We start from the raw sequence: 111,679 nt of genomic DNA, 5'->3' as shown, positions 1-111,679 counted from the left end.
CAAACATCTGCTCGTTCGGATCGTAGCCTGTCAGCCACGGTGCAAGAATGGCGCCGGCCAAGACAAGGGCAATAATCCCGAGGCCGAGCAATGCGAGAGGCCGTTTTAGCAGACGTCGCCAGACGCCGGCGCGAGGCTTGGCTGGCATACGCCCGGCGGCTGAAAGCTCAGGCGCGATCGGATTGGTCATCGTCGCCTTCTTCTTGTGTCATCGCCACGATCCTGCGCGCGGCGTCCTCGACGCTGATTTGCCAGCTCATCGCCAGCGAGCGGAGCTGCGCATAGGCACGGCCGTCCTCGGCGCCCTTCGACAAGACCTCCACCGCGCGTACGATGGTCTGGCGCTCCGCGACCCGCTGACCAAGCGAGGCGATCTCGCTGGCCAGAAGCTTGCGCGCCTCGAAACTCTGCCTTGCGATCAAAAGCGCGCTATAGACGCCGGCGTTGCCGACCGGTTTCAGCAATTGGGCATCGGCCTTGTGCGACAGTGCCCATTCGACACGCCCCGGCGCCTCGGAGCCGATCAGCGCTATCAGCGGCATCGGTGCCTCGCCCGGCTTCCACGGAAATTGCTCGTCAAAGCCGAGGTCTACGTCGAAGAAAACGAAGTCCGCCGCCAAGGCTTCGGCCGGCAGTTCCGGCCAGAAGCCAATCGCCTCAAGGCCGATGGCCGACAATTGCCTTGTGATCGCCTGCACGGTCGGATGTGGACGATGCAGGACAAAAGCCCTGGCGCCTCCAAGGTTCGGGATACGCGCCATCTTGCTCACGACACCACCCGCAGGCGTGGCCGCCCGAACGTCTCCGTCCGGTCATAGCGGGAAAGGTAGGGATCGGGTGCCACGCCCGTCGTCAGCGTGACCGTTTTGAACGATGTCCCATCGATACGTCCGATCTGCACCGGCAAGGTAGCGTGCTGGGTTTGCGGATCGATGGCGATGTCGCCCAGCGGTGTTCGAAATGATGTTCCGGCAAAGACCTTGGGCAGGTCCGTCCATTGTGCACCGGGGTTGCGGGTGAGGATTCCGGCGAGCGTGCGCACCGAGGCATAAGCCGCCGCCTCGAAGGATGAGGCAGGCATGACGGAAGACACTGAAGCCGCTCCGCGATCCGCCCCCGAGGTGTCGTGAAAATAGGGCCCAACGGAAAGATGACCATCCCCTGCCCCGTTGAGCGCCGGCAATTCGCATTCCGTGAGATTGCAGGACAGGATCGGGCAACGCTCCGGCCTGAAATGCGGGTCGCGCCGGCCAAGCTCGGCATAGGCGGCGATAAACGCATAGGAAGAAGGGCCGATGAGATTGTTCAGAATGAAATCAGGTCTCGTCGCCTGTACCTCCGCGATCAGCCTCGCAACATCGACCTCGCCAAGCGGCAGATAGCGTTCGCCCAGCACCTTGCCGCCGGCGTCCGCAATCAGGTCGCGCGCCACACGGTTGGTCTCCCAACCCCAGATGTAGTTGGAACCGAGCAGGAAGCCGTCGGCGCCGAAACGAGGCACGACATAGGCAAGTAGCGGTACGAGATGCTGATTGGGGCAGGCGTGGGTGTAGACGACATGCTCATTGGCTTCGAAGCCCTCGTACGGGCAGGCATACCACAGCGTGCCGCCTGCCCTTTCCAGGATTGGAATGACCTCCTTGCGGCTCCACGAGGTGACGCAGCCAATGATGTGACGCGCGCCGCTGTTGGCGAGAATGTCCGCGCAGCCGCTTGCATACCGATCGATGTTGCCCTGCGGGTCGCGCTCGACCGGGATGAATTCGAAGGGGACAACGGGATCGGCGTTGACGTCGGCGATGGCGTTCATCGCGCCCGCACGGCAGGATTCGGACACCAGCCGGTAGTTGCCGGACCGCGAATAGAGAATGCCGATCTCGATATGCCGTTTCAAGCAAAGCCTCAAAATGACAATGCCCCGCAGCCACCGCCGCAAGGCGAGGCATACGAGGCATTCTTGCCGCCCGGCGGCCAGAGCCGGTATTTGTCTCACCGTATTACGCCCGCGCCCCCAGTCAAGAGCCGCCACACGAAACTTTGGCCAGCCGAAACGGTTCGACGCAGAGCACGCAACTCATGCCGCTGGTCGTGTAGAGTCCGCCGGGAACCAAAATTACTGATGTCCAGGTATGAGGCCGGACAACCTGGTTCGCTACCATTCAAAGCAACGACTTTAATATCGGTTTACCTGAATCTGCTAGCAGCAATGACGCCGGTTTTCGTCGGTCAAGCAAAGGGTCCACCTTGCCGCAGCAATTCAGCACTCCGTTCAGTCACCGGGGCGACCGCAACTGGTCGAGGTTGCACGGCTTCATGGGCGTCGAGTTGGAACTCGCGTCCGATGTTCTCGTGCCTCGTGTCGCCTTGGCCCGGAAGCTCGGCGGACGGGACTTCGGTGCCGGGAGCCGGGCTTGAGCATCATTCGCGCCTTGCAAGGCGCCGACCTCCCGGCAGTCGCGGACATGTTTCAGCGCGTGCTGCTGAAGGAAGGGACGAAAGCGCCGGCCTCTCTCGTCGAATACATGAGACGGTTTTATCTGGATGCGCCCGGTTGCGGCGGCGACCTCCGGTCGCTTGTCCATGTCAACGACGCCGGTCGCGTCTCCGGATTTGTCGGTGTCCACGTGCTGCCGATGACGTTCAACGGCCGACAACTACGCGCCGCCATCTGTAGCTCGCTCATGGTCGAGGACCATGAGCACGATCCGCTGGCCGGCGCCCGCTTGCTGAAAGCATACCTTGATGGTCCGCAGGACATCTCCTTCAGCGAGACGGCCAACGATATCTCCGTGAAATTGTGGACCCGGCTGCGCGGCGCGGTCCTGCCGCAATACAGCCTTGACTGGGTCCGCGTGATGCGCCCCGCGGCCTTCATGCTCAGCCTTTCCGCCAATCGCCTGACGCTTGCCCGAATGCTCAATCCGTTGGCGCGTGCCGTCGACCGATTTTATTGCAGGAGGATGACGCCCAGCGAACGACGCTGGTCAGGTGTGGCGGTGGAAGGGGCAGGCCACGGAGCATTTCGGATATCCGAAATCGACAGCCACACATTTGCCAAGCTCATCGAGCCGTTTACCGCTCAATTCGCCCTGCGCCCGGATTGGACGGAAGGCCAACTCGACCACATCCTGACCGATGCGGCACAGAAGCCGGATTTAGGCGAGCTTGTCTTCGGTTGCGTGACATCGCCAGTCGGCAACAATGTCGGCGCTTTCGCCTATTACGCACGGAAGTATCAAATTGGTCGCGTGCTGCAGATCCTCGCCCTCCCCGGCCAGGCGGGCTCGGTGATAGACTGCCTTATCGATCATGCCGCCGCGCGCGGCGTCAGCGGCCTGCGCGGACGTGTTCAACCTGCACTTCTGGAGGCGATGCTTGGACGACGCATCGCTTTCCTGACCGTTGCCTCAACGGTGGTGCATTCACGTGATCCAGAGCTGTTGGACGCCATGAAGAACTCGCAAGTCTTCCTGAACGGTCTTGCGGGCGAGCAGTGGAGCCGGCTGATCGGGAGCCGTTTCAGCTAGAGTCGGGACACGTTCAAATCGAACCGTCCATCCGTGGCCCGGTTTCGAGGCGGTTCAGGTGCCGATTTCCTCGACTTCATCAACGAGTTGCGGACGCTGGTGCAGATAACGCGTCGCCTTGCGTTTGGCGATGATATCGGCCCAGACGCGTTCCACTTGTGAGGCGGCCAACCCCGCCGCCTGCCCCACCAGCTCAGCCGCCACGCCGTTGTTGAGGCCGTAAAGGCAAATATCCATACGGTCATAAGGAAGCGAGAAGTAGAACTCCTCCTGGGTCTGCGCCAGCGAGTAGGTATCGGTGGTCGGCGGCCGGTTCCGGATTTCCTCCGGAACACCGAGATGGGCCGCCAGCGCATAGACCTGCGTTTTATAGAGGTGCGCGATCGGCTTGACGTCCGCTGCGCCGTCACCGTTCTTCACGAAGAAACCCTGATCGTATTCCAGCCGGTTCGGCGTTCCAAGGACGGCGAAGTTCAAGCGGTCGGCGTGATAGTATTCGATCTGCTTGCGGGTGCGCTGTTTCATGTTGGTGGCGGCGACGATACCAAGATAGACAGGCAACGGCATTCTCAGTTTCGTCTGCTTGCCTTCCGGATCCTGCACCACCAGGGATGAGATATTGTAGCCCTTGCCCTCGAGGGCGTTCGCGATCACGATCTTCGAGGCCCAGCCTTCGGCGTATTCCGGGACCAATTCGCGGATAAAGGCGTCGCGACGCTGGTAGCAGCCCATCGCGCTCAGGGTCGGCCCGATATCCTCTACGATAGCCTCGACGCCAAAAGTTTTGGCGACGAGGCGGCCGAGCCGCAGACTTTCGGGATCGGAATCGCTTTCCGGCATGAACAGGCAAAGCACATTCCGCGGTCCGACGGCTCGCGCGGCCAACGCGACCGACACGCTCGAATCGATCCCGCCCGAAAGACCGAGCACAAGGCCCCGCTTGCGAAACCCGCGCAACTGCTGGCGCAAAGCCGTTACGACACGGTCCGTTTCGGCGGCCAGGTCGATCGCCAGAGCCTGCGCCAGAAAGGTCCGCGCGTCCTTGGCGGGGCGAACATTCATTGAGCGGCCTCCATGGTTTCTGCCGCAAGCCGACGACTGACCTTGCCGGTATCGGTCTTCGGCAGTTCCCGGCGGAACTCGATGACCCTGGGGACCATAAAGTCCTCAAGGTGGCGTGCACAATGACGAATGATATCCTTTTCGCTAAGCGCCGGGTCGGACCGTACGATGAGTGCACCGATCGCATGCCCGAGCACGGGATCCGGCACACCGACAACCACTGCTTCCGCGATGCCCGGATGCGCGTGAAGCACGGCTTCCACTTCCTTGGGCGCGACTTTCTCCCCCCGCGACTTTATGATGTCGTCCTTGCGGCCGACGAAATAAAGAAAGCCTTCCTCATCGGCCCGGAACAGATCGCCGGTGTAGAGAACCATCTCCCAAGGATTCGGACCTGGGCGAAGGGCTTGTGCCGTCGCAGCTTCGTTTCGCCAATAACCCTGCATGACGTGCGGCCCGCGAATGACCAACTCACCTGCTACGCCCGGCGGCACTCGTTGCCCGTAGTCGTCGACGACAAAGGCCTCGGTGTTCGGAATGGCTATCCCGACCGACCCCGGCCGGTGGTCGAGTTCCTCGGGTGGCAGATAGGTGCAGCGCTTGCATTCCGTCAGGCCATACATCGAATAGAGCCTGACATCGGGGAAAAGAAACCGCAGGCGTTCTATGTGAGCCGGCGGCAAGGCAGCCGCCGTGTTGGAAATATAGCGAAGGCTGGGCAGGAAGCCCGGCGCCAGGTCACGCATCTGCAGGATCATCGCTGCCATCGTGGGCACGAGCGGAAGACCGGTGACGCCTTCCTGGCGGATACGTTCAAAGACCGCCTGGGGAAAAGCGAAGGACTTCTCGAGCACGAGCGTGGCGCCGAGCCTGACAGCCATCAGCAACTGATAGAGCCCGTAGTCGAAAGCCAGGGGCAGAACATTCAAGATGATGTCGTCCGGCGAATTGCGCAGATAGGTGGTGATTGAGTCGGCCGCCGCGTCGCAATTGCGGTGCGTCATCATCACGCCCTTGGGCCGGCCGGTCGAGCCCGAGGTGTAGATCAACATCGCAAGATCGACGTCAATGCCGCGGTGGTCAATCTCCCTGGCTTGGAACGTCAAGCAATCCGCCAGGGATGTGGCGCCTGCCGGGCATTGGTTATCCGCACCAAGGGTGGAAGCCACGAAGATGCCGGTCTTGCCGGAGGATCCGGACGCCTCGGCGACCAAGGGCATCAGTTTTGCTTGCGTAAGGATCGCAGCGGCGTCGCAATCGGCGATGATGTAGGCAAGCTTTTCGGCCTTGGTAGATGCGTTGATCGGACTGAAAGTCGCGCCTGCCTTAAGAACTGCGAAAATCGAAACCGCAGCCTCCCAGCAATTGTCCATGAAGATCAGGACGCGGTCGTCGCGCCTGACGCCATTCGTGAAAAGGGCGGCGGCCAGGCGGCTTGAGAGATCGTCCAGCTCTTCGTAACACAGCCTTTTGTGCTCGGTGATCAATGCCGTTTTGGCTGGATGGGCAGCGGCCTTGGCAGCCAGAAAATGTTCGATCCGCACGGACGCTCCTCGCCAATTGCGCCTACGCTGCCAGCGCTTCTGCTTTCGCCTTGATGAAGGCGGAGATACGGTCAATCGAATCCAGATTGGCCGGTACGATGTCGGTATCGACCATCGCGATGCCGAAATCATCCTCAATGAAAGCTACGAGTTCCAGCACGGCCGTCGAGTCGATGATGTCGTTCTCGATCAGTGATGCCGTGTCTGCAAGCTCGTAGGACGAGTCGCCGAACAGGAAGTTGTCGACGATAAAGGTTTTGACCTTGTCCTTGATTGTTACCATGATGTTTTCTTCCCTCGATTTCTCAGGCCGCTCGTGCTGTACCGACCTTTTGGCCGGTGAAAATCTTCTGCCACAGTTGGGTCGACAAAATGCCGACGAAGGCAGCATTGTCGCGGAACCCGGACGCTGGCTGCAAGCGGCATTTCTCGTGCAGGTTCGCCACCGCCTTGGCGTTGAATAGTCCTCCGGCGGCGATGCTCGCCTCGCTGAGCGAGTCGCGCACGTAGTCCAGTTCTCCGGCTCCAACGAAGGAGCGGGCTTCCGGCGCCCGGTAAGGCTGTTTGGTGCGCTCCCCGATGGCCGTCGGGAGCAAGTGCTTGGCAACTTTGCGCAGTATGTGTTTTTCCACCAGTCCCTTCAGCTTCATTTCCGGCGGAAGTCTTGCTGCAAACTCCACCAAACGATGATCGAGGAAGGGGAAACGCCCTTCAATACCGTGCGCCATGGCCATCCGGTCGCCCTGGCTCGAGAGGATGTAGCCCGGCAGGAGAAAGCGGGTTTCGAGATATTGCCCCTGATGCAGCGGATGCCACCGGGAAAACGCCTCAGGCAACCGGCTGGCCAGTTCCTCGGCTGCGTCATAGCCCTTCAATGTCGCGCGCAGGTCACCGGAAAAGAACATCTTCGCCGCTGATGTGGTCTTGAAACGCGGCCGATGCGAGAACAGCGGATCGTCCAGGGCAGCGCTGCCGGTGCCGAAGAACGCAGCCAGGTACTCCACGGACTGCTGTTGCAGCCCCGGCAGATAGGGATAAAGCTTGCGGAACAGCTGTGGCCTGCTGCGCGATGCCGGCTGTCGTCCGCAGAAACGGCGAACCCGCGCTTCCTTGAAGACATCATAGCCGGCAAAGACCTCGTCGGCGCCTTCGCCTGTCAGCACCACTTTTAAACCGGCCTGGCGAACGAGGCCGGACAGTTGATAGAGGGGGGCGGGGGCGGTGCGGATGATCGGCCGTTCGGCAAAGCGGATGACTTCGGGAAACACACCGGCGATATCGCCGGCACGGCAGGCGATGGTTCGATGATAGGTGCCAAGCGCCAACGCCATTTCGGTCTGAAAGGCGCTTTCGTCATGCTCGGCGCTGTCGAACGTCACGGAAAATGTCTGCAGCTTAAGAGGAGTCATGCCGGCCGCGATTGCCGAAACGAGGGATGAATCGAGCCCGCCCGAAAGGTAAGAACCGACCGGAACGTCGGCGCGCATGCGAAGCCTCACCGCGTCGGTCAAAAGGGCCTGCAGTTCTTCGGCCGCATCGTCCTCATTGCTAATTTTTGATGGCGCGTCGAGATACGGGTAGTCTAGGTGCCAATATGGTTTGACCGTGACTTGCCCCAGTGTCGCGATCATCACGCTTGCCGGCTCCAGCTCGTGGATGTTGCGGAAAGCCGTGCGTGGAGCGATCGGCGCCCACAGCGTAAAGATCTGGTCGAGTGCGATCTGATCGATTTCGGCCGAGACGCCGGGCACCTTCAGCAGGGCTTTTATCTCCGACGCAAAGTAGAGCACCCCGTCCCTGCTGGTGTAGAACAGCGGCCGAACACCCATGCGGTCTCTTGCAAGCACCATCCGCCGACGCCGATTATCCCATATCGCGAAGGCGAAATCACCGTTCAGGAGCGACAGGCAGTCCTCGCCCATCTCGTCATACAGCTGCAGGAGAACTTCTGTGTCGCTCGACGTGCGGAAGCGTCGGCCCTTGGCCAGCAGTCCTTCGCGCAATTCCACGTAATTGAAAATCTCGCCGTTGAACGCAATCGTCAAATTGCCGGTCTCGTCGGACATCGGTTGCTGGCCATCACCAATCCCGATCACCGACAGCCGCGCATGCCCAAGTCCAGCTTCGGGCGCTACGAATTTCCCTTGTTCATCCGGCCCGCGATGGGCGATCGCAGACGTCATGCGCGCAAGCAAAGCTTCCGCATCCCGGACTGAACCGAAATAGCCCCCGAATCCGCACATCTACACAGCTCATACTGAACAGCAAGCCACAGAACATAGCGTTCATAAGCGCCTCAAAGGTTAATCAGATACTTTTCAGCGAGCATGTGGTTAACAGGATGTTAGGACAGTATGATGCTTTTTGCAGTCCGACTTGTACCCACTCCAGGTCACGCTTGATGGTGAGCTACTGTCGCACGAGCACCATCGGCCAGGTTCTTCAAAGCTTCGCGCCGGATCAGTTGCGATTTTGGGCCGAATGCCAGTGATACCGGTTCGCATCGAGATAGAAGACGTCACGGCGAGCAGTGCAAATTACTGCTTCGAGTACGGCCGGTACCAATCGACAAACTTCTTCAGCCCGTCCTCTATCGAAACGCTAGGCCTGAAGCCGAAATCCCGCTCCAGCGCGGTCATGTCGGCATAAGTCTTCTCGACGTCGCTCGCCTGCATCGGCTCGTTGTGGCGGATTGCCTTGACCTCGAGCAATCTTTCCAGAATGTCGATGAAGTCGCCCAGCCGCACCGGCCGGTTGTTGCCGACATTGTAAAGCCTGTTCGGCGGAACGTCCGTGGGGGGCTTGTCGAGCACAGCGACAACCGCCTTCACAACATCGTCTATGTAGGTGAAATCGCGCCACATTTCGCCATTGTTGAAGACCCGGATCGGCTTGCCCTCGAGCATCGCCTTGCTGAACATCCAATAGGCCATGTCGGGACGGCCCCAGGGACCATAGACCGTGAAAAACCGCAAGCCGGTCTGCGGTATGCCGAACAGATGGGCGTAGGTATGGCTCATCAACTCATCGGTTTTCTTGGTGGCGGCGTAAAGCGAAACGGGCTTGTCGACCTGATCGGCCTCGCTGAACGGCACGCTGCGGTTGCCGCCATAGACCGAGCTCGACGAGGCATAGACCAGATGCTCGAATGCCGGTTCGGCGCGACAGAATTCGAGCACTTCGAGGTGGCCCATGACATTGGAACGGATATAGAGCCGTGGATTGTCGAGTGAGTGACGCACGCCGGCCTGCGCGGCGAGATGCACGATTCTGACGATGCCTTTCCCGGCCAAAGCGGCCGCAAGCGCGCCCTGTTCGGCAATATCGATCTGGTGGAACGAAAAATCCTTACGGGGCAAAAGGCGGGCAAGCCGCCCCTTTTTGAGCGCCAGGTCGTAATAGTCGTTCATGTTGTCGACGCCGACGACCGCTTCTCCCCGGTTGAGCAGATGGTGGCAAACATGACTGCCAATGAACCCCGCGGCTCCGGTGATAAGTATAGGCAACAAGCTTCTCCACGCGCACAGCCGGGCGGTATCTGGAGAGGCAGATCCAGCCCATTTCGTCGTGCTATAGTCGAAAGCCGAGGTGGAGACCACCACTAAGCTGATGCTTCAGCTTGCCTCGCGCATGGCTTCGGCAGCCTGCAGGTCGACCGACACCAGTTGGCTAACGCCTTGCTCGGCCATGGTTACCCCGAACAGCCGGTCCATGCGCGCCATGGTGATCGGGTTGTGTGTGATGATGACGAAGCGCGTTTCGGTGGTTGCGGCCATTTCGTCCATCAGATTGCAGAAGCGTTCGACATTGTGGTCGTCGAGCGGGGCGTCGACTTCGTCGAGCACGCAGATCGGCGCCGGGTTGGTCAGGAACACGGCGAAGATCAGCGACATCGCCGTCAATGCCTGCTCACCGCCGGACAGCAGCGTCATCGTCTGCGGTTTCTTGCCAGGCGGGCGCGCCAGGATCTCGAGCCCGGCTTCGAGCGGATCGTCGGACTCGATCAGTTGCAGCTCGGCGGTGCCGCCGCCGAACAAATGCGAAAACAGCCGCTGAAAATGGCCGTTGACCACCTCGAAGGCGGCGAGCAGCCGCTCGCGGCCTTCGCGGTTCAGGCTGTGGATCGCCTGCCGCAGCTTGCGGATCGCCTCGACGATGTCGTCGCGCTCGGAGACGATGGTCTCCAGCCGATCCGATAGTTCTTTCTGCTCTTCCTCGGCGCGCAAATTGACAGCGCCCAACCGTTCGCGCTCGACCTTCAGCCGGTCGAGCTGACGCTCGACCTCGGCCATTTCGGGCATCGGGCTGTCGGGTTCGAGGCCAGTGTGGCGGATCACCAGATGCGGCGGCGTGTTCAGCGTTTCCTGGATGCGCGCCTCGACTTCCAGCCGCCGCTCGTCGGCAGCGGTCAGCCGCTCTTCGGCGCGAACACGCGTTTCGCGCGCTTCGGCGAGCGACTGAATGGCAGCGGTCGCAGCCTTGTCCAGCTCGGACTGCCGGTTCTCCGCTTCCTGCAAGCGGTCACCTGCAGCTTTTCGCAGGCTTTCGGCCTCGGCGAGTTGCGACAGCAGGGCGCGCCGTTTGGCGTCGATCTCGTCGGGTGCGTCGGCCAGTTGCTCGCGCTCGGCCTCAGCCTCTGCCTTGCGTTCGCCGAGTGCCGCGATCTGCGTCGAGGCGTTTTCGGCGCGCTCCACCCAATTGCGCCGTTCCGCGCCGATCGCGTCGAGCCGGCGCGTACGTGCCTCGGCTTCTCGCCTCAGGCCCTCGTGAACGGCACGCGCATCGGCAAGGGCGGCGCGGTCGCGGGCGACGTTGGCCGCCGACTGCTCGAGCTGCAGTTGCAGATCGCCGAGATCGGGAGCGTCTTGCAGCAGCATTTCCGCCTCGACGAATGCTGCCGCCGTCTCCTCATGGCTGTCGACGATACGCGCGCGCGCCTCGTCAAGTGCTGCACGCCGGCTCGACAGTTCGCCGCCGGCTTTTTCGGCCTCAGCCAGCGTATTGCGGGCAGCATCCAGCCCATGCTGGGCGTCGCGCCCGGCCTGTCGGGCATTGCGTTCGGCCTCGCTCGCCTGGGCAAGCGCCTGTTCGGCCTGCGCAAGCGCCTGATCGGCTTCGCGCAGGATGCGCGTGGCATGAACCGCTTCGGCATCGAGTTCGGCCAGCCGGTTTTTCTGCGCCAGCCGCTGCGCGGCGGCGGTCGGCGCATCGGCGCTGGCGGTGAAGCCATCCCAACGCCAGAGCGCGCCTTCGCGGCTGACCAATCGTTGACCGGGAGCAAGCAGCGTCTGCAACTTTCTTCCGTCGGCGGCATCGACAATGCCGATCTGGGCCAGCCGGCGGGCCAATTGCGCCGGCGCGCGCACCACGCTAGCCAGGCTCTTTGTGCCTTCCGGCAAAGCGACATCGCCGGGCTGGATTTCGCTCTGGCCCCAATGCACAGGCGCGCTACGATCAAGCGGCACGTCAAGATCTTCGCCAAGCGCGGCACCCAGCGCCGTCTCGTAGCCACGCTCGACGCTGATCTGCTCCAGCACCGAGGGAAACAAATCGCCGCTCGCGGCGTTCAGGATCTTGGCGAGCGTGCGGGCCTCGGTTTCGATCCGCGCCAATTCGGCCTTTGCGTCCTGAACCGGTGGGCGGGCGGCACTTTCGCTTGCGCGTGCCTCGGCGACCGCCTGTTCCGTGGCAATCGCGGCTCGTTCGGCCCCTTCGAGCAGCGCCTGCGCCTGTTCGACCAGCAGCCGCTTCTCGGCGGGGTCGGGCAGGCCGGCGACCCTGGAGACGATCTCCGACAGTTCGCGGTCGACATCGGCAAGCTGGCGGGCAAAGCGGTCGCGGCGCTCAGCGGTATCGCGCAGCGTCCGTTCAATCTGGTTGCGCGAGGCGGCCGCCTCCGCCCGTTCGGCGGTCAGCGAGGCCAGCTTGGCCTCGCTCGAGGCAAGCGTCGATGCCGCCTGCTCGAAAGCCGCGCGGGTGCTGGCCTCGCGCTCGGCGGCGCCGGCGTTTTCGATATTGAGCGCGGCTTCTTCGGCGGCGAGGCGTTCGAGGATATCCGCATTGTCGCGGACCATGTGCTCCTCGCGGGCAAGGTCGCCATCGAGCTGTTGCAGTCGGCGGTCGAGCTCAGCCTGGCGGGCGCGGATGCGGCCTGCTTCTTCCTCGATCTGTGCCTTAGCGATCGACAGACGCTGGAAGGCGGCGGCGGCGGCGGCTTCCGCATCGCGCAGGTCCGGCAGCCGGTGGGCGTTGATACCTTGTTCCCTGGCGGCAGCCATCTGGGCCGCAGCACGGTCGCCGACCAGCGCGGTGGCAATCGCCAGCGCCGAACGCGCTTCGCCTTCCTGCGTCTTGGCCAGCGTCCAACGCAGATGCAGCAGCGTCGCTTCGGCCTTGCGGATGTCGGCCGACAGGTTCTTGAAGCGCGAGGCCTGGCGGGCCTGGCGTTTCAGGCTTTCGATCTGGCTTTCCAGCTCGCCGACGACGTCGTCCAGCCGTTCGAGGTTCTGTTCGGCCGCCTTCAGCCGCAGCTCGGCTTCGTGGCGCCGTGTGTGCAGGCCGGAAATGCCGGCCGCCTCTTCCAGCAGTGCGCGGCGCGCCTGCGGCTTTGCCTGGATCAGCTCGCCGATGCGGCCCTGGCCAACCATCGAGGGCGAGCGGGCGCCGGTCGACTGGTCGGCGAACAGCAGCTGGACATCCTTGGCACGGGCTTCCTTGCCATTGATGCGGTAGAGCGAGCCGGCGTCGCGCTCGATGCGGCGCGAGACCTGCAACTCATCGGCGTCGTTGAAGGCAGACGGCGCAGTCCGGTCGCTATTGTCGAGGAACAGCGTGACTTCGGCGGTGTTGCGGGCCGGACGCGTTCCCGAGCCGGAAAAGATGACATCGTCCATGCCGGACGCACGCATGTTCTTGTAAGAGCTTTCGCCCATAACCCAGCGTAGCGCCTCGACCAGGTTCGACTTGCCGCAGCCGTTCGGCCCGACGATGCCGGTCAGGCCGCGTTCGATGACGAACTCGCCGGGTTCGACGAAGGATTTGAAGCCGAGGAGGCGAAGGCGCGAGAACTTCATTCGCGCCGACCCATAGCCAAGTTTCGCAAAACTGTTCCGCGGTTTTGCAAGGAGAACCAGCGGCAAGACAAAGAAGTGCGCACGCCGAAGCGCAGCCGCTTCGGCGCTGCCAAAACGTCAGAGCAGAGGGTCGATGATGGCCGACATTTCCGCAATCGACATCGCCCCTTTGTAGGTCTTTCCGTTGATGAAAAAGGTCGGTGTGGAATCGACCTTGAATTCGTCGGCGCCGCGCTTCTGGACGGATCTCACATCGTCCAGAAGTTTCTGGTCCGTCAAGCAGGCCTCGAAGGACTCCTGTGTAAAACCGGCAAGCTTGGCGATTTGCAGCAGTGCGTCCTTGGTATTGTTCACACCAACCCAGTTCGCCTGCTGCCTGAACAGCACGTCGACCATCGGGAAATAGTTGTCCTTGGAGCAGCGCGCCAGCATGAAACCGGCCTCGGCGCTGGGGTCGAACGGAAATTCGCGTAGGATGTAGCGGGCCTTGCCGGTGTCGATATATTTCGTCTTCAGCTCCGGGAAAGTGGTCTCGGCGAAATGCGCGCAATGTGGGCAGGTCATCGATGCATATTCAACGATGGTGACCTTTGCGTCGTCCTTGCCGAGCTGCATGTCGGGCAGCGCGCCGGGCTTCAACAAGGCTGCCATATCCACCGTGCCCTGAGCTTCAGGCGCTTTGGCGGCGGCTGGAGCGGCCGGCTTCGCAGGTTCCGCCGGAGCCGCAGGCTTCACATCCTGCGCCTCGGCTTTCTCGCCGGAATCGCTGCAGGCGGCAAGCAGCGCCACCGCTGGTATGGCGGCGAGCGACGACAAGAGATTTCTGCGGGACAAGGAACGGATCATACGAATCACCTGGCAATAGTTGGATTTTGCAATGCAAAGGCTACAAAAAGCGAGAGTTGGCGCGAATTAAGGCATTGCCACCCCTATTCCAATCGGCAAATTCGAGCATGCCATCACGATAGCGCGAGATTACGGCTTCCTTTGGCCTAGAATGGTGGCGCCAAGCCGCTCCAGCGAGGCGCGCAGCCCGTCGTCCTCGATCAAACCGACAGTGCCCGACAGCTTCGCCTTCTCGGCCACGGTCAGCGGCCGCAAAATGGGTTTCGGCTTTTCCTTGCCAGTCATTACCGGTTTCTGCACGATCCTGATCCGGCCGATCGCATTGAAGCCGAGAAACGCATTGACCCGGTTGATGATCTCGCCGGTCTCGTGCTGCAGATGCAGTGCCGCCACACCCTCGCAGGCAATCACCAGCACCGCCGGCTCGAACGGATCGTCCTCGTGCATGCGGCGTGGCCACTGGATCTTTTCCGGGCGCGAGCGGCCGGCAAGCCGCGGCCCGGCAATCTCTTCCCACGACTGAACCAGCCCGATCGACATGCCGGCCCGCTTGCGCAGCACCGGGTCGAGGATCTCGGTTGCGAGATCGCTCACCGGAACGGGATTGCCGAAGGGCCTTTTCCCTGCCATGTGCGTTCTCCAGTCACCAGCTTCAGCACCAGTGGATTAGGGCCGACCCTCGATCAATGGCACCGCACGACCAGACCCGCAAGGCCGTATCCGGAGACAATGGCGAGATCGCGTTCCGGCTGCTTGGCTGGTACGACGCGCATCACCGCGACCTGCCCTGGCGCGTTCCGCCGCGCGCGCTGGCAGGCGGCGCGCAGCCCGATCCCTATCTGGTCTGGCTTTCCGAGGTGATGCTGCAGCAAACCACGGTCGAGGCGGTAAAATCCTATTTCCGGGCGTTCGTGCAGAAGTGGCCAACTGTCGAGGCACTGGCGGCGGCACCGATCGAAGACGTCATGAAGGCCTGGGCCGGGCTCGGCTATTATTCTCGCGCCCGCAACCTCAAGGCTTGCGCCGATCTCGTCGCGCGGCTAGGCGGCCGCTTTCCGGACAGTGAGACCGGCTTGAAGGAACTGCCCGGTATCGGCGCCTATACGGCAGCGGCGATCGCGGCGATCGCCTTCGACCGACCAGCCGCGGTCGTCGACGGCAATGTCGAACGGGTCGTCTCACGGCTGTTTTCGATCGCCACGCCGCTGGGCGAAGCCAAGGGCGAGATACGCAGCCACGTCGAGCACATGGTTCCCGGGACAAGGCCCGGCGACTTCGCGCAGGCGATGATGGACCTGGGCGCGACGATCTGCACGCCGCGCCGGCCCCGCTGCATGCTTTGCCCCGTCAGGCAGGATTGCAGCGCCACAATCTCGGGCGATCCCGAGCGCTTTCCGGTCCGCCTGCCCAAGGCCGAGAAACCCTTGCGCCGCGGCGCCGCTTTCGTCGCCGTCAGGGGCGACGGCGCCGTGCTTTTGCGCAAGCGCGTCGAAAAAGGCCTGCTGGGCGGCATGACCGAAGTGCCGACGACCGGCTGGACCGCGCGCATCGACGGCGCCACAACGGAAGCGGCAGCCCCGTTCCCCGGCGACTGGCGGCAGGCCGGACGCATCGGCCATGTCTTTACCCATTTTGCGCTCGAACTCGACGTGTTCAAGGCGGAGACCGACAGCGCCGCCCCGCCCGGGCATTTCTGGTCGCTGGCCCATGAAATTTCCGGGGAAGCGCTGCCGAGCGTCATGAAAAAGGTAATCGAAGCGGCGATACCGGGCGCGACGAAGAAGCAGCGGCCGCATTGAAAGAGAGAAGAATGTCCGAAATCCGCCACATCGTTTTCGACATCGGCAAAGTGCTGATCCACTATGATCCGAACCTGCCCTTCAGCCGCTTGATCCCCGATCCAGACGAACGGAAATGGTTCTTCGACAATGTCTGCACGCATGACTGGAACATCGAGCAGGACCGCGGCCGGACCTGGGAAGAGGCAGAGACGCTACTGATCGCCCAGTACCCGGATCACGAACAGAATATCCGCAATTTCCGCCGCCATTGGCACGAAATGGCACCGCATGCCTATGATGACAGCGTAGCCATCATGGAGCGCCTGATCGACACGGGCCACGATGTGACGCTGCTGACCAACTGGGCTGACGATACGTTCCGCGAAGCGCGCGACCGCTTTCCGTTCCTGGAGCGCCCGCGCGGCATCACCGTGTCAGCCGAGATCGGGCTAATCAAGCCGGATCGCGCCATCTATGATCACCACGTCACCGCGTTCGGCCTCGAACCGTCAGCCACGCTATTCATCGACGACAGCCAGAAAAATGTCGACGGCGCCAAGGCGGCCGGCTGGCAGTCGGTGCTGTTCACCGATGCAAAGACGCTCAGGGCGGACCTTGCGCGTCTTGGGATCAAGGTGTGATTTGAATCGCTTCCAGGGACTGGCTGAGCCTTCGCATTAACTGATCTGTCGCAACTCAGAAACCGTCAGGCCCCTGCCCGTTCCATGCCTAGCCGCGCAATGCGGCGAAGCTCGTCAATCGGGGTCAGGCCTCCGCTGCGCTCATAATGCCAGAAGGTCCATCCGTTGCAGGCGTCCAGCCCCTGTACCTCAGCGCCGATCTTGTGGATCGACCCGGCACTGTCGCCGATCGCCAGCGTGCCGTCGGCACGCACCTTGGCCGCCCAACGCTTCTTGGCGTCATAGAGCGTAGCGCCGGGTGCCACCAGGCCATTGTCGAGCAGCGTGACGAAGGCAACGCGCGGCTCGGCGCGCTTGCCGGTCAGCACTGTCAAATTGGCGCCGTCCAGCGGCCGGACCGCATCGATGCGTTCCATGGCGGCATCGATATAGGCTTGCTCACGCTCGATGCCGACGAAGTGGCGGCCAAGCCGTTTGGCCACCGCACCGGTGGTTCCTGAACCGAAGAAGGGATCGAGCACGATGTCGCCGGGCCTGGTCGATGCCGTCATGACGCGGGCAAGCAACGCTTCCGGCTTCTGCGTCGGATGCAATTTGTCGCCATTGTCGTTCTTCAGGCGCTCGCCGCCGGTGCAGATCGGAAACAGCCAGTCGGAGCGCATCTGAATGTCGTCGTTCGATGCCTTCAGCGCCTCGTAGTTGAAGGTGTAACCTTTGCCCTTCTGGTCGCGCGATGCCCAGATCATCGTCTCATGCGCGTTCTGGAAGCGACGGCCACGGAAATTGGGCATTGGATTGGTCTTGCGCCAGACGACGTCATTGAGGATCCAGAAGCCCAGGTCCTGCATCTTGGCGCCGACCCTGAAAATATTGTGGTAGGAGCCGATGACCCAGATCGTGCCGTTGGGCTTCAACACGCGGCGCGCCGCCAGCAGCCAGGCGCGGGTGAAGGCGTCGTAGGCCTCAAAACTGTCGAACTGGTCCCAATGGTCGTCGACGGCATCGACCTTGGATTGGTCGGGCCGGTGCAGATCGCCATCGAGCTGCAGATTGTAAGGCGGATCGGCAAAGATCACGTCGATCGATTTTTCCGGCAGCCGTTCCAGCGCGGCGACGCAGTCGCCCTTCAGGATCGTATCCAGCCACTCGGATTGCTGGGGAGCATCGGAAAGCTCGTCGAGAAGACGCACGGCAGACATTATGACACCCAAGGCACGCGTTACTGTTTACTGTCCGTTATGGTTACCGATCAGCGTAAATATTCAGTGAAGCATACTGCCGAATTTGCGAAGCCCGGCCTGTTGGTGTATGCCGCGCCGCCTGAGCCGTTTGGACCAAAGGCCTCTTGGCATTCCCTTCATCCCGCTTTCCGGATCACCATGCCCCAGCCAGACCTTGTCATCTTCGATTGCGACGGCGTGCTCGTCGATTCCGAAATCATCGCCGCACGCATCGATGCCGAGCTTTTGACCTCGGCCGGCTATGAGATATCGGCGGAGGAGATTTCCGAGGTCTATGCCGGGCTGACTTTCAAGGACATCATGATGCGGGTCGAGGAAAAGTCCCGGATCCCGTTCCAGGCCTCCCTGATCGACAAGGAGGAACAGCTGGTCGATCGCCGGCTGCGCAGCGACGTGCGTGCCATCGACGGGGCGCACGAGGCTGTCGCCGCGGTAACGGTGCCGCGCTGCGTCTGTTCGAATTCGCGTTCGGAGCGGATCGAATTCATGCTGGAGAAGGTGCAGCTTTTGCCGTTCTTTGCCGGCCGTATCTTTTCGTCGCTGGAAACGCCGACCGGGAAAACCAAGCCGGCGCCGGACGTGTTCCGGTTCGCCGCGGAAAAGCTCAAGGCCGATCCTGCGAACACCTTCGTCATCGAGGATTCCGTGCATGGCGTCACCGGCGCCAAGACGGCGGGAATGCGCGTCATCGGCTTCACCGGCGCGGCGCACAGCTATCCCGGCCACGCCGATGCGCTGACCGAAGCCGGTGCCGAAACGGTCATCCGCCGCTGGGCGGAACTGAAAAGCGTGATCGCCGCGCTGTCGGAATGGTCGGCGGACGCCTGAGAGGCCGCCTCCAACCGCCGTGGCGCGAATGCACCGGCTCAGTTGGTCGCGGCGGCTTTCTTCTTCTTCGGCTTGTCCGACGCCCCTTTCGGAGCGCCCTCGTCATACCCGGCAAATGCCTGGTAGTCCCGCGCCGTCGGCTCCGGAACGACGACGTTGGAATCGGTGAAGACGAACTGCGTGGCACTCGAGGGATCGGTAACCTGGACCTGATAGGAGTGAAGCTGCGAATAGAGAACTTCGGTGCCGTGCATCACCGCGATACGGATCGGCATGGTGATGGTACCGGGGGCGAACATCGGACCAGGCACGACCTTGCCGGCAACGGCTATCTTCATCGACAAGGAGCCGTTGGCGCGGCTGCAGTCGCGGGTCACATCGGTGATCGAAGCCTGATAGATGATCTTGGCGGAATCGTCCGGCTGATCGACGCCTGCCGCGTCCGCTGCCGGCTGGGCGGCTTGGGCATCCTCGGCGGCAACATCGGTTTTTTTCTTCGGCTTCGGACCGCTCTTGGCGTAGATATTGAAGAAGGCGGTGCCGTCACGCAACGTCACTTTCGGGCAATAGGCCTGCAGCTGGCTGGAAAGCACCTTGGGGTCGGGTGGCGGTGGTGGCGTCGTATCCTTCTTGCCGAAGCCGAGAATGCCATTGTCGCTCGATTGGCAGCCTGCGGCAGCAAGCATAAAGCCGGTGAGCGCCAGACCCGCGACAAAACGACCGTTGAATGAATGAAACGCCATGAACTGCACTTCCCTCTCGCAAAGCCGGTGACGTATATCAACCGCGCGGCAAAAATGCGACTGAGCCAGCGCAGAAATCCACCACCTTACGGCGGGCGAAGATTCCCGGCAGCAATGGAAACGTGACGATGCAATATGTGAGTACCCGCGGGGAAGCGCCCGCGCTTGGATTCTCCGACGCGGTGCTGGCCGGGCTGGCCCGCGACGGCGGGCTCTATCTGCCGAGCGCCTGGCCGCATTTTTCCGCAGCAGAGGTCCGCGCCATGCGCGGCCTTGCCTATCCCGATCTTGCAATCCGCGTGCTGTCGCCGTTCCTCGGTGGCGAGATCGCGGCGCCGGTGTTCGAACGGCTGGTGCGCGAAGCCTACGCGACCTTCCGCCATGGGGCCGTCTGCCCGCTGGTGCAGAGCGGGCCGAACAGCTTCGTGCTCGAGCTGTTCCACGGCCCGACGCTCGCGTTCAAAGACGTGGCGATGCAGCTTCTCGCGCGGCTGATGGACCATGTGCTGGCCGAGCGCGACCAGCGCGCCACCATTGTCGGCGCCACCTCCGGCGACACCGGAGGGGCCGCCATCGATGCCTTTGCCGGGCGCAACCGCACCGACATCTTCGTGCTTTTCCCGCACGGCCGCGTCTCGCCGGTGCAGCAGCGGCAGATGACGACCTCGACCGCCGCAAACGTCCACGCATTGGCGATCGAAGGCAATTTCGACGACTGCCAGGGCCTGGTGAAGGACATGTTCAACGACCACGGTTTTCGCGACCGGGTGTCGCTATCCGGCGTCAATTCGATCAATTGGGCCCGCATCATGGCCCAGATCGTCTATTATTTCTCCTCCGCGCTGTCGCTTGGCGCGCCCGACAGGCCGGTTTCCTTCACGGTGCCGACCGGCAATTTCGGCGACATTTTCGCCGGCTACGCAGCCAAGAAGATGGGATTGCCGATCGAGCGGCTGATCATCGCCACGAACGACAACGATATTCTGGCGCGCACGCTGGCGACCGGCGAATACCGCATGAAAGGGGTCTTTTCGACCACGTCGCCCTCGATGGACATCCAGGTGTCTTCGAACTTCGAACGCTTGCTGTTCGAGGCGTCCGGCCGCGATGCCTCGACCGTGCGGCGCTACATGGACGGGCTCAAGCAGTCCGGCGCCTTCACCATCGAGGCCGGCGAAATCGCCAAGATCCGCTCCGAATTCGACGCCGGCCGCGCCACCATGGGCGAGGTCGCCGCCACAATCCGCACCACACTTGCGGCGAGTGGCTATCTGCTCGACCCGCATACCGCCGCAGCCGTGCATGTGGCCACTGGCAAAGCCGCCGGTGAGGTGCCAATGGTGGTGCTGGGCACTGCGCACCCGGCAAAGTTTCCGGCGGCCGTCGAAGCCGCCAGCGGCGTGTCGCCTGCCCTCCCCGCATGGCTGGGCGGGTTGATGAGCGCCGAGGAAAAATACACGGTACTTCCATCCGACCTGAAAATGGTGGAAGATTATGTCGGCCGCCACACGCGGGCGGCGCGTTAGGGAGTAATTGCCATATGGGTGTTGAGGTAAGCCGTCTGTCGAACGGCCTGACAGTCGCCACCGAAACCCTTCCAAGCCTCGAATCTGTTGCCCTTGGTGCCTGGGTCAAGTCGGGCGCACGCAACGAGCGTGACGAAGAGCACGGAATGGCGCATTTGCTCGAGCACATGGCTTTCAAGGGCACCAGGCGGCGAAGCGCCTTCGAGATCGCCTCGGAGATCGAGGACGTCGGCGGCGAGATCAATGCCGCGACCAGCGTCGAGACGACCTCCTATTATGCAAGGGTTCTGAGCGACGATGTGCCGCTGGCGGTCGATATCCTTTCCGACATCCTGCAGGACTCCGAATTCGATCCGCAGGAGCTGGAGCGCGAACAGCATGTGATTCTGCAGGAGATCGGCGCCGCGCACGATACGCCCGACGATGTCGTTTTCGATCACTTTACCGAGACCGCCTTCCGCCACCAGACTATCGGCCGCTCGATTCTCGGCACGCCGGAAACCGTCAAATCCTTCACTTCGAAGCAACTGCACGACTTCATCGAACGGCAGTACGGCGCCGAGAACATGGTGATGGTGGCAGCCGGCGACATCAAGCACGACGATTTCGTGCGCGAGGTCGAAAAGCGTCTCGGCGGCTTCCGCGGCAAGGCCGACGGCACCATCCCGCAATATGCGCAATATGTCGGCGGCGATTTTCGCGAAGACCGCGACCTGATGGACGCCCAGATCGTGCTGGGTTTCGAGGGCCGTGCCTATCACGTCCGCGATTTCTATGCCTCTCAGGTCCTGTCGATGATCCTCGGCGGCGGCATGTCGTCGCGGCTTTTCCAGGAAGTCCGCGAAAAACGCGGCCTGTGCTATTCGGTCTATGCCTTCCATTGGGGTTTTTCCGACACCGGCGTCTTCGGGGTCCATGCGGCAACCGGACAAAGCGATATCGCCGAGCTGGTGCCTGTGATCATCGACGAGCTGCAAAAGGCCGGCGAAAACATCCTGCAGGAGGAGCTCGACCGGGCGCGTGCCCAATACCGCGCCGGGCTGATCATGTCGGCCGAGAGCCCGGCCAGCCGCGCCTCGCAGATCGCCAGGCAGTTGCTTCTGTTCGGCAGGCCGATCGCCAAGGAAGAGCTGATGGAGCGGCTGTCGGCGCTGACGGTCAAGCGGCTGACGGATCTGTCGTCGCGGCTTTTTTCGACGAAGCCGACGCTTACAGCCGTCGGGCCGGTGGGTACGCTCGCGCCCTATGAAGCGATCCTCGATTCGCTTTCGGGCTCGCAGACCACTGCCCGTAAGCTTGCCGTCTAAGCTTATTCGAGCGTCGTGTTCGCGCTCCCTTTCTTTCGCCGCGACCTGCCGGCACTGAAGGGCGACCTTGTCACACTGCGTGTGCCGCTGACCAACGACTATCGCGAGTGGTCGGTGCTGCGCGGCGAAAGCCGCGCCTTCCTTGAGCCGTGGGAGCCGCGATGGACCCCTGACGAGCTCGACCGCACCGCATGGCGGCATCGTATCGGCCGCTACCGCGAGGACTATGCGCAGGGGACGGCGATCGCCTTCTTCATCTTCGAGAAAAGCAGCGGCAAGCTTGCCGGCGGTATCACCCTCGGCAATATCCGCCACGGGGTCGCCCAAAGCGGCCATATCGGCTACTGGATCGGCGAGCGCTTCAGCGGACGCGGCCTGATGACCGATGCCGTCAAGGTGGTGACGCGTTTCGCCTTCGAAACGCTACGGTTGCACCGGATCGAAGCTGCCTGTATCCCCGATAACGCCCGGTCGATCCGCGTGCTTGAAAAAGCCGGATTCCGGCGCGAAGGACTGCTACGATCCTATCTCAGGATCAACGGCATCTGGCAGGACCATTACCTATACGCCCGAATCGCGGACGATCCGCCGGGCGTTGGAACAAAGGGCTGATTTTGACGAATTTTCTGCGCAACGGGTCGCTGCTTGCCCTTATGCTGGCGGCAATCGTCACGCTCTGCGCGGCATCCTCGGCGTTTGCGGTCGAACCGATCAAGATTGCCCGCGACGACGTGGCGCTCGACCTTTCGGGTGCCGTTGAAATCTACCGCAACCAGGGCGAGAATTTCCAGGTCTCAACGGCACCCGGCCCGGACGGCATCGTGCGGCGAATCGAGGTCGAGGCCAATGACGCGCGCTCGACCGGCGACTGGGCGGTGTTCGCGCTCGCCAATACCACCGACCAGCAGCTCGACAGGCTGATTGTCGCACCGCATTTCCGGCTGGTGAATTCCGGCCTGTTCTGGCCGGATCTCGGCTCGACCCGTATCGCCGCGATCACGCCCAGCGAAGGCTTTGCGCTCGACCGCCAGACCAGCCCAGACGCCGACGTGTTCCGGGTGACGCTGAACCCCGGAACGGTGATTACCTTCATCGCCGAGCTCGCCTCGCCCAAGCTGCCGCAGGTCTATCTGTGGGACCCCGAATCCTACAAGGACTCGGTCAATTCCTACACGCTGTTTCGTGGCATCGTCATCGGCATCGCCGGCCTGCTGGCGCTGTTCCTGACCATTCTTTTCGTCGTCAAGGGGACCTCGATGTTCCCGGCGACGGCGGCCCTAGCCTGGGCGGTGCTTGCCTATATCTGCGTCGATTTCGGCTTTCTCAACAAGATCATAGAAATATCCCCGGGCAATGAGCAGATGTGGCGCGCCGGAACGGAGGTGGCGCTTGCGGCGACCTTCGTGGTGTTCCTGTTTGCCTATCTCAACCTCAACCGGTGGCACGGCCATTTCAGCTACGGCGCACTGGTCTGGATCCTCGGGCTGGTGCTGATCGCCGGCGTTGCCATCGTCGATCCGGCGGTTGCCGCCGGCATTGCCAGGCTGTCCTTCGCAGCCACCGCGCTGACCGGGCTCGGCCTGATCATCTTCCTCGGTATACGCGGTTACGACCGCGCCATCATGCTGGTGCCCAGTTGGGTGATGGTTCTGCTGTGGCTATGCGGATCGTGGATGGCAATCACCGGCATGCTGGACAACGATATCGCCCAGCCGGCGCTCGGCGGTGGGCTGATCCTCATCATCCTGCTGATCGGCTTCACCGTGATGCAGCACGCTTTTGCCGGCGGCGCCCTGCATCAGGGCCTGTTCTCCGACCTCGAGCGGCAGGCGTTGGCGGTTGCCGGATCGGGCGATACTGTGTGGGACTGGGACGTGCTGCGCGACCGCGTCGTCACTCGTCCCGACGTCAGCATTCAGCTCGGCCTTGCGCCCAACAGCCTCGGCGGCCCTGCCCGCAACTGGCTGCCGGTGCTGCATGCCGACGACCGCGACACGTTTCGCACGACGCTCGACGTGGTGCTCGAGCACCGGCGCGGCCGGGTGTCGCAAAACTTCCGCCTGCGCGGCGCCGACGGGCACTATCACTGGTTTTCGCTGCGTGCCCGGCCGGTGATCGGCTCGGACGGCGAGGTCATCCGCTGCGTCGGCACCATGGTCGACGTGACGGAGCAGAAGAAATCCGAGGAACGGCTGCTGCACGACGCCGTGCACGACAATCTGACCGGCTTGCCCAACCGCGAGCTGTTCATGAACCGGCTGGAGGCGATCATCTCGATCGCCCGTACCGAAGAGAAGGTGCGCCCGACCGTCTTCGTCATCGACATCGACCGCTTCAAGCAGGTCAATGACGGGCTCGGCATCTCGGCCGGCGATACCATCCTTTTGACCATCGCGCGGCGGCTGCACCGGCTGCTCAAGCCGAAGGATTCGCTGTCGCGATTTGCCGGCGACCAGTTCGCGCTGATGCTTTTGTCGGAGCAGGATCCGGCTCGCATCGCGGCCATTGCCGATGCCATCAAGCACGCCATCAACAACCCGATCACCTTCGCCAAGCGCGAGATCGTGCTGACCGCCTCGATCGGGCTGATCACCTGGACCTCCACGCAGACCTCGGCTGAGGACATGGTCAAGGACGCCGAGCTTGCCATGCATCAAGCCAAGCGCTTCGGCGGCGACAGGATCGAGCCGTTCCGGCCAGCCTTCCGCACCGTCGGCACCGACCGGCTGCAGTTCGAGTCCGATCTGCGCCGCGCTATCGAACGACGCGAATTCACGCTTGCCTATCAGCCAATCGTGCGGCTGGAGGACGGCAGCGTTGCCGGCTTCGAAGCGCTGCTGCGCTGGGACCATCCGCGTCGCGGCATGATCCCGCCGGCGGATTTCATCCCGGTCGCCGAAAACTGCGGCCTGATCGTGCAGCTTGGCCTGTTTGCCATGCAACAGGCTGCCGAAGACCTAGCAGGATGGCAAAAGCAGATCGGCGATGCGCCGCTGTCGGTCTCGGTCAATCTGTCCAGCCGTCAGCTCATCCGCCGCGACCTGGTCAGCGACGTCCGCTCGGTGATCGCGCGGGCCAATCTGAAACCGCGCTGCTTCCGGCTCGAACTCACCGAATCGCTGGTGATGGACAATCCCGAGCAGACCGCCCATGTGCTGACCAAGCTGAAGCAGCTTGGCATCGGCCTGTCGCTGGACGATTTCGGCACCGGCTATTCATCGCTGGCCTATCTGACACGCTTTCCGTTCGACACCATCAAGATCGACAAGAGCTTCGTCGACGACGCGACGCCGAAACGCGCGGTGCTGCTCAAATCCATGGTCAACATGGCGCATGAACTCGGCCTGTCGGTTGTCGCCGAAGGCATTTCGGACGAGAGCGATGCGCTGGAGTTGCGGCAGATGGGCTGCGAATACGTGCAGAGTTTCATGTTCGGAGCGCCGATGCCGGGCGACCAGGTGCTGAAGACGCTGAAGGAACAGTATCCGCTCACTCAGGCGTGACAAATTTCGGGACGTAATGAGGTTCAGGCGTGACCGGCAGCCAGGCTGAGATGCGCGAGATCGATGCCGATCGAGGCAAGGATCCGGTCGTATTTGCGGTCGATGTCGGCGTCGAACAGAAGCTCGGCACTAGCCGGGCAAGTCAGCCAGCCATTCTCGACGATCTCGTTTTCAAGCTGACCCGCACCCCAGCCGGCATAGCCGAGCGCCATCAGAGCCCGCCGGGGTCCGCGGCCGGAGGAGATGGCGCGCAATATGTCGACGGTCGCAGTCAGGCAGACGTCGTCGGACACGGCGAGCGAGGATTCCACCCGGTAGTCGCCCGAATGCAGGACGAAGCCGCGGCTGCGATCCACCGGTCCGCCATTGCGCACGACGAAGTCGCGCGCCGGCGGCGGCAGGCGAATTGCCTCCAGTTCGTTCATGATGCCGAGTTGCACGAGCAGGTCCGGAAACAGCATCTGCTGCGTCTGGTTGATGATCAACCCCATCGCGCCTTCGTCGCTGTGCGCGCAAATGTAGATGACGGAGCGCGTGAAGCGGTCGTCCTTCATGCCGGGCATGGCAATCAGGAACTGGTCGTCGAGAAAGCCGGGTCCTGCGGCCGTCTTTTTATGACGCAACAAATCCATGACCACAGCGTAACGCGTTTCCAGGGCGCCGAAAAGATGGGCGGCGCCCGATTTGATCAGGCTCTTAAGTCAAAGGTCACGCAAATATGATGCCGGCGGCGTCATGAAATCATTGTGCGGCCATCAATAGACGATCAAATCATTGCCATGCAAAGCTTGAAAATCCTGCTGCTTGGCGTGGCCATTGGGTCGGCGACCTGCCTCCCCGCCTCAGCCTCCTCGTCGGCCTGGTACAATAGCGAAGGCGGCCGGGTGCGGCTGGTGACGAGCGGCAAAGCCGACGAGGCCGGGCGTCTCCAAGGTGTCCTCGACATTGCGCTGAAGCCAGGCTGGAAGACCTATTGGCGCGATCCGGGCGATGCGGGCGTGCCGCCACAGATCGACATCTCGGCCAGCACCAACATTGCCGACGCGACGCTTTCGTTTCCGCCGCCGCAGCGCCACGATGACGGCTATGGCAAATGGGCCGGCTACGACCACCCGGTTTCATTGCCGGTGACGTTCACGCTTGCTGCACCCGGCCAGCCGGCCGTCATCGATGCGGACATCTTCCTCGGCATTTGCGAAACCATCTGCATCCCGGTGCAGACAAGGCTGACCATCGATCCCGGCGCCGATCCCGACAACGCCGAGGATGCGGCACTGGTCAAGGCAGGCCTTGCAACTCTGCCCGCCACGGCAACGCCCGATTTCGGAATAAACGTACTGCCGGGCGATCACGAAACCCTGATTGTCGAAGCGAGCTTTCCGGGCACTCCCGAGGCCGCCGACTTCTTCGTTGCCGGCGAACGCGACTACATGTTCGGTGCCCCGACCCGCAGCGAAAAGGATGGCAAGCTGATCTTTACGGTGCCGATCCTCGACAGGCCGTCGACAACGCCAACCGATGGCGGCCTTCACTACACACTGACAAGTGCCGCTGGCGCGGTCGAAGGCCTGCTGCCTTTTCCGTGATGCCAACGTCTGGACGGTTGCCGGGCGCGCCTTAGTTCGCTATCGCAAGGACACTCCCTTTCCATTCTCAAGCGAGGACCATCATGACGATCTCCGTTGGCGACAAACTGCCGGGTGCGACCTTCAAGACAATGACCGCCGACGGTGCAAAGCCGATCACGACGGGCGAGATATTCTCAGGAAAGACGGTCGTGCTGTTTGGCGTTCCAGGCGCTTTCACGCCGACCTGCAGCAATAATCACCTGCCGGGCTACCTGGATAATTACGACGCCATCCTGGCGCGCGGCGTCGACACTATCGTCGTCGTCTCGGTCAACGATGTTCACGTCATGGGAGCCTGGGCTCGCTTCAGCGGCGGTGAAGGCAAAATACTTTATCTTGCCGATGGCAATGGCGATTTCGCCAAATCGGTCGGCCTCGACGCCGACCTCTCCAGCGGCGGCATGGGGCTGCGCTCGAGGCGTTTTTCGATGATCGTCGATGACGGCAAGGTCACCGCACTCAATGTCGAGACAAAGCCCGGCGTCGACGAGTCCGGTGCGGCTCACATTCTCGGACAGCTTTCCGTCTTGGCGACAGCCTAGGCCAGGGATGACAAAGGGCGCCTTCGAGCGCTACGCGTTCAAAGGATGCCGCCTTTTCATCGGCGCATGATCCTTCCGAAAGCCGACCCGGTTTTCGGGGCCATGCGTCGGCGCTTCGGGACTGCTTGCTTTTGGGGACCTCGGTTATGTCTGACATCTTTTGGCGCGCTGTCGCGATCGGTATCGGCGCAACCGCGCTTATGGATATCTGGGCGATTTTCCTGAACAAGGCGTTTGCTCAGCCGCGGCCGAACTGGGGGCTGGTCGGCCGCTGGGTCTGGCATCTCAGGGAAGGCAAGGTCTTCCATGACGACATTGGCGAGGCCTCGCCCTATGCGCATGAATCTGCACTTGGCTGGGCCTTTCATTATGCTGTCGGCATCGTCTACGGCATCATACTGGTCGTGCTGGCCGGAACGGCCTGGCTCACCGCGCCGACCTTCCTGCCGGCCTTTATCCTCGGCATCGTCACCGTCGGCGCCGGTTGGTTTCTGCTGGCGCCCGGCATGGGTGCCGGCTGGGCCGCTTCGAAGCGCCCCAATCCAATGCAGGTCCGCGCCCTCAATCTGGTGTCGCACACGGTGTTCGCGCTCGGACTGTTCGGCACCGCCCTGCTCATCCGATAGCCAAGTCAGCCGTCGCGGCGCTGCGCCGGCCTGTCGATCGGCTGCCATCCATGGATAACGCGACGCGCACCGGTATCGTATGCGAAGTAGTTCCCGCCGCCCGCTGGCTGATCCGCCTCGCGGCTGATTTCCCGACCGCTCAAAGAGAGCAGCAGGAGCGTTCCGACACCTCCGTGACCTATGAATGCGACGTCGACAGCGGCGTCGGTGCCTAGCACAGTGTCTACCTCGCTTAGAATACGACGCTGGGCATCGATAGCTCGCTCCCATCCACGAATGCTGCTGTTTGGATTGGCGAAGAATTGGTCGGCGACCGCTTCGAACTCGGAAGGCGGCAGGAAACCGGTTGCCGATCGGTCATTCTCATGCATCCCTTCCCTCACCTCGATCGCAAGGCGGAGATGCCTTCCGAGTATCTCGGCGGTTTCTATCGCCTTGCGTTCACCCGATGACACGATCCGCCGAATCGACCCAACCCACGGCTGATCGAGCATTGCCGATGTTCTCGCTCGCCCGACGTCGGATAGTCCCCATTCCGCCACTGGAACGTTGGCATCGACCTGAACCTGGGGATGCGTGATGTAGTATGCGATCGGCATGATAGAGCTCTTCCTGCCAGAGAGCGGACCCGCAGCCGGAATTCAATAGCTTTGGGTCGAGCGCCGCGCCTTTGTGGTCGTCGGCTGCTTTGACTGCGAACCTGGTACTGGTGCCACAGTCTTGACGAGCCCTTTCTTGAATGGCGCCATGCCGAGCCGCGCCAATTCGTCGGCGCGCTCGTTCTCGGGATGGCCGGCATGGCCCTTGACCCAATGCCAGGTGACCTGATGGCGGTTACGCGCTGCATCGAGCTGCTGCCACAGCTCGGCATTCTTCACCGGCTGCCTGGCGGCCGTCTTCCAGCCGTTGCGCTTCCAGCCGTCGATCCAGCTGAAAATACCGTCCTTGACATAGTTGCTGTCGGTATAAAGATCGACGGCGCAGGGCTCCTTGAGCGCATTAAGCGCCGAGATGGCCGCCAACAGTTCCATACGGTTGTTGGTGGTGGCAGCCTCGCCGCCCGACAGTTCTTTCGTGACACCGTTGAAGCGCAAGACCGCGCCCCAGCCGCCAGGCCCGGGATTGCCCGAACAGGCACCATCGGTGAAGATTTCAACGCGCTTGGTCATGTTAGTCCATATTCGGAAGGAGAGTTGATCGCCCGATGGAAGCGCATCCGGCGGATATATTCGGTCGGGTCGCGTTTCATCACAAGCCCGCCGTCCGGGACCGTCAGCCAGTCGTAGAGCCGGGTCAGCATGAAGCGCAGCGCCGAACCGCGCGCCAGCATCGGCAGCGCCGCTTTCTCGTCGCTGCTCAGCGGCCGCACGCTTTGGTAGCCGGCAAGCAACGCCGTGCCCTTGGTCAGATTGAAGGAAAAATCCTTCTCGAAGCACCAGGCATTGAGGCACGTGGCAACATCATAAGCGTAGAGGTCGTTGCAGGCGAAATAGAAGTCGATCAGCCCGGACAGTTTCTCGCCGAGGAAGAATACATTGTCCGGGAAAAGATCGGCATGGATGATGCCCTGCGGCAGACCGTTCGGCCAGTTCCGCTCGAAATCGGCGAAATCGGCATCGACCTCGGCCGCCAATCCCGGCTCGACCTCATCGGCGCGGGCGTGGGCGGCGTTCCACAGCTTGCGCCAGCCATCGATGGCAAGGGCGTTGGGGCGGGTCATCGGGAAATCCGCGCCGGCGAGATGCAGTGCCGCCAGAGCCTTGCCGACCTCGCCGCAATGCCCAGCTGTCGGCCGCCGCAGCGATAGACCCTCAAGGAAGGTGATGATGACCGCCGGCCGGCCGGCAAGCGTTCCGATCACACCGCCATCCTGCGCGGTGACCGGGAGCGGGCACGAAATGCCCTTTCTGGCGAGGTGGGCCATGAGGCCCAGAAAGAACGGCAGGTCAGCCTTGTCGACGCGCTTCTCGTAAAGCGTCAGTATGTAGGAGCCGCTGCTGGTGTGCAGCAGAAAATTCGAATTTTCGGTGCCTTCGGCGATGCCCTTGTAGGACAAGAGATCGCCGACCGGATAGTTCCTGAGGAACGCGCCGAGCTCGCCCTCATTGACGTCGGTGTAGACCGCCATCGTTGCTACGCAGCCCCGTTGACGAAGGCCATGTCGGCTGCCGTCAGTTCGACATCGCGCAACACCCGCATCACCGGAAAATCCTCCGTCTCCGTCGCCGTCACGGCCAACTCGATGGTTACGTCGAAGCGCTGCCGGAAGGCATCGACAATCTCGTCGACGATGATCTCCGGCGCCGAGGCGCCCGCCGACAGGCCGAGTGTCGAGATGCCGGCAATGTCATTCCACGGAATTTCGGAGGCGCGCTGCACGAGAAGCGACATCGAGGCGCCAGCGCGCTCGGCCACTTCGACAAGGCGTCGCGAGTTGGAGGAGTTGGGCGCACCGACGACCAGGAAAAGATCGGCGCCGGCTGCTGTTTCCTTGACCGCCTCCTGGCGATTGGTGGTGGCATAGCAGATCGATTCCGCCGCCGGCGCGTGCAGCTCGGGAAAACGTTGCTGCAGGGCGCGGATGATGCCGGCAGTGTCCTCGACCGACAGCGTCGTCTGGGTGACGAAACCGAGCGCTTGCGGGTCTGCGGGCCCGAAGCTTGCGGCGTCGGCTTCGGTCTCGATCAGAGTGACCGCGCCGTCCGGCAACTGGCCCATTGTGCCGATCACCTCCGGATGCCCGGCATGACCGATCAAAAGCACGTGGCGCCCAAGCCGCTGATGGCGCATTGCCTGCTTGTGGACCTTCGAGACCAGCGGGCAAGTCGCATCGAGATAGAAGAGGTTGCGGGACTGGGCGTCGGCCGGTACCGATTTCGGCACGCCATGCGCCGAAAAGACAACGGGGCTCTGGCGATGCTCGGGCGGGATCTCGGAGAGCTCCTCGATGAACACCGCGCCGAGACTTTGCAGCCCTTCGACGACGTAGCGGTTGTGCACGATCTCGTGGCGGACATAAACCGGCGCGCCATATTTCTTGAGTGCCAGCACGACGATCTGGATGGCACGGTCGACGCCCGCACAGAAACCGCGCGGCTGGCAGAGCCGGATGGTCAGCGGTGGCTTTGTCTGAAGCATGATTGCATCTTACGCTGATTGTAGGCCGGTTGATCGGACTATGACTTCTGAGCTCAAGGCGCGAAATGAGGTGTGCGGCCCTGCCCTGTCAAGGGTAGTGGCGGCGATCATTGGTCTTTCGCCGGGCGGCGGAGCCAGGAGATCAGGACACCGGCAAGGGCGACGGCAAGGCCGTACCAGGTTATCGCATATTGCAGATGGCTGTTCGGCAGGTCGATGACGGTGACGCCGCCGACCGGCAACCCGCCGGGGTTGGCCGCCGCGTTCGCATCGATGAAGATCGGCACCAGCACCGCACCTGCCGGCAGGCCGGCGCTCGAGGCCATCGCGTCACGATCTTTCCAGTAGAAGATGTTCTTCTGTGGGTCATTGTCTGGAAGCATCATCGAGGGCTTGGCCGGCAGCGGGTTGCGGGCGAGCCCCGTCACCGTCACTTTGCCCGTCACCTGCCCCTGCGGCCGCTTGGCGGGGCCCTTGAAATCGTAGGGCACGAAGCCGCGGTTGATCAGCACGAAACGGCCATCGTCGAGCTGCAGCGGCGTGAACACATCGAAGCCGGACTGGCCTTCCCAGGTGGCGAGGAAATGCCGTTCGCCTTGATGCAGGAAAGTGCCGGTCACTATCACCGGCGTGTAGTCCACGTCGCCGGTGGCAGCAAACCGCTTTTCGACCTCGGCCAATGGCACAGGCGCCGAATGCGTGCGCTGGTCGATCGTCTGGAGAAGGCCCTCTTTCCAGTGCAGGCGCTGAACCTGCCAGGTGCCGAGTGCCAGCAGGATCAAAAATACGACGATACCCAGGCCGAGCGCCAATGCGCGTTTCGGCCTCGACCGGCCGGCCACCAAACCTGATGCCTCGCTCATTCGCCGCGGTCCAGCCGGCCCTCGGCCGCCTTGTTGCGGTATTGCAGCGTCAGCAGCACGCCCTTGATCAGCCTGAGCGCCGCCAGGCAAAGCACCAGCGTCAGCGGAATCCACAGCAACAGATGCAGCCAGAGCGGCGGATTGAGCGTCACCTCCATCCACAGCGCCAGGCCGACGACGATGAAGCCGATGATCAGAATAACGAACACCGCCGGCCCGTCGCCGGCATCGGCGAAGGAATAATCGAGGCCGCAATTGGTACAGCGATCGCCGACGGTGAGGAACCCGGAGAACAGCTTGCCCTCGCCACAGCGGGGGCAGCGGCCATGCAGGCCGGCCGAGATCGGATCGATTGGTGGCCAGATCGCCTTGTCGTCGCTCATGGGGTCATCCTAGGAGCATTTGCCGCAAAAGATAAGGCGGCCACGTCGCCGCAGCCGCCTTGTCTATTTCCTCGGCCCCATTTTCCTCGGGCCCATTTCCTCGGGCCAATGTCAGTGCGGTTCGATCATTGCGCCGTTCGATGCCCAGACATAGATCGAGGCAAACAGGAATAGCCACACCACGTCGACGAAATGCCAGTACCAGGCGGCGGCCTCGAAGCCGAAATGCTGCTTGGGCGTGAAGTCGCCCTTCATGGCGCGGATCAGGCAGACCAGCAGGAAGATAGTGCCGATGATGACGTGGAAACCATGGAAGCCGGTCGCCATGAAGAAGGTGGCGCCGTAGATCGAATCCCTGAAGCCGAACGGCGCATGCATGTACTCGTAGGCCTGCACCATGGTGAACAGCATGCCGAGGCCGACGGTCAGCACCAAGCCATTGATCAGCCCTTTGCGGTCGCCGTGGATGAGCGAGTGGTGCGCCCAGGTCACCGTGGTGCCCGACAGGAGCAAGATGACGGTGTTGTAAAGCGGCAGATGGAAAGGGTCGAGAACTTCGAGGCCCTTGGGCGGCCAGACGCCGCCGGTGAAGGCGGTACGGGCATACTGATGGACCTCGCCGGGGAACAGGCTGGCGTCGAAGAAGGCCCAGAACCAGGCGACGAAGAACATCACCTCGGAGGCGATGAACATGATCATGCCGTAGCGCAGATGCAGCGACACGACACGAGTGTGGTGTCCCTCATGCGCTTCCTTGATCGTATCAGACCACCAGGCGAACATCGTGTAGATGACGATCAGCAGGCCGATGAAGAACAACCATGGATTGGCGATGTTGAAACCGAAGATGGGGAAATCGCCGCCCTTGAGATATTGCATGTAACAGACGCCGCCGATCGCGGTCACCAGCGCCCCGACGGAGCCCAGGAAAGGCCATGGGCTCGGGTCGACGAGGTGGTAGTCATGTTGTGGTTTTGCGTGTGCGTCTGCCATATCAACCCCCGAGGCTTGCTTCGGTATCTGAACTCTTGTTGCGGCGGCCGTCGGCCGGCACCGATGATGCGACCGGCTTGGTCTTGTCGACCGGGAACATCGTATAGGACAGGGTAATCGTCCTCAAATCCTTCAGTTCCGGCGCGTTGACGATGTCGGGATCGACATAGAACACGACCGGCATGTCCAACGTCTCGCCCGGCTTCAGCGTCGTGTCGGTGAAGCAGAAACACTCGACCTTGTTGAAGTAAGGTCCGGCCAGTTCAGGCTGTACATTGAAGGTGGCGCGTCCGGTGATGGGCCGGCTGAATTTGTTGGTCGCGCTGAAATGCGCCTCGGCTGTTTCGCCGATCTTGATGGTGATCGAGCGGGCGACCGGCTGGAATTGCCAGGGAATGCCGACGGTGTTGGCATCGAAGCGGATGGTGATGTCACGGTCGAGCACCCGATCGGCATATTGCTGGGTCGCCCGTTTAACGGTGCCGCTGTAGCCTGTCGCCTGGCAGAACATCGCGTAGAGCGGCACTGCGGCATAGGCCATGCCGATCATGCCGCCGAAGAACGCGATGCAGACGCCGGCGACGACGCGGTTCGTATTCTTCTTCGTAGGATCGGTGACTGTTTGCCTGGTCATGTTCAGCTCACATCGAACCGGTGACGCTGTGACCAAATTTCACGATGGTCGCGACGTAGAATATGACGACCAGCGCCGCCAGCGCGAAGCCGATTGCGGCCGAGCGATTGCGGCGGGCCTTCTGCTGACGGTCGGTCAGCGTGACCAGTTCAAGCTTCTTTTCGGCCATGCTCATGCTCCACCGATGGTCAGCGCGCGCGCGACGACGCAATCGCCAAGGTAGGCGGCGAAGATGGCGAAGAGATAGAGCAGCGAATAGCCGAACAGGGCCTTGGCCGGCTTCATCGCCCGGTCGTCATCGGCCATTTGCAGCACCTTCCACGCATACCAGACGAAGCCGGCGCCGAGCAGCAATGCAACGACGCCATAGGCTGGCGTGGTGAAGCCGAGAACCCATGGCAGCACGCCAACCGGTGCGAGGACCAGCGCATAGGCAAAGATCTGGCGTCTGGTCGAAGCCTGGCCGGCGACATTCGGCATCATCGGAATGCCTGCCTTGGCATAGTCCTCCGACTTGAAGAGCGCGAGCGCCCAGAAATGCGGCGGCGTCCACAGGAAGATGATCAGGAACAGCACCAAGCTTTCGAGGCTGACCGATCCGGTTACCGCCGCCCAGCCGATGACCGGCGGAATGGCACCGGCAGCACCGCCGATGACAATGTTCTGTGGCGTCCAGCGCTTCAGCCACATCGTGTAGATGACGGCATAGAAAAAGATGGTGAAGGCCAGAAGCGATGCGGCCAACCAGTTGACCAGCACGCCGAGCGTCATCACCGACAGAACCGACAGCACCAGCCCGAAGCTCAATGCCTCGCCAGGCCGTATGCGGCCGGCCGGCACGGGACGGCCGGCGGTGCGCGTCATCACCGCATCGATGTCTGCGTCATACCACATGTTGAGCGCACCGGACGCGCCGGCACCAATGGCAATAGCCAGGATCGCGATCACCGCCAGCAGCGGATTGATGGTCACCGGGGCGGCGACCATGCCGACAAACGCTGTGAACACCACCAGCGACATGACGCGCGGCTTCAGCAGGGCGAAGAAATCGCCCGCCGTCGCTTCCGACATGCGGAAGCCCGGCTCGTCAATCAGTCTGTCTTCGGCAAGGGCCATGCGTACTTAGAGTCCATCATTCCGTTGGCCAAAACCGCCGGACGGCCGGCGGTTCCGTATTAAAGGAGGCAACCGCCTACTTGATCTTCGGCAGCTGTTCCCATTGGTGGAACGGCGGCGGCGAAGGCAGCTGCCATTCCAGCGTGGTCGCACCCTCACCCCAAGGATTGGCGCCGGCGACCCGCTTCTTCTGGAACGCCTCGAAGACGCCGAACAGGAAGATGACGACGCCGACAGCCGAGATGTACGAGCCGTAGGACGACACCATATTCCAGCCGGCGAAGGCATCGGGATAGTCGATATAGCGACGCGGCATTCCGGAGAGACCGAGGAAATGCTGCGGGAAAAAGACCAGGTTGACGCCGACGAAAGTGACCCAGAAGTGGGTGTTGGCGATCACCGGCGAATACATGTAGCCGGTCATCTTCGGGAACCAGTAGTACCAGCCGGCGAAGATGGCGAAGACCGCGCCCAGTGACAGCACGTAGTGGAAGTGCGCAACCACGAAATAGGTGTCGTGCAGCGGGCGGTCGAGGCCGGCATTGGCCAATTGCACGCCGGTGACGCCACCAACTGTGAACAGGAAGATGAAGCCGATCGCCCACAGCATCGGGGTCTTAAGCGAAATCGACCCGCCCCACATAGTGGCGATCCACGAGAAGATCTTCACGCCCGTCGGCACCGCGATGACCATGGTGGCGAAGACGAAATAGCGCTGGGTGTCGAGCGACAGGCCCGTCGTGTACATGTGGTGGGCCCAGACGATGAAGCCCACCGCGCCGATGGCAACCATCGCATAGGCCATGCCGAGATAGCCGAACACCGGCTTCCTCGAAAAGGTCGAGATAATATGGCTGATGATGCCGAAGCCCGGCAGGATCAGGATATAGACTTCTGGATGGCCGAAGAACCAGAACAGGTGCTGGAACAGGATCGGGTCGCCGCCGCCGTCCGGGGCGAAGAAGGTGGTGCCGAAATTGCGGTCGGTCAAAAGCATGGTGATGCCGCCGGCCAGCACCGGCAACGACAGCAGCAGCAGGAAGGCGGTGATCAACACCGACCACGCGAACAGCGGCATCTTGTGCATGGTCATGCCGGGCGCGCGCATGTTGAAGATGGTGGTGATGAAGTTGATGGCGCCAAGAATCGAGGAGGCGCCGGCGATGTGGATTGAAAGGATCGCCAGGTCCATGGCCGGTCCAGGCTGGCCCGATGTCGAGAGCGGCGGATAAAGCGTCCAGCCGCCACCGACGCCATAGGCGCCTGGCGCACTCGGGACGAAGGCCGAGATAATCAGCAGGATGAAAGCCGGCGGCAGCAGCCAGAACGAGACGTTGTTCATGCGCGGGAACGCCATGTCCGGCGCGCCGATCATGATCGGCACCATCCAGTTGGCAAAGCCGCCGATCAGCGCCGGCATCACCATGAAGAAGATCATGATCAGCGCATGCGCGGTGGTGAAGGCATTGTACATGCTCTTGCCGCCGTCGATGGCGGCGTCACCGTTCATGCCGTAGACCATCTGTGCCAGGCCAGTGAATATCTGGATGCCCGGCTCCTGCAATTCCATGCGCATGACGACCGATAAGGCGCCACCGATGCAGCCCGCCATGATCGCGAAGATCAGATAAAGCGTACCGATGTCCTTGTGGTTGGTCGAATACACCCACCGGACCCAGCCATGATACGGCTTGTGGTCGTGGTCGTCGTGAGCTGCAGCGTCTGCCATGGTCGGCTCCGTTCCCTGAATCTTTTCTGGTCGCGGCATCAGTTGCCGGCGGCCGCTACCTTGTTCGTGCCATCGACCTCGGCCATCAGCGCCTTGTTGGCGCCGGGAAGATCGGTCTTGGCTGCCGCCAGCCAGGTCTTGTATTGCGCATCGGAGACGACGCGAATGGCGATCGGCATGAAGGCGTGGTCCTTGCCGCAGAGTTCCGAGCACTGGCCGTAATAGAGGCCTTCCTTGTCGGCCTTGAACCACACCTCGTTGATGCGGCCCGGCACCGCGTCGGTCTTGATGCCGAAGGACGGCATGGCAAAGGCGTGAATGACGTCGGTCGCCGTCACCAGCACGCGGGTCATGGTGTTGACAGGCACCACCATCTCATTGTCGACGGCGAGCAGGCGCGGATAGGCGGCGCGATCTTCCTTGCCGGCAGCAGCCCTGTCGGCATCCTGAAGGATCGCGGAATTGAAGGAAAGCGTGTTGTCGACCTGGTATTCGTAATCCCAGTTCCACTGATTGCCTGTCGCCTTGACGGTCAGCTTGGCTTCTTCCGGCGGCGTGTATTGCGCGGTCAGCAGCTGGAACGAAGGAATGGCGAGACAGAGCAGGATGACGACGGGACCGACAGTCCAGATGACCTCGATCAGCGTGTTGTGGCTGGTGCGCGACGGGGTCGGGTTGACGCTCGCCCGGAATTTCAAAATGCAGTAGGCGATCAGAAAAAGCACCAAGGCGGTGATCACAATGATGAACGCGAACGAATAGTTTCCGAACCACTCGATCTGCCTCATAATATCGGTCGCCGGAGGCTGAAAACTGGTTTCCCAGGGTTGAGGCTGGGCTGCATGAGCGGATGCAGCGGCAAACAACGTGGCGGCGGCACTAGCTACGATTTTGGCGGTTGCCAGGAATTTTCTCATCGCCCTCGTCATCTCCCAGTTCCTCGCGATCGGACCGCAAGAATGCCGAATAATGCCGGGACGGGAATCCCGGACAATTCAAGGCTGGTTCAAACCATACTCTATTTGCCTCCGCAAGAAAGGAGCGGCGGAACCCGTGCGGCATTTTTGCGCGCAAGCGCGGCTGTAGCTTCGTGCGGTGACCGCTCGTCGCGAATCACCGGAGCGGCATCCCGGCAGAATGAGCCGCGCGGCGCGCGAAACCGTCGCAATTAGGGCGAAATTGGCACGGAAAAGCGCATTGTCGCCTATGTCGGGGCAGACCGCGGGGGTCTCGTCCTTTACTTGGGTTTAGTGCGGCTTAAAGTGCCGTGATTCGCAATGGAGCCGTCATGAACGCTTGGCTTTCGAGAACCTTGGCGGAGGTCATCCTTGTTGCCGCCGCAATAGCCTTGTCAGGCGGCGGCCTGGCCAATGCCGCGCAGCCAAACGGCACGGTGAAGTCGACGCATGGGGCGTGGTCGATCATCTGCGATACGCCGGCCGGTGCTACGTCCGAACAATGCGTGATGATGCAGAACGTCGTCGCCGAGGACCGCCCGGAAATGGGTCTTTCCGTTGTCGTGCTGCGTACAGCCGACAACAAGGCCGAAATCCTTCGTGTGCTGGCGCCGCTCGGCGTGCTGTTGCCCAACGGCCTCGGCCTCAATGTCGACGGCAAGGATATCGGCCGCGCCTATTTCGTGCGCTGTTTCCAGGACGGCTGCTATGCCGAGGTCATCCTGGAAAAGCCGCTGCTCGACACGCTGAAGACCGGTACGTCGGCGACCTTTATCGTCTTCCAGACGCCCGAAGAAGGCATCGGCATTCCCGTCGACCTCAAGGGTTTTGCCGACGGCTTCGCCGCCCTGCCTTGAACGCGGTCTTGTAGCACGATCCAGTGATTGTTGACCGGCCGCGGTCACGGCAAATCTCATTTCAGATTGTCTGTGCAGGCCTTCGCGCCTACATCGTGGGAAACAATCCTCCTGCGAATGGACCTGCCATGAACAGCCTGATCGGCCAATTCGACATTTCCGACGATCGCATCAAGCAGATCGTCGCCGAGACCATCAACGGCGCCGACGACGGCGAACTGTTTCTCGAATACAGCGAAAGCGAAGCGCTGATGTTCGACAATGGCAAGCTGAAGACCGCGAATTTCAACACCGACCAGGGTTTCGGCCTGCGCGCCGTCGCTGGCGAGGCCAGCGGCTACGCCCATTCTAGTGATCTCTCCGAAGCCTCGCTGCGGCGCGCCGCCGATGCCGTTTCGACGGTGAAGAGCGGCTATTCCGGCACGCTTGCCGCAGCGCCCGTCCGCACCAACCGCCATCTCTACGGCGACGGAAACCCGATCCCCTCGCCTTCCTTCGAGACCAAGGCCAAGTTGCTTCAGGAAATCGATGCATGGCTGCGGGCCGAAGATCCGCGCGTCAGGCAGGTGACGGCGTCGCTCGCCGCCTCCTGGCAGCATGTCGAGATCGTGCGCGCCGATGGCCAGATGGTCCGCGACATCCGCCCGCTGGTCAGGATCAACGTATCGGTGGTGGTCGGCGACGGCGACCGCCAGGAGAGCGGCTCCTACGGCATGGGAGGCCGCAAGGATTTTGGCGAATTCCTGGTCGAGGACAGCTGGCGGCACGCGGCCAAGGAGGCACTGCGGCAGGCGCTCGTCAATCTCGAAGCGGTTCCAGCACCTGCGGGCACTTTCGACATCGTGCTGTCGAGCGGCTGGCCGGGCGTCATGTTGCACGAGGCCGTCGGCCACGGGCTGGAAGGCGATTTCAACCGCAAGAAGACGTCGGCCTTTGCCGGCCTGCTTGGCCAGCAGGTGGCGGCGAAAGGCGTCACCGTCGTTGACGACGGCACCATGCCCGAGCGGCGAGGTTCGCTGACCGTCGACGACGAAGGCACGCCTTCGGCCCATAACGTGCTGATCGATGATGGCAAGCTGGTCGGCTACATGCAGGACCGCCAGAATGCACGGCTGATGGGCATGAAGGCCACCGGCAACGGGCGGCGCCAAGGTTATGCGCATGAGCCGATGCCGCGCATGACCAACACCTACATGACGGCAGGCGACATGGAGCCGGAGGAAATCATAGCCTCGGTCAAGAACGGCATCTATGCCGTGTCGTTCGGTGGCGGCCAGGTCGACATCACTTCGGGCAAGTTCGTGTTCGGCTGCACCGAGGCCTACATGATCGAGAACGGCAAGGTGACGCAACCGATCAAGGGCGCCATGCTGATCGGCAATGGGCCGGATGCCATGCATCGGGTTTCGATGGTCGGCAACGACATGAAGCTCGACACCGGCATCGGCATGTGCGGCAAGGCCGGACAGGGCGTGCCGGTCGGCGTCGGCCAGCCGCATCTCAGGATGAACCAGATGACGGTCGGCGGCACCAGGGTTTGATGCGGCTGCCGCCTTCCGGTAACATCGCCTTCCAAATGATGTTTCCGGATGTCGGTGTCTTCGACCATGTCCAAAGCCAAAATCGTCATCCTGACAGGCGCCGGCATTTCGGCGGAATCGGGCGTCGCCACGTTCCGGGATCCCGACGGGGTCTGGGCGAAATACGACCTGCAGGACGTGGCCACGCCGCAAGGTTTTGCGCGCGACCCCGTAAAGGTGCAGGATTTCTACAATATGCGCCGGCGGCAGATGGGCAGCGTCGAGCCGAATGCGGCGCACGCCGCGCTGGCCAAGCTCGAGCAGAAATTCCCAGGCGACGTCCTCGTCGTCACGCAGAATATCGACGACCTGCATGAGCGCGCCGGTTCGCGCAAACTGATCCATATGCATGGAGAACTGGGCCATGCCCTTTGCCTGAGCTGCGGGCAAAGCAGCACCTGGGCCGACGACATCGCTGCCCATTCGGCCTGTCCAGCGTGTGGCGCAAAAGGTCAATTGAGGCCTGACGTGGTCTGGTTCGGCGAAATGCCTTACCGCATGGAGGAGGTCGGCGAGGCGCTGACGCGCTGCGACCTATTCGTGGCCATCGGCACCAGCGGGAGTGTCTACCCGGCAGCAGGTTTCGTGGAGGAGGCACGCGCGGCCGGAGCCGTAACAGCCGAACTCAATCTGAAATGCGCCGGCTGGGCCTCCCGTTTCGACGAGCAGATGGAAGGGCCGGCGACACAAGTGGTGCCCGCCTTCGTCGAGCGCGTCCTTTCAGGCGCAGGCTAGCACCGTCTGGCTATGCAGCCTTGAATTCAGCGCGCGATCAGCATCTTTGTTATGTCGGGAGAGGAAACTGTGATCGCTGCCGGAGAAAAGCTAGAAGTCACCAGTTCGACCGACGATCAAGTCGCACTGCCTGTTCCAGTCTTGCCTTTAACACGGCCAGAGGACGTATTTGGATCCCTGCCCCACATAGGCAGGCCGAAGACGTTGGAAGAGATGGAGGCGGGTGTGCCCGCCGCAGCTCGAACTGCCCTAAAGCCATGATGCCGCTGTTTTCGGCAGGCGATGGTCGGGATCGATGATTTCAAGATCCGGAGCATCGTTTTCGTTCCAGCGCCACAGCGCGACGCATGTGCCGCCAGGCGACATGAAGGACGGGTAGATCACGCCGTGCAGCCCGTCGCCAAGCAAGCGGTCTCTCAGTTGGTGCGTCTCGGGCACAAAGCCTCCATCCACGATGTCACGCCATTCGCACCGGTGAATGTCGGCCGTTACACCGAGCTTCGACAGCGTATCAGCCTCTGTCAGGTCGGCCAGCCGGGCGCCTGACAGTTTCAATTGTGCAATCAGCGCCGGGTGCTGGACAAAACCCTGATTGTACTCGGCCCAAGCCGTGGACAGTTCCCGGGCGGCGTAGATCGCCGGCGTGCCAATCGGATTCCAGCGGCCGCCGAAGCGGGCCGCGCCCTCACCGGAAAGCGGCAGATGGGCCCAGCGCGGCACAAAAGCGCGCCATAGAGTCAGCCTGGGTTCAGGCATAGATGCCGGAGCGGACTGCCTCCAGATAGGCAAGCACCTTGTCAGTCTTGCCTTCGCGAACGAGATCGTAGGCGGTCTTTCCCGCCCAGCCGGGGATCGGCTGATGTTTGAACCAGATCGCGGCACGCTGTTCATCACCGGCCATCTCGCCGGCCATCGCCAGGATGCGGACGATGGGACTCAATGCGGCGTCGACCTTGCGCGCACCGGACTTGGCGGCAAGCGTGTTGCGCGCGAGACCGGTCAGGCCGGCCAGTTCAGTCATATTGACCCCTAGCAGTGCGGCTACCCGCCTCGGCGAGAGAAACGGCGCCCGCTCCTCGCCGAAGCGCGATGCCGAATTTTCAAAGGCTGCGGTGCTCATGGCAATTTCCTAGCCCAGTTTGAACGACGTGCACTCAAAATGTGCTTTTTTGGTGCGCATTTCAAGCCCTAGCTGCTAGCGCCTTCGTCTCGGCTTCTCCAACAGCGCGACGGCCTCGACATGCGGCGACCACAGGAACTGGTCGATCGGGATTACGCTCTTCAAGGCGTAACCGCCATCGAGGAGGATGCGAAGATCCCGCGCCAGCGTCACCGGATTGCAGGACACCGCGGCGACGAGCGGCACGTCGGAGCGCGCGATCTGCTTCGACTGGTCCTCGGCGCCGGCGCGGGGCGGGTCGAAGACTACGCCGTCAAAGGCATTCAACTCCTTGAATGTGAGCGGCCGCCGGAACAGGTCGCGACGTTCGCCTGTCACCCGCTTCAGGCCGCTGGCGAAACGGAAGGCCCGGTCAAGCGCCGAGAGTGCTGCCGCATCGCCTTCCACCGCATGAACCTCCGATCTTGAGGCCAGACGCAGTGCGAAGCTTCCGCAGCCGGCGAAGAGATCGGCGACCTTTTTGGCGCGCGCGAGATGCTGGCCGACAATGTCGGCCATCGCTTCTTCGGCGGCCTCGGTCGCCTGCAGGAAAGCGCCCGGCGGCACTGCGACAGCGACGCCACCAAACAGGACGACCGGTTTCTTTGGTTCGATAATGATCTCGCCGTCGACCGACAGCCTGGCTAGCCTCTCGGCAATGACAAAGTTCGAGGCGACGCGGCGCTGGTTCTCGCCAAGCTTACCGGAATCGTGAACCGCGACATCGAGGCCGGAACCGGTCACCGTCACCGCCATGTGGAACGATTTGGTCGTGGTGCAGATCAGTCCGGCAAGCATCCTCAAACGGTCGAGCGCAGCGACGATCTGCGGCAGCGAGATCGGGCATTCCTCGATGGAGATGATTTCGGACGACAGCGCGCGAACGAAGCCGAACTGCATTCCCGCCTCGCTCCGCCGGGCAGTGAAGACGACGCGGCGGCGCGTGTGCGGCGCGCACGGCACCAGCGGGCCGACATCGCAGGCGATGCCCTTGCTCTTCAGCGCATGCACGACCCTTTCGCGCTTCCATTGGTGATAGGCTTCAGTCTCGAGATGCTGGACGGCGCAGCCGCCGCATTCGCCGAAATGGCGGCACGGCGGATCGACTCGCAGCGGCGAGGCCTCAAGCACCGACATCAAGGTAGCGCGATCTTTCTCTCGCCCGGCGGTGACGACCTCTCCCGGCAGCGTAAACGGAATGAAAACCTCGCCGGTCTCGGTCTCGGCGATGCCGTCGCCCTGCGAGCCCAATTTTGCGATCGTGAAACGCGTGGTCATCGCTTCTCAATCCCGGCCCGCCCGATCTTGGCAGGCTTGGTCGCGACGGCCTTGATGCCGCCGAGCAGGAACTCGCGGTTGCCGTCGCCGCCCTCTATCGGCGACAGATGAAGTCCCAACGAGCGCCAGCCGGGAATGGCATCGAGCCAGTCCTGCATCAGGCCGGCAATGCGCGCCGCATCATAGGGGTCCTTCAGCAGGCCGCCCTTGCCGATCGCCTCGCGGCCGGCCTCGAATTGCGGCTTGACCAGAAACACGGCTTTTGCGCCGTTCCTGGCCAAGGCAAGCGCCGGCGGCAGCGCCAGTTTCAGCGATATGAAGCTGACATCCGAGACGATGAAATCCGGCACACGGCCGCCGAGATCGGCGGCCGACAGTTCGCGCGCATTCAGGCCTTCAATCACCGTCACGCGCGGATCGCCGGCAATGTCGGAGTGGATCTGGCCGTGCCCGACATCGATCGCCGTGACATGCGCCGCGCCGCGTTCGAGAAGTACCTGCGTGAAGCCGCCGGTCGAGGCGCCGACATCGAGCGCTTCGCTACCGGTGGGGTCGAGGCCGAAATGGTCGAGACCAGCCTTCAGCTTCAGTGCGGCGCGCGAGACGTAACCTTGCGCCGGATCGTCAACGACGATGTTGCACTCAGGCAGAACGGCCTGGCCCGGCTTGTGGGCGACGATGCCGTCAACCGTCACGGTGCCGCGCGCCACCGCATCGCGAGCACGCGAGCGGCTGGCAAACAGGCCGCGCTGGACGAGTAATTCGTCGAGCCGCTGGCGAATGCTGGCTGGCGGAAGGGAAGTCATCGGCCTTCATGGCGAATGCCAACGATGATGGCAAGGATATTGGCGATGAGACAAGGCATAGTTGGAAAAGCGGGTGAACTCATCAGCCGCTCCGCTGTTTGTCGAACCTCGCACGACACCCGACGCAATGCTAAGAAGAGATGCCGTTTAGCCGTCGAAACGTGGAGGAGGAACATGCTGACGGGAACCTGCCACTGCGGCGCAGCCCACTGGACCCTGGAGGGCGATCCCGGTTCGATCACTGCCTGCAACTGTACGCTTTGCCGTCGCTACGGCACGCTCTGGGCGTATGACTATGTCGACGAACGCATCCGCCTTGCGGGGCCCGTGAGTGCCTATACGCGCGTTGGAAGGGCTCACCCTTCGCTTGAGATTCTCTTCTGTCCAACGTGCGCTTGCGTCCTGGCCTGGCGCGGATTGCGTGCCGATACCGCCGGTCGCCACCGCATCGCCGTCAATATGAGGCTTGCGCCGCCGGAGGCTGTCGCCGACCTCCCGATCGATCATTTCGACGGTCTCGACACATTCGAGGATTTGCCGAGGGATGGTCGCTGTGTGCGGGATATGTGGTTCTAGTTTCTAGAATATGGTCCGCGAAACCCGCCGTTCAACGGCCGGCGTCAGACCGTCGCTGCTGTCGCCGGACACCTGCGGGCGCGGCCGGTCAACGGAAATGGACGCCTTCGGCAAGGTATCTGGCACGACGACGAATTGCGGCGCCTCCTTGTAGGAGAAGCCGCCACGGATTTGGCCGATCTTGCCGGCGACGATGCCCATCACCGCCTCTTCGAGTTTGCGGTCGTAGCGCGTTTCGGCCACGGCCGACGCGGCGAAGATGGCCGTTAGCGCGATGCCGCCCAAAAGCGATCTCATTGGTCTTCTTTCCCCTGCCGGTCGCTTTCTAGCAGGGCGGCGTTGAAAAACGGCCAAGGGACACGGTAAGCAAATCGCCAAATGGCAGCGTAAACAGTATCTTACGACTGTTCGCCGGTAATTTGATTCAAGCAGTTGAGATTTTGATTCAGACTGGCATTTGCAGCCAAGCAGAATCTTTTGGCGTTGCAGAAACGCGGAAACAACTAGGCGCGCTGGGCCTGCGCGGTATGCCCCAACGCCACGAACACTGTGCGCACGATGCCGGCGCTGTCCAGCCCGGCATCGGCATACATCTTTTCCGGCTTGGCATGGTCGACGAAAGTGTCGGGCAGCACCAGCGGGCGCACCTTCAGGCCGCTCTCCAGCAGCCCTTCGTGGGCCAGGAACTGCAGCACATGGCTGGCGAAGCCGCCGACCGCGCCCTCTTCCACCGTCACCAGTATCTCGTGCGAACGGGCCAGCCGCCGGATCAGATCCTCGTCGAGCGGCTTGGCAAAACGGGCATCGGCGACCGTGGTCGAAAGCCCCGCCGCGCCAAGCTCCTCGGCCGCGGCCAGGCAATCCTGCAGCCTGGTGCCGAAGGAAAGCAGCGCAACCTTGGTGCCTTCCCTGACGATCCGGCCCTTGCCGATCTCCAATACCGAGCCGCGCTGCGGCATCTCGACGCCAACGCCGTTGCCGCGCGGATAGCGGAAGGCGATCGGGCCGTCATCGTAGCTTGCAGCGGTGCGTACCATGTGGCGCAGCTCGGCCTCATCGGCCGCCGCCATGACGACGAAACCGGGCAGCGTCGCCAGGAAGGTGGTGTCGAAAGCGCCGCAATGGGTGGCACCATCGGCGCCGACGAAGCCGGCGCGGTCGATCGGAAAGCGCACCGGCAATTTCTGGATCGCCACGTCGTGGACGACCTGGTCGTAGGCGCGCTGCAGGAAGGTCGAGTAGATCGCCGCGAAAGGCTTGAAGCCTTCCGTGGCAAGGCCGGCGGCGAAGGTCACCGCATGCTGCTCGGCAATGCCGACATCGAAGGTCCTCGCCGGAAACGCTTCGCCGAAGAGGTCAAGCCCGGTGCCGTTCGGCATGGCGGCGGTGATGGCGACGATGCGGTCGTCCTCTCGGGCCTCCTGGATCAGACTGTCGGCAAACACCTTGGTGTAGCTCGGCGCGTTGGCGGGCGCCTTGGCCTGGGCGCCGGTAATGACGTCGAATTTGTTGACGCCGTGATATTTGTCGGCGGCCGCCTCGGCCGGGGCGTAGCCCTTGCCCTTCTGGGTCACGACGTGGATCAGCACCGGGCCGTCGGCATTGTCGCGGACGTTCTTCAGCACCGGGATCAGGTGCTCGAGGTTGTGGCCGTCGATTGGGCCGATGTGGTAGAAACCCATTTCCTCGAACAGCGTGCCGCCGGTGACGTAGCCGCGCGCGTGCTCGACCGCCCGCTTGATGGCGCGATCGGCGCGCTCGCCGAGATAGGACGTCAGCTTCTTGCCGAAATCGCGCAACCCCAGATAGGTCTTGCCAGACGCCAGACGGGCCAGATAGGCGCTCATTGCGCCGGTCGGTGGAGCGATCGACATATCGTTGTCGTTCAAGATGACGATTAGCCGGGCATCGAGTGCGCCGGCATTGTTCATCGCCTCATAAGCCATGCCGGCCGACATGGCGCCGTCGCCGATGACGGCAATGACATTGTTGCGGCCATCGGACAGATCGCGCGCCATCGCCATGCCGAGGCCGGCTGAAATCGAGGTCGAGGAGTGGGCTGCGCCGAACGGATCGTATTCGCTCTCGACGCGACGGGTGAAACCGGACAGCCCCCCCTCCTGCCGCAGCGTGCGGATGCGGTCGCGGCGGCCGGTCAGGATCTTGTGCGGATAGGCCTGGTGGCCGACGTCCCAGATCAGCCGATCGTCCGGCGTGTTGAAGACGTAGTGCAGCGCGACGGTCAACTCGACCACGCCAAGGCCGGCGCCGAGATGCCCGCCGGTGTGGGAGACGACGTCGATCAGTTCGGCGCGAAGCTCGGAAGCCAGCTGCGGCAGGTCGCCTTCGGCAAGCGTGCGCAAATCGGCTGGGACGCGGACCTTGTCGAGAAGCGGCGTATCGGGCTTTGCGTTCACTGTTTGCGAGCCTGGTCAGATTTTCTGTTCATCGTGAAATATGCCGCTGGCCGGCGAATGTAAATGTGGCGGTAACGCGCATCAGCTTTCGGGCAGCGGGATGAACTCTTGCTCGTCTCCGGGAACGATATCGAAGCGGCCCGTCTTCCATTCTTCTTTCGCCTGTTCGATGCGTTCCTTTGAGGACGATACGAAATTCCACCAGATATAACGTTTCGAACCGAGCGAAGCGCCGCCAAACAGCATGAAATGGGCGCCGCTCTCCGATAAAACAACGATCTCATCGCCGGGCCGGAAAACCAGCAGCCGCTCGGCCGGGAAGCGGTCACCGGATATCGAAACCTCGCCTTCCAGCGTATAGATGGCGCGCTCCTCGGCATCGGCCGGGATCTTCACGCTGGCACCCGGCGCCAGCCTGAGATCGGCGTACAGTGTGTCCGAAGCGGTCGCGACCGGGGAGCGCATTCCGGAAAACGCACCGATGACGATATGGCCGCTGACCCCCTCGGCATCGATTTCGGGCAGGCGCAGCGCCGCGGTGTTTTCGAAGATCGGCGCGACCTCCTCCTTGCCGTCCGGCAGCGCCAACCATGTCTGCAGGCCGGAAACCGACATCGGCGCGCCGCGCAGTTCTTCTGGCGTGCGCTCCGAATGGACGATGCCGCGGCCGGCGGTCATCAGATTCACGTCGCCGGGCTGGATCACCATCTCGGTGCCGAGCGAATCACGGTGCCTGATCTTGCCGTCGAACAGGTAAGTCACCGTCGACAGTCCGATATGCGGATGCGGACGGACGTCGAGCGCCTGGCCGGCCCGAAGAACTGCCGGACCCATACGATCGAAGAAGATGAAAGGTCCGACCAGCCGGCGCCTGGCCGTCGGCAAGGCGCGGCGAACCTGAAATCCGCCAATATCCTTGGCGTTCGGAATGACCATCAGCTCGATCTGATCGCTGGCGAAGGCATCGCCCATCTGCGGATCGTTTCCGGGAAAGAAGCTCACGCGGTCCCCTCAGGCGAAGCGAAGTGCAGATTTGGCCTTCGCCTTGGCCGCCACCTCTTCGCGATTGCGCGGATGCTGCGTCGTCTCGAGGCTGTCGAGCAATTCGCGCGCCGAGGCGGCAATGGCCTCGACGGCATGGTCGAACGCATGCTGGTTCTGTTTTGACGGTCGCGTCGTTCCGCTCAGCTTGCGGACAAACTGAAGTGCGGCATCGCGGACCTCGTCATTGGTTGCCGGCGGATCGAAATTGAACAGGGTTTTGATGTTTCTGCACATCGTTCGCAATCTCCTCTCGTCCTGGAGCCGTTTCAAACGGGATGAGTTTCATCCTCAATCATGGTGATGTCCAAAGCCGGCAAGCACAATCGTCGTTCGAGGCCGCCTCAATCCGCGTCCAACGGCTCTGTCCCCACCGGCTTGCCGTCACGCGACAGCCTGATTTTCTCGACCTTGTCCTCGGCCGCCTTCAACAGCCGGTCGCAATGCGCCTTCAGCGCCTCGCCGCGCTCGTAGATGCGGATCGACTGGTCGAGCGGCACGTCGCCGCGCTCCAGATCGTCGACGATCCTCTCTAGCGCGTCGAGCGCCTGCTCGAAGCTCATCGCCTTGACGTCCTCGTTGGTCTCACCAGCCATCGTCTATCCCTTCATCAGCCGCCCGACATGGGCGGCGACTGAAAATGCCAATCCCTGCAGATCGTAGCCGCCCTCGAGCAGGCTGACGACCCGATTGCCGCTAAGGCGCCCGGCGCGTTCGAGCAACTGGCCGGTCGCCCAGTCGAAATCATCCTCGGTCAGGTTGATCTCGGCCAGCGGATCGCGGTGGTGGGCGTCGAAACCGGCGGAGATGATGATAAGATCGGGCGCAAAATTGTCGAGCGCCGGCAGGATGCGCGACAGAAAGGCGTCGCGGAAAACATCGCTGCCGCTCTGCGGCGCCAGCGGCGCGTTGACGATGTTGCCGGCGCCGGTTTCGCTCACGGCCCCGGTGCCGGGGTAAAGCGGCATCTGGTGCGTCGAGCAATAGAGCACCGACGGATCGTCCCAGAAAATGTCCTGCGTGCCGTTGCCGTGATGCACATCCCAGTCGACGACGGCAACGCGGTCGGCGCCATGGTTCTTCTGCGCGTAGCGTGCCGCGATCGCCGCGGTGTTGAACAGGCAAAAACCCATGGAGGTGGTCTTTTCGGCATGATGGCCAGGCGGCCGTGCGGCGACGAAGACATTGTCGGCACGGCCGGTGAAGACGTCGTCAACAGCAGCGTTGGCAGCCCCGATCGCAGTCACGGCCGCCTGCCAGCTCTTTGGGCTGGCGGTGGTATCGGCGTCGATACGGGCGATGCCGGTGTCCGGTATCGCTGTGCGGACACGTTCGACGAATTCGGGCGGATGCGCGTAAAGGATGGTTGCCTCGTCGCCTTCCGGCGCCTGGACGCGATCGAGCGCCGCGAAGACCTCGTCGTCAAGCACACGCTCTATGGCGCGCAAACGGTCCGGCCGCTCCGGGTGACCGGGCGGGGTTATGTGCTCGAGGAAAATCGGATGGGTGTAAAGTCTCGTGACCATGCCCCGATATAGGCGCGCCTCGACGCTTTGGCCATGTTTTAGCGTCTCGCTGGTGTGATGTTCAACAGGGTTTAAGCGGGCGGGGCCGGCTGGTTCCAGCGCGAGCCGCCAGATTGCTGGAAAGAACAACCTCAGGCCGGTGACTGGTCAATCTCGGGGTGCATCGACGATAGTCGATCAGGCTGGTGCAGCCTGCCGGTGCGATTGAGCAGCCCTTCCAGAAGAACCTTGAACGCCTTCACTGCCTTCTTCGACGTCGCTTCGGGATCGTTCGAATTTGCGATCCACTGCGCCGCATGCAACGAGGCGCCGCTGACCAGCCTTGCCGCGGCTTCGGGATCGACGGCAAGAATGGTCCCCTCGTCGCTCAGTCTTTGCAGGCTCTCCGACATCGAGCGGATGCATGTGCTCTGGCTTGGCCATTGCCATGGATCGCCGAGCACCGCCGGGCCGTCGCGAAGCACAATACGCTGGATCTCCGGCTCCAGCGCCATCTCGATATAGGCGGTGCATTCGTCGACAAAGCCCTGCCAGAGATTGTCCGGCTTGGCCGAAACGACCTTCAGCCGGGCCGACATTTCGGCGTCGATCTCGGCGATGACCGCCTGGAGAAGGCCCTTCTTGTCGCCGAAGTGATGATAGAGCGCACCGCGCGTCAGCCCGGCCGATGCCGTGAAATCATCCATCGAGGCTTCGGCATAGCCGAGCGTGCCGAAGGCCTGGCGTGCCGCGGCAATCAGCTTGGCGCGGGTCTCGGCAATCATCTCCTTGCGTGGTCTGTGCATGCTCTGGCCCTAGTAACATACGCTTCGTATGCCAATTGACATACGCCGCGTATGGTCTATTTAAACTCATACGTTACGTATGTAATCGCCGAACCGTCCCTTGTCCAGGAGCCAGACCATGCAAAATCCCTATACCCAGATCTTTCGCGCGCCCGGCGCCAAAGGCTTCGCCGCGGCTGGGTTCGTTGCCCGGCTGCCGATGGCCATGGCTCCGATCGGGATCGTTGCGATGCTGTCACAGACTGATGGCGAATACTGGCTGGCCGGCGCTGTCTCCGCGACATATGCGCTTGCCAACGCTTTCGTCGCGCCACAGGTATCGCGACTGGTGGATCGCCTCGGCCAGACGCGGATTGTGGTGCCGACCACCGTGATTTCCACGCTCGCTTTCGCGATCCTGATTGCGGCGGCCAATCAGCATTGGCCGATATGGACGCTGTTCGTGTCATCGCTGCTGGCTGCTGTCATGCCCAGCATCCCGGCAATGGTGCGCGCGCGCTGGACTGAGATCTTCCGCAACCGTCCCGAGCTGAACACCGCGTTCGCCTTTGAATCGGCGGCGGACGAACTGGTCTACATCGCCGGGGCATCGCTGTCGGTGGGGCTGAGCGTCGCGCTTTTCCCGGAAGCGGGAGTGCTCGCGAGCACATTGTTCCTCGCCCTCGGTTCGACGGCTTTCATCCTGCAGCGTTCGACCGAACCGCGAGCCAGACCGGTGGAACATGGTTCGGGCGGTTCGGCAATCCGCCTGCGGCCGGTCCAGATCCTCACCTTGGCCCTGATCTTCATTGGCGCGACCTTTGCAACCACGGAGGTGAGCACGGTGGCGATCACCAAGGAGCTTGGCCAGCCGGGCGCCGCCAGCTTCGTTATCGGCGTCTACGCGCTCGGATCGTTCGTCGTCGGCATCATTATCGGCGCCCTGAACCTGAAAGTGCCGCTGCAAATTCAACTTGCCATCGCAATCGCCATCATTGCGCTTACCACGCTGCCGCTGCTCGTCGCCGACACCGTGCCGCTGCTGGCACTGGCCGTCTTCGTCAGCGGCGTGGCGATCTCGCCGACCTTCATCACGGCATTCGGTCTGATCGAGCGGCGCGTGCCCGAGGCGGTGCTGACCGAAGGCGTGACCTGGGTGATGACCGGCATTGGCATCGGCATGGCGCTCGGCTCATTCGCCGCCGGCTGGGTGGTGGACGCTTTCGGCGCGCAGAACGGGTTCTGGGTATCGGTGGCGTCGGGCACAATCGCATTGGTCATCGTGCTTGCCGGCCAGCGCACCCTTGCCGCGCCGGATTGCGACATTGCAGCCTGCGACGCTGCTGCGGTCGCTGCGGAATAGCTTCCGGTGCGTCCGGCCCGAGGCGGGGGCCGGACGCATACCAGCATCGTGAGAACGGTCTAAAGAATCTCGGTCTTGGCGATGTGGATGCCAAAACCTTCGAGGCCGACATAATGGCGCTCGCGCGAGGCGATCAGATTGATCGAGGAAATGCCGAGATCCTTGAGGATTTGCGCGCCGAGGCCGATCTCGCGCCATTCGTTCTCGCGCCGGCGCGCCTCTTCATGGTCCTCGCGGTCGCCGGCAGCCGGCCGCTTGCGCTCCTGATGGGCGACGCCGACCGACCCTTCGCGCAGATAGACGATGACGCCGCGCTTGCGCTCACCCATCGCCTTCATGATGGCGTCCAGCCTGTGGCTGGTGCCGAAGACGTCACTCACCACGTCCTCGGAATGAAGGCGCACCGGCACCTCGACGCCGTCGCGGATATCGCCGAAGACGACCGCCACGTGATGCATGGAATCCCAGGGCAGCGTATAGGTAAAGACCTGCGCCTTGCCGCCGGGCGTCTCGATGTCGGAACAGGCGACGCGTTCGACCAGCGTTTCCTTGCGTTGCCGGTAGGCGATGAGGTCGGCAACCGAGATCTGCTTCAACCCGTGCTTTTCGGCGAAGGCCTGCACCTGCGGGCCGCGCATCACGGTGCCGTCATCGTTGACCAGCTCGGAAATGACGCCGACCGGCGGCAGGCCGGCGAGCTTGCAAAGGTCGACAGCGGCTTCGGTATGGCCCGAACGCATCAGTACGCCGCCCTCGCGCGCGATCAGCGGAAAGATGTGGCCGGGGCGCACGAAATCGGACGCGCCGACATTGCCATTGGCGAGATTGCGCACCGTCAGCGTGCGGTCGTCCGCCGAAATGCCAGTCGTGGTGCCGTGCTTGAAGTCGACGCTGACGGTAAAGGCAGTGGTGTGGGCAGAATCATTGTCGGCCACCATCGGCGACAGGTTGAGCCGCTTGGCTTCCTCGCGCGGCATCGGCGTGCAGACGATGCCTGACGTGTTGCGGACGATGAACGCCATCTTTTCCGGCGTGCAATGGACGGCGGCGACGATCAGGTCGCCCTCGTTCTCGCGCCCGTCATCGTCCATGACGACGACGATCTCGCCGCGCTCGAAGGCGCGCAGGGCTTCAACGATCTTCTTCTGGTCGTAAGGCATAAGCGCTCGTTTCACTCGCAGGGGAGTAGGGGAATAGGGCAGTACGGCAGTAGGGAAAAGGAAAAAATTGGCTGCTTGGCGTGCACCAACATACTCCCCTACTCCCCTACTCCCCTCCCTGTCTGTCCCCGATGCCGCAGATAATGATCGGCAATGGCGCAGGCAACCATCGCCTCGCCGATCGGCACGGCGCGGATGCCGACGCATGGATCGTGCCGGCCCTTGGTCATGATCTCGACGTCGTTGCCGTCCTTGTCGATCGACTTTCGCGGCGTCAGGATCGACGAGGTCGGCTTGACGGCGAAACGCGCGACGATCGCCTGGCCGGTCGAGATGCCACCGAGGATGCCGCCGGCATTGTTGGACAGGAAGACCGGTTTGCCGTCATTGCCCATGCGCATCTCGTCGGCATTCTCCTCGCCGGTGATGCGGGCGGCCTCGAAACCGTTGCCGATCTCGACGCCCTTGACGGCGTTGATAGACATCAGGCCGGAGGCGATGTCCTGGTCGAGCTTGGCATAGATCGGCGCGCCAAGCCCCGCCGGCACGCCGTCGGCGACGATCTCGATGACCGCACCGACCGAGGAGCCCGCCTTGCGGATACCGTCCAGATATTTGGTGAAGACGGCGACCGACGCCGGATCGGGAGTGAAGAACGGGTTTTCGGCGTCACCGACGAAATTCCAGTTCCAGTTGGCGCGATCGATCGATCTTTCGCCCATCGACACCAGCGCGCCGCGCACCACCATGCCTGGCACGATTTTGCGGGCAAGCGCCCCGGCCGCCACTCGCGCCGCAGTCTCACGCGCCGAGGAGCGACCGCCGCCGCGGTAATCGCGCAGGCCGTATTTGACCTCGTAAGTGTAGTCGGCATGGCCCGGCCGGAACTGGCGGGCGATGTCGCCATAGTCCTTGGAGCGCTGGTCGACATTCTCGATCAGCATCGACACCGGCGTGCCGGTGGTGATCATCGTCTCCCCGTCCTCATCGACAATAAAGCCGGACAGGACCTTGACCTCGTCAGGTTCGCGACGCTGGGTCACAAAACGTGACTGGCCGGGGCGACGCTTGTCGAGTTCGGCCTGGATCTCGTCGCGAGTGAAGCGGATGCCGGGCGGACAGCCATCGACGACGCAGCCCAGCGCCGGCCCGTGGCTTTCGCCCCAGGTGGTGACGCGGAAGAGATGGCCGAACGTGTTGTGCGACATGGAACCAGCCCTGCCGGCGTCGGAGCCGGCCTAGCGCATGACCTCGAAAATCGGCGCGATTTTCGGAAAGGATCATGCGCAAAAAAATCAAAAGTGCTACAGCGTTCGTTGCGCGCCCAGGAGGACGCGGCGCTGCAGCTTGCCTTCTATTGGCGTTTTCCACAGTGGTCAAACTGTGATCCGGCGGATTTAGTTTTGACACATTCGATTGGTTTCTGCTCAGTTCCGTTCCGTTGGACCGAGCCGCTGTACCGGCAATGATTAAAGAGGACGATGATGCGTATCCTGATTGGCGCTGTTGCCGCCACGCTGTTGATTTCCACCGCCGCCTTCGCCGGCCAGACCGAAGGCCTGATCAAGAAGGTCGACAAGGACGCGCTGACGCTGACGCTGGACGACGGCAAGTCCTACAAGCTGAACGCCGAAACCGATCTCGATGCGCTGAAGCCGGGCATGGACATCGTCCTCGCCTATGACGTGACGAATGGCGAGAACGTCGTCACCGACATGGAATTGCCGGATACCGGATCGACCGAGTAGGGCGCGTCGGTGCCGGCCCGACCTGGTCTCAACATACGCTACCTCATCGGTCTCAAAGCCACTCCAGGCGCCGGCCGTCCAGCCTGAGCAGGCGGTCCTGCGGCACTTCCATGCTGACCGCCTCTTGTTCAGACATCCCCAGCACCAGGCGGAACAGCGCGCGCATGACGCCACCATGGGTCACGCAGACCGTCTGGCGATCGAGAGCGTCGAACCACGGCTTCACCCGTTCGAGCAGCATCTGATAGCTTTCGGCGCCTTCGCCGGGCGGCTGGAAATTCCATTTATCGAGGCGGCGGTGCCTGGTCGAACCGGGATCGTTCGCCTCGAGTTCGGCAAAGGTGAAACCCTGCCAGTCGCCAAAGCTCAATTCTACGAGTAGCGGCTCGGTACGATAGGCGTGCGGATCGAGCTTCATCGCCGCGCGCAGGCGCTCCATCGTCTCGCGCGTGCGCCGCATCGGGCTGGCGACAAAGTCGAAATCTTCGGGCCTGTCGATGAGGTCGGCCAGCCTACGCCCGTTGCGGCTAGCCTGCTCGCGGCCAAGCTCGTTGAGGTCGGTATCGGCCTGCCCCTGCAGCCGGGCCTCGGCGTTCCACGCCGTCTGGCCGTGGCGCACGATATAGACGAGCGGGTACATCAGGTCTTCCGGAAGAGGTCAGGCGGTGGCGTCAGTCCTTGACCGTCGAAATATCCGGCGCGTCGACCGCCTTCATGCCGACAACATGATAGCCGGAATCGACATGATGGATCTCGCCGGTGACGCCGCGCGAAAGGTCGGACAGGAAATAGACGCCGGAATCGCCAACCTCCTCCTGCGTGACCGTCTGCTTCAACGGCGAATTGTATTCGTTCCACTTCAGGATGTAGCGGAAGTCGCCGATGCCGGATGCGGCAAGCGTCTTGATCGGGCCGGCGGAGATCGCGTTGACGCGGATCTTTTTGGCGCCGAGGTCGACGGCCAGATAGCGCACGCTGGCCTCGAGTGCCGCCTTGGCGACACCCATGACGTTGTAGTGCGGCATCACCTTTTCCGCGCCGTAATAGGTCAGCGTCAGCAGCGAGCCGCCATCGGTCATCAAAGGCTCGGCACGTTTGGCGAGGGTGGTGAAGGAATAGACCGAAATATCCATGGTGCGCAGGAAATTGTCGCGCGTCGTCTCGACATAGCGGCCGGTCAGCTCGTCCTTGTCGGAGAAGGCGATGGCGTGGACGAGGAAATCGAGCTTGCCCCAATGACTGGCGATATCGGCGAACACCGCATCGAGGCTGGCCGGGTCGGTCACGTCGCAATGGCCGGCGACATGCGCGCCCAGTTCCGCCGCAAGCGGCTCGACGCGTTTCTTGAACGCCTCGCCCTGATAGGTCAGCGCGATCTCGGCGCCGTGGTCGACACAGGCCTTGGCTATGCCGTAAGCGATCGAGCGATTGTTGGCGATGCCAAGGATAAGGCCGCGCTTGCCGGCCATAAGGCCCCGTCCACCCGCCATGTCAGCGCTCTCCGCAAGGTTCTCTACTTTGTGGAGTGCCTATCGCACAGCCACAGTGCCCCTTCAAGCGTTCAAAGCGGACAGTTCGGGGGACAAAGCCGTTGAGTCCCGCCAACCCACAGCGAGAGGTCCTGAGGTTCCGGCGATCGCCGCTCTGTAATTTGTGCTCTGTCATACTTTTGATAGTATGCCCTGTCAGCGAGGGTGACATGTCGCATAAGAGCCGAGTTGATGTTCCGAAGGCGGGGACTGGCTCGCGCCTTCCGATCGGCAGGGAGTTGATGGACGACGGCATCGAGGCCCGTCACGAGCGGCGCGTACTAACCGCCCTTTGCTACGATCTCGTAGGCTCCACCGAGTTGCTCAGCCTGCTCGGCATCGAAGATTTTGAGGAACTTATCTTGGCGTTTCAAATGGCCGCCAGGAAAGCGATCGTGTCGTGCTCCGGAACCGTGAGGGTCGAGGTCGGCGACGGCGGCGTCGCTGTGTTCCCAGTCGATCTGGGTGCGAAGGATGCGGCGTCGCTGACCATCAGCGCCGGACTTGAGATCGTCAGGGCATGCAAGCTCCTTGCCGCGGAGAAAGGGAGGAGCGACCTACATGTGAGGGTCGGTGTGGCGACCTCGATGACGCTAATCCTGAAGGGGGATACCGCTGCAGCGCAGGACACGGTAACCGGCCCTGCATTTGCGCTGGCAACCAGGCTGCAGGCAATCGCCCGGCCAGATACCGTCGTCGTGTGCAACGAGACGCGCAATCTGACACGGCGCTCACACGTATTTAGCTTCTGCGGTTCTCACGTCATCAAAGGGTTCGCGCAACCCGAGCAGGTCTGGCAGGCGCTGAGCCACAAGCGGGGGGTAGACCGTTTCTTCGCGTTCGGACGCCTCACCAGCCCCTTGATCGACCGTGCGGATGAGGCCGAGCTGATACATGAATGTTGGAATGAAGCCGTTTCGGGACGTGGCCAAGTCATCGTGATCGAGGGCGAAGCCGGCATTGGCAAGTCGCGCATCCTACACGAGGTGCGCCGGCGAACGCGCTTCCAACGCAACAGGTTGCTCCTCTTCCAATGTATGCCAGGCGACTCGCGTTCGACGCTGTATCCACTGCGGCAGGCGATGCTGGGCAATTTCGACGACGGCGAGCGTGCACTCACCCCTGCGCTTGTGGCCGAGGTGTTCGCCGCAAATGACGTTCACGACGCCGAAGTCGTCGACATCCTTTCTTTTCTGCTCGGCGTGGAAGGCGCGAGGTCCGGTTTCCATGAGATGGATCCGGAAGTGGTCCGGGAGAAGGCCGATTGGGCTGCGCGCCATGCGTTACAAGCAACGTGCGCCAGTGGCCCAGTGGTCTTGATCGTTGAAGATATTCACTGGATCGACCTTACGTCGAAGCAACTGCTGGGTGAACTTGCAAAGCTGGTTCCTAGTTTCCCCGTGCTCTTGATCGCAACGGCGAGGCCGGGATGTGGCGACTGGCTGGACGATAAAAGCAAGCATGTCTTGCTCGCTCCCCTTGAGCATGCCGACACCTTGCGGGCAATCGCGACCATGTGGCCTCAAGGCAAGCGAGCGCCTGCGCCTGAGCTGATAGAGTTGGTCGAGCGCGTCACCGGCGGTGTACCCCTGTTCATCGAGGAAGTTTGCCAATGGATGGCGGAGAATGCCGCTAGCGGTACGGAGCAGCTGCCACAGGGCGTTTCGCTCGGCCGCGCGGCAGTGTTGGAAACAGTGTTGGATGCCCGGCTTGAGCCTCTCGGCCGCGCCCGCGAGGTGGCGCGTGCGGCCGCCGTCGCTGGCAACAGATTCAGCCTGGACTTGCTATCGGCGCTCTTGCCGGAATTTGACCCGGGCACAATCTCTGCGGCGCTCGATGCCCTGGCCGAGGCAGGCTTCGTACGCGCCAGGCACGCAGCAGCAACAGTGTACGCGTTTCGGCATGTGCTTATCCAAGAGACGATCTATAATGGAACACTGCGGAAACGGCGGCAGATCCTGCATCAGCGTCTTTACGCGGTGGCTAGTGACAACCGCAGCCTCGTTGGCTGGCTAACAACGGCAGCTCTTGCAGATCATGCTGAGCGAGGCGGCCTGCTTGACGAAGCGATCGGCGAGTTCGTCAATGCCGGCATGGAAAGCTCGTCCCGCTCGGCCATGGCTGAGGCAAGGCAGTTGCTCGAGCATGCCATTGCGCTTTGCGAGCAGGTTTCTGATCATGACAAACGGGATGCGCTGCGGCTCTCGGCGATGGTGGCGCTCGGGCCGATACTGACCGCCGTCGAAGGGCCAAATTCCGAGCACGCCCGCAGGCTCTATGACGACGGCGTAAAGATCGCACGGCGTCGGCCGATAGCGGAGCGCGCCAAGTGGTTCCCGATCTATTGGGGTTGGTGGTTCACGGGTTCGGTCGTTGACGGCGAGCGGGCGCAGGCCGTCGTCAGTGATCTACAGGAGGTTAACGACCCCGAGATTCAGCTTCAGGCTAGGCACTGCTTGTGGGCAGTCGATTTCAATCGCGGAGACCATGGTGGATGCATAACCGCGATTGATGCTGGACTGCCGCTCTATGACGTGGGCCAGGGGCACGCGAATGCCACGCGTTTTGGGGGGCACGACGCGCGCGTGTGCGGCTTGGCGCATCGTGCACTGTCGCTGTGGTTCTCGGGACGTGCAACGAGCGCTCTCCACTCCATGTCGGAGGCCCGCCGCTGGGCACAGCAGACTGGCCATGTCAGCAGCATTGCGCATGCCTGTATCAACGACGCGATGCTGAGTTGCTACCGCCGCGACTTCACTTCGTTACGTGACGTGATTGAGGATCTGCGACAGCTGACCGCGCTTCATCACCTGCCTTCGCTAGTCGTCTCGGCACAAATCTTCGAGGGCTGGTGCGATGGCAACGCTGGCCAACTCGAGCGGGGCAAGGACAAGATGCGTGAGGCCCTCGGCCTGCATGGACAAGTGCAGACACCCGAGGACGAGCCCGTCTATTGCGGCATGCTAGCGGAACTTCTCGCGCGCTCGGGTGAGATCAGTCACGCGCTTGCCCTGCTTCATTCGGCGGTGGCGCAGGCCGAGGCGGGTGGCAGCCGATATTGGCTGGCGGAACTACACCGGCGAATTGCACAACTTCTCGTCCTTGACAGGGCGGCAGCTGGCCGGGTGGCAGCTGCCCTTGAGAAGAGCCTCAATACTGCAGCCGAGCAAAATGCCGTGCCCATCCTCATCGCGGCCTACGAGACGCTCAGTGCGTCAAATCTCTCGCCCGAACTGCTTCGGCGCTACAACGACCGTGTCGAAGCGGCAAGGAAGTCGGTTGAGCCCGGCGAACCGCTGATCGTGAACCCTGAGCCGGAACTGCGGGCCAGCCGATAGTGGAACAATATGAGCGCCTTGGTCCTCCGGCAGACGAAGCGCTGACCTATCTGATGTCGATGCGACAAGCGTTGGGCATCACCCGTATTGCGGACATTACCGGCCTGGACCGTGTCGGCATCCCGGTCGTGCAGGCAACGAGGCCGTTCTCGTTTTCAAACGCGGTCGCGCAGGGAAAGGGCGCCAACCTAGCTCGCGCTGCGATATCGGCCATTTTGGAATCCGCTGAAAGCTTTTTCGCCGAGCGCATCGAACATCTTGATGCAGCTTACGCTTCGGCCAAATTACTACAGATACCCTACGGGCGATTTGAGATGTGGCTGCGAGAGCCCGCACGTGCTGATTGGCGCGGCCGAGAAATCGCTTGGGTAGAGGCGGAAAACCTGCTGGGCGGCGGCCGCGACTTCGTTCCGCTGGAATTGGTGCACACGGCCTATCTCGTACCGCCGAGCCCCTGTGACGGAATTTTCACGCCAACGACAACCGGACTGGCGGCCGCACTTGATGAAACAGACGCCATCACACACGGCATATTGGAATGCGTCGAACGCGATGCGATCGCCCGCGCTCTCAAGACGCATGGCTTTCTGCATCACCAGCGAATCGATCCAGCGACCATCGATGACGCAAGGGTCTTGGCCCTATTGGATGAACTTGCACGAAAGGACATGATCGTCGGCCTTTGGCTTGCGCCGTCGCCTGTTGGCCTGCCTGTGATTTGGTGCCATCTGATGGAGAGCAATCCTCGCGAGACGGCATTGCTCCATCTGCCAGCCGATGGCTCGGCCGCTGCATTCGATCCGGCGGCAGCTGCCGTCCAAGCGATCCACGAGGCGGCGCAGGCGCGGCTTGCGGCGATCTCGGGTGCGCGCGATGACATGACCCGGGCGTCTTATCCGAAATATCCCGACTGGCAGCTTATCGAGGCGCACCGCCAGCTGATCACCGACGGCCGAAAAGACGTGAGTTTCGCACGCCAGCCTGCCCATCGAGCGGCGTACGGGCAGACCTTGCGTGGCAGCCTTCTCGCGAGACTGGAGGAAAGCGGAATCAGCGCCGTTTATCTGGTCCGCCTCAAAACCAGCCCTTGGAACCGGCTGTCGGCCGTCAGGATAGTTATCCCCCAATTGTACCCTTTGGTGGAGTGAGCGGATGCGACCTCGGCTCGTTTTCACCGGCCCCACGCTATCGCATCCAGAGGCACAGCAGGTGGCCGATGTGATCTGCCTGGCGCCGGCGGTGCAAGGCTCAATCATAGCTGCGGTGCAGCGTTATGACCCCGCTGCAATTGTCATCATAGACGGCGCTTTCCAGGCTGAGCCGGCAGTGAGGCACAAGGAGATACTGTGGGCGATCAGCCAGGCCATCCCGGTGATTGGTGCCGGAAGCATGGGAGCCTTGCGAGCCGCCGAGCTTTACCCATACATGCACGGCGTTGGCCTTATCTATCGATGGTACCGCCGCTTTGCTTTGCTGCCTGACGACGCACTGGCAGTGCTGTACGGTCCGAAGGCGGTGAATTTTTCGCCACTAACGCACGCTTTGGTTGATTTGCGAATGACCATCCGCGCTGCTTGGAGGCGGAACCTGATCTCCACCGATTTGTCAGGAAAGCTTGAGAATGTGGCCCGGAACCTCAATTTTCGGGAACGTACGCTGTCGCGAATGGTCCGCGAGGCATTGCCGGAAGCCAGTGATCATGATTTCGAAGTCTGCCGGCAAATTCTCGCAGGAGCTTTCGTTCAGCAAAAGAAACGCGACGCACTGTCAGCTCTGCAATTTATGCGCGAAAATGCATTGGTGCCGGCGGAATTGAAGAATTTCAGAATGACGGTCGCGTTTGTCCAGGATTTGGAGGACGCCGGCTTAGCAATCTGACGACAGAGTTGCCGGTGATACTTGGTGCAATTTACGAAGTGCAGGCTTCGTGATAGTGTCGCAGACCATGGGAGGGGCCGCGCAGTGGGAGGGGCCGCGAAGTTGAACGCGCTCGATGTCGCCGGTCGGGCGGGGATGTCGGCTGGAACACGCTTCCTGCTATACCCACAAGCGCCTTACGTTTCTGGGTACGAGAAACCCGAGGTAGTCTGGATTTCAACATCGCCTGGTTTGATCCATCCGGGCCCGGAGGATCGTCGCATATACGTGCGTGATCCCGTGCTGGACAAGCAGCCGTACGAGTATCCCTACCTGCCGCCCTTCGTTGGCGCGTATTTCCCACCAGCCGAACCCGGCTTTGATGGTCATTTCGACCACCTCTCTCTTCAGTCGCGCCAGTTCCTGGCAGCGCATGCGTTCGCGGCTGCGAGCCGGGTGCTGGACATCTGGGAAAGCTATCTGGGCAAGCCGATTGTCTGGTACTTCGCCGAAACATACGAGCGGCTTGAGATCATTCCCTGGGTTGACTGGGAGAATGCGCAATCGGGGTATGGCTATCTGGAGCTTGGCCGCGAGCGTGGAGCCGATGGGCACGGCCATCCATATGCCCTAAACTTCGACGTGATCGCGCATGAAATGGGTCACTCCATACTCTTTTCTCTCTTCGGAGTGCCTAAGGAAGGCCTGCAGGACGGCGACTTCGGGCCGTTCCACGAAGCCAACGCCGATCTTATTTCGCTGCTTTCGTTCCTGCATTTCGACAGCGGGATGGATCGATTGTTACGGCACAGCCAGGCAAACCTGCTTGTCCTCAACGAGCTCAACCGCATCGCCGAACTGACGGGCGACCGCCAGATCCGCCTTGCCAGTAACTCGCGCAAGATGACGGAAGTGACCGAAGAGATTCATGACAGGTCCCGCCCCTTCACGGGAGCGGTGTTCGATACCTTGGTCGATCTCTACCATGCCGGCCTGGTGCGGCAGGGCCTGGCCGACGAGCGCCTGCTTCGCTTCGACATCAGGCAGGTTGGCGAAGCCGACATGCGGCACATCTCCAACTTCACGGGCGATGCATTCCGGGCCAGTCCATTCCTTTTCAAGACCGAGCTAATCAAGGCGCGCGACGATGTCGCGCTTGCGCTAGCGCGCGCGTGGGCGCGGCTCGATGCCGATCATCTCACATTCGCAGTCGCAGCCTCCGCCATCATCGAAGTGTCCGACCACATCCGCCCGGCGATAGCGGCAAGCTTCGAGGAGAACTTCAGGTGGCGGGAAATTTTATGAACTGGTGATTACAACGGAGGAGAAGCAACATGAGCGACGATTTTCACCGACCGACACTGACTTTTCCCGATGGCGCGTATAACGCCAGCCAAGCAAGGCTCTACGGCATCCCCGGGAGTCGTGGTCTCGTGTTCCCGGGGAGTTCAAAGGCCGTCGGCACAAACAACACAAGCATTTCTTCAAATATATCTATGGACGATCCAAAAGATGATGAGAAAACTAATGCAGAAGTTAAGAAAGCAATAGAGGAATTAAGAGGTACAGGAAAAAATATATTATCTGACGAAGAAGTATTCAAAAAACTTATTACCATACCTGACTTTCCGTGGCCGATAGGACTGTCGTACCAAATTGCACTCGACACGCGAAAGTTTGGTAAAATCGCTTTATCAACATTGATAACAATAAAAGAGGCACTAGCGGAAGGACAATTGCTTTCTTGTGGGATTATTGTTGGTTATTCATATGAAGGACATTGCTATGATCTACCGAAACCGAAAATCATGTTAATCCCAGCCTTTCCTGAAAAAATCCCGCCCGACGATTGCGGCTATGACAAGAAAAATAACCAAAATGGGAGTGTGGAGGATAGATACATGCTTTGGATCGTCGACAAGCTTGATGAGTGCATTGAATTCGAAACGAACCAGGGGTTCGTCGAACAGATCGTTCTCGATGCAAATCTGCCCGGCAAGCGCTCGCCCACGATGTATGCTTCCCGGATGATGATGGGGCACCGCGGGGGAAGACTTGGCGACTGATAGGCGCGAGTGCGCGCATGACCGATCGCGAGTTGTGGTCGGCTAGCCCCAGTTCGGCTTCCGTCAGCCCTTTCGCCGACGCATCAGCGCCTCGAGCTCGGCGTCGCCGCCTTCCGGCAGCATCAGCCGCACATGCGCGTAGAGATCAGCGTGACCGCCGGCTTTTTCCGGCAGACCCCTGCCCTTCAGCCGCAGAACCTTGTCCGAGCTTGACCAAGGGGGAACATTGACCGCAATCCTGCCGGTCGGAGTTTCGACCGCCACCTTGGCGCCATGCACCGCATCGGCCAGTTCCACCGGCAGGTCGACATGCAGGTCGCGGCCCTCGACGCGGTAGCGCGGGTGCCGGCGAAAGCGGATCTTGACCAGTGCATCGCCCGGCTGCCCCGGCCCTTGCTCGCCCTGGCCTTTCAGGCGGATGGTCTGGCCGTCCTCGACATAGGCCGGCAACTTGACCGCCATCTTGCGGCCGTCGGGGAACATCGCCGTCACCTTCTCCGCGGTGGCGGCTTCCTCGATGGTGACGTCCAGCGTCACGTTGAGATCGGCGGCGGTCGGGGCCTGACGGCGGCCGCCCGCGCCGGCGCCGCGCTGCTGGGTGAAAGCATCGCCGAAGATCTGGCTGAAGATGTCGCTGTTGCCGTCGAAGGGATCGCCGCCGGGACGGCCCGTGCGGAATTCGAAATGCGCGCCGCCCGGCCCTTGCTGCCGGCGGAAACCGGCGAAAGGATCGGCGCCGCCGGCCGCGCCTTCGAAACCCTGGAAACGCGGTTTGCCGTCGGCGTCGATCTCGCCGCGATCGAAAGCCGCCCGGTTCTTCTCGTCGCCGACAATCTCGTACGCCTGGTTGGCGGCGGCAAAACGGTCCTTCGCCTTGGGATCATCCGGATTCTGGTCTGGATGATACTTCTTGGCGAGCTTCCGGTACGCCGATTTTATATCCTTGGCCGATGCGTTCTTGGCAACGCCCAGCACCTCATAGGGGTCGCGCATGCTTACTGCCCTGGAGAAGGAGTGAGTCCACGATTTGCTACCCCTATATGCGCTCGCATAGGAAGAAATTCCAGTGGCTTGCCACCATATGGCTGGCGGAAAATCAGAGCGCCTTGAAGTCCTGCATTCGCCAGGCGCTGCCGCCGGCCAGGCATACTTCGCCCTTGAACAGCACGACGCCGTCGAAGCTTTCGCGTGACGCGGTGAAGCGACGGCATGTCTCGCCGTTAGCCCTGAATTCCGCCAGTTCGGTGATGGAGCCGCGCGAGCCGGTGTCGGCATTCGCCCAGGGAACGGCCTGCCCGGCCAGTTGCTCGACGTCGGCGGAGGACACGGCGTTGCGGATCGTGGCCTGGTCGGAGGCGCGGTCCTGATCGAGCGGCGTGACTGGGGCCGGCGTGCTCGAGGTCAGCACCGAGCGGTCGACCTCCGCCTGCTCGAGGCTGAAGCCGCCGCCGCCACACGCGGCAAGCGGCAGGACGATTATCACGATCATGGCTTTGGCGCTGGCCGAAGCGATAACGTTCCATTGCCCACTGTCAAAAGCTTGCGCGATACGCGACAATCGGCAATCTCCCCAGCCGGCGACAAATTTGGGAAAACTATGAGCGAAACCGGGTTAACAAGCGGTGACTTTACCGAGGCGGCGGAGCCGTTCCGGCTTTTTGCGGCGTGGCTCGACGATGCGACGAAGAGCGAGATCAACGACCCCAACAGCGTGGCTCTGGCGACGGTCGATGCCGAGGGCATGCCGAATGTGCGCATGGTGCTGCTCAAGGGCTTCGATGAGGGCGGCTTCGTCTTCTACACCAACTTCGAGAGCGCCAAGGGCCGTGAGATCCTGGGCAGCATGAAAGCGGCAATGTGCTTCCACTGGAAATCGCTGCGCCGGCAGGTGCGGGCGCGCGGCCCGGTGGAGATCGTCACCGACGCCGAAGCCGATGCCTATTACGCGACCCGCCCGCGCGGCAGCCGCATCGGCGCCTGGGCCTCCAAACAGTCGCGGCCGCTGGAAAGCCGCTTCGCGCTGGAAAAGGCGGTCGCCGAATATACGGCGCGCCACGCTATCGGCGACATCCCGCGGCCAAAACACTGGTCGGGCTTCCGCATCGTGCCCCAGACCATCGAGTTCTGGCACGACCGTCCGTTCCGGCTGCACGACCGTGTCGTCTTTTCGCGCAACGCCGAGGGCGGCTGGGACAAGGTGAGGCTTTATCCGTAGGGGACGATGCCGCGCTGTTTCAATCGCAGGACTCCTATGTGGCTGCGCAGGCCATCGAGGATTTTGTAGCCCGTGAGGAATGGCAACTCGCCGAAATAGAGGCAGGATTGGCTGAAGCCTCGCGCGGCGATTTTGCCAGTGCCGGCGAGGTAGAGGCTGTTGTCGGGAAATACGTCAAGTCGACCCGCCAGGCATAAGCCACAGTCAATCCGCTAAACCGAGCGGGCGCTGCGGCGGCTTGATGAAATCGGCGCGCATGGCGAGAAAGACAATCCCGAGGCCGCCGCGAGAGTCATTGCGCGCATCGTAACGGCGGCGGGACGTCTCGCCGAACAACCGCGATGGGGCGTGTCGGGCGCATCAAGGGGACACGGGAACTCGTCTTGGTCGAAGCCGTATATCATCCCTCATCGCGTCGACGGCGAGACTGTCGAAATCCTCACCGTCATGCACGCCGCCCAGCGGTGGCTTAGGCCTTGTAAGTCGCTCGGCACCCAGGTCAGGCCATACCGCCTACGCCGAACCACCCGGAACTCCCGGGCTCCAGAGACCTGGCGCTTCCGATCTCACTTCAAGATCTCGTGTGCGTGAAACGTTCCAGCTTGCGGGGACGAACCAGGGAAGGGCTCAACGCGCCGCTGGCGCAAATTCAGGAGGACGCAATGCATTCACTCAGGTTGGTCACGATAGCCGGTCTTGCCGGCCTTTTCGCTTCGCAAGCCTTTGCGGAGGACGCGATGGGGACAATGACGGTGATGAAGGGTGGCGAGGTCATGGCGATCATGCCCGATGGGCATATGGGCACCATGATGCCCGACGCGAAGATGAGCGCCGAAATGATGAAAATGGCGAAACCGATCAAGCATTGCATGATGTTGATGACCGACGCCAAAGGCAAGACATTCATGATCGACACGTCTTCGGCAAAGGCCCAGGCCGAATGTAAAAAAATGGCGATGTGACAAAGAGAGCATGGCGAGAAAACCCGCCGGTTGCTGCCGGCGGGTCCACGATGCGAGACAAGGCCAGAAGGTCTAGGCCTTTTTCCTGGTCAAGAAGGCGGTCAAGGCGGCGCGGGCTTCATCGGATTTGAGCCGCTCGCGGAAATGCTGGCTTTCCTGGCCGATGCGCTCGACAAGGTCTTCGCGCGAGCCGCGCATCAGGTCTCGCGCGATCCTCAGCGCTTGCGGCGGCTTGGCCGCGATCTGGCCCGCCGCCGCCAATACCGATGCTTCGAGTGCGTCTTCCTCGACCACCTCGTAGATCAGCCCGGCGGCCTTCGCCCGCTCGGCCGAAAAGCCCTCGCCAAGGCCAAGCAGCGCGAAAGCGCCCTGCCGGCCGAGGATCTGCGGTGCGAGCAGGCTCGAACCGGCCTCCGGCACAAGGCCGAGATCGACGAAGGGCGTCCGGAATATTGTGCGCGGCGTGGCGAACGTCAGGTCGCAATGCAGGTTGAGCGTGGTGCCGATGCCGACCGCAATCCCGTCGACGCCGGAAACCATGGGCTTTTCCACTTTGGCCAACGCCATCAGGAAATCCCAGACTTCGGTACCGCCTTCGCCGCCCGAGGCGATGACCATGAAATCGGCAAGGTCGTTGCCGGACGAGAAGGCACCGGGCACGCCGAGAAAGACATGGACGCGGATCGCCGGATCGGCGTCGCCGCCGGTAAGAGCCGCCGACATTGTCGCATACATGGCGCGGGTCAGGGCGTTCTTCTTGTCCGGACGGTTGATGCGGATGATCTGGATGGCGCCCTGGCGTTCGACGAGGATGTGGTCTGTCACGGATTGTCCTTTGTGAATTTCGGGCGTTTGCGAACGTCAGGCTGAAATCAGCGACTTGCCGGCAACGCCAAGGCTGTCGGCGCCGCCGATGACGCGCTCCTTCAGCGCGCCCACCTCGCCCAGCAGGTTCTCGGCGAAGAACCGGCAAAGCGCGATGCGGTTTTGGTCGGCAAGCGCACCGCGCGCCAGATAGGCGCTGCCAGCGGCAAGCGAGATCAGCCTGAGATAAGGTGTGGCGCCGGCCAGCGCCTCGTCCGAACGGCCTTCGGCCTGCAGGTCTTGCAGGAAACGGGTTGCCTGGGAGAGGTCGTCGAGCGCCTGGTCGAGCCGATCGGCGGTGCGGCCGAAGCCTTCAAGGTTCGACGCTCGCACCGCATCGGCGACGGCCTTGAGCTCGGCGATGTAGCCATGCACATGCTGGCCGCCGCCGAGCGGCAGTTTGCGCGTCACCAGATCGATTGCCTGGATGCCATTGGTGCCTTCGTAAATGGGCGCAATGCGTGCGTCGCGATAAAGCGCTGCAGCCCCCGTCTCCTCGATAAACCCCATGCCGCCATGCACCTGAAGCCCAAGCGAGGCGACCTCGACGCCGACATCGGTGGAAAACGCCTTAGCCAGCGGCGTCAAAAGATTGGCGCGTTCCTGCCAGTGCTTTGCATCCTCGCTCGCGGACGCGAGATCGATGGCGTGGGCGCAGGAATAGCAGATGGCGCGGGCAATCTGGGTCAGCGCCTTCATAGTCAGAAGACTGCGCTGGATGTCGGGGTGATGCACGATCGGCGCCATGCCGGCACCGCGATAGCTTGCCGCCTTGCCTTGCCGGCGATCATTGGCGTAGGCCAGCGCCTTCTGCGTCGCCGCCTCGGCGACCGCGACGCCCTGGATGCCGACGGCAAGACGCGCATTGTTCATCATGGTGAACATGCAGGCGAGGCCTTTGTTCTCCTCGCCGACCAGCCAGCCAATCGCGCCGGGCGTGCTGCCTTCGAAGCCATCGCCATAGATCATGGTGCAGGTCGGCGAAGCGTGGATGCCCAATTTGTGCTCCAGCGCGGAGCAGAAGACGTCATTGCGCCCGCCCAGCGCGCCATCGTCGCCAACCAGGAATTTCGGCACCAGGAACAGCGAAAGGCCACGCGTGCCGGCCGGCGCGTCCGGCAGCCGCGCCAGCACCAGATGGATGATGTTGTCGGTGAAATCGTGCTCGCCGTAGGTAATGAAGATCTTTTGCCCGAAGATGCGGTAGGTGCCGTCGCCGGCCGGCTCGGCACGGGTTCGCAAGGCATTCAGGTCCGAGCCGGCCTGCGGCTCGGTCAGGTTCATAGTGCCCATCCATTCGCCAGAGACCAGCTTTTCCAGATATTTGGCCTTGAGCGCTTGCGAGCCGTGCTTGTCAAGTGCTTCGACCGCACCCATGGTCAGCGTCGGAGCGATGCCGAACGCCATTGAGGCGGAGTTCCACATTTCGAGCGCGGCGGCGCCGAGCATGGCCGGCAGCGCCTGGCCGCCATACGCTTCCGGCGCGGACAGCGCGTTCCAGCCGCCATCTATCCAGCGGCGATAAAGTTCCTTCCAGCCGGTTGGCGTGGTGACGGCAGCGCCGTTGAGCACCGCGCCTTGCCGGTCGCCGATCTCATAGAGCGGCGCCACCTCCTCACTGGCGAAACGGCCGGCCTCGGCCAGAATGGCGTCGACGAGGTCTTCGCCGAGTTCGCCAAAGGTGCCGGCATCGAGCGCCGCCTTCAAGCCGGCGACATGCTTCAGGGTGAAGGCGATTTCCTCGACCGGTGCCCGATACATGGCGCTCGCTTCTCCTCAGCCTGGCTCTCCTCAGTCCGGCAGGCCAAGTTAAGACCCGTGCCGGCGCAAATCATCTGCTTTCGGAGTTCCCTGTCCATCTTCTTTTTACGTAAACGTCAAACCTTGTCACGTGGATTTTGCAATTGCCACGACGCAGGCTAAATTCGCCAAGATAGAGCAGAATACCGAAATAGGATTGCCTCGTGCTCGCAGACCTGACGCCCATCGCTGCATCGAATGCGCCTGCTTTGGCGGGCGGCCGGTTTTTGCTATCATGAAGGTAAGGTCGAGAACGGCGCAGCCTATTGGTCGGATCGCGGCACATTGTGCTCACCACCATGCTCGCTGACCCCTCATCGCAAACGCGAGGCCGAGGGAACGCTGTCGCAAGTGCCGGCGCCCAATCCGTTTCATATCCCCTCTCGCCAGTGACAACCATCAAGACCATCGACGGAGAAGCTGTCCGAGCCGTGGCATCCGCGGGCCGCGATCGAAAGCATTTCCTTAACCATGGCGGTTCAGGATTTGGCTTTGGCCAGCAAGGACCTGCTGTTTGAAAACGCCGGCGCACCCCCTTGTCCGCTCAGCGCTTCTCCTTGTCGCGGCCGCGATGACCCTGGCGCTGACGCCGGCAAGGGCCTCGGATTTCTCCGAACCGTGGAAGGATGCGGACCGGGCGCTGGTCGTCGACGCCTACGAATACAATTCCATTGACTGGACCCGGCTAGCTGCCGACAAGCGTCTTGTCGGCTTCATCAACAAGGCATCCGACGGAATGCCGCCACCCTATTTCTGTTTCGGCGACGAGACCGAGATGCGTCTGTGCAAGACGCTTTGGAAGCGCCATGCGATGGCACAGGAACTGTTCCAGACGCGCAAGGTGGTGGCCAAGGCGCTGGGCCTGAAATGGGGTGCCTATCATCTCGCCCGCCCCGGCAACCCCGTGGGACAGGCCAATAATTTCATCAATTTCGTGAAACCCGGGCCGGATGACCTGCTTGCCCTCGACATCGAGGACGATGATCCCACCCAATGGATGTCGCTCGAGGATGCCGAGGAATTCGTGCGCCATGTGCATCGTCGGGTTGGCCGCTTTCCGGTGCTCTACACCAACGGCACGACCGCCAGGCATATCGCCGACAATAAGTATAAATACCCGCTCCTGTCCCGGTTGCCGCTGTGGTATGCGCGCTACAAGCCCGACATCGACGTGCATTTCCCCGTAGGCAATTGGCAGAGCTATGCGCTCTGGCAGTTTTCGGCGCGAGCAAATTGCGGCCGGTTCCGCTGTCCTTACAGGGTTGCGGGCACGCCCAATGATATCGATGTCAGCGTCGCACCGATGAACGCGACGGAATTGCGCGCGCGGTGGCCGTTCGGCGGCCTGATCGACGTGCAGCCGGATTACCTCGCCTCGATACCGGTGCCGCTCTCACGCGAGGCGGGGCTCGCCGGCACTGCCATGACCTATGCCACAGTGGCAGCACCCGCGAGCCTCGAGCAACTGGTCGTGGTATTCAGGACGCGCTTGGCCAGGTTCAGCAGCGGCTTTCAAATGCCTGCGGCGAAGGCGGCGCCGAGCCTTCCGCGCGGGATTGCCGAATATGTCGCCTGGACGCGAAACGAAGAGCGCCTGGCATCGGTGTCTGGAATTGCCCCCACCGCCGATGCGGTCAGCAGCGTCTCGACCAGATTCGACCGCGGCCTGCGTTGAGGTCGAGGGCCGCCTTAAGCGTCAGTTCGCCTGCTCGCGCGCCACCGCCAGCCAGCCAATGTCGCGGCGGCAAAAACCTTGCGGCCAGTCGATCCGGTCGAGCCCGGCGTAAGCCTTCTTCTGCGCCTCGCCGACGGTGCGGCCGGTCGCCGTGATGTTGAGCACGCGACCGCCATTGGCGACGAGTGCGCCGCCGTTGATGGCGGTGCCGGCGTGAAAAATCTCGACGCCGTCGCCGGCCGCTGCCTCGACGCCGCGAATGACCGAGCCCTTTTCCGGCGTGCCGGGATAACCCCTGGCTGCCATCACCACGGTGAGCGCCGCCTCGTCGCGCCAGCGCACCGAGGTGTGCGCCAGCTGGCCGTCGGCGGCGGCGTTGAGTAGGACCAGGAGATCGTCCTTCAGCCGCATCATCAGCACCTGGCATTCCGGGTCGCCGAAACGGGTGTTGTATTCGATCAGCTTCGGCCCGCTGTCTGATATCATCAGCCCGGCGAACAGCACGCCGGAAAACGGCGCGCCTGTTTCAGCCATGCCGCGCATGGTCGGCTCGACGATCTCGCGCATGGTTCGGTCGATCATCTCCGGCGTCATCACCGGCGCCGGCGAATAGGCGCCCATGCCGCCGGTGTTGGGGCCGGTGTCGCCGTCGCTGAGGCGCTTATGATCCTGCGCGGTGCCGAAGGGCAGCGCGGTGATGCCGTCGCAAAGGCAGAAGAAGCTTGCCTCTTCGCCGCTGAGAAACTCCTCGACCACCACTTCGGCGCCGGCCTGGCCGAAGGAGCCGTCGAAACAGGCGTCGAGCGCGGCCAGCGCCTCGTCAAGCGTCATGGCGACGGTGACGCCCTTGCCGGCAGCGAGGCCGTCGGCCTTGATGACGATCGGCGCACCCATTCTCTCGACATAGGCCTTGGCCGAAGCCAGATCGCCGAAGCGGCCATAGGCGGCGGTCGGGATGCCGTATTTGGCGCAGAGGTCCTTGGTGAACCCCTTCGAGCCTTCCAGCCGTGCCGCTGCCTTTGACGGGCCGAAGACGCGGATGCCCTCGGCGCGAAGGTCGTCGGCAATGCCGGCGACCAGCGGCCCTTCCGGGCCGACCACGACGAGGTCTATTTCTTTCTCGCGGCAAAACCGGACCACCGCTGCATGATCCGAAACATCGAGCCTCACCAGCTCGGCTTCGCCGCCGATGCCCGGATTGCCGGGCGCCGCGTAGAGTTTGGTCAGCAGCGGCGACGCCGCCATCTTCCAGGCCAACGCATGTTCTCGTCCGCCGGAGCCGATCAGCAAAACACGCATGCCTGGATTCCTTGCCCGTTCCGATCAGGACTGCGCTATTGCGCCCCGGGCGGCGGGTCAAGACATTTGGCTGCCGCGGCGGCGATTCCGCGCCGCGAGCGGATCCGGCCTGCTTGACGCTTGACGGCATTCGCCTCTGCTGCCACTCCAGCAAAATGGAAACCGTCCAGTCGAAAGCGGCCCAGGGCCGCGTCGCCGATGCGCCGAGCGGCCACTGGGTCTATCGCGCGCTGCCGCGGGGGTTGTGGCCCTATGCGCAGCTTGCCCGATGGGACCGGCCGATCGGCTGGCAATTGCTGCTGTGGCCATGCTGGTGGTCGGCTGCACTTGCCGCGAGCGCCTATCCGCGTCCGACGGACCCGCTGCTCTCGCTGCTGCCGTCGCCGTGGTATCTGCTGCTGTTTTTTCTTGGCGCGTTCGCCATGCGTGGCGCCGGCTGCACCTACAACGACCTGGTCGACGAGGACATCGACAACCAGGTGGAACGCACACGCTCGCGGCCGCTGCCGGCCGGCAAGGTTACGCGCCGGCAGGCCTGGATGTTTGTTGTCTTGCAGGCACTGGTCGGCCTCGCCGTGCTTTTGCAGTTCAACAGCTTTGCCATCTTGCTCGGCATCGGCTCGCTGGTCATCGTCGCCATCTACCCGTTCATGAAGCGGTACACCAATTGGCCGCAACTGGTTCTCGGTCTTGCCTTTTCCTGGGGGGCGCTGATGGGATGGGCGGTCGAGTTCGGCGATCTCGATGGGCCGGCAATCATGCTCTACATCGGCTCGATCCTGTGGGTGATCGGCTACGACACGATCTATGCGCATCAGGACAAGGAAGACGACGCCATCGTCGGCGTGCGCTCGACGGCGCGCCTGTTCGGCGACAATACCAAGGCCTGGCTGGCCGGGCTTTATGGCGGAGCGCTGGTCTGCTTCGCCATTGCTTTCGCCTCGGCGCAGGCACCGGTGCCGGCGCTTGCCGGGCTGATTGCCGCCGGCGCCCATCTGGCGCGGCAGATCGGCGTGCTCGACATCGACGATCCGGACCAGTGCCTGAGGCTGTTCAGATCGAACAACCAGGTCGGCTGGCTGATCTTCCTCGGCCTGATCGGCGGCGCGGTTTGGGTGGCGCTGAAGCCGCTGGTTTAGGAGCCTTTTCCCTTCTCCCCCTGTGGGAGAAGGTGGATTGGCGCGTAGCGCCAAGACGGTTGAGGGGTGTTGGAAGAAATGAGGCGTTGGCGTTCCCTGGAACACCCCTCATCCGACCGAGCTCCGCTCGGCCACCTTCTCCCGCAGGGGGAGAAGGAAGAGGCGCTCAGGCCTATTCCCGCGAAATAAGCTCCTCGCCGCCGATGACCAGCCTGAGGCCGAGGTCGCCGGCGCGGCGGCGGGCGAGGAAGCGCGGGCGGCGCATGGTCGAGACGCGACCTTTGCGACGGTCCTGCGCCGGGAGCGCCTTGATGGCGGCGCCGAGCGATTCTTCCAGCGTGCGGGCAATGCCGTCGGCCTCGATCAGAAGCATCGGCAGGCGGTAGGCGTCGGCCCAGGCGCGCCAGTCGGCGGCGACGTCGTCGAGATCGTCGGCGACCAGCAGCGGCACCGACAGCATCGGGTCGTTGTGCAGAAGCTCAAGCGTCACTGTGACATTGCCATCCGGATCCTCCATGGCGCGGGCGGCGACGCCGCGAAACGCGTTGGCGGGCAGAGCGATGATCGCCGGCACGCCACTCATCTCCAGCGTGCGGCGGATAACCGCGCCGCGCTGATCGATGGTGAAGGTAACGTCGCCATAGTCGTCGCGCGTGGCGTAGCTCACCACCTGCGGCAGGCGGAATGGATCGAGGCGCATATTGCGCCCGGCCCAGACTGGCTTCAGTCCAGTGTTCATATCGTGCCTTTCCTGTTTCTCCTGAGAGCCGGTGTTTCCGGATCTCCGGGCCGGTTTTCCCAGCCTCGTTGTGGAGAAACATTAGCGCGAGCTTCTTATCCTCGCGCTTAAGAAAGTCGGTTAAATTTTGCTGATCCGAGGCGGATGGTTATCGGAATACGAACCGGCGCGGGCCGGCGAAAGGATCAGATAACCTTACCGGGATTCATGATGCCGGCGGGATCGAAAGCGGCCTTCACCCTGCGCATCAGCTCGATCGCCATCGGTGGCGCCGTCGCGATCAATTCGTCCCGCTTCAACTGGCCGATGCCGTGCTCGGCCGAGATCGAGCCATGAAACGAGCGCACGACGTCGTGCACGGCCTTGTTCATGACGTGGTAAAGGCCGAGAAACGCCTCGTCGTCACCGTCGACCGGCCGGGAAATGTTGTAGTGCAGATTGCCGTCGCCCATGTGGCCGAAGCAGACGACGCGTGCGCCGGGACTGACCGATTGCACGGCGCCGGCGGCCTTTTCGATGAAGGGCGGGATCGACGCCACCGGTACCGAGATGTCGTGCTTGATCGAGGCACCTTCGGGTCTCTGCGCCTCGGGCAGCACTTCGCGGAAATTCCAGAACGCATCGCCCTGGGCGATGCTTGACGCGATCACCGCATCGCCGACGATCCCTTGCTCGAGGCCTGCCTCCAGCACCTCTTCGATCAGCGCCCGTGCATCCTCGGCCGAGCGGCCCGACGAGATCTGCATCAGCACATACCACGGCCAATCGCCGGCCAGCGGCCGCACTACGCCTTGTGCGTGGGCAAGCGTGAAGTCGTAAGGCCTCTGGCCGATCAGCTCGAAGGCGGTGAGCGCTGCCCCTGCACGGTCCATCGCGAGGCTGAACAGCGACAGTGCCGCCTCCGGCGATGACAGGCCGGCAAACGCCACCTCGCGCCCCTTGGGCTTGGGGAAAAGCTTGAGCACGGCGGCGGTGATGATGCCGAGCGTACCCTCGGCGCCGACGAACAGGTCCTTCAGATCATAACCGGTATTGTCCTTCTTCAGCTTGCGCAGATCGTCGAACACTTCGCCGGTCGGCAGCACCACTTCGACGCCGAGGCAGAGTTCGCGCGCATTGCCGTAGGCAAGCACGCCGGTGCCACCGGCGTTGGAAGAGAGATTGCCGCCGATCTGGCAGGAGCCTTGCGCGGCAAGCGACAGCGGAAACAGCCGGTCGGCGGCATCGGCCGCTTCCTGCAGCGTCTGCAGGATGACGCCGGTTTCGACCGTCACCGTGTTGGACAGGGTATCGATCTCACGGATGCGGTTTAGCCGCGACAGCGACAGCACGATCTCGCGGCCGGACGCGTCCGGCACCTGGGCGCCGACCAGCCCGGTGTTGCCGCTTTGCGGTACAATCGGCGTGCCCGTTTCGCTCGCCAGCCGCATGATGCGGCTGACCTCCTCGACGGTCCCCGGCCTCAGCACCAGCGCCGTCCTGCCGTGCCAAAGTCCGCGCCGCTCGGCGAGGTAAGGCGTGATGTCCTGCTGGTCGCGCAGCGCATATTTGTCGCCGACGATTGTCACAAAGCGCGCGATGACGGCAGGATCGAGGTCGGGGGAAATGTCGTTCATGGGTGGAAACTATGGTGCTCAATCCATCTTGTCACGAGGGGCGATCTTGTCACGCGGGGCGGCGGCGCGCGAAAGCCTGTCGTTGATCGCCTCGCCCAGCCCTTCGAACGGGATCGGCTCGACGGCGATGGTTTTGGCGCCGCTGCCATCGAGATCCTGCAGATGAGCGAAGAGATTGCTTGCTGCCTCGCGCAGGTCGCCGGTCTCCGACAAATTGCGCAGTGCGGCTGCATCGCGCCAGCCCTCGGCACGGCGGCGGCCGAAGGCCAGCAAGGCTTCGCCTGTGGCGACCTTGCCGGCATTGAGCCGCACCGCCGCACCCGGAGCGTAATGCGAGGCGAGCATGCCGGGCGCCTCGATGCCCGAAGCGCCGCGCAGCAACTTTGTCCCGGCCACTGCTTCGATCTCTTCGGCGGCAATGCCGCCCGGTCGCAGCAGCCGCAGCTTTCCGGCTTCGACCTTGAGGATCGTCGATTCCAGCCCGACCCGCGTCGCGCCGCCATCGACGATGAGCTTGATCCGGGGACCGAGGTCGGCGGCCACGGCCTCGGCCGTGGTGGCGCTGATCCTGCCCGAGGAATTGGCGCTGGGCGCCGCAAGCGCGCGGCCGAACCTGGCGATCAGCTCGCCGCCAAAGCCTTTCGGCATGCGCAGCGCGATGGTGTCCAGACCGGCGGTGACCAGCGGATGAATGCCGTTGCCGGGCCGCTGCGGGAGAACCAGCGTCAGCGGTCCCGGCCAGAATACCTGCGCCAATCTTTCCGACAGCGGATCGAACAGCGCGATGCGCTCGGCCATCGTCGGATCGGCTATATGGGCGATCAGCGGGTTGAAGCGCGGGCGACCCTTGGCTTCGAAGATACGAGCCACGGCAACGCCATTGGTCGCGTCGCCGGCCAGCCCATAGACGGTCTCGGTCGGTATGGCGACGACGTCGCCGCTTTCGAGCAGCGCCAACGCCCTTTCCATCGCCTCGCCGACGGTACGAATTTCAGCCACTGTCGTCACCTCACGGATGCGGGTGCCTAATACGGCGACGCCGGGCGAGCAAGCCCAGGCGTTGGCGAATCGCAAATCGCTAAAATGCTATGTTTCCCCGCAAGCCGGCATCAACTGCCCTCGGCTAGGGTGCCGTCTTCTTGGGCAAGGGGAACTATCATGCTTTCGATGCGTATCCTTGGTGCGCTTGGTCTGGCGGTTATGGCCGGCACGGCACAGGCCTCGTCGCTGGTTTTTCTCGGGCAGACGACGGCGACGCCTTCGGTGGTCGGTACGGTGGCCAGTCCCGGCTCGGTCGAGCGGACGAAAACACCGTCGATCGTCGCGCTTGGCGAGAAGCTGGCCAACGTCAATGGAAACGTCACCGATGAAAAGGTCGCGGCAATCCCGAGCCAGCCGAGCCATGGCTTCACTGGAAGCCCGATGATCATTCGCGGCGGTATCGTCGGCGATGCCTTTGCAACGCCCGCGCCCAGAGCCGCGCCGGCCACCGCCGCCGCGCCCGCCGCGAACAACAAGGCCGGTCCAAAGGTCGCCAGCAAAACCCCCGAGCCCGCAGCGCCGCAGCCTGCGCCGCTAGCCGCTCCCGAACAGCCTAAATAGTGCCTGAAGTAGCGCCATGAACCAGGGCGGCGCGAGAGCGCCGCCCTGGTTCATGGACTGAAGCGGCGTAAAGCGCCTGAAATCTCAGGCTGCTTCTTCTTCGTCCGTATCGTCGGCGTCGTCTGATTCTTCTTCGTCGTCAGCGTCTTTTTCGCCGGCGGCGCTTTCGGCCTTCACGCTGTCGTCGTCTTCCTCGTCATCTTCGTCGTCGTCGCCATCGTCGTCGGAGAGGGTAGCTGACTTATCGTCCTCAGCAGCTTCCTCGTCGGTGTCTTCATCGTCGCCGTCCTCATCGTCCGACAGATCGGCAGCTTCGACCACAACGGCAGCGGCCTCGTCGAGCGTCGTTTCGGAGGTGGGTTCAAGCGTCTCGGTCTCTTCTGTCACTTCGATGTCGTGAGCGGAATTCATGGAAGCCTCCGTGGGTTGGGAACATGTCCCTTTTGCCACGCGGAGATCATCGGCATATGACTGTAAGCCGGCTCGAATGGCCGGTAAGCGATGATTTTTTCGCGGATGTCAGCCGGCTATCTTGGAGAAATCCGCGACCCGGTCGGTCGCCGCGCGGATGCGGGCGAGCAATGCCAGGCGATTGGCGCGCACCGCCTGGTCCTCGTCGTTTACGAGGACTTTCTCAAAGAATGAATCAACCGGCTCGCGCAACACGCTAAGCGCCAGCATGGCGGCGGAAAAGTCTTCGTTTTGAATTGCTTCGCCGGCTTGCCTCTCGGCCTGATTCACCGCCGCAAACAAGGCTTTCTCCGCGTCCTCCCGGAACAGAGCCGGCTCAACGCTGCTTGCGATCGCCGTCGCCTTCTTCTCTTCAGCAGCGACGATGTTGGCCGCACGCTTGGTGCCGGCAAGCAGGTTCTTGCCGTCCTCACTGTCGAGGAAGGAACCAAGCGCTTCGACGCGGCGGACGATTTGCAGCAGGTCGTCGTTTTGGCCAATCTCCCCCCTTGTGGGGGAGATGCCCGGCAGGGCAGAGGGGGGCGCCTCGCGCCGAGAGGCCGGCGGGACAGCGCCCCCCTCTGTCGGCTGCGCCGACATCTCCCCCACGAGGGGGGAGATCGGGCGCGAACCCGCCGCCAGCACCGCGTCGATTAGATCGTGCCGCGCACCCTGGTCGCGGAGATAGACTTTGAGGCGATCGTGGAAGAAGGAGAGGAGGTTGTTGATCTCTCGCTGCTGCCTTTCTCCGGAACGTTCAAAGGTGTTGTTTGAGATTGCGGAATCGCGTTCGATGACGAGATCGGTAAGCGAATCTCCTCCGAGTTGCTGCTCTAGCTCCGCAGCAATTTCGAACTGTCGGTCGAGTTTGGGATCGCGTATGTGACCTGCAATATCTTCGGACGCGATATTGGCCACAGATTTCAGGGACAACCTAATCCCGTTCTCAATCAGTATCCTCGTTACCCCCAGCGCCGCTCTCCGCAGCGCATAGGGGTCCTTCGATCCGGTCGGTTTTTCGTCGATCGCCCAGAACCCGACCAGCGTATCGAGCTTGTCGGCGAGCGCCACGGCGATCGATACCGGATCAGTCGGCACGCGATCTGACGGCCCCTGCGGCTTGTAGTGCTCCTCGATCGCAGCGGCGACCGACGGATGCTCGCGTTGCAGCAGGGCGTATTTGCGACCCATGGCGCCCTGCAGTTCCGGGAATTCGCCAACCACCTCGGTGGTGAGATCGGCCTTGGCGAGGACGGCAGCGCGACGCGCCAGCGCGGTAATCTCCCCCCTTGAGGGGGAGATGTCGCCGAAGGCGACAGAGGGGATCGGTGCGTCCTGACGCGACTCTCTCTTGTGGACCGAGGATGCCGGCGCTTCACGCGAAGCGACCCCCTCTGGCCTGCCGGCCATCTCCCCCTCAAGGGGGGAGATTGCGCGCACCACGATTGGTGCCAGTTCTTCGGCCAAGCGCGCAATCCGCTCCACCCGCTCGCCCTGCGTGCCGAGCTTGGCATGAAACGTCACATTGAGATGGTCGAGGCGGGCCATGCGCTGGTCGAGCGGCTTGTTGAGGTCAAGCCCGAACTTTTCCGCCGATGCCTGCAACTGGTCGAGATCCGGCAGGTCGCCCTGGTCGGTCTTCCAGAAATAGAGCGCGTCGGACAGGCGGGCGCGCACCACCTTGCCGTTGCCATGGGCGATCTCCTTGCCGCCATCCTTGGCCTCGATATTGGCGGTAAGGATGAAGCGGTTGGAAAGCTCGTCGCCCGCGCCATGCGGCCGCGTCACAAAACACTTCTGGTTGGCGCGGATGGTGAGCCTGATCACCTCGGCCGGAATGGCCAGAAAATCCTGCTCGAATTCGCCCATCAGCACGACGGGCCATTCGACCAGGCCCGACACTTCCTCCAGCAGCCCCTCGTCCTCGACGAGGTCGAGCCCGCTGGCGAAGGCGAGATTCCTGGCATCGGCAAGAATGATCTCCTTGCGTCGGTCGGCATCGATCACGACCTTGGCCGCTTCAAGCTTGGCAACGTAATCGTCAAAGCGGCGCACCGTGATGGCGCCCGGCGCATGAAAACGGTGGCCGTAGGTGACGTTGCCCGAGCGGATGCCGTCGATCTCGAAATCGACCACCACCGGCTCCTCGGTTTCCGGGCCGAAGGTGCACAGGATCGATTGCAGCGGCCGCACCCAGCGCAGCGACCCGGGCTTGGCCGACGCCGGCCCCCAGCGCATCGATTTCGGCCAGGGGAAGTTGCGGATGATGCCCGGCACCAGCTCGGCGATGATCTGCTCCGCCGGCCTGCCCGGCTTCGCAATATGGGCGACATAGAAATCGCCCTTCTTCGGATCGGAATGAACATGCGCCTCGGCAATCGAGGCAAGGCCGGCCTTGCGCAGAAAACCTTGCACCGCCTGCTCGGGCGCCTTGGTCGAGGGGCCCTTGATCTCCTCGCTGATGTCCTTCGAGCGGGCGGTCAGGCCGCGGATGTCGAGCGCCAACCGACGCGGCGTCCAATATTCGCGCGCCGCCTCATAGGTCAGCCCGGCTTCGACCAGACCGTCGGTCAAAAGCTTCCTGAGATCGCCGGCCGCCTTGCGCTGCATGCGAGCGGGGATTTCTTCGGAACGAAGTTCTAGAAGCAGGTCAGGCATTGAAAGAGCTCACGCGACAAAAAACAGCCGCCGCTTCGCGGCGTCCTCCCCCATCGAGGCGGAGGTAAGCGGGGCATAGCAACTCGGTCGGCTGCTGTCACCCTTCCCAGCAAGATCGGGCCAGCACGATCAAGGCGTCCAGCGGCGATTTCCGAAAAAATTCAGCCTCCTGTCGGACACGCGCCGGTCCGCCCGTCCTTGGATCAAAGATTTCCATGAACCGAACGCAGCGCTGAAGCGACCAACGCTCAGGCAGAGAGCTATTGGCTGAACGACCATGAAAACGGCATCGACATTCCTGCAGATCCTCGCGCTCAGCGCCTGTTTTACAGCGCAGGTGCACGGTGCCTTCTCGATGCCCGGCGTCCGGCAGGCGCTGCGGACAATAGCCGGTGCAAGCGGCCAAGGCACGTTGCCAATCAGCGCCCCTGTCGAAATCGCCTGGAGCTAAGCCGCCATTCCACCCGCCTGCGTCAGCAGAAACGCCTCGCCGCAGGCCTTGGCCAGATTGCGAACCCGCAAGATGTAGCTCTGGCGCTCGGTGACGGAAATGACGCCGCGTGCATCGAGCAGGTTGAAGACGTGGCTGGCCTTGATGCACTGGTCGTAGGCGGGGAATACCATCCTGTGCATCGCCAGATTGTCGTTCGACGCCGGCGCGCCGGCTTGTAGCAGCGCCTTGCACTCGGCCTCGGCGTCTTCGAAATGCCTGAGCAGCATCACCGTGTTGGCGAATTCGAAATTGTGGCGCGAATATTCCTGCTCGGCCTGCAGGAAGACGTCGCCATAGGTCACCTTGTCGGCGCCTTCGCGGCCGTTGAAGTTGAGGTCGTAGACATTGTCGACGCCCTGCACATACATGGCCAGCCGTTCCAGCCCGTAAGTGAGCTCACCCGCCACCGGCGCGCATTCGATGCCGCAGACCTGCTGGAAATAGGTGAACTGCGACACCTCCATGCCGTCGCACCAGCACTCCCAGCCCAGTCCCCAGGCGCCCAGTGTCGGGCTTTCCCAGTCGTCCTCGACGAAGCGGATGTCGTGCAGCAGCGGATCGATGCCGATCGCGGCCAGCGAGCCGAGGTAAAGCTCCTGCAAATTGGGCGGATTGGGCTTCAGGATCACCTGGTATTGGTAATAATGCTGCAGCCGGTTCGGATTTTCGCCATAGCGGCCGTCCTTGGGGCGGCGCGAGGGCTGGACATAGGCCGCGTTCCAGCGTTTTGGGCCGAGCGCGCGCAATGTCGTTGCCGGATGAAAGGTACCGGCGCCGACTTCCATGTCGTAAGGCTGGAGGACGACGCAGCCATAGTCCGCCCAATAATTATGCAAGGTCAGGATCAGCCCCTGGAACGAGCGGCTGGGATGCGTGTGGGCAGGGATGTCAACGGTCACGGCGGCCTCCGGCGGGATGCGGCACCTCGTAGAGTGCCGCTCCGCGACCGTCAAGGCGATGGGGTCACCCCTTCGGAGCGGGCGCCGGCTCGGGCTTTACGTTCGGGGTTTCCTGCGCCGTGTTGGATTCGATCGGCGGCAGGCCCTTCATCAGCTTTTGCTGCAAGGCGGCAAGCACGTCCGGGTCCGGCTTCAGGTCGCGGGCCTGGTTCCACTGGAAGGTGGCTTCCAGCTTGCGGCCAACGCGCCAGTAGGCGTCGCCGAGGTGATCGTTGAGCACCGGATCCTCCGGCTTCAACGAAACGGCGCGTTCCATTTCGCGCACAGCGTCGTCGAACTGGCCAAGGCGATAATAGGCCCAGCCCAGCGAATCGACGATGTAGCCGTCGCTCGGCCTCAGGTCGACGGCCTTCTGGATCATCGCGAGGCCTTCCTTGAGGTTCATGTCCTTGTCGACCCAGGAATAGCCGAGATAGTTCAAAACCTGCGGCTGGTCGGGGTAGAGCTCCAGCGCCTTGCGGAAATTCGGCTCGGCCTTCGGCCATTCCTTCAGCCGCTCATAGGCGATGCCGCACTGGTAGAAGATGTTCCAGTTGACGGCGGTCGGCGTCTTCAACACCTCGACCGCCTTGTCATAAAGATTGGCGGCGGAGCGGAAATCCTCCTTCGAGGAATAGACCCCGCCGAGCGCCAGATAGGCGCGCATGTCGTCGGGATGCGCATCGACGATGGCCTTGAGGTGGGTGATCGCCTCGTCGTTGCGGTCGAGATCGGCAAGGTTGAGGCCGAGCTGCAGGTCCGAAAGCTCCTTCAGCGGCGAACCGGCGGGAATGCGGCGATAGAGCGCGATGGCGCCCTCGCCGTCCTTCAACTGCTCGGCAACGGCGGCAAGCTGAACGAGCGCCGCGTCATTGTCGGGCCGCAGCGCCAGCGCATATTGCAGATAAAGCCGCACGAACGGCTCGCCGCCGCCGCGGTTGAGCGCGGTGGCGAGATCGAGCAGGATTTCCGAGGCGCCGTCCGACGGGCCGGCAGCGAAGGGTTGGATCCTTTCGCCCTTGTTGATCTTGTCGCGAAGGGCTGCAATCTCGACCTTGCCGGGCGCAAATGTCTCGGCCTGGTCGAGCACCGACAGCGCCTTGGCCTTGTCGCCCTTACGGGCGAGGAAAGAGGCGTAGGCCTGCGCGTTGCGCATCCATGTTTCGGGGGCGGCACCGCCGGCGGCCGTGTCCTGCAGGGTGGCGGTGTAGAGCGCATCCGCCCTGTCGGGCAGGCCGGAGGCGTCGGCAATCAAGGCACGGTGGAAGGACTTGAACAGGCCGAACCAGTCGGGGCCCTGCAGCTTGTCGATGGAAGCCATGGCCTCGCCGGCGTCACCCGCACCCTGCTTGGCCCAGCCGGTCATGACGCCGGAAATCAGCCGGTCGAGATCGGATTCTAGCGACAGCTTGAGCCAGTATTCGGCCTTGGAGAAATCCTTCTTGTGGAAGGAATCGATGGCCAGCGCCAGACGCGAGAAGCGCTCGACATCGGGAACCGCCTTGAGCTTGTCGGCGTAGACCAGGGACTCATCGAAGCGCCCCTGTGCGATCAGCGACAGCATCAGGCTCTGCTGCAGTCCCGTATCGTTCGGATCGAAGGCAAGCGCCTGCTTGTAGTAGGAGACGGCGCTGTCGAGGTCGTTGTCGCCTTCGGCAATCCGGGCGGCGAGATAGGCCCCCGAGAAGGATGTGATCCTGACCGGCTCTGCGGTCTGTTTGGCATGGACCGGCAGAGCCGAGATCGCCATGCCCGTCGCGATTGCCAGCCCCGTCAGCCAGCGCGCATATCCTTGCCGCATCATATCCCTTTCAGCCAAACGCCATCTCCGCGTCAGCGGGATCGCCGTAGACTCGATCTTTACAGGTAAAGCATGGCCTTTTTGGGGTCGTGCTTCAACCCGGCCCGAATTCACAATCGGGTCAAGCAATTAATAAACCATGCCGAAAGGGCCTGAACTGCGACCCTTGACCGCGTGGCGTCCGCTTTGGCGCTGCCTGCGCGTCGCTATTTGCCCGATGCCGTAAGCGATCCATAAGCGCCATCGGTTGAAAGCTTCCGCCATGCAACTTTGCGTGGCAGGATGAGATTTCAATTCTTGCTTCGCCAGCCATGGGGGCGCCGATGCTGGAAGTGCCGCGCGACGAAGAAGCCTTCGCCATCGTCGATCGTATCTACGAAGCAGCGTTCGCCGCCGCCGACGCCGGAGGTCAATCCCAGAAGGGCCGCCGAACAAGCCGGTAAGTGAGGCGTCACGGCCCGGAACTCAGGACGTTTGCGAGAGCCTTGCGTCGAGCGCCTGCATGGCGACGGTGACAAGATCGTGCAGCCGTTTTTTCGGAATGCCGTCGCGTGCCTGCACCGAAAGGCCGTGCATCAGCGTGGCATAATAATCGCCCAACGCCGCGGCGTCGGTGGCCGGCTTCAATTCGCCATCGCGCACGGCCTTTTTCAATCGCTCGACGATCGATGCGGTACGTGCCAGCCGGTGCTCCGCCAGCCATTGCAGCACGGCGTCATTTTCGACGGCGCAATTGGTCGCGGCCGTCACCACCATGCAGCCCTGCGGCCGCCCCGGCCGCGTATAGATTTCGACGGCGTCGCGAAGCATGCGCTCGATGACGCGCCGGACGTTTGGTTCTTCCTGCAGCGCGCGCGTGGCGAAGCCGCCCTCATTGGCTTCGTAAAGCGCCACCGCTTCGCGAAACAGGTCCTCCTTCGAGCCGAAGGCGGCATAGATGCGCGCCGATGCGAGGCCAAGCGCCGATACGAGATCGGCCATCGAGGTGCCCTCGTAGCCGCGTCTCCAAAAGGCGTCGCGGGCTTTCTCAAGCGCCTGGTCGCGGTCGAATTCCCTTGGCCTGCCTGCCATGGCGGTCTCCAATTTTTGTCGATCAACAAATAATCCGCTTGACTTCGGATTGCAAATCTCAATTCTTTGTCGATCATTAAATAATTGTCGACAAGGAGACCGGCATGAGTTCACTCGATCAAGGCGCGCCGCTCGGGGCGATGGCAGCGCAAGGAACAACCAGCGCGAAGCGCGGCGCAACGCTGGCGCTGCTCGCCTTCGCGCAGCTCATCATCGCGCTCGACCTCAACATCGTCTTCGTGGCGTTGCCGGGGAGATCGGCGCCGGCCTCGGATTTTCAGGCCAGACCCTGCAATGGGTGGTCAGCGCCTATACCGTGTTCACCGGCGGCTTCCTACTGTTCGGCGGCCGGGCCGCCGACCTGATCGGCCAGCGCCGCGTCTTCATCTTCGCGCTCTGGCTCTACGCGCTCTCGTCCCTGGTCGGCGGCCTCGCATGGTCGCCGCAAATCATCATTGCGGCCCGCGCCGTGCAAGGCATCGGCGGCGCCTTCCTGTTTCCGGCGACGCTGTCGCTGATCAACCGTCTGTTCGCCGAAGGACCGGAACGCAACCGGGCGCTCGCCGTCTGGGGTGGCGCAGGCGCCAGCGGCCTGACGCTCGGTTCGCTTGCCGGCGGGTTTCTGACCAGCGCCTTCGGCTGGCCGTCGGTCTTCTACGTCAACGTGCTTTTGGCCGGGATCGCCATCATCGCGGCTTTCGCCATCATTCCGCGCGATCCGAAGCCGCACGAGCACCGCAGCTTCGATCTGCCGGGCGCGCTGACCGTCACCGCCGGCGCGACCTTGCTTGTCTTCACACTGGTTCAGGGGCCCGAATATGGCTGGGGATCGACCGCAATCATCGTCAGTGCAGCACTGGCGGCATTCTTCCTGATCGCTTTCACGATGATCGAGGCGAAGAGCGCCGATCCGCTGATGCCGCTGCGCCTGTTCCACAACCGCAGCCTCGTCGCGGCATGACGATAACCTTCCTCTACATGGCCACTTTCGGAGCGCTGCCCTACTTCCTCACCGTGCTGTTGCAGAACGTGCACGGCTTCACCGCCTTGCAGACGGGCCTCGCCTTTCTCGTGCCGTCGGTCGCCATCGCCACCGGCACGCAAGCCGGCGAGCGTCTGGCGACGCGCTTTTCGACGCGCAGCACGCTGGTCGGCGGCATGATCGTCGGCGCGGTCGGCACAGCATTGATGGTATCAGGCGCGACCGCGGAGAGCAGCTATCTGTCCCTCGTACCCGGCCTGATCGTCTCCGGCGTCGGACAAGGCATCGTCTGGACCGCAATGTGGATTGCCGCCGCTTCCGGCGTCGCCCATGACCAGCAAGGCGTCGCCTTGGGGATGGCTTCGACGACACTCAATGTAGGCAACGCCATCGGCATGGCCGTGCTGATTGCGATTGCGAACAGCCAAATCGGCGAATTGTCCGGCAATGCCTTGAAAATTGCCGTCGCCGACGGCATCCAGGTCGCCTTCTGGCTCGCGGCGGCGGGCATCGTCGTCAGCCTGCTCGCAGCAATGGTTCTTCCGGCAAAGGCGCGATGAGAACAGGCGCGGGCGCCGACGCCTGTCAATTCACCCGGCTGATGCAGAAATCGATGACGTCGATCAGCGCCGATTTCTGCGGCGTCGCCTCGAGCGGCGCCAGCGCGTCACGGGCGATCTCGCCGAAATGGCGGGCGCGCCCGATGGTGTCGGCAATTGCGCCGTGGCGGAGCATCAGGCCGATGGCCTTCTCCAGTCCGGCATCGTCGGCGGCATTGTCCTCGATGACACGTTTCCAGAAGCTGCGCTCGGCCTTTGTGCCGCGCCGATAGGCGAGGATCACCGGCAGCGTCACCTTGCCCTCGCGGAAATCGTCGCCGACATTCTTGCCGAGGTCCTTGCTGGTGCCGCCGTAATCCAGCGCATCATCGATCAGTTGGAAGGCAAGGCCGAGATTCATGCCGTAGGAGCGGAGTGCTGCGCGATCATTGCGCGTCGCCTGGGCGATGACTGGGCCGACCTCGGCGGCGGCCGAAAACAGCGCCGCGGTCTTGGCCTTGATCACGGCGAAATGCTCATCCTCGGTGGTCTCGAGGTTTTTGGCGGCGGCGAGCTGCATCACCTCGCCTTCGGCGATGACCGAGGCCGCGCTCGACAGGATATCGAGCGCTTCCAGCGAGCCGACATCGACCATCATGCGGAAGGCCTGGCCGAGTAGGAAATCGCCGACCAAAACACTGGCCTGGTTGCCCCAGATCATGCGCGCCGTCTTCTTGCCGCGCCGCATGCCGCTTTCATCGACAACGTCGTCGTGGAGAAGTGTCGCGGTGTGCATGAATTCAACCGACGTGGCGAGCTTGACGTGGCCGTCACCGGAATAGCCGAACATCTGGGCGGCGGCGAGCGTCAGCATCGGCCGCAGCCGTTTGCCGCCGGACGAGATCAAATGGTTGGCAATCTCCGGGATCATCTCGACGTCGGAGCCGGCCTTCGACAGGATCAGCTCGTTGACGCGCCCCATGTCGGCGGCGGTCAGGTCGATAAGGTCCTTGATCGAGGCGGCTTCCCGCTTCCCGTTTTCAATGTTGAGAACGACACCCACGGCAAAACTCCCAACCTCGATATGCACGACGGCAACATGGTCCCTGGACAGACTCTAGGGCGGCAGCCACCGGTGCGGCAAGAGGCGAATTGGCGCGGCGGCTCTGGTACATGATCACGTCCACGTTTACATCAACGCCGCAAACTGCGAGTTTCATCCGATGATAGAGCTCATCCGCACCAACGACGCCGTCATCATTTCCTTTGTCGAATCGCTGATGCGCGATGCCGGCATCGGCTTTTTCGTCGCCGACCAGAACATGAGCGTGCTCGACGGCTCGATCGGCATCCTGCCCCGCCGTGTCATGGTGGATGCCGACAAGGCCGATGCGGCGCGGCGCATCCTGACGGATGCCGGCATCGCCAACGAGATCCGCCAAAAATAATGTCCGCGTCGCCCGCTGCCCTTGTCCCGGACATGCCGGCTCATACGGTCGATGCCTTCCATCGCGGTCGCTTCTGGCTGGTGCAGCCGAGAAAGGCAGGTCACCGCGCCGGCATGGATGCGATGATGCTGGCGGCTGCCGTGCCGTCCTCGTTCGCCGGGCGGCTAGCCGACTTTGGCGCAGGTGCCGGTGCCGCCGGCCTGGCGGTACTGTCGCGTTGCCCCGGTGCCGAGGCAGTGCTCGTCGAGCGTTCTCCGGAAATGGCGGCCTTCGCCACAACCACGCTCGCCCATCCCGGCAACGCGCATCTCAGCGACCGCGCCTCGGTGCTCGTCGCCGATGTCGCGCTGTCGGGCCGGGCGCGAACGGCCGCCGGCCTCGAGGACAACAGCTTCGATTTCGTCATCATGAACCCGCCGTTCAATGCCGCCGAGGATCGCGCGACGCCCGATCCGCTGAGAAAGGCCGCGCATGTCGCGGAGGACGGGCTGTTCGACAGCTGGATCCGCAGCGCGGCGGCGGTGGTCAGGCCGGGCGGCGGGCTGGCCGTCATTGCCCGGCCGGAACAGCTCGGCGCCATCCTCGATGCCATTGCCGGCCGCTTCGGCGATGCCGAGATGCTGGCCGTCCATCCTCGCCCCGAAGCGGCAGCGATCCGCATCGTCGTCCGGGCAGCACTCGGCGCACGCGGCAAGCTGTCGATCCGGCCGCCGCTGATGCTGCATGCCTATTCAGGCAATGGCCCCTCGGAACGGGCAGAGCTGATCAATAACGGGCTGGCGTCGCTGTTCGGAGACTGATCCATTTTGATTGCCGGGGTGACGGCATTGCCGTTGGCCGGCGAATTCCTACATGCCTCAAGCAAATCGACCGGAGACAGCCCCCTCGTGAAACGTCTTTTCAATCGCCTGCTGCCGAAATCCTGGCGCTCGAACGTCGTCACCATTCCGGTCATCCGGCTGCACGGCACCATCATGCCCGGCGGCGGCCAGTTCCGGCCGAGCCTGTCGCTGGCGTCGACTGCCGGCCTTCTCGAAAAGCTGTTTTCCTTCGACGCGCCGGCGGTCGCCATCTCGATCAATTCGCCAGGCGGCTCGCCGGTGCAGTCGCGGCTGATTTTCAGGCGCATCCGCGACCTGGCAACGGAGAAAAACAAGAAGGTCCTGGTCTTCGTCGAGGACGTGGCGGCATCGGGCGGCTACATGATCGCGGTCGCCGGCGACGAGATCTTTGCCGACCCGTCCTCCATCGTCGGCTCGATCGGCGTGGTGTCGGCCTCGTTCGGCTTTCCGGAGCTGTTGAAGAAGATCGGCGTCGAGCGCCGCGTCCACACCGCCGGCCAGAACAAGGCGGTGCTCGACCCGTTCAAACCGGAAAAGAAGGAAGACGTCGAGCGCCTGAAGGCGCTGCAGCTCGAGGTCCACGAGACCTTCATCGATCTCGTCAAGGATAGGCGCGGCAGCAAGCTCAAGGACGATCCCGACCTGTTCACCGGCCTGTTCTGGACGGCCAAGAAGGGGCTCGAGCTCGGGCTGGTCGATGCCCTCGGCGACATGCGCAGCGTGCTGAAAAGCCGTTTCGGGCCGAAGACCCAGCTCAAGCTGATCACCGCGCCGCGCGGCCTGTTCGGCCGCTTCGGCCTGTTCGGCTCGAGTTTTTCGGCGCCCGATATTGCCGCCGCCGCGGCAAGCGGCGTCATCGATGCGGCGGAAGAGCGCGCGCTGTGGGCGCGCTTCGGGCTTTGAAAAGCCGGTGAAAGCGTCTAGCATAAATCATCAACCGACCCGACCGGCCGTCTTGCCGGCCTTGCGAGGGAGAGTTTGACATGCCGCAGATCATTTTCTTCGCCGTCGTCGGCATTGCCGCCTATTTCGGCTACCGCTCCTTCGTCAGGGAAGCCGAGCGGGTGACCGCCAAGGTGCGGCGTACCGAAAAGCAAGCCGCCAACGGTACGATGGGAACGCTGGTCAAGGATCCGAAGACCGGCGAATACCGTCTGGCCAAGGATTGACCGTCGTCTCCCTCGCGGCCGAGCCAGTGGATTCCGAGACCAGCATCCGGGCATCGCATGCGCACGCCAAGATAAATCTCGCGCTGCACGTCACCGGCCGGCGCGCCGACGGTTATCACACGATCGAAAGCCTGGCTGTGTTCACGCGCTTCGGCGACCGCATCGAGACGGAACTTGCCGACAGCGACGGGTTTTCCGTGTCCGGCAAATACGCCTCCGCGGTACCGGCCGACGACAATAATCTGGTGGCGAAAGCGCGCGACGCGCTGCGTCGCGAGGCCGGTCCCCAGCATGCGCCGGCTGTCGCCATCAGGCTCGAAAAGAACCTGCCGGTCGCGTCCGGCGTCGGCGGCGGGTCAAGCGACGCGGCGGCTGTGCTGCGTGCTCTGGTCCAGGCCTGGAGGCTCGACATCGGCGATGCCGAACTGGCGCGGATCGGCCTGTCGCTTGGCGCCGACGTGCCGATGTGCCTCGCAGCCAAGCCGCTGATAGCCCGCGGCATCGGCGACGAGCTGACGCTCGTGCCGGGTTTCCCGGCGCTGGGTCTGGTGCTCGTCAATCCAGGAACTGCCGTCTCGACGGCCGACGTGTTCGAGGCGCTTGGCCGCCGCGACAATGCGGGACTGCCGCCGCTGCCGCGCAGCCTCGACTTCCACAGCATCCGCAACTGGCTGGAGATCACCCGCAACGATCTCGAGCCTGCGGCGCGTGCAATCCAGCCCGCCATCGGCAAGGCGCTTTCTGTGCTGAACAAGGCTGGAGCCGGTTTTGCCAGAATGTCTGGTTCCGGCGCCACCTGTTTCGGGCTGTTCGAGACCGGCAATGTGGCCAAGCGCGCGGCCGTCGATATCCGCAGCCGCCATCCCGACTGGTTTGTCGCCGCGACGCGAAGCATGACATCGGAGGCTGAGGCGCATGGCCAGGATTGACGAGAGCCGCCCCTTCGTTCCCGTACGCATCGCGGTACTGACCGTTTCAGATACGCGCAGCCTCGCCGACGACAAATCCGGGCAGACCCTGGCCGACCGCATCACCGAGGCCGGCCACATCCTCGCCGCTCGTGACATCGTCACCGACGACCGCGACAAGATCCGCGACAAGGTTTTGGGCTGGTCGAAGGACGATGCGATCGATGTCGTCATCACCACCGGCGGCACCGGCTTCACCGGCCGCGACGTGACGCCGGAGGCGCTGGAGCCGATCTTCGAAAAGCGCATGGACGGCTTTTCCGAAGTGTTCCACCGCATCTCCTACGACAAGATCGGCACTTCGACGATCCAGAGCCGGGCAACCGGCGGCGTCGTCAACGCCACCTTCGTCTTCTTGTTGCCGGGCTCGCCCGGCGCCTGCAAGGACGCCTGGGACGGCATTTTGAAGCCGCAGCTCGACTATCGGCACATGCCCTGCAACTTCGTCGAGATCATGCCGCGCCTGGACGAGCATTTGCGGCGCGGCTGAGACGGAGCGAGGTATCAGCCGGGCGATCCCGCCTCAGCGAATGACCGGCTCGCCGTGAAACCGCCGGCGCGACGGCGGCGAGACGCCGAAGCCGACTTCCATCATCAGTCGTGGCGTGCGCGTCGGCAAGGTACCCATATGGAAGCCGAACGGATCCTCGACAAAGCCGAGACCGGCCTGCCCGGTCAGCGTGACCGGGCTCTGCTCGCCATAGACGCCCAGCACCTCTTCCGCCGAATGGCCGACCAGAAGCGTCAGCTGATGCTTCAGGATGCGGCGGTTGTGGGAGCCGCGGACATAGACATGCGGCCCGGTGTCGTTGTCGACCGGCACCAGGTAGAAAAAGAACTTCAGCATGCGCCAGTCGTCGAGGTCGAAATGGTATTTGCCGAGCGAAGCCATGTTCTTGTCGGCGTCCGAGACGCCACCGGTCGGAAAGCTCCACCAGACGCGGGTGGTGATCAGCTTGGCCTGGCTGCCGAGATAGTGCGCTGCGATGTCGAGGAGTAGCGGATCGCGCTGCACGGCGACCGCAGCGTTGCAGTCGAGGACCCGCTCGAAATAGTGACCGCTGAGCAGCGGGCGGCCGAAATGCTTTTCTGCATCGGCGTGTTTTTCGGGCAGGAATTCCAGCCGGCGGTCGAAATTGCCGAAGCATGGCGTGTGCTCGGCGAAGCGGGCGATCTCCTCATGGATGGCGGCCGGCAGCATCAGGCCCGAATAGAGCCCCTCCGTCCGCAGCGCGCCGACGACGGCATCGCGATCGACGCCGGCGAACATCGTTTCACTGACATTGCGCGCCGGCCGAACCGGCTTCGCACCGCGCCAGTGCAGCCGCCGCGCCGGCATGGTGCGGGCCAGCATGAACATCGGCAGCCATGCCGGATTCTCGCGAAGGTCGGAAAGATAGGTCGGAATGCGGGCGGCGATGCGGCGCAGCGTACCGCCGTTGCGTGCGATCGCCTCGAGGCTCGCAGCGCCGGACTTGTCAGGGCTTGAAAGGGTCATCGGGGTCCTCAAATGTCGAGGGAACAGCATCGACGATAGTCGTCGCCGCCGCTCCGGCACACCCCAAACCCATTCGCCCGTATCGCTGGGAATGGTAACCCCCGGCCAGATTTTGTGCAATGCACAATAAACGACAACCCGCCAGAAAATTTGCTTGGGCGGCGTTCCCTAGGCCGGGATGGTAAGCCGTCACTTCCGCGGCGCCACCCAGATCTCGGCGTGGAGCCTTCTTGTCGCCAGGCCGCGGGCGATGGCTTCGGCGCTGCGGGCGCCCTTCGACAGCGCAGCGGCCTGACGCTTGCTGATCACCAAGCCTTCGGCGAGGGCGCGATTTCCGGCAAAGACCCGCGACAGGAACGGCGCGCGGCTGCCGCGTGCCCGCGAAAATCGCGCCGCCATGGTTTGCCTGGCAGTATGGGCGACGACCTCATCGATCCAGCCCTCCCCCAGCCGCGCGCCCGGTTCCAGCAAGAGCAGCCAGTCGCCCTTGGCCTGCCTGATGCCGGCGGCGATGCCGCCGCTGACATAGTGGCAGCCGGCATGTTCGGCGACGCGGTGCGTCTGATCGGTCGAGCCGGTGTCGCAGACGAGAACGTCGCGCACCACGCCTTCGACCGCACCGCCGATCAGCGAGGCGAGCGTGCGGGCGAGGCCCTCCTCGTCATTCAGGGTTTCGATCAGGACGCTGAGCATGTTTAGCCGAATAGCGGAAAGCGGTGGGCAGCGCCAGTTTTGCGGCGCGCCATCAGAAAGTTCTTGCTTTGTTCCACTCAATGCGATAGGAATACATTCATGAGCAGAGCGATTCGACAGCGGGCGGACAGTCCCTGGGAAAGGGCCAAAATGGAACAGATCGTGCGTGCCGACATTGCAGCCTTCGGCGCTGGCAGGGCCGAGATGGCGAATGCGATGATCGAGCAGAGCGGCATGCGCGTCCGTCCGGACCGCAATCGCGGCAGGTCGGCGGGCATCAATCCGTCCGGCCGTTTCGAGCCGGTCAGCCGGCATGTGTTCGACGACGGCTGGAACTCGCTGGAGGAGCTGCCACCGTTCAAGACCGAGGTACAGGTCGAGAAGCCGCGCACCATCATCACCCGCAACGAATCGCCCGACATCTCCTTCGACCGCTCGATCAATCCCTATCGCGGCTGCGAACATGGCTGCGTCTATTGCTTCGCGCGGCCGACGCACAGCTTCATGGGCCTGTCGCCGGGGCTGGATTTCGAATCGAAGCTGTTTGCCAAGCCGGATGCGGCGCGGCTGCTCGACAAGGAATTGTCCAGGGATAATTACCAGCCGCGCACCATCGCCATCGGCACCAACACCGATCCCTACCAGCCGATCGAGAAGCAATACCGGATCATGCGCGAGATCCTCGAAGTGCTGGAGGCGCGTGGGCATCCGGTCGGCATCGTCACCAAGTCAGCGCTGGTGACACGCGACATCGACATTCTGTCACGCATGGCCGAACGCGGGCTGGCCAAGGTGGCACTGTCGGTGACGACATTGGACAGGATGCTGGCCAGAACGATGGAGCCGCGCGCGTCGACGCCGACCAAGCGGCTGGAGGCGATCAGGCAGCTTTCGGACGCCGGCATTCCGGCCTCGGTGATGGTCGCACCGATCATCCCCGGACTGACCGACCCGGAAATGGAGCGCATCCTCGATTCGGCGCAGGCAGCGGGCGCGCGTGAAGCGGGCTATGTGCTGCTGCGCCTGCCGCTGGAGGTCGCGCCGATCTTCAAGGACTGGCTGCTGCGCCACTATCCCGACCGCTATCGCCACGTCATGTCGCTGATCCGTTCGATGCGCGACGGCAAGGACTACGATTCGGAATGGGGCAAGCGCATGAAAGGCTCCGGCCCTTATGCCTGGCAGATCGGCCGCCGTTTCGAGATCGCCGCCAAACGGCTCGGCCTCAATGCCGAGCGGCGCTCGCTGAGGACCGACCGGTTCGTCCCCGCCGCCAAGGCAACCGAGCAGCTGATGCTGCTGTGACAAAGCGTCTCGTGCCAGCCGCTTGAAGCGGCCGGCAACAGGCGAAAAATCCCGTCCGGCCTGTCCTGTCCCCGGGCTTGCAGACGGTAGCCCCCTCCTGGTCCGGTGCCCCGCCCGACCCGGAGGGACTTGCGGAGAATCGGAGCCGATGCGAACCTCGCCGCACCATGGCTCGCCCGCGTTCCGATTCTCCGCTTCTCTTCGAAATCGTCGAGAAACCCGACTTCTCGTTCGAGACGAAGGCAATGGCCGAAGGCCTGTGGCCGGTGGCGGGGATGGACGAGGCCGGCCGCGGCCCGCTCGCCGGGCCGGTGGTGGCTGCAGCGGTGGTGCTCGATCCCGCCAACATCCCCGACGGCCTCGATGATTCCAAGCGGCTGACGCATTTGCAGCGTGAGGCGCTGTTCCTGAAAATCCTCGGCTCCGCACTTGCCGTATCAATGGCCTCGGTCAGCGCCGAAGGCATCGATGCCAGCAACATCCTCAAGGCCAGCCTGGAGGCGATGCGCCGTGCCGTAGCAGGCCTGTCAATCCGGCCGAAGCTGGCGCTGGCCGACGGCCGCGACGTGCCGCCCGGCCTGCCCTGCGAGGGCAGAGCGCTGATCAAGGGCGACCAGCGCTCGCAGTCGATCGCCGCAGCCTCGATCGTCGCCAAGGTGATGCGCGACCGCATGATGTGCGGCTGCGGCAGCCATCATGCGCATTACGGCTTCGAGTTGCATATGGGCTACGCCACTGTGCGCCATCGCACGGCGATCGATCTGCACGGGCCAGTGGTACGGCTGCACCGCGCCTCCTTCGCGCCGTTCCGGTTCGGCGGCACCGAGGTGCTGGAGGAAGAGGGTTTTTCGGGCCTGGATTGAGATTGGCGAAAGCGGCTAGGCGTAATCTCCCCCTCGAGGGGAGATGGCGGGCAGGCAAGAGGGGTCGCCTCGCGTGAGGCGCCAACCGCCTCTTTCGTCCCACATGGCGTCGCGCCAGGACGTACTGACCCCCTCTGTCGCCTTCGGCGACATCTCCCCCTCGGGGAGGGAGATTACGCGCTCAGCCGTTTTCGCTAACAAAAAAGCCGCCAGGTTTCCCAGGCGGCTTTCGATTAATTTCTCGACGAAGTCGCTTAATTCAGCTTCGACTTCAAATCCTGCAGCGAGGCGTTGAACAGGTCGGCGCCGGCCTTGGCGTCGATCTTGCCGGCCAGCAGCGCGCGCGCTGCCTCTACCGCGATGTCGACGGCGCTGGCGCGCACTTCGCCGATCGCCTCGCGCTCGGCCTGGCCGATCTTCTGCTCGGCCAAGGCGGTACGCCGGGCGACATAATCCTCGGTCTTCTTGTGCGCCTCGGCGGCGAGCATGTCGGCTTCGCGCTTGGCGGCGGCGACGATGGCCGCGGCCTCCTGCTCGGCTTCCTTGCGCTTGCGCTGATATTGGCCGAGCAACTGCTGGGCCTCTTCGCGCAACCGGCGCGCTTCCTCGAGTTCGCTGCTGATCTTGTCGGCACGGGCATCGAGCGCCTTGGCGATCATGCCCGGCACCTTGATGTAGATGGCAATGCCGAGGAAGATCATGAGGGCAACGGTTGCCCAAAGCGTCGCGAGAGATGTGGCGTCCATGATGCGCTCCTCACCCGGCCACGGATTTGACCGCGGCCGCGATCTCGGCCTTGCTGGCCTTGCCGCCGACCAGCGCCTCGACGATGGCCGAAGCGGTGTCCTCGGCGATCGTGCCGACTTCCTTCATGGCATTGGCCTTGATGGAAGATATGCGCGCCTCGGCCTCGCCAAGCTTCTGGTCGAGGGCGGCTTCGATCGTCTTGCGGGCAGCCTCGGCTTCCGCCTTGGCCGCATCGTTGGCCTGCTGACCGATCGCATTGGCCTTGCCCTTGGCTTCCGCCAATTCCTGCTCATAGGCGGCAACGGCGGCATCGGCCTCGCCTTTCAGCCGGGCAGCATGATCGAGATCCTGCGTGATGCGGTCGTTGCGCACGTCGATGATGCCGCCGACGCGCGGCATCACTACCCGCTTCAAGAAGAGGTAGAACAGCCCGAAAGTGATTGCCAGCCACAGCAGCTGTGACGGGTACGTCGCCGGATTGAATGGCGGGAACGTGCCGTGCGCCTCGGCAGGCACGCCGGTGGCGGCGTGCGTTTCGCCTTCCGTTGCGGCGGGCGCGGACTCTTGCGCAAAGGCAGATGTCACGAACATGGACTATCCCCGAAATTCAGACCCGCCGCAGGATCGCGGCCGGCCTGTTCAATTCTTCCCAATGTTCAGCCGAACAAGTATTCAGCCGAACAGGGCGAGAAGCGCGATGAGAAGCGAGAAAATACCCAGCGCTTCGGTCACGGCGAAGCCGAAAATCAGGCGGCCGAACTGGCCGTCGGCGGCCGACGGGTTGCGCAGCGCGCCCGCCAGATAGCTGCCGAAGATGTTGCCGAGGCCAATGCCCGCGCCGCCCATGCCGAGGCATGCGATGCCAGCGCCGATGTACTTTGCTGCTTCTGCGTCCATTTGTTCAACTCCTTTGGATCTAAAATTCCGTTGCAAATTCGATCCGGCGGCAATGCCGGAAACCTTGTTAGTGCCCGGGATGCAGGGCGTCGTTGAGATACATGCAAGTCAGCACGGCAAAGACGTAGGCCTGCAGGAACGCGACCAGCAGCTCCAGCGCCGTCAGCGCCACGGCCATCGCCAGCGGCAGAACCGAGCCCGCCACGCCGACCGCGCCGAGCGCGCTCAGGCTGACGACAAAGCCCGAGAACACTTTCAGCGTGATGTGACCGGCAAGCATGTTGGCGAACAGACGAACCGAGAGGCTGACCGGACGCGAGACGAAGGAAATCACCTCGATCAGCACCACCAGCGGCAGCAGGTAGACCGGCACGCCATGCGGGACGAACAGCTTCAGGAAGCCAAAGCCGTGCTTGGTGAAGCCGTAGACGACGACCGTTCCGATCACCAGCGCAGCGAGGCCGAAGGTGACGATGATGTGGCTGGTGATGGTGAAGAAATATGGGAACAGGCCAAGCAGGTTGGCGACAAGCACGAACATGAACAGCGAGAACACGAAGGGGAAGAACTTCATGCCTTGCGTGCCCGCGGCGTCCCTCAGCATATTGCCGACAAATTCATAGGCCATTTCCGAGACCGACTGAAGGCGGCCGGGAACGAGGCTGCGGCTCGACGTGCTGAGGTAGAGAAACGCCGATGCAACAGCAACCGTCGCAAGCATAAACAGAGCCGAATTGGTGAAAGACAGGTCGTAGCCGCCGATGTGAATCGGAATGATCGGCTGAATCTGGAACTGGTGGATCGGATCGACCTTGTCAGCAGCCACTTTAAATCCCCATCGAAGCCGCAGACGGCTTGAGTATCCTGTTCAATGCGCCGGCATGCGGCGCCTCAATTCATTCTTTCGGATCGCGCGGTTTGTCGCCCGTTCCGAATTCCGACACAAGCCCGGCTGAACGCAGGACATTGAGCACGCCGGCGCCAAAACCCAGCAACAGCCCGACTATCAGACCCCATGGCGATGTCCCCGCCACGCGATCGATAAACCAGCCGAGAGCCGCGCCGACCACTATCCCGGCGATGAACTCGCTGGACAGCTTGAGCGCCTGGCCGTACCCGGCCACACTGCCCGCTTTCGCGTCGTCTTTCCCCTCGAGCCGGTCCGGCCGCCTTGTCGCAAGCGATGCTTCAAGGTCGCGCCGACGGCGCTCAAGATCGTCGTCGCGGATATCGGCTTCATGCTGCTTGCCGCGGCCGGTTTTTCCGGTTCCGTCTGGCCCATTCTTGTCGGCCACGCAACCCCCCTGCCCGGTCAGACCGTCACCGTCCGTCCGCTTCTTAAAGTCGCCGGCAACATAGTTAGAGGGTCCGCGCCCGTCAAGCCACGAGCGGACGTTCAAGCTCAAGTATTTTTTCGTTATAAATCAGCTACTTGCTTGGGTGCGACATCGTGCCCGACGCGGTCTCTGGCGGGCTGCGGCCGAATCCCCACGACGACGGGTCTTCGATCGGCCGCTCTCCCGCGAAAGATGCGAGGGCTGCCCGAGCACTCAGCTCCAGCCGCCGCCATAGGTGCGGTAGAAGATATGCAGGCCGATCCTGGTCATTTTCTTCATCGTCCTCGCCCAGCCCGGATGGACGTAGTTGGCGTAATAATGGGTCGACGAGCCGACTTCCGGAATGAATATCTTGCCGGCTGTGACGGCCATGGCGACATCCTGGGCGGTCTTGTAGGCGGCGGGATTGTCGATGCGCTTCTTCCTGCCGTCGCAGGCGAAGGAAAACTGGCAGCGGTTGAACCAGTTGTCGTTCTGGTAGACGACGCCGCAGATCGAGTTCGGATAGGCCGGGTTGCGGACGCGGTTGAGGATGACCTGGGCGACGGCGGCCTGGCCGCGCACGGATTCGCCGCGCGCCTCGAAATAGATGCCGTTGGCGAGACAGGCCTGCTCCGGTTTGGAAAAGACGCTCGCCGGCAGCGGCGTCTGCATCCAAGAATGATCGCCCTTGCTCAGCGGTGGAATGAAGCGGCCATCGTTCGGGTCCTCGTCCTGCAGCAAGGCCTCGAAAGGCGATGCCTTGGCATAGTCGGGAGCCGACGAGGCATAGGCGGTCGCCAGCACGTCGGGATGATCGTTGTTGACCAGCGCGGCAAGCATCGCCGGCACGCCGGGATCCGGCTTCTTGTCGACGCGCGTGTGGAAGGCGGCGGCGATCTGGATTTCCTTGCCTTTGATCTCGGGTTTGGCGAAAGCCATCCTCAGGCCGCTGTCCATGCTTGGGCGGAGCAGCGAAGAGGTGCGCTCGAAGATCGAGCCGGCGTTGAAGTTCTTCGGCGGCGAGACGGGCGAGACCTGGATGATGCGGCCCTTCTTGTCGGCACGCGTGATACGGTTCTCGTCCGGCGTCGTGCCGGCGATGCCGCCCTTGCCGCGAAACGAGACGGAGCCGATGCCGGGCAGTTGGACGCCGGAGCCGGAGAGCGAGCCGGTGCTGCTGGAATCGAGGAAGGGCATTTCGGCGGCGTGAACGGAGCCGGCGACGGACTTCTCGACATAGGCGTTCCAGCGGACGCTCGGCGCCTCAAGGCCGGAGACCAGGCTTGTCATGTCCTGATAGGCAGCGACCGTCGGAAAGCCGATCCAGATGCCAAGGCCAATAATAAACGGAGATAGGAAGGAACGTTTTTTGTCACCGGCGGCGGCGACAAGCCGCGTCAAAACACGTCGATGCACGGAACTCTCCAGAAACGCAACGGACCCCACTGGAGAGCTACAATGATGCATTAACCTTGATGGGGCGTTAACAGCTTAGAACGTTGTTTTCCCATCTCATGTCGAAGTCAGGCGCTTTTGCGGCCATCGCTTGACGGAAGAAAGATCGGCCAGGCGATCAGTGCGCAAATAGCCGCACCCAGCCAGACGCCTGCCCACGAGCAGAGCACGAGAAGTCCGGGAATGGCGATCGGCACCAGGAAGAAGGCAATAAAGACCAGGCTGTTGGCGAGGCCGAGCGCCGTTCCGGCCTGGCTCGCGCCGGCCAGCGTCGCAAGCTCGGTGTAGGCGACGCCATGCCAGGAGGAGACGCAAATGCCGGCCACGACCAGCATCGCGACGATCGCCGGCGACAGCATCGGCACTTGGCCTGACAAGAATTGGGCCGCCAACAAGACGAGCGCCGCAAGCACGGTGAAGGCGATCAGGCTCAACAGGCTGCACAGACGCAGAAACGACCGGCGGTTGCCGTGACGGTCGGTGTAGCGGCCGCTCCAGACGCGCATGACCATGGCGCCGACCTGCACGGCGGCGAGGCTGGCGCTGATCACGGCTGTTCCCATGCCGGCGAAATCATGCAGGAAGACGGAAGCAAAGGTGAGCACCGCCACCTGCGGAAAGCACAGCAGGCCGGTGGCTGTTGCGATGCGCCAGACGGCCGGGTTGCGCAGTGGCGGCGGGCCGGCCGGCAATGCCGTGCTGCTCGAATTGGCATCGTCATGCACCGGTGGCTGATGCAGCCAGGGCCAGGCGAGAGAGGTCGAGACGGCGGATGCAGCCGCCAGAAGTCCGAAGACCGCCGTGAAGCCATGGGCCGAAGCGAGCGACGGCAGCACGAGCGCGCCAAGCCCGCCGCCAAGCGGCACCGCTGTCTGCCTGATGCTCATGGCAAAGCCGCGCTCGCCTTCGCCGAACCAGGCCATGATGGCACGGCCGCTGGAGCCGTTGACGCTGCCGCCGAGCAATCCGGTGACCAGCAGGGCAGCGGCGAGAAGCGCGATGCCAGGAATGTGGGCCGGTGACGGCACCATCAGCGCGGCCATGACAAGCAGCCAAACCGCGGTTGCACCGAGCCCGGTCAGCAGCACGCGGCGGTCGCCCCAGCGATCGGTCAGCAGTCCCCACGGCAATTCGCTCAGCGCTACGCCCAGGCCGAGAAGACCAAGCGCCATGCCGAGTTCGCCATTGGAGAGATGATAGCCCGAGCGCAGGAACACCGCCGTCGCCGGAATGCCGGAGAAGGTCGCGGAAAAGCAGGCATTGGCGGCGACGCCGATGCCCAGCACCTTCCAGCGATGATTGGCTCGAAGTGCCGCCGCTCCTGACGGGGCGGCAACGGCGCCCGGGCGAAGCGGTTTGCAATCTGGTCCTGTGGCGACAGCAGACATGGTTCAGCTCCTGCATGGGCTGGTTGCGTTCGGTCTTGACGCGCTGTCTCTATCGCCATAGCTTCGTCCTGAATATCAGGAAGTTTTTGACGTAATGTCCCAAATATCAGGATTATTGCCATGCGACGCGTGACATTCGATCTCGACGTCCTGCGCAGCTTCGTCACCGGCATGGAGTTGGGCAGCTTCGCCAAGGCCGCCGACCGGCTCGGCCGCTCGACCTCGGCAATCAGCGCACAATTGAAGAAACTGGAGGAGCAGGCGGCGACGCCGATCTTCCGCAAGTCGGGGCGCAGCCTGGCGCTGACCGAGGCAGGCGAGACCATGCTGGGCTATGCGCGGCGGCTGATCGAGCTCAACGACGAGGCCGCGTCCGCCATCCACGACGTCGAGCTGGAGGGCTGGGTGCGGCTTGGATTGCAGGAGGATTTCGGCGAGGCGGTCCTGCCGGAGGTGCTCGGGCGCTTCGCCCGCGCCCATCCCAAGGTCAAGATCGAAGCCAGGATCGCACGCAGCCACGAGCTTGCCGAACGGATCATTTCGGGCAGCCTCGATATCGCGCTTGCCTGGCACAATGGCGCGACGCTGCCCTACAGCCGGCATGTCGCCGACGTCCAGATGCGCTGGATCGGCCCGGCAAAACAGATCGAGACCAGCCTGCGCGATGGCGAGCCTTTGCCGCTGGTGGCGCTCGAAGCGCCGTGCCTGCTCCGCAGCGTGGCGACCGAAACCCTGGACCGCGCCGGTCTGGCATGGCGGATGGCCTTCTCCAGCCCGAGCCTTGGCGGTATCTGGGCAGCCGTCGCCGCCGGGCTCGGACTGACGATCCGCACCGATATCGGCCTGCCGGCCACCGTCAGGGCGATGACGCCGGGGATCGCCGGGCTGCCCGCTTTGCCCAAGATGGCGCTGTTCCTGCATCGCAAGGAGGCCGAGCCCGACCCGGTGGCGGCGCGGCTTGGCGACATCCTGCTGCAGGCGGCGCTGGAAGCGTTGCCGCAGACGCAAACAGCGCCTGTCCTGCGCAACGTGGCGTAGAGGAGAAGTGGCGCTCAGCGGCGCTTCTTTGCCTTGCTGGCGAATGGGTTGTCCGAGGTGCGCAAGGCGATGCGGATCGGCACGCCGGGCATGTCGAAAGCCTCGCGCAGGCTGTTCGAGAGATAGCGGACATAGGATTGCGGCATCGCGTCGGGCCGTGAGCAGGAGACGACGAAGCCCGGCGGCCGCGTCTTGGCCTGCGTGACATATTTGATCTTCAGCCGGCGTCCGGCGACGGCGGGCGGCGGGTGATGCGCCAGGATGCCTTCCAGCCAGCGGTTGAGCTTGCCGGTCGACACGCGGCTGTTCCAAACGCGATGCGTCCTGATGACAGCATCCATCAGCTTGTCGAGGCCACGCCCGGTCTCGGCCGAGACCGGCACCGCCTGCATGCCGCGCGCCTGCGGCAACAGCCGCTCGGTTTTTTCGCGCAGCTCGGCCAGCAACTCCTGGGGATGGTCGATAAGGTCCCATTTGTTGAAGGCGATCACCGGGGCACGGCCCTCGCGGATGATCAGGTCGGCGATCTGCAGATCCTGCTTCTCGAAGGGAATAGTCGCGTCGAGCACGATGATGACGATCTCGGCAAAGCGGATGGCGCGCAAGCCGTCCTGCACCGACATCACTTCGAGCTTTTCGTGGATCCTGGCCTTGCGGCGCATGCCGGCGGTGTCGAACAGTTTTAAGCGGTGGCCATGCCAGTCCCAGTCGACCGAGATGGAATCGCGGGTGATGCCGGCCTCGGGGCCGGTCAACAGCCGTTCCTCGCCGATCAGCGCGTTGATCAGCGTCGACTTGCCGGCGTTGGGACGGCCGACGACGGCGATGCGCATCGGCTTGGTGTCGTCATAGCTCGGCTCTGCGTCCGGGTCGGTGATGTCTTCGCCGATCAGCACCTCGCTGGCGGCGATCTCCTCCTCACCGGCCTCTTCGTCCTCGCCGAAGGCGCGCGCCTCGCCAAGCGCCGCGATCACCGCGTCGCGCAAATCGGGCAGGCCCTGGCCGTGTTCGGCCGAGACCGGGATCGGTTCGCCAAGGCCGAGTTCCCACGCCTCCAGCATGCCACCCTGGGCGCCGCGCGCCTCGGCCTTGTTGGCGACGACGACAACCGGCTTGCCGGATTTGCGCACGATCTCGGCGAAGGTCTTGTCGTCGGGCATCAGCCCGGACTTGGCATCGATCGTGAAAAAGATCAGGTCGGCCTCGCGGATGGCGATCTCGGTCTGGGCGCGCATGCGGCCGGGCAGCGTCGAGGCGGCCGCATCCTCGAAGCCGGCGGTGTCGATGACGTCGAAATGCAGATCGTAGAGTTTTGCGGCATGGACGCGTCGATCGCGGGTGACGCCCGGCGTATCGTCGACAAGCGCCAGCTTCCTTCCCACCAGCCGGTTGAAAAGGGTCGATTTGCCGACGTTAGGCCGGCCGATGATGGCGACTTTGAAGGTCATCCGGCCCTGCTATGCATGTCGTTGCCCCAAAACCGCTGCGCACTTTTGGGCGACATGCATTACGATACACCGCCCGAGCCGCGGATCAGCTCGGACATCAATGTCGCCCTCTCGCGCGTGTTGCGCGGGGCGCCGTCATCCGCGGCGATCTGGTCGAACAGCTTCAATGCATCCGCCGCCTTGCCTTCCTTCCAGGCGGCAAGGCCAAGCGCCTCGCGCGCCGTATGGCGCAGCGTGTTGGTGTCGGCGGTGAGCGCCTCGACGCGGCTGGAGACATCGGCGAAAGTGCCATGGTCGACCAGAAGCAGCGCTGCCCTGAGCCGCGCCATGTCGCGAATGCCGGAGGGGATCTTGGTGTCGGCGGCGACCTCGTCGAAATCCTTGACGGCGGCATCGACGTCGCCCTTGTCCGCCTTGACGGTTGCCGCACGCATGCGGGCGAGCAGCGGATAGGCGCCGTAGCCGTCCTTCTCAAGCCCCTCCAGAGCGGCAAGCGCCTCGTCGTTCTTGCCCTCATTGGCAAGCTTTAGCGCTTGCGAGAAGGCATCCCCCGAGCGGTTGGCGCGGGTCTCGTCCCAATAGCGGTAGCCGACGACAGCAGCCGTGCCGAGCACCACCAGCACGGCCAGCACAAGCACGGCGGGACCGAAACGGTCCCACAGCGCATGCGCCTGATCGCGACGAATCTCTTCGTTGACTTCGCGGATAAAACTGTCGTCCGACATGGATCAAAACCATTCATGCCCCGGCCGGGGCGGTTGATGAGCCCGCGTTTTAGCGAAATTTTGCCGGCATGGAAGGGGTTCGGCAGGAAAATCGCCTATTCACGAGGCTGTCGCCGCCAACGGCGGCCGCACAGGTCGATCGTATCCGTGCCATATTTCACCGGTAGGCGGTGCTTCTACATTCCTTGATCCGGTCAGATGCCTTTGCCTCGTTTGTATCGCGCTGTTGCGTTTTCCATTGCCGCATTTGCTGCCGGCACGGCTTTTGCCGACCCGCCGGCGGCGCCGGCAAAACCGAAGCAGATCGTCATCATCTCCTTCGACAGCGCCCGCGACATCTCGCAGTGGCAGCGCAGCCGGGCGCTGGCCGCGCGCACGGGTGCGCATTTCACCTATTTTGTCTCCTGCGTGTTCCTGCTGTCGCCCGAGACACGCAAGGAATACACCGCGCCAGGCAAGACAGAAGGCAAATCGAATATCGGCTTTGCCGCTTCCAAACAGGAAGTCGCCGACCGGCTCGAGCAGATCAACCTCGCCGCCTCGGAAGGCCACGACATCGGCAGCCATGGCTGTGGGCACTTTGATGGCAAGGACTGGAGCAAGGCCGACTGGCTGAGCGAATTTGGCGCCTTCAGGCATGTTCTCGAAAACGCCTATTCGATCAACGGCATTGCTGCTGAACCGAAGGGCTGGCGCGATTTCGCCCGCAAATCGGTGGTCGGGTTTCGCGCGCCTTATCTGTCGGCAAACAAGGCGCTTTACGAGGCGCTGCCCGCGGCCGGTTTCCTGCTCGACGCAAGCGGCGTTTCGCCTGGGCCGGTCGAGCCGCCGACCGTCAACGGCATCACGCGCTTTTCGCTGCCGCAGATCCCGGAAGGGCCGAGCTCAAGGCGCGTGATCGCCATGGACTACAATCTCTATGTCAGGCATTCCGGCGGCTTCGAGCGGCCGAGCATGGCAGAAGAGTTCGCTGACCGGACCTATCACGCGTTCCGCGTCGCCTTCGATGCGCAATACCAGGGCAAGCGCATTCCGCTTGAGCTCGGCTTCCACTTCACGCTGATGAACGACGGCGCCTACTGGAACGCGCTGGAACGCTTTGCCGGCGAGGTCTGCGTCAAGGCGGACGTCGAGTGCATCAGTTTTCGCGATTATGTATCGCGGCGAGGCGAAAGGCAGGCGGCGGTGGGCGGCTGAGCCGCCAGCGATCGCCGCCCGCCAGTCTTAGCTTGCCGGCTGATCCTCAGGGCGCAAGCCGGCTTGCTCACGTTCCAGATAGTGCTGGTCGATTGCCGGCAGCGGTGCCCCTTCGAGGGTCGCTTCGAACGCGCGCAGGCGCTTGTAGATGGATATCAACTCAACGATCGTAGGCCAGGAATTGACGAGATACTGGAACGAACTGGCGACTTGGGAGAAAGCCGAAACAATCTGCTGAAAAACTCCAAATGTAATCTTACCAATCGCGATTGTTGGCACCAGAATAAGCGTTCCAAATATGTTGTCGGCCTGAAGATACAGATAGCGTACCATATCGAAATACACGTAGTGCGCGTAGAGCGTGAAATAGTTTCTTCGAACATTCGTGAAAAGTTCGCGCAGCGTTGGCGGTTGCGCGCGTGCCATATCATCCTCTCCGAGGACCAGTTCTTTGCGCAACGCGGCTTCAACCCGCTGATTGCGGAACTCCAGACCGGGAAGCTTGATGCCGACTACGGCCAACAAACTGGTGCCGAACAACGACCAAACGATCGCCGTTATGACCAGCGGATAGGGAATTGCTCCGACTATGGGAAGGGTTTGAACATGAACAGAAAGGAACGCCAGCAAGGGTAGGAATGCAATAAGGGTCATAATAGAATCGATAAAGTTGACACCCAGTCCCTGCATTGTGCTCGAGAAGCGCATGGTGTCGTCCTGAACGCGCTGCGATGCTCCTTCAATATGGCGCAGCCTTGGCCAATAAGCCGTAAAATAATCGTTCATTGCGGTGCGCCAGCGGAAGACATAGTGCCTGACGAAGAACACGTTCAGAACGGCAATGGTCATATAGACCAGGGCCAAAGACAGGAACTGCCATACTCCATAGTAAAGCTCGGCAGGCGCAACGGAGCCGGGGGTCGTCAGCGCCCTCTGCACCATGTCGTAAAACATGCCGCGCCAATCATTGAGCGCTACGCTTATCTGCACGATGAAATTAGTGACGAAAATAATCAAAGCAGAACCAAGGATCGACCAGTTCTGCCAGCGGTGTGGGGAATACAGCGCCCAAAAAAGGTAAAATAGGCCCATACCCGCGAAGAAATATCCGTAGAACCAAAGGAATGACGGTGTCAGGAACCTAATTGGGCTGATGACAGGCGGGGCCTGCGGATCGACCGGCGGCATGCCGAGTATCGTGCCAAGGTGTTCGCCGCCGAGAAACCACAGGATGACGAGCAGAATGCTCCATACGAACGCCGAGACGAAAAACAGCTTCGGCTGCGGAAAGAAAGATACGAACACTGTTGGGAAATCCTCGGTCGATGCGCAAATCAGCGGGGTTCAGCGGGCATAAAGTCACACATTAGTGGGAAAGAAAATGCCCGTGCCCGATGCCCGCAACCGAGCAAGACCATAATCATGGCGATTTTGGAGCAGCCGACCAGGCGATCGCGCCGGAAGCGAGCAGGACGGCGGCAGCCACGATCGAGGCAAGGAAAAAGTTGCCCGAGGCCTGCGCAAGCAGACCGGCGACGATCGGGCCGATGATCTGGCCGAGGCCGAAGGCGGCCGTCATCACCGCCAGCATCCGGCGTGGTGCTTGCGGAGCAAGCTGCCTGCCGGCCTGCAGGCCAAGCGCGGTGATGGCGATGAAGGTGCCGCCGACAAGAAGGCCGCCGAGCAGCGGCCCGGTGCGCCCGCCCATGACGACGCTGGCGCTGACGCCGACTACCTCGACCAGGCACCCCAGCGCGTAGGTGGCATAGAGCCCGATCCTGGCCGCGAGCTTCTGCCACAGCCAGACCGATGGGAAACCGGCAAGTCCCGTGACCATCCAGACCACCGCCTCGAAGACGCGGCCACCGCCGCCCTGGCGGACGATGGCGACCAGGAACGTTGCCGTGACGATGTAGCCGAAGCCGAACAGGCCGTAGGCGACGATGATCTTCACCAGCGACTGGTGTGTCGGCAATGCCGGCTCGCTCCCGGTGGTGCTGTTCGCGGCCGAGGTGCCGCCGGCCAGCAAGGCGACGGCGGCAAAGCCGCAGGCTGAAATCACCGCGGACCACAGCCAGCCCGCAGCCCAGCCGGCATGTTCGGTGACGAGGACTGCCAACAGCGCCGAAGACGCCGCGATGCCGAGGCCGACTCCACCGAAATACAGCGCCTGCAGGTCGTTTCGCCCGGCTGCGGCGAGATGACCAAAAACGATGCTGGTCATGAAGACCAATACGAAGGCGCTGGCGAGGCCGGCAAGAAAGCGGATGAGGAGAAAGGCGGGCATCGTGCCGGTCAGGCCCATCAGGCCGGCGAGGATCGCAGTGGCGGCGAGGCCGGCCAGCATCAGCTGGCGCTCGCGGCCTTGCGCCCAGCCGCCGGTGGCGGCAAGCGCGCCGACGAGGTAGCCGAGATAATTGGCCGATGCGATCCAGCCGGCATCGGCCGGCGACAGGCCGAGCTCTTCCATCATTCCGGGCAGGATCGGCGTATAGACGAAGCGGCCGATGCCCATGGCGACGGCCAGGGCGATCATGCCGGCGATTGCCAGACGCAAGGGCGAAGCGATGTTCATCGCGGTGCACCATAGGTGCGCTTGCCGGTGAGACAATCCGCCTTTTATTGGGCCAGAAGGGCTGCGCAGCCGCGTCGGCGGCTGGCTCGCCTGAGGTGCCAGCAAGTCCTTGTTTAGCCGCAGCAGGTCCTTGGCGGGGCCGTCTCAAAGTGAGTACGACCCGCAGTCAGCCTGAACGGCATGTCGGCGAGTTCGCGCTCCGACATGGTGTCGAGCACCGGATGCGACAGCGGATCGGTCACCCAGCTGGTGGCCTCGCTGTCATGCCGGTGTGGCTGCGTTCCGATTGGGGAAAAGGCGCCGAGCCATGATAAAATCTTCATCGGATTTGCCTCCTCACTCTGAGTAACCCACCTAAAATCCGGCATTCGGCAGCGCCTGGCAATTGAGATTTCAGCCGTACGAGTTTAGAAAAACTGTATGGCTATGCTGAACCGTGTCCATCTCAACGGCTTGCGCGCCGTCGAAGCCGTCGCCCGCCTGGGCTCGCTCGCGGCGGCGGCCGGCGAGCTCAACGTCTCGGTCAGCGCCGTCAGCCAGCAGATCAACCGGACAGAAAAGCAGCTCGGCCGGGCGCTGTTCGAACGAACGCCAGCTGGCCTGGTGGCGACGGAATTCGGCACCGTCTTTACCGCGCGGCTCAGCGCAGGCTTCCGCGAGCTCGCACAGGCGGTAGCGCTTGCCGATGAAAGCTCGGAGTGCACGCTGGTGGTTTCGGTGGCGCCGGCTTTCGCCTCGAAATGGCTGCTGCCGCGGCTGTCGCGGCATTTTGCCCGGCATCCGAACGTGCTCCTGCGCATCGACGCCTCGGTACGGCTTGCCGATCTCGATCGTTCGGACATCGATGTCGCTATCCGGCTCGGCGACGGCAAATGGCCGGGCGGGCGGGCCGAATTGCTGCTGGCGCAGGAGGTGTTTCCGGTCTGTGCACCGGCGATCGCCAGCAAGCTGAAATCGATCGAGGACCTTGCTTTGACCTGTGCGATCACCGACGAAAGGTCGATGATCAGCTGGGAGAGCTGGTTCGAAGCGGCCGGGGTAGAGCCGGTCACCTTCATGAAGGGCGCGCGCTTCACAGATCCGATGCTGTGCCTGGAATCTGCGATTGCCGGTCACGGCGTCATGCTCGGCTGGCAGTTGCTGGCCGCCGACGCGCTGGCCGACGGCCGGCTTGTCGCGCCGTTCGGCGTACGGGCGCAGAGCGGCCTCGGCTATTGGCTGGTGACTTCGGCCAGCAAGGGCGAAAGCCGCAAGATCAGGGATTTCAAGACCTGGGTGCGCGAAGAGATCGAGGCGACGATGGCGCAGTTCAGGTCGCTCGAGAGCGCCAGCTAAACCTGCCGGCACATCACGGTGGAAAGGTCGGCAGCGCCGGTCTATGTAAGAAACAGTCCCCAATCACGGCAGGCAGGATCATGACCACACATTCGCGCGGCGTTTCCGCAACCATCGACCCGGTGAAGCTCGACAGGCTGGCGGAGGTCGCCGTCAAGGTTGGGCTGCAATTGCAACCGGGGCAGGATCTGGTGCTGACCTCGTCGATTGCAGCGCTGCCTTTGACGCGGCGGATCGTCGAGCATGCCTACAAGGCAGGTGCGGGCCTGGTCACGCCGATCTTCAATGACGACGAGATCACTCTGGCACGCTTCCGCTATGGCGCCGACGACGGCTTCGACCGCGCCGCCGGCTGGCTCTATGAAGGCATGGCAAAAGCCTTCGCCAACAATGCGGCCAGGCTTGCGGTGCGCGGCGAGGATCCCTCGCTGCTTTCTTCTCAGGACCCGGCAAAGGTCGCGCGTGCCAACAAGGCGAATTCGATGGCCTACCAGCCGGCGCTGGAGAAGATCACCGGCTTCGACATCAACTGGAACATCGTCGCCTATCCCGATCAGGCCTGGGCCAAGCAGGTATTCCCGGACGACGCCGAAGACGTCGCCGTGGCCAAGCTCGCCGACGCCATCTTTGCCGCCTCGCGGGTGGACGTCGAAGACCCGATCGCCAACTGGACGGCGCACAATGCGGCGTTGAAGAGCCGCACCGAATGGCTGAACGGCCACAATTTCCACGCACTGCATTTCACTGGTCCCGGCACCGACCTGACCGTCGGGCTGGCCGACGGCCACGAGTGGATGGGCGGCGCCTCGACGGCCAAGAACGGCATCACCTGCAACCCGAACATCCCGACCGAAGAGGTTTTCACCACGCCGCATGCAAGGCGCGTCGAGGGTCATGTCACCAGCACCAAGCCGCTGTCCTACCAGGGCACGCTGATCGACGGCATTGCGGTTCGTTTCGAGGCGGGGCGCATTGTCGAGGCCAAGGCCACGAAGGGCGAGGATGTGCTGCAGAAGGTGCTCGACACCGATGAAGGCTCGCGCCGTCTTGGCGAGGTGGCGCTGGTGCCGCATTCCTCGCCGATCGCCAAGAGCGGGCTCTTGTTTTTCAACACGCTGTTCGACGAGAACGCCGCCTGCCACATCGCGCTTGGCCAGTGCTACTCTAAGTGCTTCGTCGACGGCGCCTCGCTCAGCCAGGAGGAGATCGCGGCGCGCGGCGGCAACAAGAGCTTCATCCACATCGACTGGATGATCGGCTCGGACAAGATCGACATAGACGGCGTCCATAAGGACGACAGCCGCGTGCCGGTGATGCGCAAGGGCGAGTGGGTTTAGGCCCGGGATCTCTAAGCGAAGGCCAGCAAGCAGCGGCGCCTGCTGGCCCAGCGGAGTTGGCAATGGAGCTCGCGGTCAAGCGCATTTATGAGCAGCCGGCGCCCGATGATGGGCAGCGGGTGCTGGTGGATCGCATATGGCCGCGCGGCATCGCCAAGCAGGACGCGGCGCTGACGCTATGGCTGAAGGACATCGCGCCAACCAATGCGTTGCGCAAATGGTTCGGCCATGAGCCGGCGCGCTGGTCGGAGTTCCAGCGGCGATACCGCGATGAGCTCGACCGGAACGGCGAGGCGGTCGGCCAGCTGCGCGCTCTGCTGGGCAGAGGCCGGGTGACGCTGCTCTACGGCGCGCATGACGAGGCGCATAACAATGCGGTGGCGCTGGCGAGCTATTTGCGTGAGTAGAAGCGCTCAATTCGGCATGCCGGCGGGACAGCACCCCTCTCTGTCCTGCCGGACATCTCCCCCTCAAGGGCAGGGCTATCGCATATGAGTGATGGCATTGATGAGATAGTCGTCGTTCCAGGCGCATTTCTTGATGCGATGGCTGATGGGAA

At 62.9% G+C, this 111,679-nt stretch carries 114 protein-coding genes and 1 pseudogene (1 of these 115 cut by a window edge); 46 read left to right on the top strand and 69 right to left on the bottom strand.

What is annotated here, in order from left to right; translation table 11 throughout:
- The 3 genes in view from NKH01_RS05160 to NKH01_RS05150 are tightly spaced (at most 19 nt apart) and all read right to left on the bottom strand, a layout consistent with a single transcriptional unit that may run on beyond the window.
- Window positions 1-148, bottom strand: the 5' portion of a protein-coding gene (locus NKH01_RS05160) for an ABC transporter permease (RefSeq protein WP_353019814.1). It extends 719 nt beyond the left edge of the window; 148 of the gene's 867 nt are visible here — the first part of the coding sequence; its start codon is at window positions 146-148; its stop codon lies beyond the left edge, outside the window.
- Between the two features lie 19 nt (window positions 149-167).
- On the bottom strand, window positions 168-770 hold the full coding sequence (locus NKH01_RS05155) for an ANTAR domain-containing response regulator (protein ID WP_352963977.1): 603 nt from the start codon (window positions 768-770) through the stop codon (window positions 168-170).
- Complete coding sequence (locus NKH01_RS05150; protein WP_353019282.1) at window positions 767-1,894, bottom strand: transporter substrate-binding protein; 1,128 nt, start codon at window positions 1,892-1,894, stop codon at window positions 767-769. Before NKH01_RS05150 ends, NKH01_RS05155 begins: the two co-directional genes overlap by 4 nt.
- A 517-nt stretch (window positions 1,895-2,411) precedes the next feature.
- On the opposite strand from NKH01_RS05150, the gene NKH01_RS05145 reads away from it, so the two are divergent.
- Window positions 2,412-3,527, top strand: a complete 1,116-nt coding sequence (locus NKH01_RS05145; RefSeq protein ID WP_352483695.1) for a hypothetical protein — start codon at window positions 2,412-2,414, stop codon at window positions 3,525-3,527.
- Between the two features lie 54 nt (window positions 3,528-3,581).
- Here NKH01_RS05145 and nadE read toward each other — a convergent pair whose 3' ends face one another.
- From nadE to NKH01_RS05105, 8 genes are all read right to left on the bottom strand, one after another.
- Entirely contained in the window at window positions 3,582-4,589 is a 1,008-nt protein-coding gene (gene nadE, locus NKH01_RS05140) for an NAD(+) synthase (RefSeq protein WP_353019279.1), read from the bottom strand.
- The gene (locus NKH01_RS05135) at window positions 4,586-6,133 is read right to left on the bottom strand and encodes a class I adenylate-forming enzyme family protein (RefSeq protein WP_352483697.1); all 1,548 of its coding nucleotides are present in this window, start codon (window positions 6,131-6,133) and stop codon (window positions 4,586-4,588) included. Before NKH01_RS05135 ends, nadE begins: the two co-directional genes overlap by 4 nt.
- Window positions 6,134-6,155: 22 nt before the next feature.
- Window positions 6,156-6,419, bottom strand: coding sequence for an acyl carrier protein (locus NKH01_RS05130; protein ID WP_156948004.1), 264 nt, complete (start codon window positions 6,417-6,419; stop codon window positions 6,156-6,158).
- A gap of 19 nt (window positions 6,420-6,438) precedes the next feature.
- Window positions 6,439-8,376, bottom strand: coding sequence for an asparagine synthase (glutamine-hydrolyzing) (asnB, locus tag NKH01_RS05125; RefSeq protein ID WP_353019277.1), 1,938 nt, complete (start codon window positions 8,374-8,376; stop codon window positions 6,439-6,441).
- Window positions 8,377-8,670: 294 nt separating this feature from the next.
- Window positions 8,671-9,639: an NAD-dependent epimerase/dehydratase family protein gene (locus tag NKH01_RS05120; protein WP_353019275.1), complete on the bottom strand. Its 969-nt coding sequence runs from the start codon at window positions 9,637-9,639 to the stop codon at window positions 8,671-8,673.
- A 108-nt stretch (window positions 9,640-9,747) separates the two neighbouring features.
- Window positions 9,748-13,206 carry a chromosome segregation protein SMC gene (gene smc / locus NKH01_RS05115; RefSeq protein ID WP_353019273.1) on the bottom strand — a complete coding sequence of 1,153 codons (3,459 nt, stop codon included), beginning with the start codon at window positions 13,204-13,206 and terminating at the stop codon, window positions 9,748-9,750.
- A gap of 117 nt (window positions 13,207-13,323) precedes the next feature.
- A complete protein-coding gene (locus NKH01_RS05110; protein WP_023716945.1) occupies window positions 13,324-14,052 on the bottom strand; it encodes a DsbA family protein in 729 nt (242 codons plus the stop codon).
- Window positions 14,053-14,181: 129 nt separating this feature from the next.
- Window positions 14,182-14,682: a DUF721 domain-containing protein gene (locus tag NKH01_RS05105; protein WP_023716944.1), complete on the bottom strand. Its 501-nt coding sequence runs from the start codon at window positions 14,680-14,682 to the stop codon at window positions 14,182-14,184.
- A 56-nt stretch (window positions 14,683-14,738) separates the two neighbouring features.
- Here NKH01_RS05105 and mutY point away from each other — a divergent pair, with 56 nt between their 5' ends.
- Both mutY and NKH01_RS05095 read left to right on the top strand, forming a co-directional pair.
- The gene (gene mutY, locus NKH01_RS05100; RefSeq protein WP_353019270.1) at window positions 14,739-15,851 is read left to right on the top strand and encodes an A/G-specific adenine glycosylase; all 1,113 of its coding nucleotides are present in this window, start codon (window positions 14,739-14,741) and stop codon (window positions 15,849-15,851) included.
- Window positions 15,852-15,862: 11 nt separating this feature from the next.
- A complete protein-coding gene (locus tag NKH01_RS05095; protein ID WP_352851217.1) occupies window positions 15,863-16,474 on the top strand; it encodes an HAD family hydrolase in 612 nt (203 codons plus the stop codon).
- Window positions 16,475-16,539: 65 nt separating this feature from the next.
- On the opposite strand, the gene NKH01_RS05090 is transcribed toward NKH01_RS05095, so the two are convergent.
- Entirely contained in the window at window positions 16,540-17,673 is a 1,134-nt protein-coding gene (locus NKH01_RS05090; protein ID WP_023716941.1) for a site-specific DNA-methyltransferase, read from the bottom strand.
- 180 nt (window positions 17,674-17,853) lie between these two features.
- Here NKH01_RS05090 and NKH01_RS05085 point away from each other — a divergent pair, with 180 nt between their 5' ends.
- Window positions 17,854-18,543 (top strand): HAD family hydrolase, encoded by a 690-nt coding sequence (locus NKH01_RS05085; RefSeq protein ID WP_352639125.1) that lies wholly within the window; start codon window positions 17,854-17,856, stop codon window positions 18,541-18,543.
- 38 nt (window positions 18,544-18,581) lie between these two features.
- On the opposite strand, the gene NKH01_RS05080 is transcribed toward NKH01_RS05085, so the two are convergent.
- A complete protein-coding gene (locus tag NKH01_RS05080; RefSeq protein ID WP_352639123.1) occupies window positions 18,582-19,286 on the bottom strand; it encodes a hypothetical protein in 705 nt (234 codons plus the stop codon).
- A gap of 128 nt (window positions 19,287-19,414) precedes the next feature.
- Here NKH01_RS05080 and thrC point away from each other — a divergent pair, with 128 nt between their 5' ends.
- Genes thrC through NKH01_RS05060 form a run of 4 tightly spaced genes read left to right on the top strand, consistent with a single transcriptional unit; the run spans window position 19,415 to window position 25,622 of the window.
- Window positions 19,415-20,812, top strand: coding sequence for a threonine synthase (gene thrC / locus NKH01_RS05075; protein WP_353010210.1), 1,398 nt, complete (start codon window positions 19,415-19,417; stop codon window positions 20,810-20,812).
- 14 nt (window positions 20,813-20,826) lie between these two features.
- Window positions 20,827-22,119, top strand: a complete 1,293-nt coding sequence (locus NKH01_RS05070; protein ID WP_023716937.1) for a M16 family metallopeptidase — start codon at window positions 20,827-20,829, stop codon at window positions 22,117-22,119.
- 15 nt (window positions 22,120-22,134) lie between these two features.
- Window positions 22,135-22,731 carry a GNAT family N-acetyltransferase gene (locus NKH01_RS05065; RefSeq protein WP_023716936.1) on the top strand — a complete coding sequence of 199 codons (597 nt, stop codon included), beginning with the start codon at window positions 22,135-22,137 and terminating at the stop codon, window positions 22,729-22,731.
- A gap of 2 nt (window positions 22,732-22,733) precedes the next feature.
- On the top strand, window positions 22,734-25,622 hold the full coding sequence (locus tag NKH01_RS05060) for an EAL domain-containing protein (protein WP_023716935.1): 2,889 nt from the start codon (window positions 22,734-22,736) through the stop codon (window positions 25,620-25,622).
- 23 nt (window positions 25,623-25,645) lie between these two features.
- On the opposite strand, the gene NKH01_RS05055 is transcribed toward NKH01_RS05060, so the two are convergent.
- Window positions 25,646-26,254 carry a YqgE/AlgH family protein gene (locus NKH01_RS05055; protein ID WP_023716934.1) on the bottom strand — a complete coding sequence of 203 codons (609 nt, stop codon included), beginning with the start codon at window positions 26,252-26,254 and terminating at the stop codon, window positions 25,646-25,648.
- 147 nt (window positions 26,255-26,401) lie between these two features.
- Here NKH01_RS05055 and NKH01_RS05050 point away from each other — a divergent pair, with 147 nt between their 5' ends.
- From NKH01_RS05050 to NKH01_RS05040, 3 genes are all read left to right on the top strand, one after another.
- The gene (locus tag NKH01_RS05050; protein ID WP_023716933.1) at window positions 26,402-27,208 is read left to right on the top strand and encodes a protein-disulfide reductase DsbD domain-containing protein; all 807 of its coding nucleotides are present in this window, start codon (window positions 26,402-26,404) and stop codon (window positions 27,206-27,208) included.
- Between the two features lie 83 nt (window positions 27,209-27,291).
- Window positions 27,292-27,792 carry a peroxiredoxin gene (locus NKH01_RS05045; RefSeq protein WP_353019264.1) on the top strand — a complete coding sequence of 167 codons (501 nt, stop codon included), beginning with the start codon at window positions 27,292-27,294 and terminating at the stop codon, window positions 27,790-27,792.
- Between the two features lie 146 nt (window positions 27,793-27,938).
- Entirely contained in the window at window positions 27,939-28,418 is a 480-nt protein-coding gene (locus NKH01_RS05040) for a DUF2938 domain-containing protein (RefSeq protein WP_352483706.1), read from the top strand.
- A gap of 5 nt (window positions 28,419-28,423) precedes the next feature.
- On the opposite strand, the gene NKH01_RS05035 is transcribed toward NKH01_RS05040, so the two are convergent.
- From NKH01_RS05035 to coxB, 12 genes are all read right to left on the bottom strand, one after another.
- Window positions 28,424-29,017: a histidine phosphatase family protein gene (locus NKH01_RS05035; RefSeq protein WP_352639232.1), complete on the bottom strand. Its 594-nt coding sequence runs from the start codon at window positions 29,015-29,017 to the stop codon at window positions 28,424-28,426.
- A gap of 42 nt (window positions 29,018-29,059) precedes the next feature.
- On the bottom strand, window positions 29,060-29,587 hold the full coding sequence (gene rnhA / locus NKH01_RS05030) for a ribonuclease HI (protein ID WP_352483707.1): 528 nt from the start codon (window positions 29,585-29,587) through the stop codon (window positions 29,060-29,062).
- A complete protein-coding gene (locus NKH01_RS05025; RefSeq protein WP_023716928.1) occupies window positions 29,584-30,546 on the bottom strand; it encodes a homoserine kinase in 963 nt (320 codons plus the stop codon). The genes rnhA and NKH01_RS05025 overlap by 4 nt, the downstream gene beginning before the upstream one ends.
- Before the next feature lie 5 nt (window positions 30,547-30,551).
- Window positions 30,552-31,556 (bottom strand): 4-hydroxy-3-methylbut-2-enyl diphosphate reductase, encoded by a 1,005-nt coding sequence (ispH, locus tag NKH01_RS05020; protein WP_353019261.1) that lies wholly within the window; start codon window positions 31,554-31,556, stop codon window positions 30,552-30,554.
- 107 nt (window positions 31,557-31,663) lie between these two features.
- Complete coding sequence (locus NKH01_RS05015) at window positions 31,664-32,419, bottom strand: SURF1 family protein (RefSeq protein WP_352895029.1); 756 nt, start codon at window positions 32,417-32,419, stop codon at window positions 31,664-31,666.
- Window positions 32,416-32,802 (bottom strand): DUF983 domain-containing protein, encoded by a 387-nt coding sequence (locus NKH01_RS05010; protein ID WP_023716925.1) that lies wholly within the window; start codon window positions 32,800-32,802, stop codon window positions 32,416-32,418. Before NKH01_RS05010 ends, NKH01_RS05015 begins: the two co-directional genes overlap by 4 nt.
- 111 nt (window positions 32,803-32,913) lie before the next feature.
- Window positions 32,914-33,795, bottom strand: coding sequence for a cytochrome c oxidase subunit 3 (locus NKH01_RS05005; protein ID WP_023716924.1), 882 nt, complete (start codon window positions 33,793-33,795; stop codon window positions 32,914-32,916).
- 1 nt (window position 33,796) lies between these two features.
- The gene (locus NKH01_RS05000) at window positions 33,797-34,429 is read right to left on the bottom strand and encodes a cytochrome c oxidase assembly protein (protein WP_353019258.1); all 633 of its coding nucleotides are present in this window, start codon (window positions 34,427-34,429) and stop codon (window positions 33,797-33,799) included.
- Window positions 34,430-34,436: 7 nt separating this feature from the next.
- Window positions 34,437-34,604: a cytochrome c oxidase system small membrane protein gene (locus NKH01_RS04995; protein WP_023716922.1), complete on the bottom strand. Its 168-nt coding sequence runs from the start codon at window positions 34,602-34,604 to the stop codon at window positions 34,437-34,439.
- Window positions 34,601-35,545: a heme o synthase gene (locus NKH01_RS04990; RefSeq protein WP_352483710.1), complete on the bottom strand. Its 945-nt coding sequence runs from the start codon at window positions 35,543-35,545 to the stop codon at window positions 34,601-34,603. Before NKH01_RS04990 ends, NKH01_RS04995 begins: the two co-directional genes overlap by 4 nt.
- 76 nt (window positions 35,546-35,621) lie before the next feature.
- On the bottom strand, window positions 35,622-37,274 hold the full coding sequence (gene ctaD / locus NKH01_RS04985) for a cytochrome c oxidase subunit I (RefSeq protein WP_023716920.1): 1,653 nt from the start codon (window positions 37,272-37,274) through the stop codon (window positions 35,622-35,624).
- Window positions 37,275-37,312: 38 nt separating this feature from the next.
- A complete protein-coding gene (coxB, locus tag NKH01_RS04980) occupies window positions 37,313-38,191 on the bottom strand; it encodes a cytochrome c oxidase subunit II (protein WP_023716919.1) in 879 nt (292 codons plus the stop codon).
- Between the two features lie 371 nt (window positions 38,192-38,562).
- Between coxB and NKH01_RS04975 the strand changes: the two genes are divergently transcribed.
- The 3 genes from NKH01_RS04975 (at window position 38,563) to NKH01_RS04965 (ending at window position 41,402) form a co-directional block, all read left to right on the top strand.
- Entirely contained in the window at window positions 38,563-39,087 is a 525-nt protein-coding gene (locus NKH01_RS04975) for an invasion associated locus B family protein (RefSeq protein ID WP_353010725.1), read from the top strand.
- Window positions 39,088-39,215: 128 nt separating this feature from the next.
- Complete coding sequence (tldD, locus tag NKH01_RS04970; RefSeq protein WP_023716917.1) at window positions 39,216-40,628, top strand: metalloprotease TldD; 1,413 nt, start codon at window positions 39,216-39,218, stop codon at window positions 40,626-40,628.
- A 66-nt stretch (window positions 40,629-40,694) separates the two neighbouring features.
- The gene (locus tag NKH01_RS04965) at window positions 40,695-41,402 is read left to right on the top strand and encodes an NAD-dependent deacylase (RefSeq protein WP_023716916.1); all 708 of its coding nucleotides are present in this window, start codon (window positions 40,695-40,697) and stop codon (window positions 41,400-41,402) included.
- Between the two features lie 249 nt (window positions 41,403-41,651).
- On the opposite strand, the gene NKH01_RS04960 is transcribed toward NKH01_RS04965, so the two are convergent.
- The 4 genes from NKH01_RS04960 to NKH01_RS04945 all read right to left on the bottom strand — a co-directional run bounded on the left by NKH01_RS04960 (window position 41,652) and on the right by NKH01_RS04945 (window position 44,645).
- Window positions 41,652-42,185 (bottom strand): RES family NAD+ phosphorylase, encoded by a 534-nt coding sequence (locus tag NKH01_RS04960; RefSeq protein ID WP_502895932.1) that lies wholly within the window; start codon window positions 42,183-42,185, stop codon window positions 41,652-41,654.
- Window positions 42,151-42,522 carry an antitoxin Xre/MbcA/ParS toxin-binding domain-containing protein gene (locus NKH01_RS04955; protein ID WP_023716914.1) on the bottom strand — a complete coding sequence of 124 codons (372 nt, stop codon included), beginning with the start codon at window positions 42,520-42,522 and terminating at the stop codon, window positions 42,151-42,153. The genes NKH01_RS04960 and NKH01_RS04955 overlap by 35 nt, the downstream gene beginning before the upstream one ends.
- A 75-nt stretch (window positions 42,523-42,597) precedes the next feature.
- Entirely contained in the window at window positions 42,598-43,839 is a 1,242-nt protein-coding gene (locus NKH01_RS04950) for a class I SAM-dependent RNA methyltransferase (protein WP_023716913.1), read from the bottom strand.
- Entirely contained in the window at window positions 43,836-44,645 is an 810-nt protein-coding gene (locus tag NKH01_RS04945) for a TlyA family RNA methyltransferase (protein ID WP_352547559.1), read from the bottom strand. The genes NKH01_RS04950 and NKH01_RS04945 overlap by 4 nt, the downstream gene beginning before the upstream one ends.
- A 174-nt stretch (window positions 44,646-44,819) precedes the next feature.
- Here NKH01_RS04945 and NKH01_RS04940 point away from each other — a divergent pair, with 174 nt between their 5' ends.
- Complete coding sequence (locus tag NKH01_RS04940) at window positions 44,820-45,221, top strand: GFA family protein (RefSeq protein WP_352494381.1); 402 nt, start codon at window positions 44,820-44,822, stop codon at window positions 45,219-45,221.
- Window positions 45,222-45,224: 3 nt separating this feature from the next.
- Here the strand turns inward: NKH01_RS04940 and NKH01_RS04935 are convergent, their stop codons facing one another.
- From NKH01_RS04935 to NKH01_RS04905, 7 genes are all read right to left on the bottom strand, one after another.
- A complete protein-coding gene (locus NKH01_RS04935; protein ID WP_023716911.1) occupies window positions 45,225-45,518 on the bottom strand; it encodes a hypothetical protein in 294 nt (97 codons plus the stop codon).
- Between the two features lie 206 nt (window positions 45,519-45,724).
- A complete protein-coding gene (dxs, locus tag NKH01_RS04930; protein ID WP_023716910.1) occupies window positions 45,725-47,638 on the bottom strand; it encodes a 1-deoxy-D-xylulose-5-phosphate synthase in 1,914 nt (637 codons plus the stop codon).
- A gap of 81 nt (window positions 47,639-47,719) precedes the next feature.
- A complete protein-coding gene (locus tag NKH01_RS04925; protein WP_352483716.1) occupies window positions 47,720-48,640 on the bottom strand; it encodes a pirin family protein in 921 nt (306 codons plus the stop codon).
- Between the two features lie 9 nt (window positions 48,641-48,649).
- On the bottom strand, window positions 48,650-48,916 hold the full coding sequence (locus tag NKH01_RS04920) for a DUF2277 domain-containing protein (RefSeq protein ID WP_023716908.1): 267 nt from the start codon (window positions 48,914-48,916) through the stop codon (window positions 48,650-48,652).
- A 107-nt stretch (window positions 48,917-49,023) separates the two neighbouring features.
- Window positions 49,024-49,275 carry an exodeoxyribonuclease VII small subunit gene (locus NKH01_RS04915; RefSeq protein WP_352526964.1) on the bottom strand — a complete coding sequence of 84 codons (252 nt, stop codon included), beginning with the start codon at window positions 49,273-49,275 and terminating at the stop codon, window positions 49,024-49,026.
- Window positions 49,276-49,278: 3 nt separating this feature from the next.
- A complete protein-coding gene (locus NKH01_RS04910) occupies window positions 49,279-50,205 on the bottom strand; it encodes a histone deacetylase family protein (RefSeq protein WP_353019254.1) in 927 nt (308 codons plus the stop codon).
- 131 nt (window positions 50,206-50,336) lie between these two features.
- Window positions 50,337-50,990, bottom strand: a complete 654-nt coding sequence (locus tag NKH01_RS04905) for a TetR/AcrR family transcriptional regulator (RefSeq protein WP_353019253.1) — start codon at window positions 50,988-50,990, stop codon at window positions 50,337-50,339.
- A 118-nt stretch (window positions 50,991-51,108) separates the two neighbouring features.
- On the opposite strand from NKH01_RS04905, the gene NKH01_RS04900 reads away from it, so the two are divergent.
- Window positions 51,109-52,332 (top strand): MFS transporter, encoded by a 1,224-nt coding sequence (locus NKH01_RS04900; protein ID WP_353019252.1) that lies wholly within the window; start codon window positions 51,109-51,111, stop codon window positions 52,330-52,332.
- Between the two features lie 59 nt (window positions 52,333-52,391).
- On the opposite strand, the gene ribB is transcribed toward NKH01_RS04900, so the two are convergent.
- Together ribB and aroC are read right to left on the bottom strand one after the other, a co-directional pair.
- The gene (gene ribB / locus NKH01_RS04895) at window positions 52,392-53,492 is read right to left on the bottom strand and encodes a 3,4-dihydroxy-2-butanone-4-phosphate synthase (RefSeq protein WP_023716904.1); all 1,101 of its coding nucleotides are present in this window, start codon (window positions 53,490-53,492) and stop codon (window positions 52,392-52,394) included.
- Between the two features lie 98 nt (window positions 53,493-53,590).
- A complete protein-coding gene (gene aroC / locus NKH01_RS04890; protein ID WP_352483721.1) occupies window positions 53,591-54,700 on the bottom strand; it encodes a chorismate synthase in 1,110 nt (369 codons plus the stop codon).
- 276 nt (window positions 54,701-54,976) lie between these two features.
- Here aroC and NKH01_RS04885 point away from each other — a divergent pair, with 276 nt between their 5' ends.
- Window positions 54,977-55,240 (top strand): DUF1344 domain-containing protein, encoded by a 264-nt coding sequence (locus NKH01_RS04885; protein WP_023716902.1) that lies wholly within the window; start codon window positions 54,977-54,979, stop codon window positions 55,238-55,240.
- A 52-nt stretch (window positions 55,241-55,292) separates the two neighbouring features.
- Here NKH01_RS04885 and NKH01_RS04880 read toward each other — a convergent pair whose 3' ends face one another.
- Both NKH01_RS04880 and fabI read right to left on the bottom strand, forming a co-directional pair.
- On the bottom strand, window positions 55,293-55,880 hold the full coding sequence (locus tag NKH01_RS04880; protein WP_352715666.1) for a histidine phosphatase family protein: 588 nt from the start codon (window positions 55,878-55,880) through the stop codon (window positions 55,293-55,295).
- A gap of 31 nt (window positions 55,881-55,911) precedes the next feature.
- On the bottom strand, window positions 55,912-56,730 hold the full coding sequence (gene fabI, locus NKH01_RS04875) for an enoyl-ACP reductase FabI (protein WP_353019250.1): 819 nt from the start codon (window positions 56,728-56,730) through the stop codon (window positions 55,912-55,914).
- Between the two features lie 281 nt (window positions 56,731-57,011).
- Here fabI and NKH01_RS04870 point away from each other — a divergent pair, with 281 nt between their 5' ends.
- From NKH01_RS04870 to NKH01_RS04850, 5 genes are all read left to right on the top strand, one after another.
- The gene (locus NKH01_RS04870) at window positions 57,012-60,107 is read left to right on the top strand and encodes an ATP-binding protein (protein WP_353019248.1); all 3,096 of its coding nucleotides are present in this window, start codon (window positions 57,012-57,014) and stop codon (window positions 60,105-60,107) included.
- A complete protein-coding gene (locus NKH01_RS04865; protein ID WP_352715673.1) occupies window positions 60,107-61,255 on the top strand; it encodes a YcaO-like family protein in 1,149 nt (382 codons plus the stop codon). The genes NKH01_RS04870 and NKH01_RS04865 overlap by 1 nt, the downstream gene beginning before the upstream one ends.
- A gap of 61 nt (window positions 61,256-61,316) precedes the next feature.
- Entirely contained in the window at window positions 61,317-61,985 is a 669-nt protein-coding gene (locus tag NKH01_RS04860) for a TfuA-like protein (protein ID WP_353019246.1), read from the top strand.
- A gap of 135 nt (window positions 61,986-62,120) precedes the next feature.
- Window positions 62,121-63,269 carry a gluzincin family metallopeptidase gene (locus NKH01_RS04855; protein WP_502895965.1) on the top strand — a complete coding sequence of 383 codons (1,149 nt, stop codon included), beginning with the start codon at window positions 62,121-62,123 and terminating at the stop codon, window positions 63,267-63,269.
- 29 nt (window positions 63,270-63,298) lie between these two features.
- Complete coding sequence (locus NKH01_RS04850; protein ID WP_352715682.1) at window positions 63,299-64,030, top strand: hypothetical protein; 732 nt, start codon at window positions 63,299-63,301, stop codon at window positions 64,028-64,030.
- Window positions 64,031-64,093: 63 nt separating this feature from the next.
- Here NKH01_RS04850 and NKH01_RS04845 read toward each other — a convergent pair whose 3' ends face one another.
- Together NKH01_RS04845 and NKH01_RS04840 are read right to left on the bottom strand one after the other, a co-directional pair.
- Window positions 64,094-65,023 carry a DnaJ C-terminal domain-containing protein gene (locus tag NKH01_RS04845; RefSeq protein ID WP_352846037.1) on the bottom strand — a complete coding sequence of 310 codons (930 nt, stop codon included), beginning with the start codon at window positions 65,021-65,023 and terminating at the stop codon, window positions 64,094-64,096.
- 103 nt (window positions 65,024-65,126) lie between these two features.
- On the bottom strand, window positions 65,127-65,588 hold the full coding sequence (locus tag NKH01_RS04840) for an RT0821/Lpp0805 family surface protein (RefSeq protein ID WP_352814280.1): 462 nt from the start codon (window positions 65,586-65,588) through the stop codon (window positions 65,127-65,129).
- Window positions 65,589-65,627: 39 nt separating this feature from the next.
- On the opposite strand from NKH01_RS04840, the gene pdxH reads away from it, so the two are divergent.
- From pdxH to NKH01_RS04820, 4 genes and pseudogenes are all read left to right on the top strand, one after another.
- Window positions 65,628-66,245 carry a pyridoxamine 5'-phosphate oxidase gene (pdxH, locus tag NKH01_RS04835; RefSeq protein ID WP_292663882.1) on the top strand — a complete coding sequence of 206 codons (618 nt, stop codon included), beginning with the start codon at window positions 65,628-65,630 and terminating at the stop codon, window positions 66,243-66,245.
- 32 nt (window positions 66,246-66,277) lie between these two features.
- Window positions 66,278-66,442: pseudogene (locus NKH01_RS04830) on the top strand (CopG family ribbon-helix-helix protein); the annotation flags it as partial.
- Between the two features lie 31 nt (window positions 66,443-66,473).
- Window positions 66,474-66,836, top strand: coding sequence for a type II toxin-antitoxin system RelE/ParE family toxin (locus NKH01_RS04825; RefSeq protein WP_353019812.1), 363 nt, complete (start codon window positions 66,474-66,476; stop codon window positions 66,834-66,836).
- A gap of 71 nt (window positions 66,837-66,907) precedes the next feature.
- Window positions 66,908-67,207, top strand: a complete 300-nt coding sequence (locus tag NKH01_RS04820; protein WP_023716881.1) for a hypothetical protein — start codon at window positions 66,908-66,910, stop codon at window positions 67,205-67,207.
- 72 nt (window positions 67,208-67,279) lie between these two features.
- On the opposite strand, the gene NKH01_RS04815 is transcribed toward NKH01_RS04820, so the two are convergent.
- Both NKH01_RS04815 and NKH01_RS04810 read right to left on the bottom strand, forming a co-directional pair.
- Window positions 67,280-68,032 (bottom strand): crotonase/enoyl-CoA hydratase family protein, encoded by a 753-nt coding sequence (locus NKH01_RS04815; RefSeq protein WP_352483724.1) that lies wholly within the window; start codon window positions 68,030-68,032, stop codon window positions 67,280-67,282.
- Between the two features lie 36 nt (window positions 68,033-68,068).
- The gene (locus tag NKH01_RS04810; protein WP_352588988.1) at window positions 68,069-69,832 is read right to left on the bottom strand and encodes an acyl-CoA dehydrogenase family protein; all 1,764 of its coding nucleotides are present in this window, start codon (window positions 69,830-69,832) and stop codon (window positions 68,069-68,071) included.
- A 553-nt stretch (window positions 69,833-70,385) separates the two neighbouring features.
- Here NKH01_RS04810 and NKH01_RS04800 point away from each other — a divergent pair.
- A complete protein-coding gene (locus NKH01_RS04800; protein WP_502912599.1) occupies window positions 70,386-71,546 on the top strand; it encodes a glycoside hydrolase family 25 protein in 1,161 nt (386 codons plus the stop codon).
- Window positions 71,547-71,567: 21 nt separating this feature from the next.
- Here NKH01_RS04800 and purD read toward each other — a convergent pair whose 3' ends face one another.
- Window positions 71,568-72,845 (bottom strand): phosphoribosylamine--glycine ligase, encoded by a 1,278-nt coding sequence (gene purD, locus NKH01_RS04795; protein WP_353019243.1) that lies wholly within the window; start codon window positions 72,843-72,845, stop codon window positions 71,568-71,570.
- Window positions 72,846-73,000: 155 nt separating this feature from the next.
- Here purD and ubiA point away from each other — a divergent pair, with 155 nt between their 5' ends.
- Window positions 73,001-73,984 carry a 4-hydroxybenzoate octaprenyltransferase gene (ubiA, locus tag NKH01_RS04790; RefSeq protein ID WP_352814488.1) on the top strand — a complete coding sequence of 328 codons (984 nt, stop codon included), beginning with the start codon at window positions 73,001-73,003 and terminating at the stop codon, window positions 73,982-73,984.
- Window positions 73,985-74,156: 172 nt separating this feature from the next.
- Here the strand turns inward: ubiA and NKH01_RS04785 are convergent, their stop codons facing one another.
- The 3 genes from NKH01_RS04785 to NKH01_RS04775 all read right to left on the bottom strand — a co-directional run bounded on the left by NKH01_RS04785 (window position 74,157) and on the right by NKH01_RS04775 (window position 77,338).
- The gene (locus tag NKH01_RS04785) at window positions 74,157-74,723 is read right to left on the bottom strand and encodes a DUF6101 family protein (RefSeq protein ID WP_023674094.1); all 567 of its coding nucleotides are present in this window, start codon (window positions 74,721-74,723) and stop codon (window positions 74,157-74,159) included.
- A gap of 185 nt (window positions 74,724-74,908) precedes the next feature.
- A complete protein-coding gene (locus NKH01_RS04780) occupies window positions 74,909-76,339 on the bottom strand; it encodes an FAD-binding oxidoreductase (protein ID WP_353019241.1) in 1,431 nt (476 codons plus the stop codon).
- An 18-nt stretch (window positions 76,340-76,357) separates the two neighbouring features.
- Entirely contained in the window at window positions 76,358-77,338 is a 981-nt protein-coding gene (locus NKH01_RS04775) for an L-threonylcarbamoyladenylate synthase (protein ID WP_353010752.1), read from the bottom strand.
- A gap of 159 nt (window positions 77,339-77,497) precedes the next feature.
- Here NKH01_RS04775 and NKH01_RS04770 point away from each other — a divergent pair, with 159 nt between their 5' ends.
- On the top strand, window positions 77,498-77,941 hold the full coding sequence (locus tag NKH01_RS04770) for a hypothetical protein (RefSeq protein WP_352789810.1): 444 nt from the start codon (window positions 77,498-77,500) through the stop codon (window positions 77,939-77,941).
- A gap of 84 nt (window positions 77,942-78,025) precedes the next feature.
- Here the strand turns inward: NKH01_RS04770 and NKH01_RS04765 are convergent, their stop codons facing one another.
- Together NKH01_RS04765 and glyS are read right to left on the bottom strand one after the other, a co-directional pair.
- Window positions 78,026-78,352 (bottom strand): hypothetical protein, encoded by a 327-nt coding sequence (locus NKH01_RS04765; protein WP_352914277.1) that lies wholly within the window; start codon window positions 78,350-78,352, stop codon window positions 78,026-78,028.
- Between the two features lie 108 nt (window positions 78,353-78,460).
- Window positions 78,461-81,049, bottom strand: a complete 2,589-nt coding sequence (gene glyS, locus NKH01_RS04760; protein ID WP_353019239.1) for a glycine--tRNA ligase subunit beta — start codon at window positions 81,047-81,049, stop codon at window positions 78,461-78,463.
- A gap of 277 nt (window positions 81,050-81,326) precedes the next feature.
- On the opposite strand from glyS, the gene NKH01_RS04755 reads away from it, so the two are divergent.
- Window positions 81,327-81,500: a hypothetical protein gene (locus NKH01_RS04755; protein ID WP_023716871.1), complete on the top strand. Its 174-nt coding sequence runs from the start codon at window positions 81,327-81,329 to the stop codon at window positions 81,498-81,500.
- Here the strand turns inward: NKH01_RS04755 and NKH01_RS04750 are convergent.
- The 3 genes from NKH01_RS04750 to NKH01_RS04740 form a co-directional block, all read right to left on the bottom strand.
- Entirely contained in the window at window positions 81,497-82,441 is a 945-nt protein-coding gene (locus NKH01_RS04750) for a glycine--tRNA ligase subunit alpha (RefSeq protein WP_023716870.1), read from the bottom strand. The two genes, NKH01_RS04755 and NKH01_RS04750, sit on opposite strands and share 4 nt — an antisense overlap.
- A 64-nt stretch (window positions 82,442-82,505) precedes the next feature.
- On the bottom strand, window positions 82,506-84,281 hold the full coding sequence (locus NKH01_RS04745; protein WP_353019809.1) for a tetratricopeptide repeat protein: 1,776 nt from the start codon (window positions 84,279-84,281) through the stop codon (window positions 82,506-82,508).
- Between the two features lie 465 nt (window positions 84,282-84,746).
- The gene (locus NKH01_RS04740) at window positions 84,747-85,352 is read right to left on the bottom strand and encodes a TetR/AcrR family transcriptional regulator (RefSeq protein WP_023716867.1); all 606 of its coding nucleotides are present in this window, start codon (window positions 85,350-85,352) and stop codon (window positions 84,747-84,749) included.
- A 104-nt stretch (window positions 85,353-85,456) separates the two neighbouring features.
- Between NKH01_RS04740 and NKH01_RS04735 the strand changes: the two genes are divergently transcribed.
- The 3 genes from NKH01_RS04735 to NKH01_RS04725 are packed head-to-tail and all read left to right on the top strand — an operon-like array spanning window position 85,457 to window position 86,894.
- On the top strand, window positions 85,457-85,717 hold the full coding sequence (locus NKH01_RS04735) for a hypothetical protein (protein ID WP_353019236.1): 261 nt from the start codon (window positions 85,457-85,459) through the stop codon (window positions 85,715-85,717).
- The gene (locus tag NKH01_RS04730; protein WP_353019233.1) at window positions 85,651-86,313 is read left to right on the top strand and encodes an MFS transporter; all 663 of its coding nucleotides are present in this window, start codon (window positions 85,651-85,653) and stop codon (window positions 86,311-86,313) included. Before NKH01_RS04735 ends, NKH01_RS04730 begins: the two co-directional genes overlap by 67 nt.
- On the top strand, window positions 86,310-86,894 hold the full coding sequence (locus tag NKH01_RS04725) for an MFS transporter (RefSeq protein ID WP_353019232.1): 585 nt from the start codon (window positions 86,310-86,312) through the stop codon (window positions 86,892-86,894). The genes NKH01_RS04730 and NKH01_RS04725 overlap by 4 nt, the downstream gene beginning before the upstream one ends.
- Before the next feature lie 25 nt (window positions 86,895-86,919).
- Here the strand turns inward: NKH01_RS04725 and NKH01_RS04720 are convergent, their stop codons facing one another.
- On the bottom strand, window positions 86,920-87,936 hold the full coding sequence (locus NKH01_RS04720; protein ID WP_353019230.1) for a polyprenyl synthetase family protein: 1,017 nt from the start codon (window positions 87,934-87,936) through the stop codon (window positions 86,920-86,922).
- A gap of 160 nt (window positions 87,937-88,096) precedes the next feature.
- Here NKH01_RS04720 and NKH01_RS04715 point away from each other — a divergent pair, with 160 nt between their 5' ends.
- The 6 genes from NKH01_RS04715 to moaB all read left to right on the top strand — a co-directional run bounded on the left by NKH01_RS04715 (window position 88,097) and on the right by moaB (window position 91,790).
- Window positions 88,097-88,321 carry a putative signal transducing protein gene (locus NKH01_RS04715; protein ID WP_023716864.1) on the top strand — a complete coding sequence of 75 codons (225 nt, stop codon included), beginning with the start codon at window positions 88,097-88,099 and terminating at the stop codon, window positions 88,319-88,321.
- Window positions 88,321-89,121, top strand: coding sequence for a tRNA1(Val) (adenine(37)-N6)-methyltransferase (locus tag NKH01_RS04710; RefSeq protein ID WP_352965347.1), 801 nt, complete (start codon window positions 88,321-88,323; stop codon window positions 89,119-89,121). Before NKH01_RS04715 ends, NKH01_RS04710 begins: the two co-directional genes overlap by 1 nt.
- Window positions 89,122-89,208: 87 nt before the next feature.
- Window positions 89,209-90,066, top strand: coding sequence for a S49 family peptidase (locus NKH01_RS04705; RefSeq protein ID WP_023716862.1), 858 nt, complete (start codon window positions 89,209-89,211; stop codon window positions 90,064-90,066).
- Window positions 90,067-90,146: 80 nt separating this feature from the next.
- Window positions 90,147-90,332, top strand: a complete 186-nt coding sequence (locus tag NKH01_RS04700) for a membrane protein (protein WP_023674078.1) — start codon at window positions 90,147-90,149, stop codon at window positions 90,330-90,332.
- A gap of 26 nt (window positions 90,333-90,358) precedes the next feature.
- Window positions 90,359-91,261 (top strand): 4-(cytidine 5'-diphospho)-2-C-methyl-D-erythritol kinase, encoded by a 903-nt coding sequence (locus NKH01_RS04695; RefSeq protein WP_352814490.1) that lies wholly within the window; start codon window positions 90,359-90,361, stop codon window positions 91,259-91,261.
- A complete protein-coding gene (gene moaB / locus NKH01_RS04690) occupies window positions 91,248-91,790 on the top strand; it encodes a molybdenum cofactor biosynthesis protein B (RefSeq protein WP_353019228.1) in 543 nt (180 codons plus the stop codon). The genes NKH01_RS04695 and moaB overlap by 14 nt, the downstream gene beginning before the upstream one ends.
- Before the next feature lie 33 nt (window positions 91,791-91,823).
- Here moaB and NKH01_RS04685 read toward each other — a convergent pair whose 3' ends face one another.
- Window positions 91,824-92,798, bottom strand: a complete 975-nt coding sequence (locus NKH01_RS04685; protein WP_353019226.1) for a phytanoyl-CoA dioxygenase family protein — start codon at window positions 92,796-92,798, stop codon at window positions 91,824-91,826.
- 189 nt (window positions 92,799-92,987) lie between these two features.
- Window positions 92,988-93,491, bottom strand: coding sequence for a glycosyltransferase (locus NKH01_RS04680; RefSeq protein WP_352789925.1), 504 nt, complete (start codon window positions 93,489-93,491; stop codon window positions 92,988-92,990).
- Window positions 93,492-93,641: 150 nt separating this feature from the next.
- Here NKH01_RS04680 and NKH01_RS04675 point away from each other — a divergent pair, with 150 nt between their 5' ends.
- Window positions 93,642-94,796, top strand: coding sequence for a PA0069 family radical SAM protein (locus NKH01_RS04675; protein ID WP_023716857.1), 1,155 nt, complete (start codon window positions 93,642-93,644; stop codon window positions 94,794-94,796).
- A gap of 167 nt (window positions 94,797-94,963) precedes the next feature.
- Window positions 94,964-95,659 carry a ribonuclease HII gene (gene rnhB, locus NKH01_RS04670; RefSeq protein ID WP_353019224.1) on the top strand — a complete coding sequence of 232 codons (696 nt, stop codon included), beginning with the start codon at window positions 94,964-94,966 and terminating at the stop codon, window positions 95,657-95,659.
- Window positions 95,660-95,913: 254 nt separating this feature from the next.
- On the opposite strand, the gene NKH01_RS04665 is transcribed toward rnhB, so the two are convergent.
- The 7 genes from NKH01_RS04665 to NKH01_RS04635 all read right to left on the bottom strand — a co-directional run bounded on the left by NKH01_RS04665 (window position 95,914) and on the right by NKH01_RS04635 (window position 101,465).
- Window positions 95,914-96,405 carry a F0F1 ATP synthase subunit B gene (locus NKH01_RS04665; protein ID WP_353019222.1) on the bottom strand — a complete coding sequence of 164 codons (492 nt, stop codon included), beginning with the start codon at window positions 96,403-96,405 and terminating at the stop codon, window positions 95,914-95,916.
- Window positions 96,406-96,415: 10 nt separating this feature from the next.
- A complete protein-coding gene (locus tag NKH01_RS04660; RefSeq protein WP_023716854.1) occupies window positions 96,416-96,997 on the bottom strand; it encodes a F0F1 ATP synthase subunit B in 582 nt (193 codons plus the stop codon).
- Window positions 96,998-97,078: 81 nt separating this feature from the next.
- Window positions 97,079-97,303: a F0F1 ATP synthase subunit C gene (locus NKH01_RS04655; protein WP_006206606.1), complete on the bottom strand. Its 225-nt coding sequence runs from the start codon at window positions 97,301-97,303 to the stop codon at window positions 97,079-97,081.
- A gap of 67 nt (window positions 97,304-97,370) precedes the next feature.
- Window positions 97,371-98,129 (bottom strand): F0F1 ATP synthase subunit A, encoded by a 759-nt coding sequence (locus NKH01_RS04650; RefSeq protein ID WP_023716853.1) that lies wholly within the window; start codon window positions 98,127-98,129, stop codon window positions 97,371-97,373.
- A 70-nt stretch (window positions 98,130-98,199) separates the two neighbouring features.
- A complete protein-coding gene (locus NKH01_RS04645) occupies window positions 98,200-98,598 on the bottom strand; it encodes an AtpZ/AtpI family protein (protein ID WP_023716852.1) in 399 nt (132 codons plus the stop codon).
- Window positions 98,599-98,853: 255 nt separating this feature from the next.
- Window positions 98,854-100,038 carry a cell wall hydrolase gene (locus tag NKH01_RS04640; RefSeq protein ID WP_023716851.1) on the bottom strand — a complete coding sequence of 395 codons (1,185 nt, stop codon included), beginning with the start codon at window positions 100,036-100,038 and terminating at the stop codon, window positions 98,854-98,856.
- 107 nt (window positions 100,039-100,145) lie between these two features.
- Entirely contained in the window at window positions 100,146-101,465 is a 1,320-nt protein-coding gene (locus NKH01_RS04635; RefSeq protein WP_353019219.1) for an MFS transporter, read from the bottom strand.
- A 120-nt stretch (window positions 101,466-101,585) separates the two neighbouring features.
- Between NKH01_RS04635 and NKH01_RS04630 the strand changes: the two genes are divergently transcribed.
- Window positions 101,586-102,503, top strand: a complete 918-nt coding sequence (locus NKH01_RS04630) for a LysR substrate-binding domain-containing protein (RefSeq protein ID WP_352515631.1) — start codon at window positions 101,586-101,588, stop codon at window positions 102,501-102,503.
- A gap of 14 nt (window positions 102,504-102,517) precedes the next feature.
- Here the strand turns inward: NKH01_RS04630 and der are convergent, their stop codons facing one another.
- Window positions 102,518-103,951, bottom strand: coding sequence for a ribosome biogenesis GTPase Der (gene der, locus NKH01_RS04625; protein WP_353019217.1), 1,434 nt, complete (start codon window positions 103,949-103,951; stop codon window positions 102,518-102,520).
- Between the two features lie 59 nt (window positions 103,952-104,010).
- Complete coding sequence (locus tag NKH01_RS04620; RefSeq protein WP_352807834.1) at window positions 104,011-104,676, bottom strand: tetratricopeptide repeat protein; 666 nt, start codon at window positions 104,674-104,676, stop codon at window positions 104,011-104,013.
- A 198-nt stretch (window positions 104,677-104,874) separates the two neighbouring features.
- Here NKH01_RS04620 and NKH01_RS04615 point away from each other — a divergent pair, with 198 nt between their 5' ends.
- A complete protein-coding gene (locus NKH01_RS04615) occupies window positions 104,875-105,873 on the top strand; it encodes a polysaccharide deacetylase family protein (RefSeq protein ID WP_502912598.1) in 999 nt (332 codons plus the stop codon).
- 27 nt (window positions 105,874-105,900) lie between these two features.
- Here NKH01_RS04615 and sbmA read toward each other — a convergent pair whose 3' ends face one another.
- The 3 genes from sbmA to NKH01_RS04600 form a co-directional block, all read right to left on the bottom strand.
- A complete protein-coding gene (sbmA, locus tag NKH01_RS04610; RefSeq protein ID WP_353019214.1) occupies window positions 105,901-107,178 on the bottom strand; it encodes a peptide antibiotic transporter SbmA in 1,278 nt (425 codons plus the stop codon).
- Between the two features lie 115 nt (window positions 107,179-107,293).
- Window positions 107,294-108,448, bottom strand: a complete 1,155-nt coding sequence (locus NKH01_RS04605) for a YbfB/YjiJ family MFS transporter (RefSeq protein ID WP_353019212.1) — start codon at window positions 108,446-108,448, stop codon at window positions 107,294-107,296.
- A gap of 113 nt (window positions 108,449-108,561) precedes the next feature.
- Window positions 108,562-108,771 (bottom strand): hypothetical protein, encoded by a 210-nt coding sequence (locus tag NKH01_RS04600; RefSeq protein WP_352715710.1) that lies wholly within the window; start codon window positions 108,769-108,771, stop codon window positions 108,562-108,564.
- Between the two features lie 97 nt (window positions 108,772-108,868).
- Here NKH01_RS04600 and NKH01_RS04595 point away from each other — a divergent pair, with 97 nt between their 5' ends.
- The 3 genes from NKH01_RS04595 to NKH01_RS04585 all read left to right on the top strand — a co-directional run bounded on the left by NKH01_RS04595 (window position 108,869) and on the right by NKH01_RS04585 (window position 111,527).
- Window positions 108,869-109,783 (top strand): LysR substrate-binding domain-containing protein, encoded by a 915-nt coding sequence (locus NKH01_RS04595; protein WP_353019210.1) that lies wholly within the window; start codon window positions 108,869-108,871, stop codon window positions 109,781-109,783.
- 80 nt (window positions 109,784-109,863) lie between these two features.
- Window positions 109,864-111,120, top strand: coding sequence for an aminopeptidase (locus NKH01_RS04590; RefSeq protein WP_353019207.1), 1,257 nt, complete (start codon window positions 109,864-109,866; stop codon window positions 111,118-111,120).
- Between the two features lie 56 nt (window positions 111,121-111,176).
- Window positions 111,177-111,527: a DUF488 domain-containing protein gene (locus NKH01_RS04585; protein WP_353019206.1), complete on the top strand. Its 351-nt coding sequence runs from the start codon at window positions 111,177-111,179 to the stop codon at window positions 111,525-111,527.
- The last annotated feature ends 152 nt before the right edge of the window (window positions 111,528-111,679 follow it).

It is taken from the genome of Mesorhizobium sp. M1403 (assembly GCF_040317695.1).
Classification (GTDB): domain Bacteria; phylum Pseudomonadota; class Alphaproteobacteria; order Rhizobiales; family Rhizobiaceae; genus Mesorhizobium.
This window is presented reverse-complemented; position numbering and strand designations above follow the sequence as displayed.

Excerpts from the sequence above, each read along its gene's own strand:
- nadE (WP_353019279.1), bottom strand. The coding sequence starts at position 4,589 with ATGAATGTTCGCCCCGCCAAGGACGCGCGGACCTTTCTGGCGCAGGCT.
- asnB (WP_353019277.1), bottom strand. The coding sequence starts at position 8,376 with ATGTGCGGATTCGGGGGCTATTTCGGTTCAGTCCGGGATGCGGAAGCT.
- smc (WP_353019273.1), bottom strand. The coding sequence starts at position 13,206 with ATGAAGTTCTCGCGCCTTCGCCTCCTCGGCTTCAAATCCTTCGTCGAA.
- NKH01_RS05110 (WP_023716945.1), bottom strand. The coding sequence starts at position 14,052 with ATGATCCGTTCCTTGTCCCGCAGAAATCTCTTGTCGTCGCTCGCCGCC.
- NKH01_RS05105 (WP_023716944.1), bottom strand. The coding sequence starts at position 14,682 with ATGGCAGGGAAAAGGCCCTTCGGCAATCCCGTTCCGGTGAGCGATCTC.
- mutY (WP_353019270.1), top strand. The coding sequence starts at position 14,739 with ATGGCACCGCACGACCAGACCCGCAAGGCCGTATCCGGAGACAATGGC.
- NKH01_RS05095 (WP_352851217.1), top strand. The coding sequence starts at position 15,863 with ATGTCCGAAATCCGCCACATCGTTTTCGACATCGGCAAAGTGCTGATC.
- NKH01_RS05090 (WP_023716941.1), bottom strand. The coding sequence starts at position 17,673 with ATGTCTGCCGTGCGTCTTCTCGACGAGCTTTCCGATGCTCCCCAGCAA.
- NKH01_RS05085 (WP_352639125.1), top strand. The coding sequence starts at position 17,854 with ATGCCCCAGCCAGACCTTGTCATCTTCGATTGCGACGGCGTGCTCGTC.
- NKH01_RS05080 (WP_352639123.1), bottom strand. The coding sequence starts at position 19,286 with ATGGCGTTTCATTCATTCAACGGTCGTTTTGTCGCGGGTCTGGCGCTC.
- thrC (WP_353010210.1), top strand. The coding sequence starts at position 19,415 with ATGCAATATGTGAGTACCCGCGGGGAAGCGCCCGCGCTTGGATTCTCC.
- NKH01_RS05070 (WP_023716937.1), top strand. The coding sequence starts at position 20,827 with ATGGGTGTTGAGGTAAGCCGTCTGTCGAACGGCCTGACAGTCGCCACC.
- NKH01_RS05055 (WP_023716934.1), bottom strand. The coding sequence starts at position 26,254 with ATGGATTTGTTGCGTCATAAAAAGACGGCCGCAGGACCCGGCTTTCTC.
- NKH01_RS05050 (WP_023716933.1), top strand. The coding sequence starts at position 26,402 with ATGCAAAGCTTGAAAATCCTGCTGCTTGGCGTGGCCATTGGGTCGGCG.
- NKH01_RS05045 (WP_353019264.1), top strand. The coding sequence starts at position 27,292 with ATGACGATCTCCGTTGGCGACAAACTGCCGGGTGCGACCTTCAAGACA.
- NKH01_RS05040 (WP_352483706.1), top strand. The coding sequence starts at position 27,939 with ATGTCTGACATCTTTTGGCGCGCTGTCGCGATCGGTATCGGCGCAACC.
- NKH01_RS05035 (WP_352639232.1), bottom strand. The coding sequence starts at position 29,017 with ATGCCGATCGCATACTACATCACGCATCCCCAGGTTCAGGTCGATGCC.
- rnhA (WP_352483707.1), bottom strand. The coding sequence starts at position 29,587 with ATGACCAAGCGCGTTGAAATCTTCACCGATGGTGCCTGTTCGGGCAAT.
- NKH01_RS05025 (WP_023716928.1), bottom strand. The coding sequence starts at position 30,546 with ATGGCGGTCTACACCGACGTCAATGAGGGCGAGCTCGGCGCGTTCCTC.
- ispH (WP_353019261.1), bottom strand. The coding sequence starts at position 31,556 with ATGCTTCAGACAAAGCCACCGCTGACCATCCGGCTCTGCCAGCCGCGC.
- NKH01_RS05015 (WP_352895029.1), bottom strand. The coding sequence starts at position 32,419 with ATGAGCGAGGCATCAGGTTTGGTGGCCGGCCGGTCGAGGCCGAAACGC.
- NKH01_RS05010 (WP_023716925.1), bottom strand. The coding sequence starts at position 32,802 with ATGAGCGACGACAAGGCGATCTGGCCACCAATCGATCCGATCTCGGCC.
- NKH01_RS05005 (WP_023716924.1), bottom strand. The coding sequence starts at position 33,795 with ATGGCAGACGCACACGCAAAACCACAACATGACTACCACCTCGTCGAC.
- NKH01_RS05000 (WP_353019258.1), bottom strand. The coding sequence starts at position 34,429 with ATGACCAGGCAAACAGTCACCGATCCTACGAAGAAGAATACGAACCGC.
- NKH01_RS04995 (WP_023716922.1), bottom strand. The coding sequence starts at position 34,604 with ATGAGCATGGCCGAAAAGAAGCTTGAACTGGTCACGCTGACCGACCGT.
- NKH01_RS04990 (WP_352483710.1), bottom strand. The coding sequence starts at position 35,545 with ATGGCCCTTGCCGAAGACAGACTGATTGACGAGCCGGGCTTCCGCATG.
- ctaD (WP_023716920.1), bottom strand. The coding sequence starts at position 37,274 with ATGGCAGACGCTGCAGCTCACGACGACCACGACCACAAGCCGTATCAT.
- coxB (WP_023716919.1), bottom strand. The coding sequence starts at position 38,191 with ATGAGAAAATTCCTGGCAACCGCCAAAATCGTAGCTAGTGCCGCCGCC.
- NKH01_RS04975 (WP_353010725.1), top strand. The coding sequence starts at position 38,563 with ATGAACGCTTGGCTTTCGAGAACCTTGGCGGAGGTCATCCTTGTTGCC.
- tldD (WP_023716917.1), top strand. The coding sequence starts at position 39,216 with ATGAACAGCCTGATCGGCCAATTCGACATTTCCGACGATCGCATCAAG.
- NKH01_RS04965 (WP_023716916.1), top strand. The coding sequence starts at position 40,695 with ATGTCCAAAGCCAAAATCGTCATCCTGACAGGCGCCGGCATTTCGGCG.
- NKH01_RS04955 (WP_023716914.1), bottom strand. The coding sequence starts at position 42,522 with ATGAGCACCGCAGCCTTTGAAAATTCGGCATCGCGCTTCGGCGAGGAG.
- NKH01_RS04950 (WP_023716913.1), bottom strand. The coding sequence starts at position 43,839 with ATGACCACGCGTTTCACGATCGCAAAATTGGGCTCGCAGGGCGACGGC.
- NKH01_RS04945 (WP_352547559.1), bottom strand. The coding sequence starts at position 44,645 with ATGACTTCCCTTCCGCCAGCCAGCATTCGCCAGCGGCTCGACGAATTA.
- NKH01_RS04940 (WP_352494381.1), top strand. The coding sequence starts at position 44,820 with ATGCTGACGGGAACCTGCCACTGCGGCGCAGCCCACTGGACCCTGGAG.
- NKH01_RS04935 (WP_023716911.1), bottom strand. The coding sequence starts at position 45,518 with ATGAGATCGCTTTTGGGCGGCATCGCGCTAACGGCCATCTTCGCCGCG.
- NKH01_RS04920 (WP_023716908.1), bottom strand. The coding sequence starts at position 48,916 with ATGTGCAGAAACATCAAAACCCTGTTCAATTTCGATCCGCCGGCAACC.
- NKH01_RS04915 (WP_352526964.1), bottom strand. The coding sequence starts at position 49,275 with ATGGCTGGTGAGACCAACGAGGACGTCAAGGCGATGAGCTTCGAGCAG.
- NKH01_RS04910 (WP_353019254.1), bottom strand. The coding sequence starts at position 50,205 with ATGGTCACGAGACTTTACACCCATCCGATTTTCCTCGAGCACATAACC.
- NKH01_RS04905 (WP_353019253.1), bottom strand. The coding sequence starts at position 50,990 with ATGCACAGACCACGCAAGGAGATGATTGCCGAGACCCGCGCCAAGCTG.
- NKH01_RS04900 (WP_353019252.1), top strand. The coding sequence starts at position 51,109 with ATGCAAAATCCCTATACCCAGATCTTTCGCGCGCCCGGCGCCAAAGGC.
- ribB (WP_023716904.1), bottom strand. The coding sequence starts at position 53,492 with ATGCCTTACGACCAGAAGAAGATCGTTGAAGCCCTGCGCGCCTTCGAG.
- aroC (WP_352483721.1), bottom strand. The coding sequence starts at position 54,700 with ATGTCGCACAACACGTTCGGCCATCTCTTCCGCGTCACCACCTGGGGC.
- NKH01_RS04885 (WP_023716902.1), top strand. The coding sequence starts at position 54,977 with ATGCGTATCCTGATTGGCGCTGTTGCCGCCACGCTGTTGATTTCCACC.
- NKH01_RS04880 (WP_352715666.1), bottom strand. The coding sequence starts at position 55,880 with ATGTACCCGCTCGTCTATATCGTGCGCCACGGCCAGACGGCGTGGAAC.
- fabI (WP_353019250.1), bottom strand. The coding sequence starts at position 56,730 with ATGGCGGGTGGACGGGGCCTTATGGCCGGCAAGCGCGGCCTTATCCTT.
- NKH01_RS04870 (WP_353019248.1), top strand. The coding sequence starts at position 57,012 with ATGGACGACGGCATCGAGGCCCGTCACGAGCGGCGCGTACTAACCGCC.
- NKH01_RS04855 (WP_502895965.1), top strand. The coding sequence starts at position 62,121 with ATGTCGGCTGGAACACGCTTCCTGCTATACCCACAAGCGCCTTACGTT.
- NKH01_RS04850 (WP_352715682.1), top strand. The coding sequence starts at position 63,299 with ATGAGCGACGATTTTCACCGACCGACACTGACTTTTCCCGATGGCGCG.
- NKH01_RS04845 (WP_352846037.1), bottom strand. The coding sequence starts at position 65,023 with ATGCGCGACCCCTATGAGGTGCTGGGCGTTGCCAAGAACGCATCGGCC.
- pdxH (WP_292663882.1), top strand. The coding sequence starts at position 65,628 with ATGAGCGAAACCGGGTTAACAAGCGGTGACTTTACCGAGGCGGCGGAG.
- NKH01_RS04820 (WP_023716881.1), top strand. The coding sequence starts at position 66,908 with ATGCATTCACTCAGGTTGGTCACGATAGCCGGTCTTGCCGGCCTTTTC.
- NKH01_RS04810 (WP_352588988.1), bottom strand. The coding sequence starts at position 69,832 with ATGTATCGGGCACCGGTCGAGGAAATCGCCTTCACCCTGAAGCATGTC.
- purD (WP_353019243.1), bottom strand. The coding sequence starts at position 72,845 with ATGCGTGTTTTGCTGATCGGCTCCGGCGGACGAGAACATGCGTTGGCC.
- ubiA (WP_352814488.1), top strand. The coding sequence starts at position 73,001 with ATGGAAACCGTCCAGTCGAAAGCGGCCCAGGGCCGCGTCGCCGATGCG.
- NKH01_RS04785 (WP_023674094.1), bottom strand. The coding sequence starts at position 74,723 with ATGAACACTGGACTGAAGCCAGTCTGGGCCGGGCGCAATATGCGCCTC.
- NKH01_RS04780 (WP_353019241.1), bottom strand. The coding sequence starts at position 76,339 with ATGAACGACATTTCCCCCGACCTCGATCCTGCCGTCATCGCGCGCTTT.
- NKH01_RS04770 (WP_352789810.1), top strand. The coding sequence starts at position 77,498 with ATGCTTTCGATGCGTATCCTTGGTGCGCTTGGTCTGGCGGTTATGGCC.
- NKH01_RS04765 (WP_352914277.1), bottom strand. The coding sequence starts at position 78,352 with ATGAATTCCGCTCACGACATCGAAGTGACAGAAGAGACCGAGACGCTT.
- glyS (WP_353019239.1), bottom strand. The coding sequence starts at position 81,049 with ATGCCTGACCTGCTTCTAGAACTTCGTTCCGAAGAAATCCCCGCTCGC.
- NKH01_RS04755 (WP_023716871.1), top strand. The coding sequence starts at position 81,327 with ATGAAAACGGCATCGACATTCCTGCAGATCCTCGCGCTCAGCGCCTGT.
- NKH01_RS04745 (WP_353019809.1), bottom strand. The coding sequence starts at position 84,281 with ATGCGGCAAGGATATGCGCGCTGGCTGACGGGGCTGGCAATCGCGACG.
- NKH01_RS04740 (WP_023716867.1), bottom strand. The coding sequence starts at position 85,352 with ATGGCAGGCAGGCCAAGGGAATTCGACCGCGACCAGGCGCTTGAGAAA.
- NKH01_RS04735 (WP_353019236.1), top strand. The coding sequence starts at position 85,457 with ATGAGTTCACTCGATCAAGGCGCGCCGCTCGGGGCGATGGCAGCGCAA.
- NKH01_RS04725 (WP_353019232.1), top strand. The coding sequence starts at position 86,310 with ATGACGATAACCTTCCTCTACATGGCCACTTTCGGAGCGCTGCCCTAC.
- NKH01_RS04715 (WP_023716864.1), top strand. The coding sequence starts at position 88,097 with ATGATAGAGCTCATCCGCACCAACGACGCCGTCATCATTTCCTTTGTC.
- NKH01_RS04710 (WP_352965347.1), top strand. The coding sequence starts at position 88,321 with ATGTCCGCGTCGCCCGCTGCCCTTGTCCCGGACATGCCGGCTCATACG.
- NKH01_RS04700 (WP_023674078.1), top strand. The coding sequence starts at position 90,147 with ATGCCGCAGATCATTTTCTTCGCCGTCGTCGGCATTGCCGCCTATTTC.
- moaB (WP_353019228.1), top strand. The coding sequence starts at position 91,248 with ATGGCCAGGATTGACGAGAGCCGCCCCTTCGTTCCCGTACGCATCGCG.
- NKH01_RS04685 (WP_353019226.1), bottom strand. The coding sequence starts at position 92,798 with ATGACCCTTTCAAGCCCTGACAAGTCCGGCGCTGCGAGCCTCGAGGCG.
- NKH01_RS04680 (WP_352789925.1), bottom strand. The coding sequence starts at position 93,491 with ATGCTCAGCGTCCTGATCGAAACCCTGAATGACGAGGAGGGCCTCGCC.
- NKH01_RS04675 (WP_023716857.1), top strand. The coding sequence starts at position 93,642 with ATGGAACAGATCGTGCGTGCCGACATTGCAGCCTTCGGCGCTGGCAGG.
- rnhB (WP_353019224.1), top strand. The coding sequence starts at position 94,964 with ATGGCTCGCCCGCGTTCCGATTCTCCGCTTCTCTTCGAAATCGTCGAG.
- NKH01_RS04665 (WP_353019222.1), bottom strand. The coding sequence starts at position 96,405 with ATGGACGCCACATCTCTCGCGACGCTTTGGGCAACCGTTGCCCTCATG.
- NKH01_RS04660 (WP_023716854.1), bottom strand. The coding sequence starts at position 96,997 with ATGTTCGTGACATCTGCCTTTGCGCAAGAGTCCGCGCCCGCCGCAACG.
- NKH01_RS04655 (WP_006206606.1), bottom strand. The coding sequence starts at position 97,303 with ATGGACGCAGAAGCAGCAAAGTACATCGGCGCTGGCATCGCATGCCTC.
- NKH01_RS04635 (WP_353019219.1), bottom strand. The coding sequence starts at position 101,465 with ATGTCTGCTGTCGCCACAGGACCAGATTGCAAACCGCTTCGCCCGGGC.
- NKH01_RS04630 (WP_352515631.1), top strand. The coding sequence starts at position 101,586 with ATGCGACGCGTGACATTCGATCTCGACGTCCTGCGCAGCTTCGTCACC.
- der (WP_353019217.1), bottom strand. The coding sequence starts at position 103,951 with ATGACCTTCAAAGTCGCCATCATCGGCCGGCCTAACGTCGGCAAATCG.
- NKH01_RS04620 (WP_352807834.1), bottom strand. The coding sequence starts at position 104,676 with ATGTCGGACGACAGTTTTATCCGCGAAGTCAACGAAGAGATTCGTCGC.
- NKH01_RS04615 (WP_502912598.1), top strand. The coding sequence starts at position 104,875 with ATGCCTTTGCCTCGTTTGTATCGCGCTGTTGCGTTTTCCATTGCCGCA.
- NKH01_RS04605 (WP_353019212.1), bottom strand. The coding sequence starts at position 108,448 with ATGAACATCGCTTCGCCCTTGCGTCTGGCAATCGCCGGCATGATCGCC.
- NKH01_RS04600 (WP_352715710.1), bottom strand. The coding sequence starts at position 108,771 with ATGAAGATTTTATCATGGCTCGGCGCCTTTTCCCCAATCGGAACGCAG.
- NKH01_RS04595 (WP_353019210.1), top strand. The coding sequence starts at position 108,869 with ATGGCTATGCTGAACCGTGTCCATCTCAACGGCTTGCGCGCCGTCGAA.
- NKH01_RS04590 (WP_353019207.1), top strand. The coding sequence starts at position 109,864 with ATGACCACACATTCGCGCGGCGTTTCCGCAACCATCGACCCGGTGAAG.